Source organism: Pyxidicoccus trucidator, from assembly GCF_010894435.1.
Lineage (GTDB): Bacteria > Myxococcota > Myxococcia > Myxococcales > Myxococcaceae > Myxococcus > Myxococcus trucidator.
On the sequence record NZ_JAAIXZ010000020.1, the window covers coordinates 114,902 to 229,233 of the forward strand.

Consider the following 114,332-nt stretch of genomic DNA (forward strand, 5'->3'; position numbering starts at 1 on the left):
TCGTGCTGGATTCGCGTCAGCCAGGCCTGGGCGGGCCCGGGCTGGGGCGCGCTGTACCTGCCGCGCATCGGCCATGAAGTGGTGGTGGAGTTCCTCGAGGGCGACCCGGACCGGCCCATCGTCACCGGCAGCGTCTACAACGGGCAGAACCCCACCCCCGTCGACCTGCCCGGCAGCAAGACGCAGAGCACCCTGCGCTCCAGCTCCAGCCCCGGCGGAGACGGCTCCAACGAGCTGCGCTTCGAGGACGCCGCCGGCTCCGAGCTCGTCTATCTGCACGCGCAGAAGGACTTCAACATCATCGTCGAGAACGACAAGACGCAGGAGGTCCGCGGCAACGAGACGCTCCTCGTGAAGAAGGACCGCTCGCGCGTCATCGAGGGCAACCAGTCCCTCGAGGTGCTGAAGAACGACGACAGCACCATCCACGGCAACCAGACGCTCGCCGTCACCGGCAACCGCTCCACCACCGTCACCGGCAACCACACCGAGGCCGTCGTCGGGGACCAGTCCATCAGCGTCAGCGGCAACCAGAGCCTCAACGTGGCCATGGCCTCCGCGGAGACGGTGGGCCTGGGGAAGATGGTCAACGTGGGCGGCGCGCTCGCCCTCACCGTCGGCGCCGCCTTCAACGAGCTGGTGGGCGGCCTCAAGTCCGAGCAGGTCGGCGGCGCCAAGGTGGAAGTCGTGGGCGCCAAGAAGTCCGAGACGGTGAAGGGCTCGCGCTCCATGCAGGTGGGCGGAGACCTCTCCGAGGAGGTCGGCAAGTCCCGCACCCTCAAGGTGGAGAAGGACCTGCTCATCAGCGTGGGCGGGAAGATGAACCACGCCACCAAGGACGGCTACACCCTGTCCGCCAAGGAAATCTCCCTGGTCGCCCAGGAGCAGTTCACCCTCAAGGTAGGCTCCGCCACCCTTCAGGTGAAGAAGAACGGGGACGTCGTCCTCAAGGGCGCAAAGATTGAAGTCACCGCCAGCGGCGACATCATCATCAAGGGCTCGAAGATTTCGGAGAACTAGCGGCAGTCAGGCAGGCGTTGGGGGGGTGGCTTGAAACCAGTCCGTCCTGTCTGGCAGTTTACGCTTTGCACGTAACCGCCTGGTGTTACGGGCGCTCTTTCCAAGGATTCTGGATGTTGGCGCATAGACACACTGGCGCCGTGACGGGGGGGCAGGCCGTCCGGTGTCTTCGGTGGGGTGTGGTCGTCGCGCTCGCGCTCGTCCTGGGCGGGAGCACCGGCTGCGCGAAGCGCGTGCCCCAGGCGTGTGAGACGCCCCCTCCCTTCCAGGTCGTCGTGGATGCCGCGGAGCAGCTCAACCCGGACGCGCGCGGGCGCTCGCTGCCCACCGTGGTGCAGATCGTCCAGCTCAAGGACAGCGTCAAGCTGGAGCGCGCGGGCTTCAAGGACCTGTGGGGCAAGCCGGAGGAGCTCCTCAAGGAGGACCTCCTGCAGGTGGCGGAGGTGGTGGTGCCGCCAGGCCGGCAGGTGAAGCGCTGGGTCCAGCGGGATCCGAAGGCGCGCTTCGTGCTGGCCATGGGGCACTTCCGCCAGCCGCTGGGCTACTCGTGGCGCACCGTGGCGGTGCTGCCGGTGGTGGAAGAGTCGCAGTGCGTGGAGCGTCCCGCCGGAGACCAGGGTGAGCCGAAGCCGGAGGACGAGGTGTTCCGCTACCGGCTGCAGGGCTACCAGATCGACTTGATGCTCCGTCCCGTCTCACGGGCGCCGGAGCCCCAACCCCAAGCGGGCGACAGCGCGTCGCCGCGGAGAGACGTATGAAGTCCGTGCAGCGAGTCGTGTGGTCGGAGGGCATGTTCATGAGCCCCCACCACCTCCAGCAGCAGGACCTCTACCACGAGCAGCTCCTGGACGTGCGCCTGGCGGCGATGGAGCCGTACCCCTGGGGCGTGGTGGCCCTGGAGCTGGACATGGAGGCGCTGCGCGCCGGCCAGGTCCAGCTGGCGCGCTTCGTTGGCGTGCTCCCGGACGGGCTGCCGGTGTCCTTCGAGGCCGGTGACGCCGAGGCCCCTCCCGCGCGCCCCGCGGAAGGCTACTTCCCTCCCGCGCAGCGCACGCTGGACGTGTACCTGGGCGTGCCGCGCGAGCGCAGCGGCGTGGAGAGCTTCGGCAGCGGGGAGCGGCTGGGCGGCAGCCCGCGCTACACGCCCGCGGCGCGCCCCATCAGCGACCTGACGGCCTCCACCTCCATCTCCCAGGTGGCCTTCGGCCAGCGCAACGTGCGGCTCCTGTTCGGCACCGAGCCGCGCGACGACTTCGACGCCATCAAGCTGTGCGAGCTGTCCCGCGACAAGTCGGGGAACCTGACGCTCGTCGACACGTACATCCCCCCGAGCCTGCGCATCGACGCGGCGCCGTTCATCATGAACGAGCTGCGCACGCTGTTGCGGCTGATGGTGTCCAAGCAGCGCCAGCTGTCCTCGCGGCGCCGGCACCGGGACGCGTCCGCGCTGGAGTTCACCGCGGGCGACGTGACGCTCTTCCTGGAGCTCAACGCGCTCAACGGCACCATCCCCTACCTCCAGCACGCGCTGGACGCGGGCAACCTGCGGCCGCGTGACGTGTACCTCACGCTCCTCCAGACGGCAGGGCAGCTGTGCACCTTCTCCGTGAGCGCGGACCCGTCCACGCTGCCCTCGTTCCAGTACACCAACCTCCGGGCCACCTTCGAGGAGCTGTTCCGCCGCATCACCGACCTGATGCGCTCGGTGGCGCTGGAGCAGTGCCTGACGGTGGACCTGTCGGTGGGCACCGACGGCATGTTCCGCGGCCGGCTGGAGGACGAGCGGCTGGAGCGCTGCGGCCAGTTCCTCCTGGCCGTCCGCAGCGAGCTGCCGGAGCGCACGGTGGCGGAGCAGCTGCCCAAGCTCTCCAAGGTGGCCGCGTGGGACGACATCCGCGCGCTGCTCCAGGCCGCCGCGCCCGGCGTGCCGCTGGCGGTGACGTACCGCCCGCCGCCCGAGGTACCGGTGCAGCCGGGCACCGTCTACTTCAGCCTCAGCCTGAACGACGGCTACTGGAAGAACGTGATGCGAGACCGGAATCTCGCGCTCTACCTGCCGCAGCCCTTCGACGCGAGCCGCACCAGCGTGGAGCTGCTCGCGGTCCCCACCGCCAATCGCTGACGCCCTGCCCTGCCCATGGACCGAGTCACTGAAGCCACGAAGGATTGTTTCGACGCCGCCATTCAGTTGCGCGGCTCGGATGCAGCGGCCGTCCCCCCGCCGGAGACACTGCACCACCGCCTGCGCGGAGTGGTGGACGAGCTGCTGCGGCGCGCCGCGGTGCTGGGCTTCAGCCATCAGGACGCGCAGGACATGGCGTACGCGATGGTGGCGCTCATCGACGAGGTCGTCCTCGGCCGGCCGGAGGAGTACCGGCAGTTCTGGAGCTCCAACCCGCTGCAGCTCCACTACTTCAATGAAAACGTCGCCGGTGACGGCTTCTTCAGCCGGCTCAACACCGTGCGCAAGGATCCGCACCGCGCCGAGGTCTTGCAGGTCTACTACCTGTGCATGCTCTTCGGCTTCCAGGGCCGCTACCGCATCCGCGGCGGTGAGCTGGAGCTGATGACGCTCATCGACACGGTGCAGAAGGACCTGGAGCGCGCGCGCCCCTTCGACTTCGACGTGCTGTCGCCCCACGGCGAGCGCCCCACGGAGTCGCTGCTGTCCAAGCGCAAGAAGGCCTCCATGCTGGCCATCTCCGGCGGCGCGCTGGCGGTGGCGGTGCTCTTCTACGGAGTGCTCCAGTTCTTCATCAACGACACGGTGGGTGAGCTGAAGAGCCGCATCGAGGTCCACGCAGCCAAGAACACGGCCAGCACGGGCGGCAACGCCGCGACGGCCTCCACGGGGGATGCGCCATGATGGCGTACCTGCTGCCACTCCTGGGCATTGGCGCGCCCATCTTCGTCCTGCTGAGCTTCCTGAACTTCACGCCGAAAGAGGCGGCCCTCTTCGCCGCGCTCGCGGGCCTCCTCGCCATGGGCGTCGTCTGGCTCGTCAAGCGCATCCGCGCGCGCCGCGCCGCCAAGAAGCTGGAGGGCGCGCTGGCGACACAGGCGGAGGAGCAGACCGCCACCGTGCGCCCGGACCTGCAGCCTGAAATCAAGGCCATGCAGGCCGAGTTCACCAAGGCGGTGGAGGCGCTGAAGACCTCCAAGCTGGCGCGCGGCGGCAAGGACGCGCTGGCGGTGCTGCCCTGGTACCTCATCGTCGGGCCCCCGGGCGCGGGCAAGAGCACGGCGCTGCGCAACTCCGGGCTGAAGTTCCCCTACCTCTCCGCGCGCGGCGGCGTGCGCGGCGTGGGCGGCACGCGCAACTGCGACTGGTGGCTCACCAACGAGGCCGTCATCCTCGACACGGCGGGCCGCTACACCAGCGCCGAGGAGGACCGCCCGGAGTGGCTGGCCTTCATCGACACGGTGGCCAAGCACCGCCCCGGCCGTCCCATCAACGGCCTCATCGTGGCCATCAGCGTCAGCGAGCTGATGAACGCGGACCCGCAGGCCGTGGGCGAGATGGGGCAGACCATCCGCGAGCGCATGGACGAAATCACGACCCGGCTGAAGATGCTGGTGCCGGTGTACGTGATGATCACCAAGTGTGATTTGCTCCCCGGCTTCGTGGAGATGTTCTCCGACTTGTCGCGCGTGGAGCGCGGGCAGATCTGGGGCTTCACGGTGCCCGTGGAGCAGCAGCGCGAGGCGAGCACGGACCTGTTCCGCGAGCGCTTCGACGAGATGCTCTCCGTGCTGGAGCAGCGCTCCCTGCGCCGCCTGGGCCAGGAGCGCCGGCTGGAGACGCGCGAGAACATCTACGGCTTCCCGCAGAAGTTCGACGCGCTCCGGAAGAACCTCGCCGAGTTCCTGCAGCCGCTCTTCCTGGAGAACGTGTTCCAGGACACGCCCGTCTTCCGCGGCCTGTACTTCAACAGCGGCACGCAGGACGTGCGCTCGGTGGACAAGGTGTCCCCGTCCGCCGCGGAGCTGTTCGGCAGCACCAACGGCCGGGCGCAGACGGACGGCGCCACGGAAGGCCGCAGCTACTTCCTCTGGGACGTCTTCACCAAGGTGATGTTCCAGGACCAGCAGATGGCGGTGCGCAGCTCGCTGGAGGAAGCGAGGGTGCGCCGGCAGGGGCTGGTGCTGGCCAGCGCCGCCCTGGCGGCCACCGCACTGCTGCTGTCGCTGCCCACCCTGTCCTTCTTCCAGAACCGCGCCATGGCGCAGGCGGTGACGAAGGCCATCACCGACGTGAGCCTGGACCCGCGCGACGACATCCGCCGCGTGGAGGACCTGACTCCGTTGCGCAACCGGCTGCAGGAGCTGACCGAGTACGACGAGAGCAGCCCGCCCCTGTGGATGCGCTTCGGCCTCTACCAGGGTGACAAGATGCTGCCGCAGGCGCGGCAGTTCTATAACGCCGCCCTGCGCCGCGTGCTGCTGGGCAAGCAGTTCGAGCTCACCCAGCAGCGGCTGGACGCCTTCGGGAAGAACCCGGACCTGCTCACGGTGCGCAGCGACACCGAATACAGCAAGCACTTCGACGCGTACCGGCAGTACTTCGACGACCTGAAGCTGTACCTGCTGGCGACGACGCCGAGAGATCCGAGCGAACCGGAGCTGGACGAGACGCAGCAGAAGTGGCTCGTGCAGCAGATCGTCAACCACTGGAAGCGCGTGCGGGGTGACGCGGTGGACGAGCGGGCGGTGGAGAACCACGCATCCACGTACCTGCGCATGCTCGCCCACGAGCAGATGCTGCCGGAGGAGCAGAAGCCCGCGCGGGCCGAGCGCATCGCCTTCTCGCGTGAGAAGGGCGTCATCATCGCGGCGCGGCGCTCGCTCAACAACGTGCCCCTGGTGCGCCTGGAGCTGGCGCAGCTGGTGGCCAACGTCAGCAACGAGTTCCCGGACGTGACACTGGAACAGCTGGTGGGCTCCGTGCCGGAGATGAGCGCGCCCCAGCGGGTGCGTGGCGCCTTCACGCGCAACGCCTATGACCAGGTCATCCGCCAGCGGCTGGAGCTGGCCTTCCAGGACCAGCAGTCCTGGGTGCTGGACCGCGACGAGAAGGTGGACGCGGTGGAGTCCCGCCGCGAGCTGCGCACGCGCTACTTCGAAACCTACCAGCAGGAGTGGAAGGACTTCCTCAGCTCCATCCGGGTGCAGGCGCCGCAGAACCTCACGCAGATGGAGAGCCTGCTCACCAACCTGACGCGCGGCAAGCCCAAGCCCTACGGTCGGCTCTTCCGCGCGCTCGCCTACAACGTCCAGCTGGACAAGCGCGAGAAGGCGGTGGAGTCCGCGACCAGCCGGCTGCCCAGGCCGCTGCAGGGCCTGTTCGGCTCGGACCCGGCCAGGGCCGTGGATCCGCAGAGGGAGCTGCTGGACGCCAACTCTCCCTCGGGCGCCGAGGAGATGACGGCGCGCGACCTGGAGCGCGAGTTCGCCTCGCTCATCCGCTTCACCACGGAGACGGCGAAGACGGAGGACGGCGAGGAGTCGCTGACGGCGCTGGACTCGTACGAGGACCAGCTCGCCACGGTGCAGACCACGCTGCTGGCGGTGAAGGACAAGCCGGCCGAGTCGGGCGTGCTGCTGGACAAGATTGAGTCCACCCGCACCAACGTGGAGATGCTGGTGCGCAAGCAGTCGGACAACGTCGCCATCTTCGAGCGGCTGCTCCTGCCGCCCTTCCAGGAGATGCGCTCGGTGGTGTTCGAGGGCACGGCGGATGCGAAGAGCAAGCTGTTCTGCGAGCAGGTGGTGTCCACGTACGGGCAGGCCTTCAAGGGGCTCTACCCGTTCGACCGGACGTCGCAGAAGGACGCGCCGCTGCCGGAGGTGGCCGAGTTCCTACGGCCCGAAGGTGGCCTGGTGCGCAAGTTCGTCAAGGAGCAGCTGCTGGAGGACGTGGTGGCCACGGGCCGCAAGTGGGAGTTCACCTCGTCCGGTGGCTCCATGTTCCGGCCGGAGCTGCTCACCTTCCTGGAGAAGCAGGGCGCGCTGGCCACCACGCTCTTCCCGGGTGGGGACACGGTGGACCCGCTGGTGCGCTTCCAGGTGCGCCTGCGTCCGGGCATCTCTTCGGACGGCACCGCTTCGCAGATCTCCTCCATCACCTTCACGCTGGACGGCACGGACGAGACGTACCGCAACGGTCCGGACACGGTGTGGAAGCCGATGATCTGGCCGGGCCAGGCCGGCAAGCTCGGCGCGCGCATCCTCGTGCAGAGCGCGGACGGCGCCACGGAGACGGCGCTGGAGGCCGAGGGTGAGTGGGGCCTGTTCCGCCTGCTGGAGCGCGTGAAGCGCATCGAGCCCAGCGCGGACGGCCGCTACTTCACGGCCACGTGGGAAATCGAGGAGATGAACGGAGCGCTGGTCTCCATCGACTTCCGCCCCGAGCGCACCGCCAACCCGTTCTTCGGGCTGGGGGGCAACACCTCGAAGCTGCTGGCCATCTTCCGGGATCCGGGCCTGCAGCCGCCCGCGGGCATCGCGAGGAAGAAGGCCGGCTGCGGAATCCAGGCCATCGCCGGTGGCGGAGTCCCCTGACATGACGGTGCAGTCGCCTCGCATCGGCCTGTTGGGCAAGACGCCCCGCCAGGCCGAGTTCATCCGGCTCAACGCCGCCACGCCCCTCGCCCTCCAGCTCTACGGCTGGATGGAGGAAGGGGTGGAGCGCGCGCGGCGGGCCCGGGTGGACCTGCCCTCGGAGCCGGTGAGCTTCGTGTTCACCGCGCCGGGACAGAAGCAGGCGCTGGTGGGGTTGATGTCGCCCAGCGTCGACAGCGTCGGGCGGGCCTTTCCGCTGGCTGTCTTCACCGAGGTGGCCTCGGCGGCCACGGCCCCGCGCTTCGCGCTGACGCCGGAGGCCTTCCAGCCCTTCCTCCGCGCGGCGGCCGTCCTGGCCCGCTCCGCGGCGGAGCTGGAGGTGCCGCAGTTGCTGGAGCGCGCGGCGGCGCTTCCCCTTCCCGGGCCGGGTGACTTCAGCGTGGCGCAGCGGCTTCGCGACGCCGCGCTGGCGGAGCACCACACCCAGGACCTGCTCGGCCCGGTGGTGGAGGGCACTCCGGACGGCGGTCGCTACTACGCGCTGCACACCTTCCTCACCGCGTGCGTCGGCGAGCGCGGTCGCGAGCAGTCCCCGGCCGGCGTGGCACTGGACTGCCCGCTGTCCACTCGCGTGGGCCCGGTGGCGTGGCTGGAGCTGTCCTCGCGCCTGCTGCGCTGGCCGAGCCAGCCTCCCGCCTTCTTCTGGTCCGAGGGCGAGCGGCCCCGGCTGCTGCTCAGCCTGGGCGCGCCCATCCCCGCCCTCTTCCTGGCCCTGGCCCAACCCGGCCGCCCGGGCGCCCAGGTGTGGCCGCTGCGCACGGAGCGGCCCGCCGCCATCGACAACGCGCGCAAGGGCCTCAAGGCCGCCGCGCGCCAGGTCATCGACGCTCCCACCACCACCCTGGAGCAGCTGCTGCGCGCGCTGGCTCCGTGACACCGAACGCCCGCCATATGCCGCCCACCCTCGAAGAGCTTCGCGAGCGTGCCCGTCCCTGGGCCGAACCCGTGCCTGGCGGCGCCCCCGCCGGAGTGCAGGCGAAGCACGAGCCGGCCTATGAAGCCATCACCACGGAGGTGGCCAGGCTGGAGTCCCCGGCCAGCGCCGGTGTGCGCTGGGACGACGTGGTCCAGGGCGCGGGCGAGCTGCTGAAGGGCACCACCAAGGACCTCTGGCTGGCGGCGTACATGGCCTACGGCCTCTACGCCACGCGCGGCCTGGACGGCGCGGCCACCGGCACCGCCGTCCTCCTCGAGGTGACCGAGCGGTACTGGCCGGACCTCTACCCCGAGCTGAAGCGGCTGCGAGGCCGAGCCAACGCCGTCGGCTGGTTCGTCGAGCGGATGGGCCGCATCCTCCCCTCGGTGGACCAGGCCACGGTGAGCGCGGAGTCCCTGGAGGCGCTGGCCATCGCCATGAAGCGGCTGGCGCAGGTGTCCCGTGAGCGCTTCGCCGACTCGGCCCCCGCCTTCGGCCCAATCCAGGACGCCATCGCCCGGCTGCGCGCGGGGCTGCCCCCTCCCCCCGAGCCCGCGCCCACGCAGGACTCCTCGCAGTCGGCCACGAACGAGGAGGCCGCATCCGCCCACGCGAACGGCGCTTCCACGCACGGTGCCACCGGGAACGAGGCTTCCGCGAACAACACCGGTGGTAACGGCGCTTCCGCCCACAATGCCGGCGGAAACGGTGCGGGCGCGCACGGTGCCGGTGGTGACGGTGCTGCCGCGCACGGCGTCGGCGGGAACGGCGCCTCCGGGAACAGTGCGTCCGCGAAGGGGGCCTCCGGGAACGGCTCTGCCGCGAAGGGTGCCGCAGGGCACGCGGCCGGCGGGAACGGTGCCGCAACGAAGGGGGCCTCGGGCAACGCCACCTCTGGGAACACGGCCGGAGCGAACGCCGCGGCGAACGCGGGCACCGCCGCCGCGAACACCCTGAAGGCCTCCGCCGGGAAGCCCGCCACGCAGGCCGCCGCCGCGCCCGTGGTGGTGCCTGCCCTCCCGACGCTGCCGGCCTCACCGGACCTGTCCAGCGCGGAGGCGGTGACGGACTTCCTTCGCACCGTGGGCACCGCGCTGCTGGGCGCCGCCGGGGCCCTGCGCCGCGCGAGCGTCGAGGACCCGCTGTCCTACCGGCTGCTGCGCACGGGCCTGTGGCTGCACCTGTCCCGCCCGCCCGCCACCGGCGCCAACGGCCGCACGCCGCTCCCGCCGTTTCCGGCCGCGCTGCACACCAAGCTGGAGACGCTGGAGTCCAACCAGCGCTGGGCCGACCTGCTGGACGAGGCCGAGTCCGCCCTGGGCCAGCACCGCTTCGCCCTCGGCCTCCACCGCTTCAGCGCCGCCGCCCTGACGGGCCTGGGCGAGGCGCACACCGCCGCCCGCGCGGCGCTGGTGCAGGAGCTGGGCGCCCAGCTGCGCCGCATGCCCGGCACGGAGGAGCTTGTCGCCGCCAACGGCACGCCCCTCACCGACGAGGCCACCCGCGCCTGGCTGCGCGCGGAGGTGCTCCCCGCGAGCCCCACCACCACGTCCTCCGGCGCGGGCGTGGCGCTGGCCCTGCCGTCGCTCTCGCTCCCGACGGAAGCGTCCAGCATCGGAAGCGGACCTGCCCTGGAGGAGGAGGCCCGCTCGCTGCTCGCCGCGGGCCGCGTCCACGAAGCCGTCACCCTGTTGCAGGGCGCCGTCGTCTCCGCCACCACCGGCCGCGCCCGATTCCTCTCACGACTGACCTTGGCGCGGCTGTGCGCCAATGCGGGACAGCTCCCGCTCGCCCGTGCCGTCTACGACGCGCTCGACGAGGAGGTGTCTGCCCATTCTCTCGACACCTGGGAGCCGGCCCTCGCGGCCGCGTGCCTCGAAGGCTGGTTGTCGACCCGAACCCCTGGGGAAAAGGAGGGGGGACGGGTGGCAGCAAAAGTTCGAAACCGGTATCGTCGTCTAGCGCGGTTGGATTCTTCTGCCGCGTTGCGCGTCGGCGCCTGATGCAACCCTGTTGTACCGCGGCGAAGCTCCTCCCCATGCGACGCCCGCGCCACCAACGCAGCACCCAAGGAGAATGCCGCAGATGAGCAAAGAGAGTTCTGTCGCCCCTACCGAGCGCGTCAACATCGTCTACAAGCCCGCCACGGGCAACGCCCAGGAGCAGGTGGAGCTGCCGCTGAAGGTCCTCATGATGGGGGACTACACGGGCCAGGCCGATGACCGTCCGCTCGAGCAGCGCGCGCCCATCAACGTCGACAAGGCCAACTTCAACGAAGTGATGGCCCAGCAGAACCTGAAGGTCACCCTCACCGCCGCGGACAAGCTCGCCGGTGACCCGAACGCGACGATGAACGTCACGCTCCAGTTCAAGAACCTGGCCGACTTCTCCCCGGAGAGCGTCGTCAACCAGGTCCCCGAGCTCAAGAAGCTGCTCGAGCTGCGCAGCGCGCTCAACGCCCTCAAGGGGCCCCTGGGCAACCTGCCCGCGTTCCGCAAGAAGCTGCAGTCGATGCTCGCCGACGAAGAGGGCCGCAAGGCGCTCATCAAGGAGCTGGGCCTCAAGGACGAGACCAAGTAGCCCTTTCCGGGGGATTTGAACCACCATGGCTAACGAGACCCAGACCCAGAAGTCCACGGGCGTCGCCGCTGACGCCTCCCTGTCCCTCCTCGACGAGATTCTGTCCGAGGCCAAGCTCAAGCCGAAGGACGAGGGCTATGACGTCGCCAAGCGCGGCGTGCAGGCCTTCATCACCGAGATGCTGGCGCCGCACCGCTCCGAGGAGCGCGTGGACAAGGCCCTCGTCGACGCGATGATTGCCGAAATCGACAAGCGCCTGTCCGCGCAGGTCAACGAAATCCTCCACGCCAAGGAGTTCCAGAAGCTGGAGTCCTCGTGGCGCGGGCTGAAGTTCCTGGTCGACCGCGTCGACTTCCGCGAGAACACCCGCGTGGAGATGCTCAACGTCTCCAAGGAAGACCTCCAGAAGGACTTCGAGGACGCCCCGGAAGTCACCAAGAGCGGCCTGTACAAGCTCGCGTACTCCAACGAGTACGGTGTGTTCGGCGGCAAGCCCTACGGCGTCATCAACGCCAACTACGACTTCGACGTGGGCCCGCAGGACATCGACCTGCTGCGCAAGTGCGCGTCCGTGGCCGCCATGGCTCACGCGCCCTTCATCGCCAACGCCGCGCCGGACATCTTCGGCGAGCAGAGCTTCCTCAAGCTGCCGGACCTCAAGGACCTCAAGTCCCTCTTCGAGGGTCCGCAGTACGCCCGGTGGCACTCGTTCCGCGAGAGCGAGGACGCGCGCTATGTGGGCCTGGCGCTGCCGCGCTTCCTGCTGCGCCTGCCCTACGGTGAGAAGACCGTCCCCGTGAAGGCCTTCAACTTCACCGAGGACGTCGTCGGCAGCCACGAGCGCTACCTCTGGGGCTACGCCTCCATCGCCATGACGAGCCGCGTGGCGGACTCCTTCGCCAAGTTCCGCTGGAGCCCGAACATCATCGGTCCCCAGTCCGGTGGCGCGGTGGAGAACCTGCCGCTGCACCAGTACGAGGCCATGGGGGAAATCCAGACCAAGATTCCCACCGAGGTCATGCTCACCGAGCGCCGCGAGTACGAGCTGGCCGAGGAGGGCTTCATCGGCCTGGTGTTCCGCAAGGACTCCGACAACGCCGCGTTCTTCAGCGCCAACTCCGCGCAGAAGCCGAAGTTCTTCGGCAACACGCCCGAGGGCAAGGCCGCGGAGACCAACTACCGCCTGGGTACGCAGCTGCCCTACATGTTCATCATGACCCGCCTGGCGCACTACATCAAGGTGCTGCAGCGCGAGCAGATTGGCAGCTGGAAGGAGAAGTCGGACCTGGAGCGCGAGCTCAACCACTGGATGAGCCAGTACATCTCCGACATGGATGACCCGGCGCCCGCGGTCCGCTCGCGCCGCCCGCTGCGTGCCGCGCGCGTGACGGTGGAAGACGTGGACGGCCAGCCCGGCTGGTACCGTTGCAGCCTGCAGGTGCGCCCGCATTTCAAGTACATGGGTGCGTCGTTCACCTTGTCCCTCGTGGGCAAGTTGGACAAGGAGTGAGCCTCTTCACGCTCTGTCGGTAGAATCAGCTAGTTTAGAGGGGCTCCATCACCCGGGCTCGCAGGGAGTCCGGACCCACAGCGCGCACTGCGCGCAATGCGAAGAGGTTGAAGCATGGCTGAGTCAGTACACCTGTACCTGAAGGCGAATGGCACCGACATCACGGGCGAGAGCACCCAGACGTCCCTGGGCCGCGCGGACTCCATCGAGTGCGTCTACTACGACCAGAAGGTGTTCACCGCGCGTGAGGCCGGCTCCGGTCTCGCGACGGGCCGCCGCCAGTACGAGGGCATCACCTTCCGCAAGCGCATCGACAAGGCGTCGCCGCTGCTCATGAAGGCCCTCTGCGAGAACCAGGTCATCGAGGCGACCTTCAAGTTCTTCCGTCCGAACCCGACGGGCGACGGCACGACCGAGCAGTTCTACACGACGTCCATCAAGAAGGCCCGGGTCAACAGCATCAAGCAGTACGTCCCGGACTCCTTCGTGCCCGCGAGCACCAACCTTCCTCCCATGGAGGAGATCACCCTGGTGTTCCACACCATCAACTGGACCATCACCAACGGTGGCGTGACGCACGAGGACACCTGGGACACCCAGCGCTAATCATGCGCTCCTCCCGCCGGCCGCCCGTGCAGTCGTGTACGCGGGCGGTCGGGGGTGGGATTCCAGGCTGAAACCAGAAGACACCCATGGGCTCCCGAGGCTTGCTGTCCCGCATCGCCGAAGGCAACGGCACGCTCGCGCCACCCGGCGACGTGGTGGAGTCCATCGCCGAGCACCTGCGCAACCTGCTCAACACGCGCAGGGGTGAGTCCGTGGCGGCTCCGGCGTACGGCATCCTGGACCTGAACGACATCGTCCACTCGTACCCCTCAGCCATTCCGCGGATGACGCAGTCCATCCGCACGGCCATCCAGGACTTCGAGCCGCGGCTGAAGAACGTGGTGGTGCAGTACGCGGCGGACCCGTCGGACCCGACGGCGCTGCGCTTCGACATCAGTGCCCAGCTGGCCACGCGAGACAGGCGGGGCATGGTGCGCTTCCACACGCAGGTGCATCCGGGCGGACGCGTGGACCTGTGGTGAGCCACGGGGTGAGTGGCAAAGGGCGAGGATGTTCAGCAAGTACTACCTGAGCGAGCTGTCGTACCTGCGGGAGATGGGCCGTGCCTTCGGGCTGGCCAACCCCTCCGTCGCGGGCCTGCTGGTGGAGCGCGGCGCGGACCCGGACGTGGAGCGGCTGCTGGAGGGCTTCGCCTTCCTGACGGCGCGCATCCGCGAGCGGGTGGACGACGACGTGCCGGAGCTGGTGCACGGCCTCACGGAGCTGCTGCTGCCGCACTACCTGCGCCCGCTGCCGGCCTCCACCATCGTCGAGTTCTCCCCCAACCTGCGCGCGCTGCGCGGCCGCTCGCGCCTGCCCGCGGGCGCGGAGGTGGCCTCCCAGCCCATCGACGGCACCAGCTGCGTCTTCCGCACCACGTCGGACGTGGACCTGCTGCCGGTGCAGCTGACGGACGCGCTGCTGGACCGTGCGTCGATTACGTCCCCGGTGCTGCGGCTGTTCTTCCAGACGACGGAGCAGGGCCGCGCGGAGGTGTTCCGCCCGCAGGGCCTGCGCCTGTTCATCCATGGCGAGCTGTCCGCCGCGTCGGTGGTGCTGCTGTGGCTCCTGCGCTACTGCCGCCAGGTGCGCGTGCGCGGCGTCTCGTCGGAAGGCGAGGGCTTCAAGCTGCCGGCCAACGCCATCCACCCGGTGGGCTTCGACAGGGACTTCAAGCTGCTGCCCTGGCCGCGCGCCAGCGAGGGCTACCGGCACCTGCAGGAGTACCTGACGCTGCCGGAGAAGTTCCTGTTCTTCGACGTGCGCGGGCTGGACGCCGCGACGGGCGTGAAGGACGACAAGTTCGAGATTGCCTTCCACCTGGAGCGGCCGCCGCCCCTGGACGCGCGCATCCACCGGGAGATGTTCCGGCTGCACTGCGCGCCGGTGGTCAACCTCTTCAGCGTGCCGGCGGACCCCGTCCTCCACGGCGTGCTGGACGGGGACCACCTGCTGCGCGCGTCGGACCTGCCGGCCAACCACGCCGAGGTGTACTCGGTGGACGCGGTGACGGGCCTGCAGGCGGGCCGCAACGAGCGGCGCATGTACCGGCCCTTCTTCGAGTTCAGCCACACCGCGGGCGGCGACGCGCAGCAGTCCTTCTACCGGCTGCGCCGGACGCACTCGCCGCTGGACGACGGCATCGACACGTACATCACCCTGGAGACGCCGCGGGACGTGCCGCCGGTGCTGGGCTCGGAGGAGGCGCTGTCCATCGACCTCACCTGCACCAACCGCTCGCTGCCCTCGCGGCTCCAGGTGGGTGATTTGACGGCCTCCACGGCGGGCAGCCCCACACAGGCGAAGTTCAAGAACATCTCCCCGGTGAGCCGGCCGGCGCGCGCCCCGCTGGGCTCGGAGCTGCACTGGAGGCTCCTGTCGCACCTGGCCATCAACCAGCACTCGCTCGCGGACGCGGCGGCGCTGCGGCGGTTGATGGACCTCTACAACTTCCACTCCCTCACGGACAACCTGTCGGCGCGCGCCAGCCGCCTGCGCATCAACGCCATCCGCGCGGTGGAGACGAAGCCGGTGACGCGCTTCCTGGAGGGCGCGCCGCTGCGCGGTCACCGCACCCGGGTGGACCTGGACGAGGAGAACTTCATGGGCGTGGGTGACTCGTTCCTCTTCGGCTGCATCCTCGAGGAGCTGCTCGCGTCCCACGTCACCATCAACTCCTTCAATGAGCTGAGCATCCGCCTCCACCCCTCGCAGACGGAGTACACGTGGCTTCCGAGGAACGGAACGCAGACGCTCTTGTAGCGGCGGCGCGTCAACTGGCGGAGGCGGCACCCCGGGCGGGCTTCTTTCCCCTGGTGGCCTTCCTGGAGCGGCTGACGTCCCGGGCCCAGGCCGAGGCCAGGGCCCAGGGCGACACCCGCTCCCAGGCCGACGCCCGCGCCCAGGTGGTGCGCGTGGGCGGGCCCGGGCCCGTCAACGAGGAGATGATCCGCTTCCGGCATGACCCGTCGCTGGGGTTTCCCTCTGGCGATGTGAACTCCGTCACGCTCCACCACGTGCCGGCGCGGGCGGACGACCCGTACGCCAGGCGGCCCTTGTTCGAAGTCGTGACGAGCTTCCTGGGACTGACGGGCTCGGTGAGCCCCCTGCCCCACTACATCGCGGAGGAAGTCGCGCAGGAGGACCCGGACGAACCCGTGCGGCGCGAGTTCCTGGACCTCTTCCACCACCGGCTGCTGTCGCTGCTGTACCGGATTGAGTCCAAGTACCGCCTCTCCAGCGAGACGGACACGTCCTTCACGGACCAGTGGTCCAAGCGGCTCCTCGCGCTGGGCGGCTTCGACACCTACGAGCGCCCCCTGGAGAGCAAGCTGCCGACCTGGCGCCTGCTGCGCATCGCCCCGCTGCTGGCCGGGCGCTTCCGCACCGCGGAGCAGCTGGAGGTGGCGCTCCAGGACGTCATGGGCGACGACCTGGAGGGCGCGCGCGTCACGGTGCGCCAGTTCGTGGGCCGCTGGGTGGACATCGACGCCCGGGTGCAGCTGGGCCGCCTGAACAACATCCTCGGGCGCAACATGCTGCTGGGTGGCAAGGCCTTCGACAGGACGGGGAAGATTCAAATCCATGTCAGCCCGCTGCCGCCGCGCGCCTACAGGCGGCTGATGCCGGAGGGCGATTTGCTCCCCCTGGTGCGCGAGGTGGTGGCCCTCTTCGTGAAGGACCCGCTCGAGTACGATTTGGAGCTGGGACTCACCGAGGGCGTGCAGCAGCAGTTCCGCCTGTCCCGCAAGGAACCGAGCAAGCTGGGCCGGGACACCTGGCTTGGCAACAGCCAACAGACGCACCTCAGCGTCCCTGTCGCGAGATGAAATTCCGAGCGGGCGGGCATGAGCGCCGGGGATTTACGGCGCTCGGGCCGCCCGGTATACCGTCCACCATCGCTGTCATTTTCTGGGGGCTCCCATTCGCGTCGATCCGAAAGCGCTCGTCCGTCGTCTGACGCCGACCTCTACCCGTCTGCTCGAGGCCGCGGTGGCCCGTGCGAGCGCGGGACGGTTCTACGAAATCGTGCCCGAGCACATGCTCGTGCAGATGCTGGAGCCCGAGGACTCGGACATCGCGCGCATCCTCCAGCAGTTCGGGGTGGACCGCCGTCACCTGCTGACCAGCATGGAGCGCGCGGTGCAGGGCCTGCGCGCGGGCAATGCGGGCCGGCCCGTCTTCTCCGAGACGCTCTTCCAGTGGTTCGAGGAGGCGTGGCTCCTGGCCTCCGTGGAGCAGGGCTCCACGCGGCTGCGCTCGGGCGTGCTGTTCGCCCAGTTCGTCAGCCGGCGCGCTCGCTACACCGCGGAGCTGTTCCCGGAGCTGGACGCCATCAGCCGGGACGAGCTCATGTCCTCGCTGGAGGTGGTGCTGCGCCCCTCTCCCGAGAATGTGGAGGTGGCCTCCGCCGACGCCGCGGGCGCCGGTGCGGGTGGCGCGGCCGGGGCTCCTGGCGGGCGCGGGGACGAGGCGCTGAAGCGCTTCGCCACGTCCTTCACGGGCCGGGTGCGCGAGGGGAAGATTGACCCCATCTTCGGCCGGCACCGCGAAATCCGGCAGATGGTGGACATCCTCTCCCGCCGCCGGAAGAACAACCCCATCCTGGTGGGCGAGCCCGGCGTGGGCAAGACGGCGCTCGTCGAGGGCATGGCCTGGGCGATTGTGCGCGGCGAGGTGCCCGACGCGATGAAGAACGTGGAGCTGCTCGGGCTGGACCTGGGCCTGCTCCAGGCGGGCGCGGGCGTGCGCGGCGAGTTCGAGAACCGGCTGAAGGCCGTCATCGCCGAGGTGAAGGCGTCTCCCACGCCCATCATCCTGTTCATCGACGAGGCGCACACCATCATCGGCGCGGGCGGCTCGCAGGGCGGCACGGACGCGTCCAACCTGCTCAAGCCGGCGCTGGCGCGCGGCGAGCTGCGCACCATCGCCGCCACCACCTGGGCCGAGTACAAGAAGTACTTCGAGAAGGACGCCGCGCTGGAGCGGCGCTTCCAGCCGGTGAAGGTGGAGGAGCCGAGCGTGGAGGACGCGGAGCTGATGCTGCGCGGCCTGCGGCCCACCTACGAGGCGGCCCACGGCGTCATCATCCGCGACGAGGCCGTCACCGCCGCGGTGCGCCTGTCCAGCCGCTACATCTCCGGCCGGCAGCTGCCGGACAAGGCGGTGGACCTGCTCGACACGTCCGCGGCCCGCGTGAAGATTGAGCTGTCCACGCGCCCCGAGGAGCTGGTGGCGCTGGACCAGGAGATTGCCGCGCTGGAGCGCGAGCGTGAGGTACGCAAGCGCGACCTCGCCGAGGGCACGGGCGGTCCGGACGAGCAGGAAGCCCTGACGGAGGCGGAGGAGAAGCTGCGCGCCACCCAGGACTCGCGGGCCTCGCTGCACGCGCGCTGGGAGACCGAGCGCACGGCGGTGGCGGCGCTGATGGAGGCGCGCAAGGCGCTGCGCGAGGCGAAGCCGGAGGCGGACGCCGCGGCGCTGAAGGAAGCGGTGGACGCGGCGGCGAAGAAGCTGGCCGAGACGCGCGGCGAGGTGCCGCTGGTGCACGCGGACGTGGACGCGGACATCGTCGCGCGGGTGGTGGCGGGCTGGACGGGCGTGCCCGTCGGGAAGATGCGCAGTGACTTGCTGGCCTCCGTGCTGACGCTGGAGGACAAGCTGCGGGGCCGGGTGCGCGGCCAGGAGTCGGGGCTGAAGAAGGTGGCGGAAATCGTCCGCATCTCCCAGGCGGGCATCCGCAACCCGGACACACCGATTGGCGTCATGCTCTTCGTGGGCCCCAGCGGCGTGGGCAAGACGGAGACGGCGCTGGCGCTGGCGGACACGCTCTACGGCGGCGAGCGCTTCATGACGACGCTCAACATGAGCGAGTTCCAGGAGAAGCACACGGTGAGCCGGCTCATCGGCTCGCCGCCGGGCTACGTGGGCTACGGCGAGGGCGGCCTCTTGACGGAGGCGGTGCGGCAGCGGCCCTACTCCGTGGTGCTGCTGGACGAGTGCGAGAAGGCCGACCTGGAGGTGATGAACCTCTTCTACCAGGTCTTCGACAAGGGCTCACTCACGGACGGCGAGGGCCGCGCGGTGGACTTCAAGAACACCGTCATCATCCTCACCAGCAACCTGGGCTCGGACGTGGTGATGCGGATGTTCGAGGACTTCGCGGAGCCCACCACCGAGCAGGTGGTCGCGGCCATCCGCCCCGTGCTCAGCAAGCACTTCAAGCCGGCGCTGCTGGCGCGCATGACGATTGTGCCCTTCGGTCCGGTGCAGCGCGACGTGATGCGCCAGATTGCGGAGATGAAGCTGGAGAAGCTCGTGGGCCGGCTGCGGGCCGCCCACAACGTGGAGACGACGCTGGCGCCGGGCCTGCTCGACGAATTGGCGCGCCGGTGCACCGAGTCCGAGATGGGAGCGCGCAACATGGAGCAGATCCTCCAGGGCTCGCTGATGCCCGTGCTCTCGCGCGAGTTGTTGCAGCACCTGGTGGGCGGCGCGGTGCCCCCGAAGCTGCATGTGGCCCTGACCGCGGAAGGCGACTGGGACCTCCAGTTCGCCAATGCCTGAGAGAACCCATGAAACGAACGCTCCAGGTCTCCGCCGTGGCGCTGTCCCTGCTGGCCGGTTGCGCCAGCGTGCCCAAGCCGGCGATGTGCTTCGCCGAGGCGGGCTCCAACGCGCTCTCCTTCCCCACGCCGGACACGTGGTTCGCCCTGCTGCTGCACGGCTATGACAAGGACTCCGGCGCCGCCCCGCGGCCGTCGGTGGACTGCACGGGCGCCCCTGTCTGGTCCCAGGACCCGGCCGCCGACGAGTGCGTGGAGGCCGGCCCCGACGCCCTCGCCCTGCCCCCTCCGGAGAAGCTGACGGAGGAGGACCTGGTGCTGGAGACGCTCCAGGCCGGGCAGCGGCTGGTGTGGGTGATTACGCGGCGCTTCACCAACGGCGAGGCCCTGGGCCCGGTGGCGCTGGTGGAGACGACGGAGAAGGGCTTCCGCGTGGACGCGCTGGGCTCGCTGCGCGCCATGCCGAAGAACGCGAAGCTGCGGCTGGAGAAGGTGCAGGGCTCCAACGTCCTGGTCGCCGAGGGTGACGCGTGCACCACGGAAGGCGAGGAGGTGTGCCGCCGGCACGCGCGCATCATGCCGCTGCGGCAGAACCGCTTCTTCACCGAGTCCGTGTCCGACAAGGCCCGCGCGTGCCTGGGCGCCGCGTGGTTCCCGCTCTCGCGCGAGATGAACTTCGAGCTGCCCAACGGGCTGCGCCGCAAGTTCGAGCTGACGGCCACCCTCACCTTCGCCGAGGAGGGCATCAGCGTGCAGGAGCAGGTGCAGGTGAGTGACTCGGACCCGCAGCAGCCGGACGTGGCGCCGCGCCTGTACCGCCGCGCGCAGGACGTGCGCACGCTGGTGCTGGCGGACAACGCGCTGCTGGGCAGCAAGGCGTCGCTCTGGTCCCGCATGATGGAGCAGCAGGTGCGCGTGGGCGCCCGGCCGGTGCCGGAGAAGCCCATCTACGCCATGCCGGAGAAGAAGAAGCCGGCCGCCAGCGAGGCCGACGTGGCCACCGCCGAGGCGCCCGCCGAAGCCGCGAAGGCCACGGCCAAGACGGTGGCCACGCCGGGCAAGACGTCCCAGAAGCCGGCCACGACGGCGACGACCACCCCTCCGTAGTCGCTGCCCCGAAGTGGGGTGGACTCCTTCCTCGCCCTACCCCGCCCCTGTGAGGCTTCGGTTTTTCCGAAGCGTCACGGGGGCTTTTCCTATTTGCGACGAAAGGGCCTCGTGAACAGAGAAGTAACAGGCCCAATGGGGGGCCAGAAGGAGAGTCCTGGATGCGCATCGAAATCCGAGCCCGTCACATCCCCCTCACCGAGAGCCTTCGCACCCACTGCGAGCGCCGCGTGCGCTTCGCGCTGGACCGACTGGCGGACCGCGTCAAGGAGGTGGTGTTGCGCTTGGAGGACACCAACGGCCCACGCGGCGGCGTGGACAAGTCGTGCAAGGTGACGCTGCGGCTGGAGCACGGGAAGGAGCTGACGCTGGAGTCCAAGGACACGACGCTGGTCGCCGCGGTGGACAAGGCCCTGGACCGGGCTGGCACGGCCGTCACCAAGGCGGTGGGACGCGCGCAGCGGCAGGCCGGTGAGAGCCTCCGGAGCGCGGCGTGGCAGCCCGACGAGGCGGCTGCCCTGTCATGACGTGAGCCTGGGACGGCCGTCCTTTCGGGGCGGCCGTTCCCGGTGGTGTCGCTGGAGCCGAGGAGGCACGGAATGCAGGGCGGTACCGGAGCGCTGGGACGGATGCGGGCCGCCTGGAACGAGGCGCGGCGCCGGTGGTGGGTGCGCTGGGGCGTGGACCTGGCCCTGCTGGCGCTCCTCTTCGCGGCGGTGACGGCGTGGCAGACGCGGCGCCTGCCCGGAGGCGGGACCCCCGCTCCGGACTTCACCCTGCGCACCCTGGCCGGAGAGACAGTGAGTCTGGAGGCGCTGCGCGGCAAGCCCGTGGTGCTCGCCTTCTGGGCCCCCTGGTGCGGCGTCTGCAAGATGGAGTCGTCCAACCTCTCGCAGCTCCAGAGCCTCGCCGGAGATTCCGCCCACGTGGTGTCCGTGGCGGTGGCGTACGACGACGAGGAAGCCGTGCGGCGCTTCGCGAGCGAGCATGGCGTCGACTACCCGGTGCTGCTCGGGGACGACTCCACCCAGCGCGACTGGCGCGTGAACAGCTTCCCCACCGTGTTCTTCCTGTCGCCCGAGGGCCGCGTGGAGCGGGCGGTGGTTGGCTACACCACGCTGGCCGGGCTGGGCTGGCGGTTGCTCCTGTAGCCGGGGTGCGAGTCGCCCAGGGAGCGGCGCCGCCTACAGGCGGATGAGCTCCACGTCGTCCATGTGGACGAAGTTGGCGGAGTTCCCCACGCTGGCCTTCGTGTGGAAGCCCAGCTCCAGGGTGCCTCCGGTGACGGAGATGGCCGGCGTCTCCACGAGCGTCCACGCGCCGTAGTTGCCGAGCGTGGTGTACACGGGCGCGCACCCGCCGCACGTCTTCGCCTGGAGGCGGGCGAAGTCGAACGTTCCGCCCTTCCGCACCCACGCGCGGACCTTGTAGTTGCCCGACGGCAGCCCGGACGCCACCTGGTACGTCCACACCTCGAAGGGCGAACCGTTGTTCCAGTGCGTCAGGTGGTAGCTGCCCGAGTGGCCACCGTTGTACGTCTCGGAGAAGTCCGCGGCCTCGGTGCCGTTGGGGCTCCAGGTCGCCCAGCCCGTCATGCCGGACTCGAAGCTGGCGTTGGTGAGCGAGCTGGGCGGCGGCGTGCTGCCCGCGGCGTACCAGCGCACCCACTCGACCTCCATCGTCTTCCGCTCACCCGACGCGAGGGCAATCGCGCTGGCAGGCGGGTTGCCGTACCAGTTCCCACCCAGCGCCAGGTTCAGGATGATGTAGTGGTTCTGCTGGAACGCGGGCTCGTTGTGGTTGAAGTCCGCAGTCCCGCGAATCTGGTTGTCCAGCTTGAACACCATCTTGTTCGCGGTCCACTCCACCTCGTAGACGTGGAAGCCGTCCGCGAGGTTGTAGCCGCCGCTGGCGCCCGTGCCCCAGTGCTGGTCGGCCCCGTTGGCGAAGTAGTGCGCCGCCGACTTCATCCAGCTCGGCTCGTTGGAGTGCCACTCCAGGATGTCGATCTCCCCGCTCCGGGGCCAGCCCACCGTGGAGATGTTGCCGCCCAGCGTCCAGAACGCCGGCCACATGCCATAGCCGGAGGGAATCTTGATGCTCGCGGCGAGCTTCCCGTAGCGCCGCTCCACCTTGCCCTTGGTGTGGAGGCGGCCGGAGTAGAACGAGCGCGGCCCGTAGCCCGCGCACCGCGAGTCGTAGGGAGCGTCATTGGTCCGCTCCGCGGTGATGACCAGCTTCCCGCCTCCAACGGTGACGTTCTGCGCGCGGGGGAACTCCAGCTCACCCGTGCCGAAGTTGCAGTTGTTGGTGACGGGGTCGTGGTTGCTCGTCAGCACGGTCCAGTTCGCGCCGTTCAGCGACGTGCCCGTGAAGTCGTCCTGCCAGGCGAGGTTCCACCCCGCGCCCGGGTCATACCCGAGCTCGCCCTGCGCCTGGCTCGCGAGCGGCAGCGGCGCTGCCTCGGGAACTGTCTCCGCTCCGCAGCCGCTGACCAGGGCCAGGCAACCGGCGGCCAGCAGCATCGAGTACCACTCCTGTCGTGTGTGCATGTCTCTCTCCAGGGAAGGGAGCCGGGGGGCTCTTCCCTGGACTTAGCCGTCGAGCCCGCACACTCAAACAGTTTTTTCGGTTAATGGAGAAAGTCCCGACATTCGCGGGTGGGTGTGGCCATGACACCCCAGCTCAGATGGCGTAGTCGCCCACGAACACGGCCGCCGTGCGCACATCGGCGCGCACCGAGTCTCCCTCCGTCACACCGAGCGCCTCGAACTCCGAGCGGGGCACCTCCACGGTGACTTCGTCTCCCGAAGGAAGCCGGAGCAGCACCTTCACGAAGCCGCCCACGGGCTTGAGCCGCTCCACCCGGCCGGTGGCGGAGTGCCCGTTCAGCGGGGCCTCCGACGACTTCGCCAGCTTGATGTCATGCGGCCGGACGAAGGCCTGCACCGCCTGGCCCTCGCGCGCCGCCGCCGGGACATGCACGGAGAGCGAGCCCATGGCCACCCGGCCCGAGCGCACCTGACCGCGCAGCACGCTCGCCCCGCCGATGAAGGAGGCGACGAACGGCGACGCGGGCCGGTTGTAGATGTCCTCCGGCGAGCCCGCCTGCGCCACCCGCCCCTCGCTCATCACCACCACGTGCTGGGAAATCTCCAGTGCCTCCTGCTGGTCATGCGTCACCAGCAGCGTGGTGAGGCCCGTGCGCGTGTGGAGCTCATGGAGCCACTCGCGCAGCTCCTCACGCACCCGCGTGTCCAGCGCGCCGAAGGGCTCATCCAGCAGCAGCACGCGGGGACGGATGGCCAGCGCGCGCGCGAAGGCCACTCGCTGGCGCTGCCCGCCGGAGAGCTGCCCGGGGAAGCGGTTCCCCAGCTCTTCCAGCTGCACCAGGCGCAACATCTCGTCCACGCGCGCGGCCGTCTCCTCGCGCCGGGAGCCCCGCACCTCCAGCCCGAAGGCGATGTTCTCCCGCACCGTCATGTGCCGGAACAGGGCGTAGCTCTGGAAGACGACGCCCACGCCCCGCTGCTGCACGGGCATGTTCGTACAGTCCACCCCGTCGATGACGATGCGACCGGCGTCCGGCACCTCCAGTCCGGCCACCAGCCGCAGCAGCGTGGACTTGCCCGCGCCCGATGGCCCCAGCAGCGAGGTGATGGCACCCGTGGGGGCCTGGAATGAGACTTCCGAGACGGCCGGAGTCCCCTTCTCCGTGAAGCGCCGGGTGACCTGCTCGACGATGATGCTCATGGCGCCACGCTCCTCCACTCCACGTATTTCTTGACCACCAGCGTCACCAGCGCGAGCAGCGTCAGCAGCGAGGCCACCGCGAACGCGCCGACGAAGTCGTACTCGTTGTAGAGAATCTCCGCGTGCAGCGGCAGCGTCGTCGTGACGCCGCGCACGTGCCCGGACACCACGGACACCGCGCCGAACTCGCCCATCGCCCGCGCGTTGCAGAGGATGACGCCGTAGATGACGCCCCACTTCACCTTGGGCAGGGTGACGCGCCAGAACGTCCGCCACCCGCTCGCGCCCAGCGTCAGGGCCGCCTCCTCCTCGTCGCTGCCCTGGACCTGCATCACCGGCAGCACCTCGCGCGCCACGAAGGGGAACGTCACGAACACCGTCGCCAGGACGATGCCCGGCACGGCGAAGATGACGCGCAGGTCATGCTCCACCAGCCACGGCCCCAGCCAGCCCTGCCGCCCGAAGAGCAGCACGAAGATGAGCCCCGCGATGACTGGCGACACGCTGAAGGGCAGGTCGATGAGCGTCATCAGCAGCGACCGCCCCCGGAACCGGAACCGGGCGATGAGCCACGCCGCGGCCAACCCGAAGACCAGGTTGAGGGGCACGGAGATGGCCGCTGCCAGCAGCGTCAGGCGCATGGCCGACAGCGCCTCCGGGTCGCTGATGGCCGCGACATAGGCCGCCCAGCCCTTCTGGAACGCGAAGGTGAAGACGGCCACCAGCGGGACGACGAGGAACACGCCCAGGAAGGCCAGCGCCAGTCCGATGAGCGCCCAGCGGATGACCGCCGGCCCGCTGAGGGTCCGCGTGCGCCGCCGCAAGACGAGAGTCGTGGGATGCATGGCGCCTCAGCTCCCCGTCCGGGCTTCGAGCCGGCGGTGGCTCCAGCGATGGAGCAGGTTGACGGCCAGCAGCAGCGAGAAGGACGCCATCAGCATGACGATGGCGATGGCTGTCGCGCCCGCGTAGTCGTACTGCTCCAGCTTGGTGATGATGAGCAGCGGGACGATTTCGGTCCGCAGCGGCATGTTGCCGGAGATGAAGACGACGGAGCCGTACTCCCCCAGCGCCCGGGCGAACGCCAGGGTGAAGCCGCTGAGCAGCGCGGGCAGGATGCTCGGGAAGAGCACCCGGGAGAACGTCTGCCACGGCGTGGCGCCCAGCGTCGCCGCGGCCTCCTCCACGTCCACGTCGATGTCCTCCAGCACCGGTTGCACCGTGCGCACCACGAAGGGCAGCCCGATGAAGGTGAGCGCCACCGCCACGCCCACGGAGGTGTAGGCCACCTTCAGGCCCATCGCCTCCAGGTACTGGCCATACCAGCCATTGGCGGAGAACAGCGTCGTCAGCGTCAGCCCCGCCACCGCCGTGGGCAGCGCGAAGGGCAGGTCCACCAGCGCCTCCACCAAATCCCTGCCGGGGAAGCGGTAGCGCACCAGCACCCAGGCCACCAGCAGCCCGAAGACGACGTTGGCCAGGGCCGCGGCGAGCGAGGCCCCGAAGGTGAGCTGGTAGGCGGCGAGCGCGCGCGGCGCCGTCACCGTCTCCCAGAACTGCGCCCAGGTGAGAGTGAACGTCTTGAGGAAGAGGCTGGACAGCGGAATGAGGACGATGAGCCCCAGGTAGAACCAGCTGAAGCCCAGCGACAGCCTGAAGCCCGGGAGGACGCGGCGGCGGCGAGAGGACACGGACATGACGCGGCGGCCTTCAGCGGGCCTGCGGGGCGTAGATGCGGTCGAACACGCCCCCGTCATCGAAGTGCGCGGCCTGGGCCTTCTTCCAGCCGCCGAAGACGTCAGCGATGGTGAAGAGGCTCACGTTGGGGAACCGCGCCGCGTGCTTCGCGGCCACGGCCTGGGAGCGGGGGCGGTAGTAGTGCTTCGCCGCCAGTTCCTGGCCCTCGTCCGAGTAGAGATACTGGAGGTACGCCTCCGCGGCGGCGCGGGTGCCCCGCTTGTCCACGTTCTTGTCCACCACGGTGACAGGCGGCTCGGCGAGGATGCTCACCGACGGGACGACAATCTCGAACTTGTCCTTGCCCACCTCCTGCGTGAGCAGGAAGGCCTCGTTCTCCCAGGCGATGAGCACGTCCCCCAGGCCGCGCTCGGCGAAGGTGGTGGTGGAGCCGCGTGCCCCGGAGTCCAGCACGGGGACGTTGCGGAAGAGCTTCTCCACGAAGGCCTGGGCAGTGGCCTCACCGCCGCCCTGCTTGCGGAGCGCGTAGCCCCACGCGGCCAGGTAGTTCCAACGCGCGCCGCCGGACGTCTTGGGGTTGGGGGTGATGACGGAGACGCCCTCCTTGACGAGGTCCTCCCAGTCCTTGATGCCCTTGGGGTTGCCCTTGCGCACCACGAAGACGATGGTGGACGTGTACGGCGCGCTGTTGTCCGGCAGCCGCTTCTGCCAGTCCGCGGGGATGAGCTGCCCCTTGTCGTGGAGCATGTCCACGTCGTACGCGAGCGCCAGCGTGACGACGTCCGCCTCCAGCCCGTCGATGACGGCCCGCGCCTGCTTGCCGGAGCCACCGTGGGACTGCTTGATGGTGACCTTCTTGCCGCTCTTCGCCTCCCAGTGCTTCGCGAAGGCGGCGTTGAAGTCCGTGTACAGCTCACGCGTGGGGTCGTAGGAGACGTTGAGCAGGGTGACGCTGCCGCCCTCCGAGGACGCGGCGGCATCACCGCCCGACCTGGAGCAGCCGGCGAGGCTCACCAACAGGAGCAGGGCAACCCAGGGTCTGGGACGCGGCGAGAAGTGACCTTCCATACGTGACCTCGTTGGTGGAACGGGGGTCGCGATGGGATGGGTCGGGTTCAGGTCCAGAAACTCGAAAGCCCACTCCCTCGCGGGCAGTGGGCTTTTCAGACCGGGTCGACCAGGGCTCTCAGGCCACTGGTGGACAGGCGCCCACCGCAGGTGCGTGACAGCAGCAACAAGCGGTGGAGAGCGGGGTCGACATGAACGAAGCCACGATGCCCGCGGCCGGGGGCGTTGTCAACGCGGCGCTCCATCCGAAGTCGTGAAATCGAGTATAATCAGATTTTCACGAAGGAGCCCTCATGCCCCCGCGCCCCTGTCGTCCGCTGGCCCTGCTCGCAGCGTCGCTGCTCGCCCTCGCCTTCGCGCCCCACGAGTCCGTCGCCGCCGAGCGGCCCTCGCTTGTGAACACCCGCATCCGCACGCCCTTCAACGCCAACGGCCACTCGTCCACGATTGATGGGCGGGTCTTCATCGGGAACATCCGGGAGGACCACGCCACCACGACGACCACCTGGCACGCGCGGGTGTTCCGCCCCGAGGCAGTGACGTACGACGCCCAGGGCCGGCCCTCCTTCTCCGGGGTCTTCTCCTCCGGGCGCACCGTCGACGTGAGGAACGGCGAGAATGCGCTGGCCTTCTGCTTCACCAACCCGGCTCAGCCGTACACGCTCTCCGGCGGGACCGCGGTGTATCAGCCATATCTCTTCGACTCGCAGATGTACGGCGGCCCGCCGAACCGGTTCCGCCGCCGCCCGGTGGACCTCCGCGTCTCGCTGCCCTTCACGGCGCAGGCGGACATCTCGTCGTTCACCACCGGCAACCTGGAGTTCCTCACCACCGTCACGGGAGGAGAGCTTCGCGGCATCGAGCCGACGATGACCTCCGACGGACGGCTCCTCATCTACCAGGGCGGCCCGTCCAACAACGGGGTCATCGACCACCTGATGTACTCGTACAACCCCACGCCCTGCGCGGCGTCGGGCTGGAGCAACCCGCGTCCGCTGTCGATGATGGTCAATGACCCGAACCCGGGCGTGAAGCGCTACCCGCTCGCGTGGCAGCCGCTGAAGTCCGCCCTCGGGGAGCCCTTCGGCACCACCACCACGGGCGCGCTCATCCGCGGCGCCTATGTCTGGGTGGACCACGAGGGACGCAACGTCCTCTACACCGCTGTCGTCTACACCGACGGCGCGCGCCGCGAGGCCGTCAGCCTGGTGGGCGCGGACACGAACTGGACGGCGTATCACGTCGACGGAAGCATCAACACGGACCGCAGCGACATCGCCCACCTCTTCTACTCGGGCCCCATGTGGAACTTCGAGCAGGAGCGCAGCCCCGCGCAGAACTTCCCGCCGGGCGCCAGCAACGAGGCGAAGTACCTGCCCGTCACCAAGACGCATGACGTGCTCGCCCTCTTCGGCAGCAACACGTCGGACTACAACGAAATCGACGTCGGGGACCTGACCCATCCCTTCCACGTGCTCTTCCTGCCCATGAACGAGCTGGTCACCCGGGCAGGAGCGTATGACCTGACGCGCACGCCGGACCTGGCGGGCCGCTTCTACACGGGCACGCTCACCGGCACCGCGCAGATTTCCCCCGGCAACGCCGTGACACAGCCGGCGTCGGGCTCGCCGTGGGAGCCGCAGGGCAAGGGCAAGGCGCTGGTCCTCCCGGGCGGTGGCGCCCTCACGGTGAACCTCACCGACGCCAACAGCACCGTGCCTGGCGTGGGCGCCTTCGCCCGTGGCTTCACCGTGCAGCTCGCCATCAAGCCCGACGCGAACATCAACACCGGCTGCACCGGGAACCCGTATCGCTACCTGCTGGCGAAGTCGGGCGGCCTGGACCTCATCTACGAGGCGGACAACACGGTGCAGATGTCCTTCGTGCTCAACGGCCAGCGCGTCCGCATGGGGCGCAGCCCCGCCCTGCCCGTGGGCGCCTGGAGCCACGTTGCCTATACGTGGGACGGTGTCACCGGGCAGTTCAACGAGTACCTCAACGGCGTGTCCACGGGGCGGGCCCTGCCCGTCGTCACCGGCTCCTTCCGGCTGGGCACGGGCGCACTGTCCATCGGCGCGGGCAATGTGATGAACACGCAGGCCTGCCCGGCCACGGGTGAGGGCTCGTTCCGGGGCGCCATCGACGAGGTCCGCTTCTTCTCCCACGCGCGCTCCAACCGGAGCGTCTGCATGACGACGCACGGCGCGGACTGTAAGGACGCGGCCATCCAGGGGACTCCGTCCGCCGGTCAGTTCGGGATGAGCCAGCAGCAGCCCACGTGCAACGGCTACGCGGCGCTGGGCACGCAGGCGTGCGCGTCCTCCATGCACCGGGTCTGCGCGCAGCGCGGGGCGCATGACGCGCTGGCCACCAGCACCAACGTGTACGAGACGATTCAGCAGCTCATCGGCAACCGTCCGCCCATCTCGCTCATGGGCGTGCCGGCCGCTGCCACCGCCACCGACGTGAGCGTGGCGTGCGCGCCCATCCAGCACCAGAGCCTCGCCGTCACCTTCGAGGAGCTGGCGCGCAAGCACGCGGGATGCGCGGATGACCGGGTGGCGCAGAGCCTGGACTGCGGCGCCGCCGTGCACCGCTGGTGCAACAGCCTGGGGTGGACGACGGGCCTGCTCTTCGAGGTGACGACGCGGCCGTGGGTGGGCTGCTTCAACTCGGGCCTCATCCAGGACGTGCCCAAGGACCAGCTCGGGCCTGCCTCCAACGCGGGCAGCTTCACCTCCGCTGACGGACGGCTGGAGGTCAGCCGGTGGTGCCAGGCGCGCGGCTACGGCGCCGGTGTCATCCAGGAACTGGGCGCGGGGACGTTCGCGAATGTCCACTGCTTCCAGCCGGCGATGACGGTGCCCTGGAAGTTCACGCCGTAGGAGCACCGGGCGGCGGAGGTGGCGAACACCTCCGCCGCTCGGGCCATTCCGGCGGAAGTCAGCTCCCGTGGGCACGCGCCGTCGCTGTGCGGCGCCGTGCTAGCGTGAGTACCCCCCATGAACTTCCGTTTCCAATGCTGGGTGCAGCGACATGCCAGCGGGCGGGTCACGCTCACACCCCTGGCCCTTCCCCACCTCGCGGTGCACGCGGACACGCTGGAGAAGGCCACCGAGGAGCTGTCCCTCGCGCTGGACGACCAGCTCACCCGCGTCCACCCCCGCCGCGTGCCGGAGTTCATCGCCCCGCCGGACGGAGTGCTCCACACCCTCGAAGTGCCCGGCATTCCCGTCTGGGGCGCGGAAGAGAACACCGTCGCGCCGCTGCACTTCTCCGCCGTCGTCGCGCCCGCGCACCAGTCGTACACCGGGATGAATGCGCCGCGCCTCGGCACGCACCTGTGGTTCCAGGGCAAGACGCTCCCCAAGGACGCGCCGGACCGGCTGAAGGAGCAGTTGGAGGAGCTCTCCGACGCACGGCGGCTCGCGCTGCGCCCGGATGGCACCGAGTCGCTGGTGGAGCTGGAAGTCCAGGCCACGCCCACGCCGCTCTCAGCCTTCACCCCTCGCCAGCTCCACCTGGACATCCGCCCGCCGCCGCGTCCTCCGGATGCCCCCGCCGAGAAGGGCGAGACGGGCCCGGACGACGAGGACGAGGACGCCCTGGACCTGGACACGTGGGAGCCGCGCCGCCGCTCCCGCCGCCGTGACTCGGGAGTGAAGCCGGAGAAGCCGCCCCCCACTCCCACGCTGGACCGCATCGCCGTGCCCTGGCACAAGCTCGCGCAGCAGGGGCAGCTCGACGCCGCCTACGAGCAGGACGCCCTGGTGACCCTGCTCCGCGCACGCCTCGCCGCGAAGGACGCGGAGTCCGTGGTGCTGGTGGGCCCCTCGGGCGTGGGGAAGACGGCGGTGCTCCACGCGCTCGCCCAGGCTCTGCGTGCCCCCGCCGCCACGGCGGCAGAGCGCGCCCGTCCCTTCTTCTTCCTCGACGGCAGCCGCCTCATCGCGGGCGAGGGTGGCTTCGGCGACTGGCAACAGCAGGTGCTGCGTTGCTTCCGCGAAGCCGCCGAGTCCCACGCCCTGCTCTCGCTGGGCCACGCGGTGGACTTGCTGGACGCGGGTAAGAGCGCCCACAGCAACCAGAACGTGGCCCAGCTCCTGCTCCCGCTGCTCGCCACCCGCGAGGTGTCCGTGCTGGCCGAGGCCACGCCTGAGACGTGGGCCCAGGTGGAGCGCCGCAACACCAGCTTCGCCCGGCTCTTCTCCGTGGTGCGCGTGGAAGAACCGGAACCAGACGCGCTCGCCCGCATCCTCGCGCGAGTCGCCGAAGACGACGCGGGGCCGAAGCCGCTGGAGGTGCTCCCCGACGCGCTCGACGAGGCCCGCTTCCTCTGCCGCCGCTTCCTTCCCTACGGTGCGCAGGTGGGCAACGCGGTGGCCTTCCTCCGCCGCCTGCTGGCCACATGCACCCACGCCGCGCAGCCCCGCGTCACCCGCCTGGACGCCACCCGTCAGTTCGCCTCCGAGTCCGGCATCCCCGAGTCGCTCCTCCGCGACGACATGCCGCTGGAGGTGGGGCAGGTGCGCGCCTTCCTCTCCACGCGGGTGCTGGGCCAGGAGGTCGCGGTGGAGCGCGCGGCGTCGGTGGTGTCCGTCCTCAAGGCGGGAATGGCCGACACGCGCCGCCCGCTGGGGGTGCTCCTCTTCGTGGGCCCCACCGGCGTGGGCAAGACGGAGCTGTCCAAGGCGCTGGCGGAACTGCTCTTCGGCGCCAAGGAGCGCATGGTGCGCCTGGACATGGGCGAGTACGCCGGCCCGGACGCGCTGCTGCGCCTGCTGGGCGACGGCGAGACGCCGGGGCACCTGTCCGCGGCGGTGCGCCGCCAGCCCTTCTGCGTGGTGCTGCTGGACGAGGTGGAGAAGGCCCACCCCGCCGTGCATGACGCGCTGCTGGGCGTGCTCGGCGAGGGCCGCCTCACCGATGCGTCCGGCCGCTTCACCGACTTCCGCAACGCAGTGCTCGTCCTCACCAGCAACCTGGGCGCGGACACGTGGCGCGCCCGCGTGGGCTTCGACTCGTCCGGCGGTGCGCCCGACGTCGCCGCCCTGCGCGCCCACTACCTCACCGAGGTGCAGCGCTTCTTCCGTCCCGAGCTATTCAACCGCCTGGATGACGTCGTCGTCTTCTCTCCGCTCTCCGCGGACCTGCTGCGTCGGCTGGTGGTGCGCGAGGTGGAGGCCGTGTGCCGCCGCCCCGGGCTGTCCCTCCACGACGCGGGGGTGGAAGTCTCCCCTTCCGCGCTGGACTGGCTGGCCGCCCGGGGCTTCGACCCGCGCTATGGCGCCCGCCCCCTGAAGCGCGCGCTGGAGCGGGAGCTGGTGGTGCCGGTGGCCGCCTGGCTCGCCGCGCACCCGCGGAGTGGGCCGGTGAAGCTGTTCGTGGATGCGGGCGGCGAGGGGCTCTCGTTGCGCGCGGAGGCAGTGGGCGGCGATGCCGAGGGCGTGGGGCGGCAGGCCATCGAGAAGGTGCTGGAGGACGCGGCCAGCCTGCGCGCCGAGGTGCAGCGCTGGAGCGGCGCCGAGCCCATGCGGGCCCTGCGACGCGAGCTGGCCGTCTTCGACAAGGCGTCGCGGCAGCCGGCGTACTGGGAGGAGCGGGCCCTGGCCGAGGAGTCCTCACGCAAGTCGTCCGAGGCGCGCGAGCTGGAGAAGGCCTTTCGCGACTGTGCCCAGCAGGCCGAGGCGGTGGAGGACCTGCTCTTCGAGGCGCACCTGTCCCGCGCGGTGGGACAGGCGGAATCCCTCGCGCGCGACGTGTCCGGGCTGCGGCGGACCTTCCAGCCCCTGCGTGAGCGGCTCTACGCCAGCCTCTTCCCCACCTCGCGTGGCGCCACTCTCTTCCTGCTGCCCGGGCGCGGCGCGTGGCCCCACCTCCTGACGCTCGCGAAGGCGTACGAGGCCTGGGCGGCGGCGCAGTCGATAACCTTCCAGCGCGCCCTGCTTCGTCCCGAGGAGAAGGACCGGGAGAAGTCGTCGCGCAAGGACCTGCCGCTCTATTGGTTCTGGGAGAAGAAGACCGTGCTGGACGAGGTGAAGCCGCCGCCCGCCGCCTATGCCCTGCAGCTCACCGGCGGCACCCTGCCCCTGCTGCTCGCGGGCGAGCACGGCGTGCACCGCTTCGTCGAGGGCAGCCAGGCCGCGCTGGTGCGCGCCCGCTTCGAGCCGCAGCCGCTGTCCCTGCAGGCGCTACCCTCGCTGATGGAGCTGGAGAAGGCCATGACGAAGCAGGAGGTGCGCCGGATTCGTCCCACCACGAGCGACACGGTGGGCGGGACGCTGGAGGACCTGCGCACCGGGGCGAAGCAGCGCTATGGGCCGGAGGGGCTCTCGATGGAGCCCCTGCTAGAGGCCTGGCTGCAGTGGCGCGTCTTCGGCGCGCGGGAGGAGGACTGAAGCCATGGACCTCAAACTGCCCCTGGTGGTGGCGCCGCTCGGTGGACGACTGGTGCAGGCGTGGGTGCCCGCCTTCTGGCCCCGGCTGAGCGGCGTGGGCCCCAGCCTCTCCATGCTGCGCGACGAGCTGGCGCTCGCCGTCATGGAGCGCTTCGAGAAGGAGTCCCCCTCCAACGTGGCGGCCTACCAGTTCCCACCGCACCTGGCCCTGCGCCATGTGAAGGTGGACACGGAGGCGAGGGACCGGGAGAAGGGCAAGCGCATCGTCCTCCAGGGCCGCATGGCCGTGCTGCTGGAGAAGTGGCCTCGCGACGACTTCTGGGTGGTGACGCCCACCCGGATGCCCGAGGCCCGCTTCGCGGTGGCCCACCCGGATGCCCTGCCCCAGGCGCTCGCGCGGCGGCTGGCCGCGTGGTGCCTGGAGCACGACGTGGACAACCTGGACGAGCGCTGGGGCATGGGGCGTGAGCGACTGGACTTGCTCGAGGTGGACGCCTACGCGCCCACCATCCTCCCCCGGACTCCGCCCAAGCCCCCCACTCCACCGCGCCGCCGGAAGCCGAAGGAGAAGAAGAAGGAAGACGAGCCGGCCCCGGAGACGCCAGAGCAGCGCGAGGCCCGCCGCAACCGCCGCCGCCTGTCACTGGTGGAGCTGCGCGCGGTGGCGCGCAACCTGAGCCATGGCGCGCGCGACGGCGCGCTGGAGCGCTGCTTCGGCCGCGAGGCGCTGGTGCGCGAGGTGGTGGACGCGCTGGAGGGCCGCGAGGGCGCGGCGATTGTCCTGGTGGGGCCTTCCGGCTCCGGCAAGACGGCGCTGGTGCACGAGGTGGTCAGCCGCCTCACCGCCCGGCAGGACGCCGCCGGCACCCGCCGCGATGTGTGGCGCGTGGACGGCAACCAGTTCATCGCGGGGATGATGTACGTGGGCCAGTGGGAGGCCCGCGCGCGGGGCGTGGTGCAGGAGCTGATGGAGGTGGGCGACCTCCTCTATGTGGACGACCTGGCCTCGCTCGTCTACGCGGGACGCACGCACAACGAGCGCACCAACGTGGCGCAGTACATCGAGCCACATCTGGCGCGCGGCGAGCTGACCGTGCTGGCCGAGTCCACGCCGGAGCGCTTCGAGCGCGTGCGCGAGGAGGCCCCCACCTTCGCCTCGCTCTTCCGCGTGGTGCACGTGCCCGCCCTGGACGCGCGCTCCACGCTGCCCGCGCTGCTGGGCACGCTGCGAGAGTTGGAGGCCGCGAACGACAGGGGCGCGGTGCGACTGTCGCCGCTCGCCCTGGAGACGCTGCTGGACTTGCAGCAGCGCTTCGTGGCGCACGAGGCCTTCCCGGGCAAGGCCGTCCGGCTGCTGCGCCGGGTGGTGGCGCGGCCCGGCACCGAGGAAGGTGGCCTGCGCCGCTTCACCCAGGAGGACGTCACCTCCGCCATGCGCGAGCAGACGGGCCTGCCCGACTTCGTGCTGGGCAGCGCACCGCCGAAGCCGCGCGAGGTGCTGGAGCGCGAAATGGCCGCGCAGGTGGCGGGCCAGCCCGAGGCGGTATCCGCCGTGGTGGATGCCATCCTCACGTTGCAGCGCTCGCTCCAGCCGCCGGACAAGCCGCTGGCCACCTACCTCTTCGTGGGCCCCACCGGCGTGGGCAAGACGGAGACGGCCAAGGCGCTCGCGCGCACCCTCTTCGGCAGCGAGGGGCGGCTGGTGCGCTTCGACATGTCGGAGTTCGTCTCCGCCGCCAGCATCACCCGGTTGCTCGGCATGCCGGGCGCTCCGGACGGAGAGCTGACCACGGCGCTGCGCACCCAGCCCTTCTGCGTGGTCCTCTTCGACGAGGTGGAGAAGGCCCACCCGCGCATCTTCGACGCCCTGCTCCAGTTCCTGGGCGAGGGTCGACTGACGGACGGCGCCGGCCGCACGGTGGACGCGCGGCAGGCGGTGGTGGTGCTCACCTCCAACCTGGGCGTGCGCGAGGCGGCGTCCCGCACGGGCTTCAACCGCTCGCCCGAGGGCGCGGAGGCGCATTACCTCTCCTCGGTGCGAGCCTTCTTCCGCCCGGAGTTCTTCAACCGGCTGGACAGGGTGGTGCCCTTCCGCTCGCTGACACCCGCCGCGCTGCGGGTGGTGGTGGAGCACGCCCTGGAGTCGCTGCTGTCGCGCCGGGGCATCCGCCGCGGCAACGTGCTGGTGGAGGTGGAGTCCCCGCTGCTGGACCTGCTGGTGGAGCAGGCCTACGACCCGCGCTATGGCGCGCGCCCCCTCAAGCGCGCCCTGGAGCGGCGCCTCACGGTGCCGCTGGCCCACCACCTGGTGTGGCGCGGCGCGGAGGACCTTGCCCGGGTGGAGCTGTTCCGTCGGGGCGACGACATGGGCCTGTCCGTGGAGCTGATGGTGCGCGAGCCGGCGTGGGCGCCGGAACAGGACCCGGCGGCCTGGACGCTCATGGACGTGTCTCGCGTGCTGGAGCAGACGGTGGCGCGGCTGGACGGGCTCTCCGGGGTGGAAGCGTCCCCGGACGCCGCCGAGCTGGTGGAGCGCCTGGAGCGGCTGTCCGCGGAGGCGGTGGACATTCGTGAGAATGAGCTGGCGGAGCGCGACTTCCTGGAGATGGAAGCCCCGGTGCCCAAGGAGATTGTTCGCGGGGATCACTGGAACCGCCACCCCGGCCGGGGTGGCCTCAGGGCGCGGCCGACATATTCCTCCGTGCCCCAGCCGGTGTCCCAAGAGGAGCGCCTGCGCCGCTGCCGGCCGCTGGTGGTGAACCTGCGGGACGAGGTGGAGTGGCTGGCGCACCAGCTTGCCTGCCGCGAGCGTGGCCCCGACGTGCGGGTGGTGCTGGTGGAGGGGCTCGGCGACACGCCGGTCTCCGCGCTGGACGCCGTGGTGCGCGCGCTGCCCCAGGACCTGGGACGCTCCGTGGTGCACGAGGAGCGGGTGGAGCCGGATGGCCGCGTCGCATGGGCGGAGCCCGGCTCGCAGCGCCCGGCGGGGGTGCGGGTGCGGCGCATTGCAGTGGGCCTGGCGGGCTTCGGGCTCGCGGAGGTGCTCGCGCCGCTGGAGGGCTACGCGCTGGTGGAGAGCCTGCGAGGCGACATCGTGCGTCCGGCGCCGGTGCGCGTGGAGCTGCTGGCGGGTGACGTGGGCCTGCTGGACGATGTCTCGCGCGCGGTGGCGACGCGGGACGCGGTGCGCGCGACGGAGCGCGAGGCGCGACGGGCGGGGACGGCCCAGGCCGAGGGCGCCGGCCGCGTGGTGGTGGAGGGCAACGAGAGCGGGCTGGTGCACCTGGCCAGCCGGCGCACGCCGTCGGAGGCGCTGGCCTGGGCGGGGCGCGTGTTGCGGCGGGCCGCCCGCGAGGAGGGCTGAGACATGGACAAGAACTTCCACCTCTTCGTGCGTCGTTACCCGGGCGTGGGCGTGGCGGCCCATGTGCTGACGCACCCGCACCTGGCCTCGTTCGCGGCGGACCTGAACACCGCGCGGCTGGACCTGGCCGAGGTGCTGGGCCGACTCCTGCGCCGCGGCGAGCTGTGGGACGAGGTGACGCACTGGGAGGACCTGCGCCAGCGCCGCATGGCCCTCACCGTGCGCGCGCTCCAGCATGGGCGGCTGCTGCCGGTGCCCCTGCGCCTGACGGTGGTGACGCACGGCGGGCGTTCCGGCACGAAGGCCGCGCGCAAGGGAGACGCCGCGAAGGGGCCGCTGCGCGTCTGGGTGCCCCGCGTGAATGTGGAGGGCATGCTGCAAGACCTGGCGGACCTGGAGCCGTACGTCGAGGAGCTGGTGCGCTACGAGCTGCACCTCGCGCCGCTGGAGCGGCTGCACGGGCTGGCGTACGTGGGCGAGGAGTCGGTGGAGACGCTCTCGGTGCCGGCGCGCGTGAAGCAGACGCCGCGTGCCCGCGCCGCCGGAGAGGACGCGAAGCAGCCAAAGCGCCCGCCCCCGCCCGAGGGGCTCGCGGAGGCCAGCCGCTGTCTCAACGAGGAGGCCCGCGCCGGGCTGCTGGAGCGGGCCTGGGAGCGCGACGCGGAGGTGGGCCGACTCGCCGAGGCCGTCACCGCGAGCACCCGCGCCAGCGTGCTGCTGGTGGGCCCTCCCTCGGTGGGCAAGACGGCGCTGGTGCACGAATTGGTGCAGCGCGCGGAGGCGGCGTCCCAAGGCCATCCGCTACACGGCCTGGAGGTGTACAGCACCTCGGGCGGCCGCATCATGGCGGGCATGCGCTACCTGGGGCAGTGGCAGGAGCGCGTGCAGCGCATGGTGGAGGCGCTCCGCGTGCGCCGCGCGGTGCTGCACCTGGACAGCCTGTCGGAGCTGCTGTCGCTCGGCGGCGGTGACACGGGCCTGGACGTGGCGCGACACCTGCTGCCTGCACTGGAGGGCGGCGAGGTGGCGCTGGTGCTGGAGGCCACTCCAGAGGACGTGGCCCGCGCGGAGCGGACCCACGGCGCCTTCCTCCAGGCGCTGCGGCACATGTCGGTGGCGCCGCTGGCGCCGGTGGCCGCGCGCGCCGCGCTCCAGCAGGCTTCGCAGCGGGTGGCCCGCGCGCGCAAGGTGCGCTTCACGCCGGAAGCGCTGGACCGGGCCGCGGAGCTGACGGAGCGCTTCGGTGAGGGGCCTCCGCCCGGTGGCGCGGTGGCCCTGTTGCGCGCGGCCAGCACCCAGCCGTCCGCCGCGGGCGAGGTGGACGCGGCCGGGGTGACGCAGGCCTTCTGCACCCGCACCGGCTACCCGCGCGAGCTGGTGGACACGTCCATCCGGTTGGACCCGGAGGCGCTGCTGCGCCGCTTCCGCGAGCGCATCGTCGGCCAGGAGGAGGCCACGCTGCTCCTGCGCAACCTCATCGTCACCCTGAAGACGGGGCTGGCGGACCCGTCCCGCCCGCTGGGCGCCTTCCTGCTGCTGGGCCCCACCGGCGTGGGCAAGACGGAGTCGGCGCTCGCGCTGGCCGAGTACCTCTTCGGCGACACGGCCCGGCTGGCCCGCTTCGACATGGCGGAGTACGCGGCGCCGGGGAGCGCCGCGCGGCTGGTGGGTGAGGTGGGCGGTCAGCAGGGCGGCCTCGCCCGGCGCGTGCGTGAGCAGCCTTTCGGCGTGGTGCTGCTGGACGAGGTGGAGAAGGCGGACGCTGGCGTCCATGACCTGCTGTTGCAGGTATTGGGCGAGGGCCGCCTCACGGACGGCACCGGCCGCACCGTCAGCTTCCGCAACACCGTGGTGCTGCTCACCAGCAACCTGGGCGCGGACAGCGCGGGCCGCTCGCTCGGCTTCGGCGGAGGCACGGTGAGGGACATGGAGCAGCACTACCTGGGCGCCGCCACCGCCTTCTTCCGGCCCGAGCTGCTGAACCGGCTGGACCAGGTGGTTCCCTACCGCTCGCTCACGCCAGAGGTCATCCGCGCGCTGGCCCGGCGCACGCTGGAGGCGGCCCTGACGCGAGAGGGCCTCACCCGGCGTGGGGTGAAGGTGTCCTTCGGCGAGGACGTGGTGGAGCACCTGGCGCGCACGGGCTTCGACGCGCGCTACGGCGCCCGGCCCCTGAAGCGCGCCGTGGAGCAGCACGTGGTGACGCCGCTGGCGCAGTGGCTCGCCGCGCACGCGAGCGCCCCACCCGCGCGGGTGCTGCTGCGTGTGGGCGCGGATGGGCGGGTGGAGCTCGCATAAGGCGGCGGTGGACCGCCGCTTCCTCAGTTCGAGCCGCCGCCGCTCCAGGTGAGCAGGGCGCTCACGCCCAGGCTGCGCTCGCCGCCGCTCATCAGCCGCCACGGCACGGAGACGCCCACGTCCACGGACTCGGTGGGCCGCACGTAGAGGCCTGGCGCGAGGATGCCGGTGTCGCTGCCCTGCTCGTTGCGGAACGCGGCTTCCAGCGTCGGCCGCAGCACGCCGTCGCCCAGCTCCATTGCCAGTCCGAGGTCCGGCTGCACCGTGCCGTCACGGCCGCCACTGGAGGGTAGCAGCTCCGCCTGCGCGCTCGCGTTGAGCCCCACTGGCCCCAGGTCCTTGTACGCGAGCAGGTAGGGCGCCACACCCGGCCGCAGCGAGTCCTCCGGCGTGTCCCGCTGCGCGAGCATCTCCGCGCCGACGGACACCGCCAGTCCGCGCCGGCCGTCGTTCATCAGGCCCCAGCTTGCGCCCACGCTCCCCTCCTGGAACGCAGCGTCCTCCCCTTCCGGGGACAGCTCCACCTCGACCGCGAGTTGGAGCCGGTCGGTCAGCCCGTACTCGACATTCACCGGCAGCTCGAAGCTCGCCTCTCCGTCATCCTGCTCCCACTCGAGGCCACTGCTCGCCTCCATTTCCTGCCGCTGGTTGAGTGGGGCTTCATCTCCGAGGAAGAGTTCCTCGACGCGTCCTTCCACGCGGTCCTGTTCACCGCTTTCCGCTCCCAGCGCGGGCGTGGCGAGCGCGAGCAACAGAGGCAACGACTGCCGCCAGGTTCCGGTCCTCATGCCCACAGGGTGGCTACGGGCGAACAGCCCGTGCATGGCCCCCTGCCGCTTTCGGCCAGGGCTCGCTGACCCGCATGCCCTCCATCCGACCTGACAGTAGCGGGTAGTCAGCGACCCTTCGTGCTCCAGGGGCGGGCATGCCCGCGGCGCGACCCTGCGAGGAAGTCGGGAGTGCTATCCTCGGCGCGCGTCCCTCCCCCCGGATTCCGCACCGCCCTCGCGTGACTTCCCCCGGCCCGGAGGGCGTGGTTCCGCATGCGCTGCATCGACGAGTCCCTCTTCATGAAGCTGCTGCTGGGCGAGCTGTCGCCCGAGCAGACCACCCAGGTGGATGCCCACCTCGACACCTGCGCCGCGTGCCGGCAGCTGGTGGCCCAGGGGCTGCGCGCGCAGAACCCGGAGAAGGCGCCTGACTCCGGCCGGGAGGAGGCGGCATCCCCCACGCGTGAAGGCCTTTCGCGGGACGCGCCGCTGGAGAAGGGCACCGCCGTCGGCCGCTACCTCGTGCTGGAGGTGCTCGGCGCGGGCGCCATGGGCGTCGTCTACAGCGCGTATGACCCGGAGCTGGACCGGCGCGTGGCCCTCAAGCTGCTGCGCGCGGGAGCGCTGGCCCTGGACGCGGAGCGCGGTCGGGCCCAGCTGATGCGCGAGGCCCAGGCCATGGCCCGCGTCTCGCACCCGCACGTGGTGCCCATCTACGACGTGGGCACCTTCGGCGGGCAGGTCTTCCTCGCCATGGAGCAGGTGGAAGCGCAGACGCTGGGCACGTGGCTGAAGGTCACCGCCCGCCCCTGGCGCCAGGTGCTGTCCCTCTTCGTCGACGCGGGCCAGGGGCTGGCCGCGGCGCATGCGGCGGGCGTGGTGCACGGCGACTTCAAGCCGGAGAACCTCCTTGTCGGCCGCGACGGCCGGGTGCACGTCACCGACTTCGGCCTCTCACACCTGGGCGCGCCCCCTCAGGGACACCCTCCTCACCTGAATGCGGCCCCGGACGTCACCACGGAGTTCTCCACCCGGTCGGTCATGGGCGGCACGCCGGCCTACATGCCGCCGGAGCAGCTCTGTGACGGCGTCCGCGCGGGCGCCGGGGGTGACCAGTTCGCCTTCTGCGTGACGCTCCACGAGGCACTCTATGGAGAGCGCCCCTTCGAGGGCCGCTCCCTGTCCACGCTGAAGGCCGAGGTGAGCGCGGGGCGCGTGCGCCCCGCGCCCCCGGGCACCCGCGTTCCCCCCTGGCTGCGGCGCGTGCTGCTGCGCGGCCTGTCCGTCCGTCCCCAGGAGCGCTTCCCGTCGATGGAAGCCCTGCTGGCCGAACTCCAGCGAGACCCCGCCGTGCGCTGGCGTCGGAGGCTGGCCCTGGCTGGCGGTGTGATGCTGCTGGCCTCCGCCGTGGCCCTCACCCACCTGGTGACCACCCGCCGCGCGCGGGCCTGCAACGGGACGGCGGAGCTGTCGTCCATCTGGAGCGCCGAGCAGCAGGGCGCCATCGAGTCCGCCTTCCTCGCCACCGGCCGTCCCTACGCGGCCGGAGCATGGCAGCGCGTGCGGCGCGAGCTGGACGCCTACACCGCCGCCTGGGCGACGACGCGCACCACCGCCTGCGAGGCCACGCGCGTGCGTGGCGGACAGTCCGAGGAGGTGCTCGCGTGGCGCATGCGCTGCCTCGACGGCCGGCTGGCGGACGTGTCCGCGCTCTCGAGCCTGCTGTCCCAGGCGGATGCGAGCATGGTGGACGAGGCGCACCGCGTGGTGAAGGCGCTGCCGCCGCTATCGAGCTGCTCGGAGGCGCTGGCGCCTGGAGGCCCTCCCGCGCCCGAGGATGCGGCGACGCGCGAGCGGCGGAGCACGCTGCGCGACACGCTGGCGCGCGGGCGCGCGCTGAATACCACCGGACGCTACAAGGAGGGCGTGGCGCTGGTGGAGCCGGTGGCCCGGGCGGCGAAGGACGCGGGGGACCGCCGCGAGGGCGCCGAGGCCGCCCTCCTCCTGGGGGAGCTGCGCGAGGGCGCGGGAGACTGGAAGGGCGCGGAGGCGGCGTACTTCGAGGCCCTGGATGCGGCGGAGGCCACCCGCCAGGACGAGGTCGCCGCCCGGGCCTGGACGCGGCTGGTGCGGGTGTCCACCGTGGGACTGGACGCCTACGAGCTGGCCGCGCGCTGGAGGAACCGCGCCGCCGCCGCCATCGACCGGCTGGGCGGCGGGAATGAACTGCTGCGGGTGAACCTCCTGACGTACGCGGGCACGCTGCTGCGCAAGCAGCTCCGCTTCGACGAAGCGCTGCTACAGCAGGAACAGGCATTGGTGCTGGTGGAGCGCGCCTTCGGCCCGGACAGCCTGGAGGCCGCGGACGTGAACCAGGAGCTGGGGGCCACCCGGCTGGAGCAGGGCCGGCTGGCCGAGGCCCGCGCGCACACGGAGCGGGCGGTGGCGCTGACGCGGCAGGCGCTGGGCCCCGAGCACCCGGAGGTCGCGCGGGTGCAGCTCGCGCGGGTGATGGTGCTGCGGACGCAGGGGGAGCTGGCGGAAGCGGAGACCCAGGCGCGTGACGTGCTGGCGACCTTCGAGCGGACGCTCGGCCCAGACCACCCCCGCGTCTATGACGCGCTCAATGACGTGGCCTCCACACTCGTCGTCCAGCAACGGCAGGCAGAGGCCCTGCCCCTCTATGAGCGCGCGCTTGCCATCGCCCGCAAGACGGACGGGCCGGACAGCCTGGGCGTCGCCGTCATCCACAGCAACCTGGGGTACCTGTACTACCACCAGAAGAAGTGGGACGAGGCCCTGCTCCACTTCAAGACGACGGTAGCCCTTCGCGAGAAGCTGTTCGGCGCGTACGACGCGGGCATGGTGATGACGCTGCGGCTCATCAGCCGCGCGCTGAACCGGCAGGAGCGCTTCGACGAGTCGGTGCGGTACATCCAGCGCGCCGCCGACATCCAGCTCATGCAGCGGGACGACCCCAAGGCCCAGTGGATTGTCGTGCTCAACGACCTGGGGTCCACCTACCTCAAGGCGGGCCGGCCCGCCGAGGCACTCGCCCCGCTGGAGCGGGCCCTGGCCGGCACGGAGAACGCGCGGCGCATGCCGGGCCAGCGGACCGACTCCCTCTTCCTGCTGGCGCGGGCGCTCTGGGACGCGGAGAAGGACCGCGAGCGCGCCCTGAAGCTGGGCTCCGAGGCGAGGGCGGAAGCCATCAAGGACGGGGCGGACTCGGCCAGCCTGCTGGTGCGCCTCAACGACTGGCTCGCCAAGCGGGGCGTGCGCTGACTCGCGCCCGGACGGACTCGGCCAGCCTGCTGGTGCGCATCAACGACTGGCTCGCCAAGCGGGGCGTGCACTGAAGCTCGCACGCCCTGCCCGTGCGCAGGCCTCAGCGCGTGGTGGGTGCCGCCTGGCGCTCGGGAGCGCGGCCCCGGGTGCCGGCGGCCCACTCGTCCCAGACGTTGAAGGACTTCATCTGCTGGCCCAGGTCGGTGCTCTTGATGAGCGTCTCCACCTCGGCGCGGCTCTGGCGGGGCAGCCGCTCCTCCATGTTGGCGAAGCCCCAGGCGAGCGCGCCCACCACGGCGGCGTTGGCGCGCAGCGTCCTCGTGTCGCACTGCTCGAACTCGTCCGAGCGCGCGTGGTAGTTGGGCCCGTAGGTGGCCGCCTCCTGGTTGGCGATGAGGTTGGCCACGCCGTGCAGCATGAAGTCGAAGTTGTCGGTGCCCACCACCGGCACGTCCACCTGCGTGAAGGGCCCCAGGCCCTCCACCGGCTTCAGCGCCTTGTCCACCAGCGGCACCAGCGGCGGCCGGCCGTTGGTGAAGAAGCCGGTGATGCGGCCGCAGCCGATGTCCACCGAGAGCGCCATGGCGTGCCCGTCCAGCTCCGCCCCGTGCGTACGCACATAGCCCGCCGAGCCGTGCATCCCCTGCTCCTCGCCATTCCACAGGGCGAAGCGGAGGGTCCGCGCCGGCTTCAGTCCCAACCGCTGCAGCTGCCGCGCGACGTCGATGAGCATCGCCACGTTGGCGCCGTTGTCCAGCGCGCCGCCGCCCAGGTCCCAGCTGTCCAGGTGCGCGCCCAGGACCACGACTTCCTCCGGCCGCGTGGTGCCTCGAATCTCGCCGATGACGTTGCGGGACTCGTAGGGGCCTCCCGTCTGGAGGTCCAGCGCGGCATTGAGGGTGAGCGGCGTGCCGGCGCGCAGCAGTCGCAGCGCACGCTTCGCGCCGTCCCGCTCCATCACCATCATGGGACGGGTGTTCTTCGGGCCCGTGGAGACGTTGTGCCGGTAGAGCTGGTTGCCAGGCCGGCTGCCCATGTAGACGACGCCGGCCACGCCCGCGGCGAAGGCGCGGGACTCGATGTCCGTCGCCTCGCTGTACTCGCGGAACAGCCCGTCCACGTCGCGCAGCTCCTCCGTCTCCACCAGGAGGAACGCGCCGCGCGCCTTCGCGCCCACGCGCTTGAAGTCCGCCTCCGTGCCTCGCCCCACGTCCAGCAGCGGCGCGGAGAGGCCGCCCTTCGGCGTGGCGGTGGAGAAGGGCATCGCGGCCACGCGAGGGGCGAAGCGCACGCTCTTGCCCTGCACCGAGGCCGTCGCGCCGCGCTCCAGCCACAGCGCCGGCATGCGGAAGGCCTCCGCGCGCGCCGTCACGCCCGCGGCGCGGAAGCGCTCCAGCGCCCACTCCACCGAGCGGCGGTTGGCATCCGAGCCCGTCGCCCGGCCCCCCACCTCGTCCACCAGCGAGCGCAGGTCCTCCACCATGGGCGTCCCCCCGAGCAGGGTGCCTACGAGCAGCGCGGCCTCGCGCTCCCGCGTGGAAGCGGCGTCCTCCGCCGCCCCGGCGAGCACCGGCGTGGCCAGGGCAAGGGACAGCACGGCGAGGCTGCGCGACAGTCGGGAGCGGGACATGCGGAAGGCACCTCGGGGGTGGAGGAAGTGGGGCGAGTATGGCTCCAATTCCAGCTGCAGGACGACACCGCGGTCGACTACATCCAGATGACCCTCAGCTGCTGACCGGGACTTCCGGGTCCGCCAGGCGGGGCGCGTCACGGGCGGTCGGAGAAGCTATCGGTGGCTCGTCAGCCCCCACGACGCCCCCTGGAATCCGTGCGTGGGCGTCTTGAGCGGGGGCCCGGTGAGCCCCCTCCCGCTGCGTTCCACCCGGGCGGCAATGAAGCCCCAGCCCGCCTCTCCCGGAGGGCATCCAAGATGCGCAGCCTCTAGAGGAAGCGCTCCCGTCGAAGGCACGGGACGCGCACCGCCACCCGGCAAGCGCCCGCCGCGCTTCGCGGGTGGAGACCTCATGGAGGGGCGTGCGTGTTGGGACAGGGCGCGAGCTTGACGGACCGGGATGCCATCGAGGGGATCTCCGCGGAACAGTCCCGACTGTTCCTGGAGACCATGGTGGCGTGTGCCCCCGTCGGCCTCGCCCTCCTCGACCTGGACTTCCGGTTCATCCACATCAACGACGCCCTGGCCGACATGAATGGCCTGCCCCGCGAGGCCCACCTGGGCCGCAAGCTGCGGGATGTCCTCCCCGAGCTGTGGCCCTTCGTCGAGCCGCACTACCGTCAGGTGCTGGAGACCGGGCAGCCGGTGCTGAACCTGGAAGTCACCGGGGCCACCCCCAAGGAGGTGGGCGTCTCGCGTCATTTCCAGGTGAACTACTACCCCGTGCGGGAAGGCACCGACGCCGTGCAGGGCATCGGCATCGCCGTGGTGGAGATCACCGAGTCGAAGCGCTCCCACCAGGCGCTGCGCGCGAGCGAGCAGCGCTACCGCTCGCTGGTGGAGGCCATGGCGCAGACGGTGTGGACAACCAATAGCCGTGGCGAGCTGCTGGAGCCCGCCCCGCGCTGGCTGGCCTTCACGGGGCAGACGCATGGAGCGCACCTGGGGCTGGGCTGGCTCGACGCCATCCATCCAAGCGACCGGACGCGCTTCGTGACGGAGTGGGCCGCCGCCCTGGAGACGAGAGACCCGTACCAGGGAGAGCTGAGGCTCGGCTTCCATGACGGCTCCTATCGCGCCGTCGTCGTCCGGAGCGTCCCGGTGTTCGACGACGCGGGCCTGGTCCGCGAGTGGATCTCCACCGCCGAGGATATCACCGAGCGCAAGCACGCCGAGGACGAGCTGCGGCGGACCACGGAGGCGCTGCGGCAGAGCGATCAGCGCTACCGGACCTTCATGTCCCAGAGCACGGAGGGCATCTGGCGGATGGAGATAGCGCCTCCTATCGACACGCAACTGCCCGAGGACGCGCAGGTCCACGCGCTCCTGCGCCAGGGCGCCATCGCCGAGGTGAATGACGTGATGGCCCGCATGACGGGGTGCCAGGCGGCGCGGGAGCTGGTGGGTACCACGCTGCACCAGCTGGTCCTGCGGCTCACGCACTCCGAGGACGCCGTCGATGCGGCGGTCCGGCCCTTCGTCCGCCACGGCTACCGGCTGGAGGATGTGGAGACGCGCCAGGTAGACGCGGACGGGGTGGAGCGCGTGCGTCTGGCCAACCTCATCGGCGTGGTGGAGCAGGGCCGGCTGGTTCGCGTGTGGGGAACCCAGCACGACGTGACGGAGCAGGTGCGGGCGAAGGAGGCCCTGGAGCAGAGCCGCGAGGTGGTGAGGATGCGGGAACATCAGCTCCGCGCCATCACCGACGCGCTCCCGGCCCTGGTGGCCTACGTCGACACCCAGGAGCGCTACGTCTTCTGTAACAGGGCCTTCCAGTCGTGGTTCGGACTCGACCCGGAGGAACTGGCGGGCCAACCCGTGCGCGTCTCGGCCGGGGAGATGGGGTACGCGCACCTGAAGGACTGGATGCGCAAGGCGCTCGCGGGAGAGACGGTCCACTACGAGAGCGCGCTGACCCTTCGCGACGGACGAATGCTGCACGTCCAGTCCACGTACGTGCCCACGCGGACGCCCCAGGGCGCGGTCAAGGGCTTCGTCGCCCTCATCCATGACATCACCGAGCGCAAGCGGGCCGAGGCAGCGGTGGAGGCCGAGCGCGCGCGCCTCTACGACGTCCTCATGAACGTTCCGGCGTCCATCGCCCTGCTGAGCGGGCCCGAGCAGCGCTTCTCCATGCTCAACCCCATCTTCCGACAGCTCGCGAGCGGCATGGACCTGACCGGCCAGTCCCTGCGGGAACTCGTGAAGCGCAACAGGAATGGCGAGGAGTACTCCCGGGCGCTCCAGCAGGTCTACGAGTCTGGCAAGCCGTTCTCCATGAAGGAGCTGTCGATGTGGCTCGACTCCCACGAAGACGGCACGCGACAGGAGCGGTTCTTCAACATCGCCTACCTGCCGCTGCGCGACGCGGATGGGCGGGTGGACTCCGTCATGTCCTACTCCGTGGACGTGACGGCGCAGGTCCAGGCCCGGCGGAAGGTGGAGGAGCTGGCGGCGCACCTGTCCAACCAGCAGCAGTGGTTGGAGTCGGTGCTCGACCGCATCCCGGTTGCGTTCCTGCTGATGGAGCCCGGCACCGGGCGGGCCCTCTTCGCCAACCAGGCCGCGCACCAGATGGCGGGGGGGCGCTTCCCGCTAGGCGTCCCCAGCGAGGACTACGACGGCGCGTACCGGCTCACCGACGAGGCAGGGAACCCCATCCCCACGGACCAGATTCCCGGGGTGCGGGCCTCGCGGGGCGAGCGCTTCCGCCAGATTCCCGTGGTGTGGCATGCCCCCGTCGGCCGGTACTCACTCGTCACCGACTCGGAGCTGCTCCCCGCGATGCACGGCCACCCGGCCACCGTCTTGCTCGCCCTCCAGGACGTGACGCGGCTCAAGCAGACGGAGGCCCGGCTCCAGGAGGCCGTGCGGCTGCGCGACGAGTTCCTCACCGTGGCCTCCCACGAGCTGAAGACGCCGCTCACCCCGCTGCAGATAAAGCTCCAGGGGCTCGCCCGCGAGGCCCGGGCCAAGGTGCCCCTGGCCCGGCTGCGGGAGCGCGTGCTGAGCACCGCGGAGAGCGCCTCGATGCAGGTCCGCAAGCTCACCGCCCTCATCAATGACCTGCTGGACGTCACGCAGCTCACCGGCGAGACGCTGTCCCTCCAGCGGGAGCGGGTGGACCTGGCGGACGTCCTCCACGAAGCAGCGGAGCAGCTCCGCTCCCAGGCCGCCCATGTCGGAAGCGACATCGTCGTCCAGGCCCCGGAGCCCGTGGTGGGCTGGTGGGACCGGCACCGGCTGGAGCAGGTGGTGCGCGGCCTGCTGTCCAACGCCATCAAGTACGGGCCCGGCAGGCCGGTGGTGCTCACGGTGTCGCGGCTGAAGGAGCGGGCCCACCTCACCGTGCGGGACGAGGGCATCGGCATCTCGCCGGAGAACCTCTCCCGCATCTTCGAGAAGTTCGGCCGCGCCGTCTCCGCCCGCAACTACGGGGGGCTGGGGCTGGGCCTCTTCATCAGCCGGTGCATCGTGGAGGCGCACCAGGGCACCCTCCGCGCGGAGAGCCAGCCGGGCCAGGGGGCGACCTTCACCGTGGAGCTGCCGCTTGCCATGGACGGACGGCCCCCGGCGGCGACGATGCACTGACGGGGACCGCCCTCCCGGGCGTCAGACCGGGAGGGAGCGGGCGATGGGCAGCTCCCGCACGCGGGTGCCGGTGAGCGCGAAGACGGCGTTGGCGATGGCCGGCGCGACGGGCGGAACCCCCGGCTCGCCGATGCCGCCGGGCGCGGCGTCGCTCTGGACGATGTCGACGTGAATCTTCCGCGGCGCCTCGTTGATGCGCACCAGCTTGAAGTCGCGGAAGTTGGACTGCTCCACCGCGCCGCCCTTCACGGTGATTTCCCCGTGCAGCGCCAGGCTCATGCCGAAGATGATGGAGCCCTCCATCTGCGCGCGCACGCGGTCCGGGTTGATGACCGTCCCGGCATCCACCACGATCCACGCCTCGTCGACGCGGACCTTCCCGTTCGGGTCCTTCACCACCGACGCGACGACGGCCACGTAGCTGAGGAAGCTGCGGTGCGCGGCGAGCCCCAGCGCCCGGCCGTCCTTCTTCCGCTCGTCCCAGCGCGACAGCTGGGTGACGCGCTCGATGACGCCCCGCAGGCGCCCCGCGTCGACGGGGTGCTTGTCCAGCGGCTGGCCGTAGTTCTCCAGCTTGGAGATGCCCAGCTCCTGCAGCGACGCCTGGCGGGGCGGACCCAGCACCTCCAGCAGCATGTCGCGTGGATCCACGCCGCGGGCCTGCGCCAGCTCGTCCACGAACGAGTTGACCGAGAAGGCGTGGAAGATGTTGTAGACGGACCGGAGCCAGCCGATGCGCACATGGGCGTTGGCCTCGCAGGCCTCGGCGCGGACGTTGGGGATGCCGAGCGCCAGGTCCGTCACGCCCTGCTGGAGGTCCCTGTCGCCAGGCCGGTTCACCGGCGCGAAGGTGGAGCCGATGGGCGGGAAGGCCGTCCGGTGCCGCCACGCGACGACCTTGCCGGACGCGTCCAGCCCGGCGCTCAGCCGCTGGAGGCTGACCGAGTGGTAGTAGTCGTTGCGGACGTCGTCCTCGCGCGTCCACTGCACGCGCACGGGGACGCCCGCCTCGCGGGCCAGCCACACCACCTCGGCGATGTAGTCCGCCTTCGACTTCCGGCCGAAGCCGCCGCCCAGGAAGGTGACATGGACCTTCATCTTCTCCGGCGGACGCCCGAGCACGCCCCCCGCCACCATCTGCGCCGCCTGGGGGTTCTGGGTGGGGGCCCAGACCTCGCAGGTGTCCGCGTCCACCCGCGCCAGCACGGCGATGGGCTCCATGGGCACGTGCGGGAGGTGGGGGACGTAGTACTCGGCCTCGATGACGCGCGCGGCGCCGGCCAGGGCGGCGTCCACGTCGCCCACGTTGCGGACCGGCGTGCCCGGCGCGCGCACCGACGCGGTCAGCTCCTCGCGGAACTTCTTCGAGTCGTAGGAGGCGTTCTCCCCGTCGTCCCAGGTGATGTCCAGCGCGGCGCGGCCCTTCATCGCCGCCCAGGTGTTCTCCGCGAGCACCGCCACCCCACCCCACTGCTGGAAGGTGAAGGGCTTCTTCGGCGCCGGCAGCTCGATGACGCGCTTGACGCCCGGGACGGCGAGCGCCTTCGTCGCGTCGTACTTCACCACCCGGCCGCCCGCGACGGCGGGACGGGCAATCATGGCGATGAGCATGCCGGGAAGCTTGACGTCCGCCCCGAACACCGCGGAGCCATTGACGTAGGCCGGGCCGTCCAGCAGCGGAAGCTCCCTGCCCACGCGGCGCAGCTCCGACTTCGGCCGGAGCTTGACGGCCTTCGGCTCCGGCACGGCCACCTTCGACGCCTCGTTCGCCAGCTCCCCGAAGCCCAGCGTCCGCTGGCCGCCGCGGTGGAACACGGCGTGGTCCCTCGCCTCGCAGTCCTCGGGCTTCACCTTCCAGCGCCGGGCGGCGGCGGCCACCAGCATGGTGCGCGCGGTGGCGCCGGCGCGGCGCATGTCCTCGTAGATGCCCCGGACGCTGTTGGAGCCGTCGGTGTTCTGGTCGCCGTAGGCCGTGTGGCCGTCCGCCTGGAGGATGCGCACCCGCGCCATGTCCGCGCCCAGCTCGTCGGCGATGAGCACCGGCAGCGAGCTGCGGATGCCCTGCCCCATCTCCGAGCGGTGGCAGACGATGGTGACGAGCCCGTCCGGCGCCACGTGGACGAAGGCGTTGGGGTTGAGCCCCGGGGTGCCCGCCTCGATGGCCGGGGAGCTGGTGGGGGGCTTCTTCCCCATGCGCCCGGAGGGCTCGTCCGCGAGGGCCTCGGCGGAGAAGAGGCCCACGGTGAGACCGCCCACCGCCAGGTTCAGCCCCTCCAGGAAGGAGCGCCGCGTAATCAACTGGAGCCGCTGGGTCATGGCGTTCTCGCTATTCCTCTGACAGGCCCGCGACCTTCTTCACGGCCGCGCGGATGCGCGTGTACGTCCCGCACCGGCACAGGTTGCCGGCGAGCGACTGGTCGATGTCCGCATCCGTCGGCTTCGGCTTCTTGGCCAGCAGCGCCGCCGCGCACATGATCTGCCCCGCCTGGCAGAAGCCGCACTGCGGGACACCCATGTCCACCCAGGCCTTCTGCAGCGGGTGGTTGCCGTCCGGCGACAGCCCTTCAATCGTCGTCACCGACTTCCCGTCGGCGCGGCGCACCGGCGTCACGCACGCGCGGACCGTCTGCCCATCCAGGTGGATGGTGCAGGCGCCGCACAGGGCCTGGCCGCAGCCGTACTTCGTGCCGGTGAGGCCGAGCACGTCGCGCAGCGCCCAGAGCAGCGGCATCTCCGGGTCGACCTCCAGCTCCTTCTCCACACCGTTGACTCGGACGCGAATCGTCATGGCCGTGCTTCCTCGCTCGGGCACTCCGCGCCCGTCTCCACCCAGGCGGCGACGATGGCGCCGAACTGCTCCTGGGTCCCCGGGGCGGGCTCGCGCCCCCAGCCGGGCTTCCATCCCCAGCCCACCAGCTCGTCATGGGCGTTGTGTTCGATGATTTGCGCCAGCGTCTTGCCGCCGTTGCGCTTCGGGTCCTTCAGCTGCTCGCAGATGTGGCGCGGGCTCTTGCCCACCCACGCCATTTCGATGGGCGCCAGGTGCCAGTTGGGCGCGCCGGGCACGCGCGCGTGCTCCAGGTTGCGGTCCTGGTGGCAGCTCGTGCACTCCATGCCCACGACACCCTTGTCCTCGGGCCCGCGCACCACCGGCGGATTGTGGGGCTGCCCGTCCGTCCCGTGGAGGGGCACGTCCCCGGCCGGGTGGCAGTTGGCGCAGCGCGGGTGGAGGAGCACGCGGCTCGCTTCGAGGAAGAGTGCCCTGGAGCGCTCCTCGCTACTCTCAATCGCCGCGAAGGACTCCAGCGCGCGAAGGGCATTGGGAGCGACCTGGGGCAGCGCCTGTCGGGCCGCGGCCGCCTCGGGCTCTCGCCGGCACCCGCCCACCGCCAGGAGGACGAGCAGCGAGGCCATGACCTGGAGAGATGGCTGCATGGAAACAAGGCTCCAGCAAGTCCCGCCCCGCGACAAGCCGAATATGCGTCAAGCGGGGAAATCAGCGCGGGGCCGTCCACTGAAGGTCGATGGATGACAGGGCTGGCTGGCACGCGCCCGGCGCCACGCCCCGGGCCACTTCGCGCGGGAGGACTCCGCCCCCAGATTCAGGTGAGGGCCCCCCGGCCCGGGAGGAGGTTGTCTTGGCGCTGTCACGGCTGCCGTCACCGAGCGCCATCGCGGACGCGCTCCTCGTCGGAAACGAGGGGACGGTCCTCGACGCGGTGCACCGCTACATGGAGCGCGGCGGTGCCACGTTCCTCGTGGACTCGCTGGCCCGGCCCGTCATGGAGGCGGTCGGCGAGCGCTGGTGTGATGGCCGCGCGACGGTGGCGGAGGAGCACGCCGCCTCGGAGCTGCTGCGCGAGCTGCTGACGCACCTGCTGCCCGGCCTCGCGTGGCACCAGGGAGGGCCGCGAGCGGTCGTCACCTGCGCGCCCGGCGAGCGTCACCTCCTGGGGGCGCGGCTCGTCTCCCAGGTGCTGGCGCTCGACGGCTGGCACGTGCGCTTCCTGGGCGCGGACACGCCCGCCAGGGACCTGGCCATCTTCGTCGCCCGCGAGCAGCCGGTGTTCGTGGGCCTCTCCATCACCCTCCCCGACAACCTGGCGGGCGCGCGGCTCGCCCTGGAGCTGATGCACCGCACGACGCCCCACATCCCCCTCATGGTGGGAGGCCGCTGCGGCGGGGAGCTGGCCCCCGAGGAGCACGGCGCGTGGACGGTGCTCGACTCCACCGGGGAGCTGCTGGCCCTGACGCGGGGCAACGTCGGCGGGCATCTCCTCCCGCGCTGAGGGCAGCCACTCACGCGGTCGACGTGGCGGAGGCCTCCCGTCCTCCGGCGACCTGCCGGGGAGGAGGCGCATGCGTCGGCAGGACCACGGTGAAGGTCGAGCCCTGCCCCGGCTGGCTCCGGACGACGATGGTCCCTCCGTGGGCCTCGATGATCTGCTTCGCGACGTACAGCCCCAGCCCCATGCCACCGTAGTGCCTGGGGGACACCGCGCGCTCGAAGCGCTCGAAGATGCGGCCCGTGTCCTCGCGCGCGAGGCCGATGCCCCGGTCCTGCACGGACAGGCGCGCCAGCTCTCCATACCCCTCCACGGACACGTCGATGGGGTGGCCCGCCCCGTACTTGATGGCGTTCGACAGCAGGCTCGACAGCACCTGCTCCAGCCGGAGCTGGTCCCACACCCCGAGCACCGGGCCGGGGGTATGGACCTCCAGGTGGCACCCCGCCCCTTCCGCCTCTTCGCGGAAGCGGTCCGTCACGTCGGCCGCGAGCCGGGACAGGTCCAGCTCCTCCAACAACAGGCCCAGCCGCCCCGTGGCCACGCGCGACACGTCCAGCAGGCGCTCCACGAGCTGCACCAGTCGCTGCACCTGTGCGTCGGACCGCTCCAGCTGGCGCAGCAGGCGGGGGTCCTTGATTCCGGCGGCCATCACGCTGCGGCGGAGCGTGTCCAGCTGCAGCTTCAGGGGCGTCAGCGGCGTCCGCAGCTCATGCGCGGCGATGGAGAGGAACTCGTCGCGCGACTGCACGCCCTCCCGCGCGGCCAGCTCCAGCTGGTGTGTCGTCCGCAGCTCCACCTCGGTCATCACCGCGGCCGCGAGGTCCTCGAGGATGTGCACATCATCTTCCGTCCAGCGGCGGGGGATGGTGTCCACGACACAGAAGGCGCCCAGAGGCTGGCCTGAGCTGATGAGGGGAATGCCCATGTAGGCCACCGCGCCCAGCTCCGTCACGCCCAGGCAGTCCTGGAACCGGGAGTCCTTGCGCGCGTCCTCGACGATGAGGGGCTCCCCGTCCGTCAGGGTGTACTTGCAGAGCGAGTGCGTCAGCGGCAGCTCACGCTGGCTCTGCCACGGCTCCGGCAGGCCGACGCAGCTCTTGCAGAAGTGCCGCCCATCGTCGATGAGGCTCACCAGGCCCATGGGCGTATGGAGGATGTGGCAGGCCAGGCGGGTGAGCCGGTCGAAGCCCTCCTCTGCCTGCGTGTCCAGGAGCGCGGTTCGGCGCAGAGCAGCCAGACGCTCGGGTGAGCGCAGGATGCTCTGGACATCGTCCGGCACGGTCATCGCCTCCCCGAGGTAGCACGCCCCTTCCTTCCCCCTCGCCTGGAGGTGCGCGGCCAGCCTTCACGTACAGATGGGCAGGGGCCGGCGGGCGGGCCAGAAGCAGGCAGCCGCGGGTTCGTCCTCAAGCCGGGTGTCGCGTGGCGCAGTCCTCCACGAAACCCTGGCTGGGCTAGAGTCCGGGCATGCGCTTCCAGCCACCCTGGGGCGGGGCCTTCCGGCTCCAGACCTTCGTCCACCGGACGCCCGAGGCCCTGCCGCCCCCGGCGGTCGACGCCATCCGGAAGGCCATCCTCGACACGCCCCTGCTCGCCGACTCCAACCTGTCGGGCCAGTTCTCGGGGACCTATGGCTTCTCCATCACCTTCCGGCGCGAGGCCGTCTCCCAGGTGACGGCGCTCTTCCCCGACTTCGCCCCCTTCCTCGACGCCGCGCTGTTGCCGGACTGCGACACCTTCCTGCTCAACCCGCTGCTGGTGGGGGAAGGACGCGGCGTGGGCGCGCACATCGACCGCAGCCTGGAGTTCTACGCGCCCGGCATCGGCTGCCCGGTGGCGGTAAGCGTCCTCTATGTCCAGGTGCCCGAGCGCCTGGAAGGTGGCGAGCTGCGGCTGTATCACCGGGGCAACCAGGTGGCGGCGCTGAAGCCCCAGCCGCGCTCGCTGGTGATGTTCCGGGGCGACCTCACGCACGAGGTCGGCGCCATCGACGCGGGAGCCCCCGAGCGCGCGTCGGCGCGAATCAGCCTGGTCATCGAGCAGTACCGCGTGCCGGACGCACTGAAGGCCCGGGTCCCCCGCTTCGAGCTGCGGACCCGCACGGGGGTGGCGGCATGAGCGAGCTGAGCGTGGACGTGTGGCTGGCGCGGAGCCCGGACGAGGTCTTCACCGCCTTCGGCGACCCCTTCCGGCTGCGGCGCTGGTACGGCGCGCCTCCGGGCGGCCACCGCACCGGGGCCACGGGCGACGTGGCGTCCGGCCAGCCCTTCCAGGTGGACCTCATCGACGCGGGCGGCGTGCCCTTCGTGCAGCGCGGACAGATTCTCTCGGTGACGCCGGGAGAGGGGCTCGAGCTGGAGATGGTGTGGGAGGGTGGAAACCTCGGAGCGACGGCGACGCGCGCCTCCATCGCCCTGCGTCCGGCGGACGGCGGCACCCGGCTGGAGGTGCGCCAGGGGCCGTTCTCCAACCCCGAGTCGCTGGAGGCCCACCGGGCCTGGTGGGGCGCCTGTCTGGGGCGGCTGGTCCGCGTCGTCGCCGGAGACGCCGTGCCCTGCTTCGAGGAGTTCTGGGAGGAGTCACGCGGCTTCGTCGGGCCGCTCGGCATGGCGGCCTACAGCGTGCTCGCCGGCCTGCGTGAGGCCGGCACGGCGCCCGAGGTGCTCGCCCAGGTGGAGGAGACGCTCTACACGCACCTCGCCCGCCTCCCGCCGGAGACGGCCGAGGTGCTGGGCGCGGTGCTGCGCTCGCGCCTCACGGATACCGCGTCCTGACGAAGCCCCTCGCCGTGCCTCCCGGCCCGCCTCAGCGCAGCACGCTCACGTGGATGGGCGGCGTGCGGACCTCGGTGGCGCGCTCCACCACCCGGCCCAGGCGCAGCAAGAGATTTTCTTCGTAGGGGCGCCCGGTGAGCTGGACCCCCACGGGCAGGCCCGCGCGGTCGAAGCCGGCCGGCACGGACAGCGCGGGGAAGCCCGTCAGGTTGGCCAGCCGCACGAAGCGCATCAGCGCGTCCACCACCGGCAGGTTCGACTCCCCGTCCGGCAGCGTCGCCTCCGGAATCACCGGCGCGGTGCTGGCCGTCGTCGGCGTGACGATGACGTCCACGCCCGCCATCTGCGACAGCAGCTCTCGCGTCAGCCGGTGCCGGTGCCGCAGCGCGTGCACCAGGTCCGTGGCCCGGAAGTGCCGGCCGATGGCGAGGTTGGTCCGCGAGTCGAGGCCGAAGTCCGAGGAGCGCGACTTCACGTGCGACATCATCGCCTCCGCCATCTCGCTCAGGATGATGCAGCTGTGCGTCCACAGGATGGTGTTCAGGTCGGGCGGCGGAAGCTCCACCACCGTGGCGCCCGCGTCGGTGAGCGCCCTGACGGACTCCCTGCAGCGCGCCACGACGTCGGCGTCCGCGTCCTCGAAGTAGGGCCAGCAGATGCCGAGCCGCACGCCCGACAGGTTCCCATTCTCGTAGCCCGACAGGTGGTGCGTCGGCTGTGTCTGCGCGACGAGGTCCTGTCCATCCGTCCCGGACACGAGCGCGTACATCGCGGCGACGTCGTCGACGGTGAGCCCCATGGGGCCGACATGGCCCACGTTCCAGCACAGCGGCGGCACGCCCGTCTCGGGGATGCGGCCCCAGGTGGCCTTGAGGCCGACGATGCCGCACAGCGCGGCGGGGATGCGCACCGAGCCGCCGCCGTCCGCGCCGATGCTCAGCGGGCACAGGCCCGCGGCCACGACGGCGCCCGAGCCGCTGGAGCTGCCACCAGTGATGTGCCCCCGGTTCCACGGGTTGCGCGCGGCCCCGTGGTGCGGATTCAACCCGATGGGGTTGATGCCAATCTCGTTCATGTTGGCCTTGCCGAGGATGAGGGCGCCGGCGGCCTTCAGCCGCGCGGCCACCGTCGAGTCCGCGGCGGCCACCTGGTTGCGGAACTTCGTGCCCAGGGTGGTGGGAAAGCCGGCCAGGTCCACCTCGTCCTTGAGGACGACGGGAACGCCGTCGAGCACGCTCAGGGGACGCCCGGCGCGCAGCCGCTCCGCCGAGGCCCCCGCGGCCCGCAGCACTTCCTCGGGCTTGCGCGCGACGAAGAGGCCCAGGCGGTCCTTCCCACCGTCGAGCCTGGCAATGGCCTCGTGGATGCGGCGCACCACCGCCACGGGGTCCGCCCCTCCCTCACGGTAGGCGTGTGCGTAGGCCGAGACGGTCGCCCGCTCCTTCGGCACGGGGGACGCGGCGATGGCGCGCGCGGCCTGCTCCTGCGGCGACTGGGGCTCGCTCGCGGGCGCGTCGTGCGGCAGCGGGAACTGGAGCGGCGGCGCGTCTCCGGCGGACAGCTCACGCCAGCGGTCGATGCCACTGTCGCGCACCAGCTTCTCCAGCACGACGGACCCGACTCCACTCTCCAGCGTGTTGACGAAGGCCTTGAGCGCCACACCGGATACACGGGGCGCCTTCACCGGGCTGCGTTGGTAGGTCATGAAACGGGACACTACCGCTGTCGGCCACCTCGGCGCGCGCGGTGCCACCCGGCCCGGAGCGACCCGGACCGGGGTGCATGCTTCAGGACACGCCGCTGGACTCGGGGAGTGGCTCGGGCTCCGGGAGGTCGCGCGCCTTGCCCGCCTTCCAGGGCAGGTAGTAGCGCGTCATGAAGTCCTCCTTGTAGTCGCGATAGGAGCTGATGGCCCCCAGCGCTGCCCAGCTGCGTATGAAGAGCCACGCCAGGTCGAGCTGATACGGCAGGAAGCCGCTCCGGGCCCCGCTCGGATAGAGGTGGTGGTTGTTGTGCCACTCACCGGCGACGTACCCCGGCCAGAGCTGGTTGATGGACTGGTCGCGGGTGTTGAAGTCGATACCCTCGCGCCGACGGTCCTTGCCGCCCCCATGCCCGTCGAAGTTGAACGTCCGGACTCCGATGGCCCACACCCCGGACATGCCGAAGAGGGCCAGGGCCAGCGCGTGCCCGCCGATGAGGAAGAACGCGCCGTACCAGAACGCCCAGTTGAGGGCGAAGTGCGCCACCGTGTAGCCCGGGTGACAGAGCGAGCCCCACCGCTGGTACTGCTCATAGCTGTTGAGGTGCACGCCCGTGTGCTTCATCAGCTTGCAGAGCTGGGTGTAATCCTTGGGGCTCAGGTCCTTGCGGATGCCCTGGTGGGTCGCATCCGCCAGGAAGCAGTAGAGAAACCCCGCCTTCGCGTTGTACGGGTCACCCGGCTGCTCCACCAGGCTGTGGTGGACGTGGTGGGAGATGACATACGCCTCATCCACGACAATCTTGATGACCAGGTTGCGGCACAGCTCGCGGAAGAACGCGTTCTTGAACTGGTAGGCACCGTGGGTGGAGTAGCGGTGCAGCCAGATGGTGCCGTGGGTGCCCAGGGCCACCATGCTGTAGACGAAGCCCAGGGCCAGCAGCCACCAGCTGAAGTGGTGGGCGAAGAAGAGGGCGAGTGGGATTCCGAAGCTCAGGCTCGTCAACCAGCTGAAGAACGGCACCCAGTTCTTACGGGAGCGGACGATGTTCAGCCGGGAGAAGAACTCGCGGGTGAGTTCCCGATGGGTCGGAACGTAGAGCTGACCGTCTCTCTCGTAGCCGTAGCTGGGTGGGTCCAGGATGCGATCCAAGAAAGCCATTCATCTCCTTCTGCTTGTTGCCAGTCCCGCGACAGAGGTGTGCGATGAGGAGTCCGCCTGAAGCGGCTCCACATCCGACAGAGGGTCGGTCACGTTGGGGAACCGGGACTCTTTCACACTCCCGGGGAAACCGCTCAGACCGAACGTTCGACTCGCTCCAAGCAGGGCGTCCAGGCACTGAACACCCGGGAATGCGGCAGATGTCACCGGCCCGCGGCCCTGGGTGTTACGAGGGCGTAACCGAATGAAAGCAGGGCACATGCCGCGGGGAGACATGCTCGAAGAAGTGCTGAGGGAGCGCTTCGGACTGACGGAGTTCCGGCCCGGCCAGCGGGAGGTGCTCACGGCGCTGTTGGGGCCGGGGGCGGCGCTCGCCGTGTTCCCCACGGGGGGAGGCAAGTCGCTCTGCTACCAGCTTCCGGCGCTGCTGCTGGAGGGCATCACCGTGGTGGTGTCCCCGCTCATCGCGCTGATGAAGGACCAGATTGACGCACTCGGTCGCCGAGGCATCCGCGCCGCGCGGCTGGACTCGTCCCTGTCGCTGGAGGAGTCGCGCGAGGTCACGGAGGCCCTGCGCGCCGGCGCCCTGAAGCTGCTCTACGTGGCGCCCGAGCGCTTCAACAACGAGCGCTTCACCGCGCTGCTGCGCGAGCTGCGCATCTCCCTGTTCGCGGTGGACGAGGCACACTGTGTGTCCGAGTGGGGCCACAACTTCCGCCCGGACTACCTCAAGCTGGCGCGCGCGGCGAAAGATTTGGGCGCCGAGCGCATCCTCGCGCTCACCGCCACGGCGACGCCCGCCGTGGTGCGGGACATCCGCCAGGAGTTCGGCATCCCCGAGGAGAACGCCGTCGTCACCGGCTTCTACCGACAGAACCTCACGCTGGAGACCACGCCGGTGCCCGCCGCCGCGCGGGACGCGCTGCTCGTCGAGCGACTGAAGGCGCGCCCGCCCGGCCCCACCATCGTCTACGTCACCTTGCAGAAGACGGCGGAGCGGGTGGCGGCGCTGCTCACCCGCGAAGGGCTCCCCGCGAGCGCCTATCACGCCGGGCTCGAGTCCGAGGACCGCGAGCGCGTGCAGGAGGCGTGGATGGCCTCCGGGCAGGGCATCGTGGTGGCCACCATCGCCTTCGGCATGGGCATCGACAAGGCGGACGTGCGCGCGGTGTACCACTACAACCTACCCAAGGGCCTGGAGAGCTACAGCCAGGAAGTGGGCCGCGCGGGACGCGACGGCGCGCCCTCCGTGGTGGAGCTGTTCGCCTGCCCCGAGGACGTGCCCACCCTGGAGAACTTCTCCCACGGCGACAGCCCCACTCCGGAGGCGCTCCAGGGGCTGGTCACCGAGGTGCTCGCCGGAGGGCCCGAGCTCCAGGTGGACCTGTACGCGCTGTCCAACCGGCATGACCTGCGGCCGCTCGTGCTGCGCACCGCGCTGACGTACCTGGAGCTGGAGGGGGTGTTGCGGCAGGGCACGCCCTTCTACGCGGGCTACAAGGTGCAGCCGCTCGTGGCGCTGGAGGAGCTGGTGGGGCGCTTCCAGGGAGAGCGGGCGAAGTTCGTGAGTGACTTGTTCGCGAGGGCGAAGAAGGGACGCACCTGGTACTCGCTCGACCCGACGGAGGTGGCCGAGGCACTCGGCCAGCCCCGAGAGCGGGTGGTGAAGGCCCTCGACTACCTCCAGGAGCAGGGCCTGGCGCAGACGCAGGTCTCCGAGCCCCGCCAGCGCTTCACGCGCCTGCGCGCCCGCGAGGACGCCTCCGCGCTGGTGTCACTGCTGCGCCAGCGCTTCCAGCAGCGCGAGGCACAGGAGGTGGGGCGCGTGCAGGAGGTGCTCCGGCTCGTCACCCACGCCGGCTGCCAGAGCAACGCCCTGGTCGCGCACTTCGGCCAGGTGCGCGAGCGCCCCTGCGGACACTGCACCTTCTGCCGCACCAGCGTGGCCCGGGTGCTGCCCGCGCCGCGCCCACGGCCGGACCTGCCCGCGGGCCTGGACGTGGCCGCCTTCCGCGCACTGGCCGCGAAGCACCCGGAGGCCCTCGGGCATCCGCGACAGGCGACGCGCTTCCTGTGCGGGCTGAGCAGCCCCGCGCTCTCCCGGGCGAAGCTGGGCGGCCACAAGCTCTTCGGAGCCCTGGAGGACTGGCCCTTCGCCGAGGTGCTCGGCTTCTGTCAGCGGCTGTCTGCACCCACGGCCTGACGGCGCCCGTACGGGCGGTGTCAGGACAACCGGGGCTGACAGGTTTTACATCTTCTTCTGTTATCGTCACGGCTCCCCCAGGTGGTTGGAGGATGCCGTGAAACCGAGAAGCCAGAAGACGATGAAGAGACATGCGGGACAGGTGGTGACGCGTACGGCGCTGGCGGCGCTCGTGCTGGGCCCGCTGGCCGCGGGCGCGGTGAGCCAGCGGCTGCGGTACCGCTTCGAGGCGGTGTCCAACCCGGTGACCACGGTGGTGGACGACAGCGGCAAGGGCCACACGGGCACGGTCCAGACGGCCAACGGCGGCACGGTGGTGCCGGTGACGGGGTACGAGGGACAGGGCGTGCAGTTCCCAGCCGTCTGCACGGGCACCGGCTGCCCGCACGCCAACCTCAGCGCGGCGGACGCCACGGACCTGAACCCCGGCACGGCCCTGTTCACCTTCGGCGCACGGGTCCGCGTCACGCTCGCGGAGCTGACCGCGGACCATGGCTCCAACATCGTGCAGAAGGGTCTCTCCACGACGGGCCAGTGGAAGCTGCAGCTCGATGACGCCGTCACCGGCAAGCCGAGCTGCGTGGTGCGCACCACGGGCGGCGCCAGCCCCATCATCGTCAAGTCGTCGGTGGGTATCGCGGACGGCACCTGGCACAAGGTCTCCTGCCAGCGCACCAGCACCACGATTACCATCCTCATCGACAACGTCGCCCGGGGCAGCGCGCTCATCGCCTCCACCTACGACATCAGCCCCGTGGGCCAGCCGGTCGGCATCGGCGCCAAGAGCACCGGCAACAACAACGACCAGTTCCACGGCGCCCTCGACGAGGTCTACTTCAACCTCGACTGACGCGGCGGCAGGCGGGCGGCAGGGCGCTCCGCGTCGCCAGCACCGGCGCACGCGGGCGCCCGCAATCAGGCGCAAGAACCGGGCTGCCTCCAGCCAGGCGCTCCCCTATCCGTAGCAGGGTGATGGGCACCACGGCCCATCAACACGGATGGGGAGCACCACCATGTCGACGCGGCAGATTGAGTCCCTGGCGAAGTACCACCTGCTCGGCCAGACGGGCCTGCGGGTGAGCCCGCTGGCGCTGGGCACCATGAACTTCGGCACCGACTGGGGCTGGGGCATGAGCGGCGAGGACGCCCACCGCCTGATGGCGCGCTACCTGGAAGCAGGCGGCAACTTCCTCGACACCGCGGACGCGTACACCTCCGGCTCCAGCGAGCGCATCATCGGTGACTACTTCGCGAAGCACGGCGGGAGGGACCGGGCGGTCATCGCCACCAAGTTCTCCGCGAACCTGTCGCCGGGAGACCCGAACGCGGGTGGCAACAGCCGCAAGCACATCCTCTCCGCGCTCGAAGGCTCGCTGCGCCGCCTGAAGACGGACTACGTGGACGTGTACTGGCTGCACGTCTGGGACGGCCTGACGCCCGTGGAGGAGGTCATGGGGACGCTGACCGGGCTCGTGCGCGAGGGCAAGGTCCGGTACCTCGGCTTCTCCGACGTGCCGGCGTGGTACTTCGCGCGCGCCCAGACGCTGGCGGAGCGCAACGGCTGGGAGAAGGTCGCCGCATTGCAACTGGAGTACTCGCTCGCGGAGCGCAACGTCGAGCGCGAGCACCTCCCCGCCGCGCTCGCGCTGGGCGCCGCCCTCACCCCGTGGAGTCCGCTGGCCGGCGGACTCCTCACCGGCAGGTACACCCGCGAGGGCACGAAGCCCAAGGGCGACGGGCGCGCCCACGCGCTGCTGGCCAGCGGCAACCCCGTGGCGGACAAGTTCCTGCAGGACCGCCCCTGGGCCATCGTCGCGGAGCTCATCGCGGTGGCGAAGGAGGTGGAGCGCTCACCCGCGCAGGTGGCGCTCAACTGGGTGGCGACACGTCCGGGCGTCGTCTCCACCCTCATTGGCGCAAGCAGGCTGGAGCAGCTGGAGGACAACCTGCACGCGCTCGACTTCACGCTGCCGCCCGCGCTCTCCGCGAGACTGGAGGCCGCGAGCCGTCCCGAGCTCGTCACCCCGTACGTGTTCTTCGAGAACCCCTTCTTCACGAAGGGAATGCTCGCGGGCAACACCACGGTGAGCGCGGAGCCGGACGGCTTCAGGGGCCCCCTCCGGAGCCCCTGAGCCAGCGCCCTCAGTCCCGGCCCGTCAAGCGGTAGTACGCGTGGGAACGGCACCAGCGGATGAGCGCCCTCGCGACAGGATTCAGCTTCCACTTGATGGGCACGTGCTCCACGACGAACCCCATGTCGTCCTTGAACTGGTTCAGCCGGGGGGCCTCGCGTGCGTGGAGGCCATTGACGAGCACCTGGGCCCCCCCGGACCTCCGGCAGACCTGCGCGAACTCGAAGACCAGTCCCGTGGCGATGTTGGAAGGGAGGGCCCACGTGGCGTAGTAGGCGCTGCCGCCATACGCAATGCCGTCCACCACGTAGCCATCCAGGTACCCGCCCAGCCTGCCGTCAATCAGGCCCGCCAGCACGCACCAGTGGCTCCCCTGGAAGTACTTCTTCACGTCCGCGGCATATCTCTCCCGGGAGGGCGGCTTCTTGTGCCGGGTCCGGGAGAGCGAATCGATGACCGTGGCGTACCCCTGCTCCAGCAGGAGCGCGGGGCCGGTGAGCTGAACGATTCTCACGAGCCGCTGGCACTTGCGGAGCTTGTTCTTCCGGTTCGAGGAGAGGCTGTCGAGCGTGTAGTCACCCAGCTCCGGTGAGCGGACGACGGGCACCGTGCCATTCGCCGCGTCCGACTCCGGCGCCACGGCCGCCCGGAAGCCCCAGCACCACGGCGTGGGCCGCGTCACCTCCTCGGGCTCCAGCCGCGCCAGCAGATTCACCGGCTGGAAGAAGCCGGGGGCGCCCGTCTGCTCCCAGTAATGATTGCCATGCTGGACGACGCGCACGCCCTCCTCGCGCCGCCGCTCAGCCAGCTCCCGCTCCGTGAGCGCCGCGAAGCTCGCGGCCGCGGCGTCCCGGACCTGCTCCTTCCCCATCCCCATGCCGACCTCCCCCTGCCAGACAGTTACACCGGCTGTCCAAAGCCCGCCAACGTCTGGAGTGCCAGCGACTGTCGACTGATGCGCTGCGAATGCCATCCCAGTCGCAGCGGCCGGGCAGGACAGGTGTGGCGCCCCCCAACAACACCGCGCTCCAGGGCGGCTTGGAACCCACGCGCACGGTCTCCACCCTCAAGCCGCGAATCGTTGCGTGTGCGGCGGGACATTGCCGAACCAACGACACGGGCGGGAGCCGGCTCGGCGCCGGCGTCGGGGCAGAGGGGGAACACACGGATGGCGCAATACCTGGATGGGGGCACTCTCTCCGCGCTCGAAACTCCTGAGAAGCAGTGGGCCACCAGCCACGCCTGCTCTCCGCGGCTGCGCTCGCTGCTCGTGCTCTCCGTGGATGCGGTCCTGACCGCGGGCGCGCTCTACGCCGCGATGCTGCTGCGCTTCGAGGGGCTTCCACCCGCGCGGTGGCAGGCCGCCGTCACACATGGGCTGCCCCTGCTGCTCACGGTGCGCCTGGCCATGCTGGTCTGGTTCGGCCTGCACCGCTGGTCGTTCCAGAGGCCCGGCCTCAGCGAAGCCGGCCGCCTCATCGCCGCCAACACGGTCGCGGCCATCGCCATCGAGGCGCTCCGGTCCCTCTTCTTCTTCGACCGGCTGCCTCGCTCGGTGGTGGCCATCGAGTTCCTGTTCACCACCGCGCTGATGGGGGCCTACCGGTTCGCCCCGCGACTGGTGCGGCAGTGGCACCTCGACCACCGGCGCTCGCGGGCGTGGGGCACGCAGTGGGCGCTCGTCGTAGGGGCGGGCAGCGCGGGAGACCTGCTGCTGCGGGACCTGCTGCGCAATCCCCACAGCCCCTGGCACGTCGTCGGCTTCGTGGATGACGACCGGGCCAAACACGGCACCCACCTCAACGGCAAGCCGGTGCTCGGCCCCATCGACGCGCTGCCGGAGCTGGTGAGCAAGCACCACGTCACCCAGGTGCTCATCGCCATCCCCCACCTGCGGCCCGAGCGCATCCAGCACATCCTGACCCTGTGCAGACATCAGGGAGTCCGCTTCAAGTTCATCCCCGCCTCCTTCGTCTACCTCGACCAGCGCATCACCTCCGCGATGCTGCACGACCTCAGCCCGGAGCACCTGCTGCCCCGGGAGGCCATCACCTTCGACCGGGAGGAGGTGCGCGGGCTCGTCACCGGCCGCCGCGTCCTCGTCACCGGGGGCGCGGGCTCCATCGGCGGTGAAATCGCCAGACAGGTCGCCGAGCACGCGCCCGCGTCGCTCGTGCTGGTGGACATCAACGAGAACGAGCTCTACCTCCTCGTGCGACAGCTCCAGGAGCGCCACCCCCAGCTCCGGGTGAGCGCCCTGGTCGGCGACATCCGGGACCTGGACCGGATGATGCGCGTCGGCAAGGAGCACGCTCCGGAGTACGTGTTCCACGCGGCGGCGCACAAGCACGTGCCGTTGATGGAGGACGCGCCCGAGGAAGCCATCAAGAACAATGTCTTCGGCACCCTGAACGTCGCGCTCATGGCGGATGCCTGTGGCGTGGAGCGCTTCGTGCTCATCTCCACCGACAAGGCGGTGCACCCCACCTCCGTCATGGGGGCCTCCAAGCGCCTGGCGGAGATGGTCATCCGGGACCTGGCGACCCGCTCCCGCACCACCTTCACCGCGGTCCGGTTCGGCAACGTGCTCGGCTCGGCCGGTAGCGTGGTGCCGCTGTTCAAGCAGCAGATTCAACGCGGCGGTCCCGTCACCGTGACGCATCCCGACTGCACCCGTTACTTCATGACCATCCCCGAGGCCGTGGGCCTCGTGATGCTGGCGGGGCTGGGAGGCTACGGAGAGCTGTGCATCCTCGACATGGGCGCCCCGGTACGCATCGCCGAGCTCGCGGAGAACACCATCTCCCTGGCGGGCCTGGTGCCGGGCCGGGACATCTCCATCGTCTACACCGGGCTGCGTCCGGGCGAGAAGCTGGTGGAGACGCTGCTCAGCGAAGAGGAGGAGCGCACCCAGCAGGTGCGCAACCACATCAAGGTGGCCCGCAGCCCCGCCCCACCGCTGGACTTCCAGCTCCGACTCAAGCGGCTGGAGCGGGCGGCGCGCAGCGGTGACACGCCCGGGGTGATACGCACCCTGCGCGTCCTCATCCCGACGTACACCCCGGCGAGGCAGCCGGCGGACGCGAGGACGTGAGGACGTGAGCCTTCAGCACGGCGGCGCGCGGTAGGCCGGAAAGTAGCCCCCGTCGCCGTCCCCTTCGGTCAGCCGGGCGTAGACCTCCGGCTTGCAGATGATTTCGTGGGTGTAGAGCCTGGAGCGCATGTTCGAAAGGCCCCGCTTGAAGGCCTCGAGGCCATCGCCCGGCTGCATCCCGCCCCCCAGGTGCAGCGGCATCCCCTGGGTCGAGCAGAGCTCCGTCATCGCGACGAAGAGGTTCTTGGACGGAGAGCGGACGAGGTACGCGTCCGCCGTCCCGCCCAGGTAGTAGTGGAGCACGTCATCGCTGGAGACGACGAGCGCAGCCGAGGCCACGCACCCGTCCGGGGCGTGCGTCGTCGCGAGCCAGGCGGCCGGGGAGGAGAACAGCTCCTCGAAGTAGGCGGCCGAGAAGTAGTACCGGGAGGTCGCTCCGTCGCGGTCCATGGTCTGCCGGTAGACCTCCTTGAATCCTTCCTGCTCCTCGCGTGAAGCCTCACATGCCGGCTGGTATGAGCTCACGAAGCCCAGGCGGGTGTTCCTCCGCATGTGCCGGCGGTGCATCTCCCTGAACTCGAGGGGCAGGCGGGGGTCGATGAAGAACACCTCGTTGCGCGCCGTCCCCCCGGCGAAGCAGCGAGGGCCCGACACGCGGTCCCGCACGAAGATGCTGACCAGCTCGGTGGAGCGCCAGTCCACTGCCTCCTTGGCCACCTCGCCCAGCCCGTCCACCACGCCACCTGGATACCCATACGGAGAGACCGCGTCCTGGTACGGCGTCCCGTCGATGGGCCGCACGATGAGTGGGAGCCGCAGCGAGCCGCCCGCGCCTCCGTCGATGACGAGGCTGTGCGTGACGCCCTCGGCGCGCAGGTGGTGCGGCGAGCGAAAGTAGTCCGCGGACCGTGCCGACTCGCCCTCATCGGGGACCAGCACGGCCCGCAGCTGCGTCGTCGTCATCGGCTCGCACCACCTCCGAGCGGGCGGCCCATGCCTCGCGGTACGAGCCTTCGTCGGAATTTGGTTTGACTGCACACGTTCCAGTCGCCAACGAACGCACTCCGGCGTTCCCATCGCAGAGTAGCCATCCGCGCGAGCGACGGCCTACTCCCCCAAGGACACCTTTGATGTTGGACTTCCGTCGTCGAAGCACCCGTGGCCTTGCCATGTCTTCAATCCTGTCCTTCGCCCTCCTCCTTGGATTGGCTTGCGACCCCAACGCCGAAATGGTGGACCCCGACTCCGGTCAGGTGGTGACGCCTGACGGTGAACAGGTCGCCGCGGGGCCGGATGTGAACACCGAGGTGGGTTCCGAAGAGGGCCCCGAGCTGGTTGCCGCCCTGCCGACCCCGGCGCCCGCGGCCGAGACGCCTGCTGCCGCCGAGACGCCCGCTGCCGCCGAGACGCCTGCTGCCGCCGAGACTCCCGCTACCGCCGAGACTCCTGCTGCCTCCGAGGCTCCGCTCACCGCCACGGCCGCTGCCACTGCTCCGCTCCGCACCGTGGCCGCCTGGGAGCAGCTGTTCCTCGGCCGCTGGAACGCCGAGCACACCGCGGACTACCTGCCCCGTAGCAAGTCGCTGGACAGCTGGCAGTTCTACAACCTGGGCTATGCCATCGACGGGAACACCGCGATGTACCGGGCCACGGGAAAGACGCAGTACCTGGACCGCGCGCTCCTCTACGTCAACAACGTGGTCAACAACGCCAAGGTGTCGTCGTCGCTGCCCAAGAGCTCCTTCAAGGACTCGTACCTGGGCTGGGCCTCGCAGCGCTCCGACACCGTCGGGCAGGAAGTTCCCCTGTTCGAGAGCTACTGCTGGCGCTACGTGACGCGCATGCTGCGCGTCATCCGTGAGACGCCCACGCTGTATGGCAATCCCACCTACCGCGCGCAGTACGACCGCCTGCTGGCCTTCACGGAGAAGAACATCTTCGAGAAGTGGCAGAAGCGCGGGACGAATTCCTACATCTATCGCAGCCGCACGCACATGGCCGCGCACTGGGCCTACATCGCGATGGACCTGTCGCGCATGACCACGGACGCCACGAAGAAGGCCTCCTACCTGGCCGTCTTCAACAACGTGAACCGCGACCTGCCGAACTCCACGTCGTCCCTGCGGCAGCAGCTGCGCCAGGGCTTCGTCGCCACGCCGACCTACTACTGGAGCGACGTGTGGGGCTCCTCCACCCGCCCTGGCCAGGACGTGTCGCACGCGAATGGCGTGCTTGCCTATGTCGTCGAGGCGCATGACATCGGCATGGAGTGGACGGCCGACGACATCCGCAAGTTCACCGCGACGCTCAACTCCGTCATCTGGCCCTCGGCCACGAAGTTCGCCAACTACGTCGACGGCTCGGGGGCTGGCAACGGCTGGTTCAACGACGGCCTGATGAAGCTGGGCCGCTACGACGCCAACCTGCAGCGCCGGCTGGAGACGCACAAGGTCGGTAACAACAGCACGTACTACGGAAACGGCGCGCTCAACGCGAAGCTGCTGTCCAGCCGCGCCACGCCGTAGCCGCTCGTCGTTCACAGGCTTCAGCTCATGAGTCGCCGGGCGATGCTTCAACGCGTCGCCCGGCGATTCGCGTCTTCGAGCACTCTGCCTCCGTCACGAAGTGGCCTGCACAGGACCCGTGCCTGCCCCGTGGGGCGCTTGATGGGAGCGCGAAGGCGCTGTGGAGTCCGGACGCCATGCGGACACGCGCGGCGCGAGGGCTTCCCACATGCCACCGAATCGCCTGCTCATCTTCAGCCCGTCGGCCTTCCAGCCCTCGGGACATCAGCAGTCCTATCTCACCGGGCTGGGAGAGGCGCTCGTGCAGCTCGGCGTGGAGGTCCACGTCTTCGGACTGAATGGAAGCGTGAGCTACCCCACCCCCATCGTCTCGCACGCGGTCGGGAAGGACGCGGCCATCGAGTCCCGCTCGGCGTACCGGGAGCGCCTGGGGCCCCTCGGGGATGTCGCCTGGGGCACCGGCCGCCTCACGCGCCAGGTGAACATGCTCAATGAATTGCAGCGCGTGCACCACCACCTGGGCAGGCCGCCGCTGCTGTTCGAGACCTTCGAGTACCTCTCCCTGGCGGCGCACCTCGCGCGAGCCCCCCGCTCCCATCGGCAGGTGTGCATCTTCCACGACACCAACTTCAACCTGCGGCACGCGTCTCCCATCGCCGCCACCTACAAGCTCCTCGCGCGGCCGTTCGCCCGGCACATCCTGCGCAGCATGGACCGGGCCTTCGTCCACGCGCCCGGGATGAGGGAGAACCTGTTCGAGAACGTCGACCCCGGGCGGCGCTACGACCACAAGGTCGAGGTGATTCCCTACGGCGCCCCCCATCCCGGGAAGGTGCCACGCCTGGACCGGACGGCGGCCCGCGCCGGGTTGGGCATCGACACGCGGCGCAAGGTGCTGCTCGCGTTCGGCACCCTGCGGGCCGACAAGTGCTTCCGCCTGGTCTTCGAGAGCCTGGCGCGCAGCCCGGAGTGGGAGTTGCTCGTCGCCGGCCCGGAGGGGGACGTCTCGTTCCGGCAGCTCATGGCGCTCTGCGAGGAGACGGGCGTCCAGCAGCGGGTCCGGATGTTCCCGGGCTTCATCCCCCTGAGCGAGCACCGCCGGTACTTCGGGGCCGCGGACGCGGTGCTCAACGTCTACGACGAGCACATCCGCCACGAGAGCGGCACGGCCCAGCTCGCCCGCTCCTTCCTTCGTCCCGTCATCGCCGGTGGGCCTCCGGACCTCCACGAGTACGTGCGCGAGACGGGCGCTGGCTGGTCCGTGAAGCCCTTGAGCGTGGACCGGCTCACCGAGGTGCTGCACCAGGCCGCCCGCCTCGACGAGGCCGGACACGCGGCCATGGAGCAGCGCATCCACGCCGCGGCAGTCTCTCGCTCGTGGGACGCGGTGGCCTCACGGGTGCTCACGGCGCTGAGTGGGTGAGCGTCTTCCCGGCAGCGAACAGACTCCCCGCCTCTTTGCCCCTTCCAGGAGCGAACCCCATGCCCCAGCGCATCTACCTGTCCTCGCCGCACCTGGGAGGACTCGAGCGTGGCTACGTGGACGAGGCGTTCGCGAGCAACTGGATTGCGCCGCTGGGTCCTCACGTCGATGCCTTCCAGGAGGAGTTCGCCCGGTGCGTCGGAGCGCCGCATGCGCTCGCGCTGAGCTCCGGCACGGCCGCGCTCCACCTCGCCCTGCAGTTGGTGGGAGTGGGCCCGGGTGACGACGTGCTGGTGAGCACCCTCACCTTCTCCGCGTCGGTGAACCCCATCCGCTACCTCGGGGCGTCCCCCGTCTTCATCGACTGCGAGCGCGCCTCCTGGAACATGGACCCCGCCCTGTTGGAAGAGGAGCTGGAAGCCCGCGCCAGGGCCGGACGGCTGCCGCGCGCGGTGGTCCTGGTCCACCTCTACGGACAGAGCGCCGACCTGGACCCCATCCTGGCGGCGTGTGAGCGCCACGGGGTGCCGCTCATCGAGGACGCGGCCGAGGCCCTGGGCAGCACGTACAAGGGGCGCGTCCCGGGCACCCGGGGCCGTGCCGGCATCTACTCCTTCAACGGCAACAAGATCATCACCACCTCGGGCGGAGGGATGCTGGTGTCACCCGACGAGGGGCTCATCCGCCACGCGCTCAAGCTCGCAACCCAGGCGCGCGACGCCGCGCCGCACTACGAACACTCCGAGGTGGGCTACAACTACCGCCTCAGCAACGTGCTGGCGGCCATCGGCCGCGCGCAACTGCGGGTGCTGGAGGAGCGGGTCGCGGCGCGGCGCGAGAATCACGCGTTCTACGCGCGCGCCCTCGCCGACGTCCCTGGAATCACCTTCATGCCCGAAGCCCCGTGGGGACGGCACACGCGCTGGCTGACGACGCTGACCATCGACCCGGCGCGCTTCGGCGCGGACCGCGAGGCAGTGCGGCTCGCGCTGGAGCGGGAGGACATCGAGGCCCGGCCCGTGTGGAAGCCCATGCACCTTCAGCCGGTGTTCTCCGCCTTCGAGCGGCGGGGCGGCCACGTGGCGGAGGAGCTGTTCCAGCAAGGCCTCTGCCTACCCTCCGGCTCCAACCTCACTCCGGATGACCTGGCCAGGGTGGTGGAGGTGGTGCGGGCCGTGCACCAGGGCCGCTGAGCCCGAAGCGCCCCACCAGCACCCGCCTCCCGCCTGCGCTGCTGCCGCTGCCAAGGAACGGCGGCATCGTCGCGTGGCCCTTCGGGGAGATGCCCTGGCGCTGCGCGACGCGCAGGAAGGTCAGCCCGAGAATCTTCGCGTCCAGCAGCAGGCTCCAGTGGTCCACGTACCAGACGTCGAGTTGGAAGCGCTCTTCCCACTCCAGCGCGTTGCGTCCGTTCACCTGCGCCCAGCCGGTGATGCCCGGCAGCACGTCATGGCGCCGCGCCTGCTCGGCGGAGTAGCGCGGCAGGTACTCGACGAGGAGCGGGCGCGGGCCCACCAGGCTCATGTCACCACGCAGCACGTTCCAGAGCTGCGGGAGCTCGTCCAGGCTCGTCGAGCGCAGGAACCGTCCCGTCCGCGTGATGCGCCGCGCGTCCGGGAGTGGACGACCGTCCGCGTCCCTCGCCTCGAGCATGGTGCGGAACTTCACGAGCTGGAACGTCCTGCCCCCACGTCCCGGGCGCTGTTGACGAAAGAGCACCGGCCGGCCCATGGAGAGGCGGACGGCCAGGGCCGTCACGGCCATCACCGGGGCGAGGCACACCAGCCCGGCGGCCGCTGCCACACGGTCGATGCATTGCTTGAAGAAGAGCGCCGTCCCAACCTGTCGCGGCATCCGTCCGCCCTCCTGCTTCCGGGTCCTGTCGCATGACAACATGGGTGCCACCACACGCCCCCACCACCCGTCCGCGAGCCGGTGCCCGGTGTCGCGGCCCGGGCACCGAAGCTCCCCGCCGGGGTGCTCAGGCAACCGTGTCCACGCCATTCGCCACCTGCGTCCCCGGACCGCCGGGCACCGGGTACGCCTCCTTGCGCCCGAGGCGCCGCCAGGAGCGCAGGGCGAGCCACCCGCTACAGCCCAGCTCCGCGAGCCAGCCCAGCGCCAGGGCCCACGCCGCCCCCACGGGGCCCGCCGAAGGCACCCACCACAGGCCCGCCAGCGCCACCACCACGACGGACAGGACGAGCATCAGCACCTGCCCCTTCAGCTCCCGGGCCGCCGTGAGCGCGACCTGGAGGCTCACGCCGACGTACTCCAGCGCGGCGGCCACCATGAGCCAGACGAACAGGCCGAGGTCACGCGCGTACGGAGCACCATAGAAGAGCGTCAGCACCTGTCGCCCGAGCAGCACTGCCCCGACGATGGCGCAGACACCCACCAACGCCGCCCCTCCCGCGAAGCCCAGGAGCGTGCGGCCATAGCGGCGCGAGTCTCCCGCCACGTGGTAGCGCCCCAGCCTGGGGCTCAACACCTGCCCGAGCGACTGCACCACCCGGCCACCCAGCGCCGAGAAGTACGCGAGCGCGGCGTACACGCCCAACTCGGCCTGGCCGGCGTGCGCCTCCAGCAGGTAGCGAGGGACGTTGGGGCGCAGCGAGCCCAGCAGCGCGACGACTCCGAGCGCATAGGCGAGCCCCAGCAGCCCCCTCAGACGGACGCCCTGCTCACGCCAGGGCACCTGCCACAGCCGGCGCCAGGGACGCGCGCCTCCGAACTCACGGCGATAGGCGGGCACGTCGAACAGGAAGAGCACCAGCGCCCAGGAGAGCCCCAGCGCGGCCGCCGCCACCACCGGGCTGCCCGTGGCCCATAGCGCGAGCGCCACGAGCACCACGGAGAGCACGCTCTTGGCGATGAGGGAGCGGGCGATGAGGACCATCCGCTCGGCCCGCTGGAAGGCGCCGTAGAAGACGTCGCTGAGGGACTCGAAGCCCTTGGCCACCGCCAGCAGCGTGATGACGAAGCCGGCGCGCGCCGGGTACCCCGCCACCAGGGCGATGCCGCCGCACAGCACCACGCCCCCGAGCACGTTGAGCGCCATCAGTCCGAGGTAGTGCTCGAAACCGTACGCCTCCCGTGCATCGGTGGCCTGGAGCGCGCGCAGCTGCATCCGCGCCATGAGCATCAACGGGGCGGTGATGGCCAGGCCGAGCGCGAACTCGCCGAGCAGCGCCATGTCGCCGAGCCGCGCATAGAGGACCAGCACGCCCCACTGGGCAAGCGCGTACACGAGCCCAGCGGAGAGCGTCCATGCGAAGTTCCTGCCGGCGGACCGGCGCCGCGTCATGCCTTGCCCACCGTCCGCTGGAGCACCTCCGCGAGCTGGAGGGCCGCTGCGTCCGCGGAGAAGCGCTCCCTGCCGAGCCGCCCCGCCCGGCGCCCTGCCTCGGCGAGCCACCGCGTGTCACGCACCCGGCTCGCCAGCAGGGCCCCCGCCGCGGGGATGGACTTGGGCGGCAGGTACAGGCCGAACTGCTCCTGCTCGAGCAGCTTCGCCTGCCAGCCCCCGTAGTTGAGCGCGAGCGGGCGGCTTGCGGCGAGCGCGTCGAAGACCTTGTTGGCGGAGTTGTCCTCCATGCCCGGCACATCGGTGAAGAGGGATGTGGCGATGGTGGCCGCGGAGAGCACTGCGGGGACCTCCGCCTTCACCACGGGGGGCAGGATGAAGAGGTTGCGGTCCTTCACCCCGAGCTGCTCCGCGAGCGCGTGCAGCGTCCGCTCCTCGCTGCCCTGTCCCACGATGAGGAAGCGCACCTCCGGGTCCCTCGTCAGCACGTCCGCGGCGAGCCGGACGAGGAAGTCGACGCCATTCACCCGGCCCAGGGAGCCCGCGTACACCACCAGGGGCCTGTCTCCGAGCCACGCGTGCTTCCGCCGGAACGCCTCGCCCACCGAGGCGGGGACGTGGAAGCGCTCCGGGTCGCAGAGGTTGGGGATGACGGTGATCTTCTCCGAGGCCACGCCCGCCGCCTCCACCCCGGCCTTCATCCCCGGCGAGAGCGCGACGATGTGCGCGGCCCCAGCGTAGGCGGCCCGCTCGAGCGCCTGGGCGGCGAGGATGGCCGGGCGGCTCTTGAGGGCCCCGACGGCGATGGGGATGGCGGGCCAGAGGTCCCGCACCTCGAAGACCATGGGCCGGTTGTTCCAGCGCGAGGCGACGATGCCGGGCACCGCGATGGTCAGCGGCGTGCTCGTGGCGAAGACCACGTCGCCCTTGAGCTGCGCGGCCCGCTGCGCGGAGTTGACGGCGAAGTTGCCGAAGGCGCGAATCCGGTCCGGGTACGACATCTTCTGGGAGTAGGGCACCGGCAGCCAGTGCACCTGGATGCCGCTCTCGTTCGTCTCGCGCCAGCCCCGAGCATCCCCGTCAGGCTGACGGTTCGAGGTCACCATGTGCACCTCGTGCCCCATGCCGACCAGGCGGCGGGCGAGCTCGTAGGACCGCGTCCCGCCGTGCATCGCGGGCGTGGTGAAGTACTGATGGAGGTAGATGATCTTCATTTCAGGTCGCTCCTTCTGCGGTGACACAGGTATCCAGCTGGGAGCGCGCTGGCGCCGCCCCCGCGACCGTGGTGCACGCGGACAGCACCATCAGCAGGAAGAGGGACCGGGCGTCGTAGAAGTCGCCGCTGGACTGGCTGCCAATCAGCACCAGCACCGCCGCGCCGACCGTCGCCGCGTCCAGTCCGCGACGGCCTCGAAACGCCGAGCGGAGATAGGCGAGCATGACCCAGCCGAGGAGCGCGAGCCCCAGCACGCCACCCTCGCAGAACACCTCGAGGAAGAGGTTGTGCGGGTAGACGCCCAGGCCGAGCGCCGGGAAGGCCGCGAGCCCGGCCCCCATCACCGGGAAGTCGAGTCCAAGTGCGTAGGCCCTGGCATACAGGACCTCGCGTCCCGACAGGTACACCCCGCCCTCCGAGACATCGCCATCCTTGTACTTGAGCGTCAGCTTGAGGAACCGCTCCTCCATGGAGTGGCTCAGCGCCTTGCCCAGTGGCGTGAAGGCGATGACCGCCGCGGTGGCGACGGTGGCGAGCAGCGACAGGAGGAGGAGCCGCCGCAAGGGGATTCGCCCCACGGCGAGGAAGGCCAGGACGCCCCCGATGATGGCGAGGGCCCCGCCACGTGAGCCGGTGAGGATGGCGAGGAGGACGCCGGTGGCCGCCATCGGAATCCAGAGCCACGTCCGGCCTCCGCGCTTCCAGAAGTACAGGGCACCGAGCGCGAACATCCCCATGAGCCGGGCGAAGACATTCGGTCCGCCCCCCAGCACCGCCAGCCGCGCGCCGCCACCGCCGCCCAAGAACTGGCTCACGCCGACGAGTGCCAGCAGCCCCGTCGCGGCGACGACGATGGTCCAGAACGACTCCAGCACGCGGTCCGCCTGCTGGCGGAGCACGGCGAGTCCGACGCCCAGGCTCATCACTCCTGCCAGGACGACCTCGTAGAGCTTCGGCAGGGCGAACTCCGCGTCGGGCGCCCAGGCCGCGCTGGCACACAGGTACCCGAAGAAGACGCCCAGCGCCGTCATGAGCGGGACATCCAGCCGCGTCTCTTCCGGCGCGGACCCACGGTGGGCGGCATGGGCCAGGCCCAGCGTGGCGAGCAGGAACCCGCCCATGACAATCCACAGGCGCAGCTCCAGGAACGGGTTCGGCTCGGGGTTCCCCGAGGCCAGCCGGTCGAACGCCCAGCGGCCCGCGAGCACGTAGAGCGCGGCGATGAAGCCCAGGGCTGTGCATCGGAACCAGCTCACGGAGGCCTCCGCCGGGGCTCAGCTCGCCTTCGGGTACTCGTACTGGTAGATGCCGCTCACCGCGCGCCCCCTCGACGAGCGCGGCACACCGTTGAAGATGACGCCCCGGGCCTGGACGCCGTTCAGCTCGAGCCGCTTGACGGCCGCGGTGACCTCCCGCATCGGGTGAGCGCCCGCGCGCACCACCACCAGATTCACCCCCGCATGCCGGCCCACGAGCGCCGCGTCGGTGACCGCCAGGATGGGCGGCGTGTCGATGACGACGACGTCGTACTCGGCCGACATCCACGTCACGAGCGCCGCGAACCTGTCACTCAACAGCAGCTCGGCGGGATTGGGTGGCAGGGCACCGGCGGACAGGAAGGACAGGCGCTGTCCGGGAACCGGCAGTATCGCCTCGTCCAGCTCGGCCGTGCCGTTGATGAGCTCGGAGAGGCCCTGGGAGCGCCCGGCACCGAAGCAGTGGTGGAGCCAGCCCCCGCGCAGGTTGGCGTCCACCAGCAGGGTGCGCTTGCCGGACTCCGCCAGCACCCAGGCGAGGTTGACGGCGATGAAGGACTTGCCGACCCCCGGGCTCGGCCCGGTGATGGCCACCACGTTGTTGGGGGCGTCCTTCATCGCGAACTGGAGGCTTGTCCGCAGGCCGCGGAGGCTCTCGACGGCCACGTCCCGAGGCTGCCTCCTGGCCAGGATGGTGCGCACTCCGCGGGCCCGGAGCGACGCGCTCTTCCCAAGGGGAATGGAGGCGTAGACGGGAAGCCCGAGTCGCGCCTCGAGCATGGAGGGGTTCGACACGCCGCCGTGGAGCGCGTGCCGGATGAAGGCGAGCGCGACTCCCAGCGTCAGCCCCAGCACGACGCTGACCGCGAGCACCCCCGACTGGGAGGGACGCACGGGCTCGCGCGTCACCACCGCCGCGTCGAGGATGCGCGCGTTGCCGACGGTGCTCGACTTCAAGACCTGGTACTCCTGGGCCTTGTTGTTGAGCTGGAGGTACAACGCGTTGGCGACCTCCACGTCCCGCTGGAGCCGGGCCGCCTCGACGTCCGCGACAGGCAGGGCCTTGAGCCGGGTGGCGAGGGCCGTCCGCCGGGCCTTCAGCCGTGACAGCTTCTGGTTGGTGACCTTGATGGCCGGGTGCTTGCGCGTGAAGCGCTGCCGCAGCTCGGTGCGCTGGAGCTCCAGCTCCGAGATGGAGGCATCGAGCTCCACACCGCGGTCCAGGATGGCCTTGGTCTCCTGCTCGAAGTCGACCGTGCCCTTCCCCGCGCGGTGGGCGCTCAGCGCCGCCTCCGCGCGCTCCAGCGCTGCGCGCAGGCCGGGGAGCTGGCTGTCGAGGAACACCAGGGCCCGCTCGGCCTCCTCGTTCCTGCGCCCGATATTCTGGCGGATGTAGTGCGTCACGATGGCCTGGAGCGTCGCGGAGATTCCCTCCGGGTCCGGCCCCTCCAGGGCCACGGTGAGCACGCCGGTGCCGGCGCCCTTCTCCCCCAGCCGCAGCGCGCGCTGGAGCGACTCCACCACCAGGAGGCGTGAGCTCCGGCTCAGCTGGAACCGCGTCCCCGGGCGTGCGTAGAGCTCGGCGACGAGGAGCTCCACACCCCAGGGAGAGCCCGCCTGCGCCATGGCGGGTGTACCCACCTGCCCGCTGAGCAGCGGGATGGAGTCCGGGCCGAGCAGCGTGTACGCGCCGGCCTCCCGTGCCACGAGGGTGAGCGGGACGTCCTCCAGCTCCCGGGGCACGGCCAGCCTGTCCACGCGGATGCGCTCACCGCCCCAGGCGTACTCGCCCAGGCCCGCCCAGGGGGGCTCGGCGAGGCCCGGCCCCTCATGTGTGCGAGCGAGCCTCGCGCCCAGGAAGGGGAAGCGCCGAGGCTCGGCCACCACGTCCAGCCGGAGCTCGTCGACCACCCTCCCCAGCAGCTCCCGCGAGCTGAGGATCTCCATCTCCGTGGAGACCTCCCCGGAGAAGTTCCCGAACAGCTCCTCGAGCCCTTCCCCGCTGCTGCCCTTCTGCTCAATCTGGACGACGGCGTTGGCGCGGTAGCTGGGCGTGGCGACGGCCATGTAGACGCCCCCCACCAGCAGCGTGGCGACCAGGGTCGCGACAATCGACCCGCGGTACTCGAGCAGGATGCCCAGGTGGGCTCCGAGGTCGAGCGTGTCGTCTGTCGGAGTACCTGCGCTGGAGCGGGCAGGAGCCTTGCGGCTGCTGGAGTTGCTCGTCATCTCGGCGGCAAGATGATGGCTCTGTCGCCGATTTGTACCGCCTCCCAGAGTAGCCGAACTGTTGGCTCGATCTGACTGATGATGCGGTTCCAGCGTGTCAAGTCGTGCGCCGAGACGAACACGACGTCACGTGGTTGAAGTTGGAACTGTGTGGCAAGCAGCAGTGCATCCGGCGAGCCGGCATCGAGCTTGTAGATGGAGGGCCGGTCGAAGCTGCCGCGGATGACGTAGACCTTCGAGGGATTCGAAGTCACGGGGTCGAAGCCCTCGCTGTCGCCAATCGCCTCCGCGAGCGACATCCGGCCCTTCACCATGACGCGCGAAGAGGGCCTGCGGACCTCGCCGAGGACGAAGACCTTGTTCCGGCTCCGGTCGGAGACATGGAGGATGTCTCCGTCCTGCAGGAGCCAGTTCTGGCTGATGTCCCCCTCCTCTTGGAGCGCCTGCAAATCGAGGGTGAACGTCCTGCCGCCCCGGGTGAGCACGACGGCGCGCAGGTCTGCCTCCGGGGTGAGCCCGCGCGCCTGGCTGATGGCGTCCTGCACCCGCAGGGGCACGTCGGTGATGGGGACGGTGCTGGGGGAGGCCACCTCGCCGGTGACCTGGACCTTCTGCCCCCGGAAGCCCGCCACGCGCACGTCCAGCTGAGGTCGCTCGATGACGGGCGCCAGCCGCCGCGTCAGGAGCTCGCGTATCTCCGGCAACGTCTTGCCCGCGACGTGGAGGAGCCCGGCGTGGGGAAAGAACATCGTCCCGTCCGCCGCCACGGGGTGGCCACTGGCCTCGGCGGACCGGAACTCACCCGCGGGAATGGTGAGCTCGGGGTGGTCATACACGATGACGCTCAGCACATCGTGGGGTGCCACCCGGTAGGAGTAGTCCGCCGCGACCTTCGCCAGCGGGTCCTCCAGCCGCACGGGCTGGGTCTTCCGGCGCGCCTCGAGCTGCTTGCCCAGCAGCCCCGCGGTGATGGGGACAATCTCGTACGCGTCATCGACGCCCGCATCCGCCCGTCCGGCGTAGCGCTCGCGGAAGGCGGCCTCGTCCATGTGGAGGCCGGGCCCCCACGCGCATGCGCTCACGCACAGCATCCCGGCCAGAAGCAGGACGCGCCTCATCGAAGTTCTCCGGGCTGCCGCGAGCCGCCCCCGAGGCTTCCCCCGGGACGGGCATCTTGCGGACGGGGAGCGCGCGTGCAATCGCGGGAGCGGCCCGGTGTCTGGCAGGCAATAGGGCGCTCCGCCCGGACAACAGACGCACTGCCCTCCAGGGGGGTGCGGGCAACGGCCCGGCGGAGGACGCCCCCGGAGTCACTCGACGTTGCTTGGAAGCTTCGCGGCGTCGCGTGGGAGGGGCCGCGCCGGCACCCCCACGACGGTGATGCCCGCGGGGACATCCTTGAGGACCACCGCTCCGGCACCAATCATCGAGTCCGCGCCCAGCGAGCGGACCTTGGTCACCACCGTGCAGCCAATGCCGAGGAACGCGCGCTCCCCCACGTGGATGCCGGCGCCGACATTCACCCCCGTGGACAGGAAGACGCCCCGCTCCAGCGTCGTGTGGTGCGCAATCTTGACGCCCATGCTGATCATCACGAACTCGCCAATCTGGACCAGGGGCATGATGACCGTCCCCGCCAGGATGTAGACCCCCGAGTCCGGCCGTGGCGTCGAGGCGGTGATGACGGACGCGTGCACGAAGTTGGGAGTCCGCAGCCCCGCGGCGCGGGCGCGAGCGAGGAACTGCACGCGCACGGAGTTGTTTCCGATGGGCGCGAAGGCGCCCTCGATGCCGCGCTCGCGGAGGCTGGGGAGCTCCGCGGTGGTCCCCAGGACGGGCAGGCCGCCGACAGTCGTTCCCTGCATCGCGGGGTCATCGTCGAGGAAGGCCCGCACGTCCCAGCGGCCGTCCGCCTCAAGGTACTCCTTGTACACGACGCCGTAGGAGCCAGCGCCGATGATGACGACGGCCGTCACGGCGTGCCTCCGACCTGGACCATACCGGTGGACCTGGGCATCGTCTCGTGGCCCTCCTGAGCGACTGCCTTCCGATTCAGCACGGAGAGCCCGCTCACCGCGAGGGGGCTCCCCGTCCGGAGCCGCACTCTCGTTACCGACGCAACAAAGGCCCCCCTCGGAAGTTCTCCCCCCAGCCAATGGACCGTCCCGTCCGGGTGGGTGGACGTTCTCCAAGCCCGGGACGCGGGTTCCCGCTGTCCACACACCTCAATGCGGCCCGGCGGGCGTCGGGGACGGCGCGAGCGCGCGCACCACCACCAGACGGCACGCGGAGCAGACCACCCCGGTGCGCTCCCAGTGCACCTGCTCCTCCAGCTCGCGGGGGTCGTCGGGTCCCTCCTCCAGCTGCTTCACGAGCGCGGCGAGGTCATCCCCTTCCCCACCGCCGGAGGCATCGAGCACGTCCTGCTCTCCTTCGAGGACGAGCTTGAAGCGGTAGTACACCTCGCGGGCGGCGATGCCACGCCCACAGGCCGCACAGGTCTTCGGTCGCGGAGCGGTCATGGCCGCACAGTAGCCAATGCGGTGGGGGGGCTGGCGCGACGTTCAGGCGGGTGCGCCGTCCTGTTCGAGAGCGCCGGGACGGATATCGGTCCCAGCACGCGCCGTGAGCAGCGGCAGGCGGACGCGGACGGTGGTGCCCGTCCCCTCACGGCTCTCCAGCGTGAGCTGGCCGCCGTGCTGCTGGACGATTTCCCGCGCGATGTAGAGCCCCACGCCCAGGCCTCCCCGGTCATGAGGGGTCCCCGCGTGTGGCCGGTAGAAGCGGTGGAAGAGCCGGCCCTGCTTGTCCGTGGGGATGCCGATGCCCTGGTCATGGATGAACACCTCCGCCGACTCCCCGTCGGTGGAGAGCACCACCTCCACCGGTGCCGGCTGCGGTGAATAGCGCATGGCATTGTCGAGCAGCGCCACGAACACCTGCTCCAGGCGGGCCGGGTCTCCCCACACCGGAAGCGACTGGTCCCCCTGCACGTGGAGGGTGTACCCCTGTCGCGTCTCGGCCATCCGACGTGCCGTCTCCTCCACCAGCGCCCGCAGGTCCAGCGTCTCTTCCACCAGTTGCATGCGCTGCTGGTGCAACTGGGACACGTCGAGCAGCGTGCGCACCACCATGTCGATGCGGTTGGCCCCCCGGTCGATTCCCTCCAGCAGCCGGCCCAGGGCGGGGTCCCTGCCCAGCTGCGTCTTGAGTGCCAGCTGGGCGAAGGACTTCATCACCGTCACTGGTGTCTTCAGCTCATGAGCGGCCATCTGCACGAACTCGTCCTTGAGCCGGTCGAACTCCACGGCGTCGGTGACGTCGTGGATGACCACCACCGCAGCGGAGACACGGTCGTCTTCATCGGGAATGGGGGCTGCGTTCATGCGCAGCACCCGTTCACCACCGGGCTTGTGCGCCCGGACGTCGAAGCCGAGCACCACCTCACCCCGCAGGGCCCGGTAGAGTGGCAGCGCGTCGCGCTCCAGCAGCTCGCCATCCATGGTCATGAGGGGGCCCACGTGTGGCGGCTCCACGCCCGGCTCGCCCGACGCGGGCACGCCTCCTCCGCACATCCGCAGGCCCGCGTGGTTGACGAAGGAGAGCCGGCCGTTCTCGTCGGCCACGAAGACACCCTCCACCATGTTGTCCATGATGGCCCGCAGCTCGGCGGAGCGCCGCCGGAGCTGGGACAGCAGGTCCTGCTGCCGTTCGAGCAGCCGTTGTCGCTCCTCCTCTGCCCGGTGGCGCCCGGTGACATCCGAGAAGAAGGCGTAGACGCGGTGCGTGCCATCGACGTGCACCACGGCGAGGCTCGCCTCCACCGGAAACACCTCCCCATTCCGGCGCATCGCGCGCGCCTCCAGCCGGCAGGACAGCACCTTGGACCAGCCTGCATCGAGGATGCGCGCGAGCTGATGACTCCGCTGGGAGCGGTCCTCGGGCGGGCAGAGGGTCTCCACCGCCAGGCGCCCGAGGATGTCCTTCCGAGGCCAGCCGAAGATCTGCTCCGCGCTGGTGTTCCACTCCACCAGCCGTCCCTCGGCATCCACCGCGGCCACGCCATCGATGGAGGTCTCCAGCACCGCGCGCAGCATCCGCTCGTTGCGCTCCAGCGTCTCCCTGTCCCGCTCCTGCTCCGCGAGCTCATGCGACAGGGCGCGGACCCGCAGGGTGCGCATGCCTGCCACGAGTCCCGCGAGGAGGGCTCCCCACAAGATGAGGCCCACTCCCTGGAGGGTGGCATGCAGCCGACGTGAGTCGGCGAAGAGCTGGTCCTCGTCCGTGGAGACGTAGACCGTCCACCCGGCATCGCGCACCGCCGCGGCGCGGGTGTGCCGACCGCCCGCCAGCCCTTGCTCCGCCTCGTAGGCGCGCAGGTCCTCGAGCGACAGCTCCGACAGGACCCCGACGGCACCCGCCCGGCCCTGGGCTCGCGCCCAGGCAAGGAGCGACTCATCCCGCGGGTGGGCGAAGAGCCGCCCTTCGCGAGTCACGACCGAGAACGTCTCCTGCGAAGAGGTGTTCGCCTGGATGACCAGGGCACGCAGCTGGGGAAGGATGACGTCCACGCTGACGATGCCTCGCGGCGCTCCGTCCTCGCCCAGGAAGGGCATGAGGAAGGAGGAGTAGACGAAGTCCACGTCGAAGTAGGGCTCGCTGAGGAAGGGGGTTTCCTCCACTTGCAGGCCCAGCACGTACCAGGGCTGCTGGTGGTAGTCGTAGGCAGGAGTGGACCACTCGTAGGTGAGGACGATGCGCTGGGCCTCATCGAGCTCACGATGGGCATACGTCCCCACCCAGCGACGGCGAGGCTCGAGCGCGTAGGGCGCGAACCACACACCGATGCCGTAGACGTACTCCGGAGAGGTGGAAGCCAGAGTGCGCTGGGCGAGCGCCTCCACGGCGGAGCGCTCCCGGAGCGGACCGGCCAGCGCCGCCACGGTGCGCGTCACCTGCTTCGCCGTCTCCAGGCGGGTCTGCAATTGGTCGGCGAGCTGGTCGGCGCGAGCCGCCTGCTGGAGCAAGGCCTCGCGCTCCAGGCTGGCGCGGGCGAGCCGGTCGAAGGCCACCAGCCCGACCGTGAGGGCGAGCCCCAACCCGAGGGTGAGGGTAATCAGCAGGATGCGCGGCGAGCCCGACATGGCGCTCCTCCACGCGGCGGGCGTGGGGGAAGGCCTGACACCCGGCGGTGTCCGGGGGCCTCGCGCGGTGGGCGCGGGTCCGTCCGTGAGCCGTTGCTTCGGGCTCCCCAAGCCCGGCCGGCTTCGCTCGCCATGGCGTCTGCCCGCAGGCCGGAAGAGGAGTGTCGTGGCCCCATGAAATGAAGGTGGAAGACACGAGACGCCGAGGCAAGCAGCGCCCACGGTCCGCGGCAACGCTCCTCTCATCGGGAACCAGGCGGAGCTTCCTGTGGGCCGCAGGGCCCTCTGGAGGGTGGCTGGCCGGGGAGGGCCTCGCAGGCCCGGAGGTGTGCACGAGCCGGGGATCGAACCCGGACGACCCTTGCGGGTCAGCGGATTTTAAGTCCGCTGCGTCTGCCAGTTCCGCCACTCGTGCGCCAACAATTCCGGCACCTTACCGTGAGTATCCCGGCTTTGTACCCTGTTTGGGGGCTCCAGGTAAGGGCAGCGGCAGAGCGCGAGCCCCGGGCAGGTGAGCAGCCGCACCCACTCGGTCGAGTCCTGTGGTCGCTTGCAATACCCCTTGGGTTTACGAATAGTAGACCTTTGACCGCGAAAGCCACCGGCCCCGTCTCCCGCAACCGAGGCACGACCAGGGTGCCGGGGAGACCCGGGCCAGCGCCCGCTACGCGTCCCTTCCGCCTGGAGGCCGCACATGACCGATGACAGAAAGCCCACCGACGAAGCACTGAATGAGGCCCCGACGCCGGAGAACACCTCCGACCTGGAGAGCGCCCGCCCCCGGCTCCGGTTCACAGTCGAGACCACCACGTACGAGGCCATCCGCACGCTGGAGCGGCGAGGAAACGGCGAGGTGGTGCTCCTGGCCGAGCGTCACCTCCCCCATGGACTCGCCGGGCTCGTCACCATCAAGCGCCTGCGCAATCCCGTCACTTTCGAGCGCTGCCAGCGGCTGATCGAGGAGGTCCAGCTCGCCTTCCGCCTTCACCACCCGGCCATCGCCCAGGTCCATCACCTGAAAATCCACGCCGACCGGCCGCACGTCATCGTGGAGTACGTGGACGGCCCCACGCTGGACACCCTCATCAGCCTCGCCACCATGCGCGAGAAGCCGCTCTCCGCGCCCTTCGCCCTCTACATCGCCGCCGAGGTGGCCGACGCCCTCCACCACACGCACACGCTGAGAGATTCGGAGAACCGGCCGCTGGGCATCATCCACCGCGACGTGGCGCCCCGGAACATCCGCGTGGCCCGGAGCGGCGAAGTGAAGGTGACGGACTTCGGCGCTACCTACTCGCTCATGGTGGGCCGGGAGGAGACGCCGGGCCTCCTGCTCAAGGGCGACGTGGCGTACGCCTCGCCCGAGTACCTGCACCGCAAGCCCATGGATGGCCGGTCCGACATCTTCTCGCTGGGCCTCGTCCTCCTGGAGATGCTGACGTGCAAGCACCTCTTCGACGTGGAGGACGAAAAGGCCCCCAACGCCACCGTGGACGTGAAGACGGAGGAGACGCCCTCGGTGCCCCTCATTCAGATGATCGCGCTCGTCAACCGCTACCGCCCCGAAGACGTGGAGAACGCGATGGCGGGCCTGCCGGACGTGCTCAAGGCCATCGTCCACAAGGCCCTCCAGCGCAAGCTCTCCGAGCGCTACGCCACGGCCGCCGAGCTGCGCGATGCGCTGCGGGCGGCGCTCGCGGCGGAGTCACAGCCCTTCGGCCGGAATGAGGCGAGCGAGGAGCTGGCGCGGATGCTGTCGGAGGCGTCCGTCCTGCGCGACCGGGTGGAACTGGACGAAGAAGGCATCTTCCCCGAGGGCCTGGACGCCGACGAGCCGACGCCCGCACCAACCGAAGAGTGAGGACGGGCGGCCGGGCATTCCTGGAAGCAAGCGGGCCCCAGGTGTGGGCCCGCATCGTTTCAGCGCAACAACACCTGGGCCACCTTCACGAGGGCATCGAGCTGGTCCTCGTCCATCTTGCGCGCGAGGCCGGTGAGCTGGCGCAGCTTGGGCGCCCCGCCCTGCCCTCGCTCCCCCTTCTTGCCCGACTTCGCCCCTTCCTCCTCGTCCGCGAGCCCCAGCAGCTCGTCCGAGGAGATGCGCAGCACCGAGCACATCCGCAGCAGCGTCTGGACGCTGGGCAGCATCTTCCCGCGCTCCAGGCGGCTGTAGACCATGTGCGCGAGGCCCAGCTTCTCGGCCACTTCCGCCTGCGTGAGCCCGAGCTGCGTCCGGGCCTCTCGGGCGGCACTTCCAATTCGGGTCGCCAGTTCTTCGTTCATGCGTCGGGGTACCAGGAACACCGAGAACCAGGTCTGGCGCGGGCAGGGGGCCCGCGCCTCGGGGACGCCCCTTCCTGCCGCATCTTGGCGGACATGTCGATGCGCGAGCAGGACCCCGTCACGTGGCGGCGCCTTCCCCTATGTGCCGGAGCCATCGGAAGCGGGAGCCTCCAGGGCCTTACCGCCCAGGAGGAGGTCCACGGGGACACTGAGGACACCGCACAGGCCCACCAGCGTGGGGAGGCTGGGCAGCAACCTGCCGCGCTCCAGGCGACTGAACACCAGCGTCGGCACGTGGATGGCCTCGGCCACCTGGGCCTGCGACAGGCCCGCCCGATGCCGGGCGGCGCGGACATGGATTCCGATCTGCTGGGAGAGCTTCGCGTACATGAAGAGACCTGGGAGAAAGAGGAGATTGCCGCTTCGGCGGCACTCCGAGCATACAGCTCATCAGGTCTATCGGCAGTATCCGCTCAAGGTTTATCCTTCTCCCGCGCCATCGGGCGGGGGGCAACTTGTACGAGTTCAACTATCGGTCGAGAGCCGGACCACGCTCCTGCTCGCGACCTCGGCGCCGGAAGTTGAGAGCATGTCCAGGAACACCGCGCCCACACGCCCCGCCGAAGGAGAGGACACTTGAGCCCGCGTCTGCATCCCGTCGTACCTCCGGGCACGGACATCGGCGGGTACCTCGTGGAGGAGAAGCTGGGAGCCGGGGGCTTCGGTGCCGTGTACCGCGCCCGGCGTGGAGGGCGGCTCTACGCGCTCAAGCTCATCCCACTCTGGGGGCTGGCCGAGTGGGCCGAGCGCGAAGTGGCCATCCTCCTGCGGCTCAAACACTCCAACCTGGTACGCATCCGTGGGCACGGACAGTGGCCGGACGAGGCGCCTCAATACTTCTTCATCGTCATGGACTACGTGGAGGGGCGCCGGTTGGACGTGTGGGCCAGGGAGGAGAACCCCTCGGCCCGAGAAGTCGTGCTCAAGGTGCGCGGCGTGGCGCGCGGGCTGGGCGCCGCGCACCGGGCGAAGGTGGTGCACAGAGACTTGAAGGAGAGCAACGTCATCGAGCGCGCCTCGGACGGCGAGGCAGTGGTGGTGGACTTCGGCGCGGGCGGGTACGAGAGCGCCCCCAGCATCACCGGCGGAGTGCTGCCACCGGGCACGCCGGAGTACCGCGCGCCCGAGGCCTGGCGCTTCCAGCAGGAGCACGGGGACGAGCGTGGCCGCTCCTACCAGCCCGGCCCCTCGGATGACCTGTACTCGCTGGGCGTCGTTCTCTATTGGCTCCTGACAGGCAGGCAGCCCTTCCTCCCGGACGAGGCCGCAGGGGTGGAGGCCGTGCTCAACCGTGCGCCCAAGCCGCCTCATGTGCTCAACCCGCGCGTGCCCGAGACCCTGAGTGCCGTGTGCATGCGCCTGCTGGCCAAGGAGCCCGAGGAGCGCCACCCGGACGCCGACGCGCTGTGCGCGGAGCTGGAGGCCCTGCTGGCCCAGGCGGACGAGTCCTGGGACGTGAAACTCTGCGACGCCTATGGACCGGACACCGCCACCACGCTCGCGGCGGTGCCGCACGCGGGCGAAGACGAGCTGGTGCAGTGGCTGAAGAAGCGCAAAGCCCGGCCTCGTCGGGGGCCGCGTCCGCCACACGGCGAGGGCGCGCACGATCCGGACGCAAACGCGGTGGCCATCCAGTCCGAGCTGCCGCCCCCAGCTCATGCACGCCCCGGCCCCGCGCCTGCGCCGCCCCCGGTACAAGCCCGTCACTTCAATGCGCTGCGCGTGGCGATCGGGATGGGTCTGTTGGTGGGCTTGAGCGTGGGCGTACTGGTGATCGCGCTCAACCTGACGCCCTCCCCTGCTCCTGCCGCACGTCACGGACTGGAGCCCCATCCCAATGTGGCCGAGGACTCACCACCCGCATCTCCCGCGTTCGCGCTCACGTCCTGGGCTCCCGGCCAGGAAGTGGCGGCTCCCTGGAGGCCGCTGGAAGCTGGCGCAGCCGCAGCCGCGCTCAATGGCGCGCCCACCCTTGCGGCCGTCGCCCTTCCCGCGACGCTCTCCGAGGAGAAGGCTTCCGTGAAGAAGAAAAACACCGGCGTGTCCCCCGATCCGCAGCGCCCCCGGGTCGGAGCCGTTGGCAAGGCGCTCGGCCTGGGCGTCGCGGGCTGCATGGCGATGGCCTGCCCTGGTCCTGCTCCCCAGGTGCGCCCGACGCCCCCGCCCGAGGACTGCCCTCCAGGGGCCATTGAGGCCATGGAAGAACTTGGCCTCTTCGCCCCTGGCGTCAGACGGCCTACAACCACCTTCGAGCTGAGCCCCAAAGACGCCCAAAACATCATGGTCCGCGAGGGCACGACCACGGTTCGCATGCAGGAAGACTGGGGACGCATGCCGTACGGGACCCTGTTCTCCGGGCAGCTCCTCGTCGGCACGGAGCGGCGGGTCTACGGACGGCTCACCGAGGCGCGTACTCTTAAGAATGAGCGCATCCCCGTCTGCGTGCAATTCGTTGACCCCGAGGACGGCCGTATTGGACTCCAAAAGGCAGGCTTCACCAGTGAGTCCGGCGCTGCCTTCGTCTACTCCACCCTGCATTTGAAGGCCGTGCGCCGCTTCGAGTGAGGACCGACCGTGCCCGCGTCGCCCATCGCATTTCTCGTGGTGGTCATGCTCGCGTCTGGAGCCGCGACCGCCCAAACCCATCCCATGGCCTCGGGTCTCGGGGTGCGTCACATCGAGCTCCCAACCGACAGCACCGAGGCGACGCCGACGCCCGAGGTCCAGATAAGCCCGCGCAGGTCCACCACGTTCGAGTTCGACTCCGCCCTCGATCCGGCGAAGGTCGTGCTCGAAGGTGAAAAGCGCTTCTCGCTCGTGGACCTGGGGCGAAGCACGCTCCGGCTGGTGCCCTCGGAGCAGATCCTGCCCGGCGAGCGCCTGCGGCTGACGGTACGCTTCCAGGACGGTTCGGTACCCCTCGGGGCAGCCTTCGTTCTCGTCGCCCACCCCGCGCGCACCGAGCGCGTCATCGAGGTGTGGCGCCAACCACGCACGGCGGAGTCCTACCAACAGGAGGCGAAGGAGGCCCGAGCGGAGACCCAGCAGTGCCAGGAGGAGAACGCGAGGCTGCGGGCGGAGCAGAAGGGACTGGGCGGCATCGCGGGCCTCCTGGCCAATGGCGTCATCAAGGAGGAGAAGGGCGTCGCCGCGAAGCCCCTCCGCGTCAACGAGGAGGTCCGTCAGCATCCAGGCAACGCACTCTGGGCACAGCGGGCTTGGAGCTATCGCGCCCCTACTCGCGTGGCCATCGCGGTGGAGCTTGAGAACCCGGACGCCGCGAATCCCTGGACAGCGGAAGGCGCATCGCTGGTGAGCAGGGCGGGCGCGCCCCTGAAAATTCTGACGCTCTGGCAGAAGGCCCCGATTACTCGTGATGAGCCCGGGCGAGTCGTGGTGGAAGCGGACGCGACGCCGAACGCAGCGCAGGGGCCGTTCACGCTCAAGCTGTGGGGACCGGGCGGGCTGCGCACGCTCACGCTCTCCGGTGTGAGCTTCCCGTAGGCACCCCATCGGCCCCACGCGATCCACTACAGACAGGGACCAGCCCGGAGCACCTGCCGGCTTTATCTGGTATTACCCGACCTTGCGCCACTGATGGCTTCAGAGCGAAGGAGGCCAGCGCCAGGAGGGCTCCGCATGCTGCCACGATGGTCGATTCCCCTATTGCTCGTGATGCTGGCCGGATGCAGTAGCGCGACAAGAGCTGTGCGTCTCGACACGGGCTGGGGCAAGCCCATCATCTTCACCCCACGCTCCGGTGCCGCTGAACCGGTGGAATTGGACGAAGACGACTTCAAGGAGGCCGTGACGAAGTTGGGCCGCGACGTGCCCCAGTCCGCGCAGCCTCGGTCCGACGCTCGTCGACTGTTCTGGTCCCTGCGAATGATGCGTACGCTGGCGTACGAGGACACCTCGGCCTCGTGTCCGTTGGCTCAGGGCCGAATTCGTACAGCAACCACCTCCCACCGGTAGATGCATGGCGGCCGGAAGCGGATTCAGAACTCACGCGCGCCTACAGCCGCTGGTGCGAGCGGATGCAGAGCACCCGAGACTGCCTGCACCTGCTGGAGGACGGCCCCACGCTTGGTGAGGAAGCCAAGCGCACCCTGGCCCTCCAGTTCGCCATGGGCTCGGTCATGGACGAGACCCCCAAGAGGCGCTGGGAAAGATGGTGGATCCGGTAGCAGTGCGGAACACCCTCATCACGGCCGTGGCCGTGTACCTCGGCCTCTGGTTACTGCCCGAGCCGGTGAGTAAGGGCGTGGCCGCCACCCTGACGGTGTGCCTCATCGCCTACTTGGGCGTGGACACCGTTTGGAGCCTGATCGCAGGGTGGCGGCAGCTTGCCGAGGAGGTAGCGGTCGCCACGACTTTCGAGGAGGTCCGCACGGCTGGCGAGAAGTACGGCAAGGTCATGGGCGAGAACGCAGCGCGCGTCTTCGTCATGCTCGCGACCGCTGCCATTGGGAGCACCGCAGGGCTGGCGGTCAAGGCACCGGGTCTTCCGGGCTCAGCACAGGCGGCGAGGCTGGCCGAGGTCCAGGGCGGTTTCCGGTTCACTGCAATCTCGGAAGTGAGCTCGGTGGCGGTCCCCGTCGAAGGAGCCGTCACCATCGCGCTCGCTCCCGGTGCGCTGGCCATGGCGGCACGAGGAACGAGCGCCGGAACCACGGCGCCGGTGGACGCGGAGGGACCTTGGCACCACATCGCCTCCGACAAGTTCAGCACGTCCACCAACAACGGGGGGCCCTGGACACCCAGGTACCAGGAGATCTTCGACCGGGCGGGCATGTCGCTCGACGATGCGGCGAACCAGGTCCGAGTCCCGGGCCACAAGGGGCCACATCCAAGGAAGTACCATGAGGAGGTCTACGAGCGGCTGGACGAAGCAACCTCGACCTGCAAGAGCATCGAGCGTTGCCGAGAGGCGCTGACGAAGATCCTCGGTGTGTTGGCGCGCGAGATTTCGAAGCAAGGCACCCTGCTCAATCGACTGGTCACCCGAAGCGAATGACGGAAGGATGACCTCGTGCCACAGCGGTTCTTCAAGTTGACCGATGATGTGTACCTCGCCGGTCGGTGGGAGCTTGGACATCCTCTCGATCAGGAGGGCCGAAAGCTCGATGACCCGTGGCAGTTCAGAATCGGGCACCAGGCCGACTCGGACCAGCGCGTCAGGATTCCCATCAAGATCTCCGGCAAGCCGCTCGACTATTCCCATGCGGCATTCAGCATCCCCATCGTCCATGCCAGGGTGGCGTCCCTCTTCACCGGGGTGGCGCCCGACGACGTGCAGCTCATCCCGGTGGAGATCGACTCCCAGCCAGCTCAGCACTTCATCCTCAATGCCACCCGACTGGTGAAGTGCATCGACGACGTTGCGTGCGAGGAGGTGCGTTACTGGACCCCGGAGGATGGAATGCCCGAGAAAGTGGGTACGTACTCCTCGGTGTCCGGGATGCGCATCGACCCGGCGAAGGTGGGAGGCGCCAAGGTGTTCCGAACCTGGGGCTGGACTGTGGCCTTGATCGTATCCGAGAAGATCAAGGAGGCCATGGAGCGCGCAGGCATCACCGGCACGAAGTTCACGGACGTGACCGGCCCCGACTGAGCCAACGGAATCAAGCCGCTGGCCAGTTCAGACATTGCGAAGGGCGCTGCGCAAGCGACGCGAGGCGGCACTGCCCCCCCGCCCCGCCCCGCTCCCTCACTGAGCGTCCTTCGTTTCATACACCAGCGCCTCGACCCACGCCGTCTGCCAGTGCTGGTGGAAGTGCCGTACCAGGATGTCGTCGCACGTCAGGTTGGCAACCGCCGCCAACGCCATCGCATGCTCGCGCTGCTCCACTTGCCCGGTTCGCGCCACCCTCTGCAGTTCCTCCACCGCGCGCTCGGGCTGGAAGCGCAACGCCAGCACCGAGCGTGGTGGCTCGACTGCGGCCTCCTGCTGGACTCCCTTCCCCTTTCCCGCCTCCAGCGTCTCCTGCGCGGCCTGCCCCAGCAACGTCGCCGGCGGGAACCACACGAACAACGTCGGCAGCAGTTGCTCGGCCAGCGCCTCCCTTCCCAGCTCCCTGGCGCCACCCTTCCTCAACCGCTGGTCCGACGCCGTCAGCGCCGCCCAGTGGCTCAGCGGAACCTGCCGGCTCGCTATCGCCACGAATCCGGCCAGCATCGCCCCCGACGTGAGCAGCCCATGGTGCGTCCCCTCCAGGGCCTGCGCCTCCACGTCATAGCCGGTGTGCAACAGCCCGGCCTCGCTGTCGTACAGCCACCCGAAGTCCATCCCCTCTCTCAGCGCCCGTGCCCGCGCCTCCACCTCCTCCAGCCGCCCCTCTCCCGTGGCCGCCTCTCGCGCGGCGTGCAGCCCGCTCTCCACCGCCAGCAGCGCCGCGGCCAGCACTCCGCTCTCCGTCGTGCTGATTCGCCTGGGACTCACCGGCCTCCGCTCCCTCGGGTCATAGCTCGCCAGCAGATGCCCGCGATGGCGCTCCAGTCCCCCGATGGCCTCCAGGCTCGCTCCCACCCTGGACACCAGCTCCTCCAGCCCGACGTAGCCCAGGTGGTACGCGCTCAGCGGCGCCACCAGCCCCAGCGCCAGGTCCGTCGGCGACAGCGCCTTCGCCCCTTCGCCCTCCCCGGGTTGGCCGCCCGGCAGCGCGCCTTCCTTCGGCGCCCGCTGCTCGTACAGCTCCCAGCAGCTCCGCGCGATGGCTCGAAGCTGGTCCACGTGTGCCGGCGCCGCCGGAGCCGCGGCGGGCTGCCGGTCCCGGCGAGCGAACAGCACCATCATGGGGACCCACGCGAGCAGCAACGGAGCGGCCCAGGGCAGCGCCCACGGGTTGAACACGGCGAGCGCCCCCCCGATGCCGAGCGACAGCACCAACGCCCCCGATACCTCGGGCAGCGCGAGCAGCGTGCGGAGGGTTCGCGCCTCGCGGCTGGACTGGGCGTACGTCGTCCAATCCAACATCCGGCTCCGGTCGAGCGCGAGCTGATACAGCGTCCGGAGGACGGCGTCGAGCGCGACACCGGTGAACAGGAAGACGTTCCCCATATTGGCGATGGCGCCCACGAGGAGCCGCGGAATCGTGCCGAACACGATGCCCAGGCCGGAGACAACCGACCCGGAGTTCCACGCGGTACGGAACATGTGTCGCAGCGCCGCGCTCAGCGGGTTGCGGCTGCCCCACAGCGTCGCCCCGAGCGTCCACGCCCACGCGCTGCTGCTCGGGAGCCACAGCCACCCGTACGCGAGCACCAGGAGCGTGGAGAGGTGGTGCAGGCTCTCGAGGAGGGCGGACAGCAGCTTCCAGCGGTCGTAGAGGGACAGGGTATTCGGAACGCTGCGGCCATCCTGGGACGGCATTCGCGGCATGAGCCACGGCAACCACTGCCAGTCTCCGCGGACCCAGCGGTGCCAGAGGCGTGCGTAGACCGTGAAGTCCCTCGGATGACTCTCGAACACCTTGATGTCGTGCACGAACGCGACGCGCGCGAAGATGCCTTCGAGCTTGTCGTGGCCCAGGATGGCGTTCTCGGGGATCCGGCCCTCGAGGCTGCGCGCGAAGGCGGCGAGGTCGTAGATGCCCTTGCCCAGGAAGTCTCCCGTCGCGAAGAGACGCTGCTGCAGGAGCAACGGCACCTCGCCCTGGTGGGGGTTCTTCTTCTCCCGGGTGATGGACAGGGGCCATCCGCCCGTCGCCAGCCAGTGTGCCCGGGTCGGCTCCATGTCGATGTAGGGCTGGAGGAGCGAATAGCCAGCCACGACCCGCTTGCCGGTCGCGTCGAAGCGCGCCCGGTTCAACGGATGGTGGAGCGTCGCGACCAGCCGGGCCGCATCGCCGGGCAGCAAGTGGGTGTCCGCGTCGAGCGTGATGATGTAGCGCACCGTGCGCACGGGCTCGGGCACGATGACGCCCACGTAGCTCGTGTCCTGGGCGCCCAGCACCAGTCGGTTGAACTCGTCAAGCTTGCCCCGCTTGCGCTCCCAGCCCATCCAAAGGCGCGCGACGGGGTTCCACCGCCGCTCCCGGTGGAACAGGAAGAAGCGCGGCTGCTCGCGATAACCGTGGCGCTCGTTGAGCTCGCCGATGCCCCGCTCCAGCCGGGAGAGCAGCTCCTTCTCGCCGGGGAGCTCCTGCTCGGGCGCATCCCGGAAGTCGGTCAGCAGCGCGTAGAACAGCTCGGGCTCCACATTGCCCAGGTAGTTGATCTCCAGCATCCGCAGCTGGGTGTCGATTTCCTCTGCGCGAGCGACCAGCAGCGGCGTGACGACCAGGGTCCGCGTGTCTGGAGAGAACACCTGCCGCGGATCCAACCTCGGCAGTGGCGTCGCCTCGGCCACCAGTCTCGCGAGCACCCCGTTGAACCACTCCTGGAGGGTCATGAGGAGCAACGGCACGCTGACGACGGCCAGCAGCACGCGATGCAGCGCGGGAACCCCTTGAGTCGCAAGCAGCCACTCCAAGCCGAGGAGCGTGAGCGCCAGGAGCACGAAGAGCGAGCCCACATACGCATTTGTCGCATGCCGTCGCACGAGCCTGGCGGCGCGCGCGGGCCAGGGAGCGCGATAGCCCAGGCGGGCCTCGAGTGAGGGCCGCCCCTCGGCAATCAGCCAGGTCCCCACGTGCCGCTCGCGCGTGTCGCTGGCGTTGTGTTCCACGCCGAGCTGGAGCGCCTCGCGTGCGACCTCGACAGGCTCCTTCTTCGACCTGGCCGCCAGCTCCCGACAGGCCTGCCGGTACCGCTCGCGCGTGGGCTCATCCATCGCGGCGAACATCCCGGCGGGATCTCGTTCAAGGACCGAGTCGAGCTGATCTTCCAACGGGGCGCGCATTGACTCTCCAGATACAAGTTGGCATGAGGCTACCTCATCGGACGGTGCTTCCTCACGTCGCGTGAGCGCAGGGGGGGACATCACCCCTGTCTCGGGCTCGGGTGCGGGCTCCAGAACCGTTGCCATCCAGTAACATACGAGGAAGATGGCTCACGTCCGATGGGCGGCGTCATGCCCCCCCGCTCGCTACGGGCCCACGGATTCTGGCAAGCTCGCTCGCGCGGTCTCGTCGGGCAGCCCCGGTGAAGCACAGCCAAGTACTCCCATCATGATCTCCCTCTTCCTGCTGTTGCTCCGCCGTTCAAGTGCCTCGGTCATCACGATCGTCATCATCGGGAGCGTCGCCGGACTGTGTAACAGCGCCCTGCTCGCGCTGATCAGCGAGGTGTTGAGGGACCGGGCGTCCGTCACGACGATGATGATCGCGGCGTACGTGGCCCTGAGCCTGGGAGTGATGGTGAGCAACCTCCTCCCGGAGCTGCTGCTCGCGCGGATGTCTCGCACGTTCGCAGCCGAGCTGCGGCTGCGGCTCGGCAGACGCATCCTCGCGGCGCCCCTGCGCCGCCTCGAGACCCTGGGCCATGGCCCCGTGCTCGCCGCGCTCACGCAGGACCTGCAGACAGTGGTCGCCACGGCGTCGGCGCTCCCCTCCTTCGTGATCAACTCGACCATCGTGCTCGGCTGCCTGGCCTACATGGCGTGGCTCTCCCCGCAGGGGCTGCTGCTCGTGCTGCCCACGATGGCCGTGCTCATCGGCATCTACATCGTGGGGGCCACGAAGATGGCCCCGCACTGGCGCGGTGAGCGTGACGCGCAGGACGACCTGTACCGCCAGCAGCAGCATGTGCTCGAGGGAGTCAAGGAGCTCAAGCTGAACGGGCACCGTCGCGGCGAGTTCTTCGAGCACGACTTCGCGCCCGCCGTGGAAGGGGTGCGGCGCACGGGCGTGCGGGCCTCGGACAGCGGCGCGCTGTTCGGCAACTTCATGCACTTCTTCACGTGGCTCGTGCTCGGCCTGGCGCTGTTCGGCCTGGACCGCCTGAACCCGAGCGGCTCGTCCGCGACGCAGGGCTACGTGATGACGCTGATGTACATGTGGGGGTCCTTCCGCGGGGTAATCGAGAACGTCGGGCGCTGGACCCAGGCGGGCATCGCGCTCGACAAGCTCTCACAGCTCGACGTCTCGCTCACCGAGGCGATAGCGGACGAAGGCGCCAGCGACACGGCGCTCAAGCCCGTGCTCAGCGAGCGCCACGAGGTGCGCTTCTCCGGCGTGACGTACTCGTTCGGAGGGCATGACGGGCACGCGTTTCGGGTGGGCCCGCTCGACCTGGAGCTGCGGCCCGGGGAGCTGATCTTCGTCGTCGGCGGCAATGGCAGCGGCAAGACGACGATGGCCAAGCTGCTCACGGGGCTCTATGCGCCAGAAGGCGGGCAGCTGCTGTGGAACGGCGCGGCCGTGACGGACCAGAACCGCGAGGCGTATCGCAACACCTTCTCGGCCATCTTCGCCGACTTCCACCTGTTCGAGAACCTGCGCGGGGTGCCCTCCGAGGAGCTCACGGGGGCGGTGGAGGAGTACCTGCGGCTGTTCTCACTCGAGAAGAAGCTGCAGATCGTCGACGGTCGCTTCTCCACGACGAGCCTCTCGACGGGACAGCGCAAGCGGCTCGCGATGCTCGTGGCGCTGCTGGAGGACCGGCCCTTCTACCTCTTCGACGAGTGGGCCGCCGATCAGGACCCGGAGTTCCGCGAGGTCTTCTACCGCAAGCTCCTCCCGGAGCTGGCGGCGCGCGGCAAGGGCGTGGTGGTCATCACCCACGATGATCGGTTCTTCCACCTCGCCCACCGGGTCATCAAGCTCGAGTACGGACGGCTCGTCGCGGCGGCGTAGACACCTGCCCCAGGGACCAGGAGCCGCGCTGCGCCGGCCCCCATTCCCTGTTTTATCAATATACAAGATGAAACACGAAAACAGCACCGCCCCGAGGCTGGCTGCCAGGGCAGCACATAGCCGGTAGCCCGAGGCTGGCCCAACCTGCTTTTAACGAAAGCTCGGGGACTGTTACCATTCCCGGACTCATCGAGCAGGCTGGATTGCCTCTCTGGATTCTTTGACTTCGCGCCGACGCCTCCCATGAGAATCGCCATGCCCGTGTCCCCCGCCTCCACGCTGGTGGAGTTGCTTGAGGAGCGCGCTGCGCTTCGCTCCGATGCCCCCCTCTTCCACTTCGTCGAGGACACCGACGGCGAAGAGAGCACGCTGCCCTACTCCGGACTGCTGCAACGCGCCCGCTCCATTGGCGCCTGCCTCCAGCAATTCACGGCTCCGGGCGAGCGCGCCGTCCTCCTCTACCCTCCGGGCCTCGAGTACGTCTCCGGCTTCTTCGGCTGCCTGGCCTCGGGGGTTGTCGCCGTTCCCGCCTACCCTCCGGACCCGTCTCGCCTGGAGCGCACGCTTCCTCGCCTTCGCGCCATCATCCAGGACTGCCAGGCCTCGGTGGTGCTCACCACCTCCTTCATCCTCTCCATGGCCGAGGTCCTCTTCGAGTCCGCTCCGGACTTGAGAGCCCTGCGCTGGGTGGCCACGGATGAGCTGCCCGCCGACGCCGCTCACGCCTGGCGCCGGCCCGCGCTCCGCCCCGACTCCCTGGCCTTCCTCCAGTACACCTCGGGCTCCACCGGCACGCCCAAGGGCGTGATGCTCTCTCACGCCAACCTGCTGCATAACCTCGAGCTGATCCACGGTGCGTTCGGCATGCACCCGGGCAGCACCGGCGTCATCTGGCTGCCGCCCTACCATGACATGGGGCTCATCGGCGGCATCCTGGGCACCCTCTACGGAGGCTTCTCCACCAGCCTCCTCTCGCCCCTCACCTTCCTGCGCCGCCCCATGCGCTGGCTGGAGGTGCTCTCCCGCACCCACGGCACCATCAGCGGCGGGCCCAACTTCGCCTTCGACCTGTGCGTGCGAAAGACGACCGAGGCCGAGCGTGCCGCCCTCGATTTGAGCCACTGGGAAGTGGCCTTCTGCGGCGCCGAGCCCATCCGTCCCGAGACGCTGGAGCGCTTTGCCCAGGCCTTCGCGCCCAGTGGCTTCCGCCGCCAGGCCTTCTACCCCTGCTATGGCCTGGCCGAGGGCACCCTCATCGTCTCCGGCGGCGAGCTGAACGCGCTCCCGGTGCAGCAGACCCTGGACACGCGTCGGCTGCGCGAGGGCCGTGCCGAGTCGGCCCAGCCCGGGCAGCCGCATGGCCAGACCCTGGTGGGCTGCGGGCACTCGCTGCAGGAGCAGGAAGTGCGCGTGGTGCACCCGGAGACGCTCGTGCCCTGCGCTCCCGGCGAGGTGGGCGAGGTGTGGGTGAAGGGCCCGAGCGTGGCCCTGGGTTATTGGAGCCGCCCCGAAGACACCGTGCGCGACTTCCAGGCGCGCACCTCCGACGGCGCCGGGCCCTTCCTGCGCACCGGAGACCAGGGCTTCCTCCAGGGCGAGGAGCTCTTCATCACCGGCCGCATCAAGGACCTCATCATCGTCCGCGGCCGCAACCACCACCCCCAGGACATCGAGCTGACGGCAGAGCATGCCCACGCCGCGCTGAGGCCCGGGTGTGGAGCGGCCTTCTCGGTGGAGGTGGAGGGAGAAGAGCGGCTGGTCGTGGTGTACGAGGCGGACACGCGCCGGCAGCCCGTGGCGGTGGAGGAGGTCGCGCGCGCCATCAGCCAGCAGGTGGCCACGGCGCATGAGCTGCGGCTGCATGCGCTCACCCTCATTGCCCCCGGAAGCCTGGCCAAGACGTCCAGCGGCAAGATCCAACGCCGTGCGTGCCGCGCGTCCTTCCTCTCGGGCGAGCTGCAGGAGGTGGCCTCCTGGCGCGAGCAGCAGGCCGACGTGTCCGAGGTGCCGCCTGCCTCCAGCACGTCACACGCAACCGAACCCGAGGCGCTACCGGCGACGCCGGAGGCGCTGGAGGACTGGCTGCGGCTGCGGCTTGCCCGCCAGCTGAAGGTGGCCCCACGGGAGATTGAGCGGGATGCACCGCTCACCCGCTACGGCATCGACTCGCTGGCCGCGGTGGAGTTGACGTACGAGGTGGAGAAGGGCCTCGGCGTGGCGCTGCCCCTGCATGTGCTGCTGGAAGGGCCCACGCTGGCCGAGCTGGCCTTGCGGCTCGCCGGCGCTGCCCGAGGCTCCACCGGCCCCATGACTCGCGCCTCGCGCGAGCAGCCGCTGCCCCTGTCCTTCGCCCAGCAGCGGCTGTGGTTCCTCGATGAGCTCGAGCCGGGCAGCTCGCTCTACAACATCCCCGCGGCCGTGCGGATGCGCGGCGTGCTGGACACCTCCGCCCTGGAGCGCACCTTCACCGAGCTGGTGCGCCGACACGAGTCGCTGCGCACCACCGTCCACTCCGAGCAGGGACGCGCCTCTCAAGTCATCCACCCCGAAGGCCATGTGGCTCTGGCCCGGGTGGACCTGGGCGCGACTCCTTCCCAGCAGCATGAGGCCGAGGTGCTGCGCCTGGCCTACGAGGAGGCCCTTCGCCCCTTCGAGCTGACGCGCGGTCCCCTGCTGCGCACCACCCTGCTGCGGCTCTCCGACACAGAGCACGTGCTGCTGCTGTGCATGCACCACATCGTCTCCGACGGTTGGTCCATGGGCGTGCTGGTGCGCGAGGTGGCTGCCCTCTACGCCGCCTTCGCCCAGGGCCTGCCCTCACCCCTGCCAGAGCTGCCCGTCCAGTACGCCGACTACGCCCTCTGGCAGCGCCAGTGGCTCCAGGGCGAGGAACTCGAGCGTCAGCTGTCCTGGTGGAAGCAACAGCTCACCGGCGCTCCCGCGCATCTGGAGCTGCCCACGGACAACTCGCGACCGCCCGTGCGAGACCACCGCGGCGCCAGCGTCCCGGTGCACGTGCCCGTCTCCACGTGGGAGGCACTCAAGGCCCTGGCCCAGCGCGAAGGCGTCACCCCCTTCATGCTCCTGCTGGCCGCCTTCCAGGTGGTGCTGCACCGCCACTCGGGTGAGGAGGACATCAGCGTCGGCTCACCCATCGCCGGACGCTCCCGCCCCGAGACGCAGGGCCTCATCGGCTTCTTCGTCAACACCCTCGTGCTGCGCACGAGACTGGAGGGCAACCCCTCCTTCCGCGAGCTGCTGCACCGCGTGCGCGAAACCACGCTGGGGGCCTTTGCCCACCAGGATGTCCCCTTCGAGAAGCTGGTGGAGCAGCTTCGGCCCGTGCGCGACCTCGGCCGAAGCCCGCTCTTCCAGGTCATGCTCGTGCTCCAGCCCAACCCGCTGCCGGGCCTCTCCCTGCCCGGGCTGACGCTGGACTCCGTGGAGTTGGAGAGCCGCACCTCCAGGTTCGACCTCCAGCTCGCCCTCTCCGAGTCCGCACAGGGACTGGCGGGCTCACTGGAGTACGCCACCGACCTCTTCGAGCCCGCCACCATGGTGCGTCTCGTGGGCCACCTGCGGCAGTTGCTGGAGGGCGTCCTCTCCGAGCCCGAGCAGCGCATCGCCGAGCTGCCACTGCTCACCAACGCCGAGCGCCAGCAGGTGCTCGTGGAGTGGAACGACACCCGCGCGCCCCTGGGCGCGGACACCTGCATCCACCACCTCTTCGAGGCCCAGGTGCGGCGCGCGCCGGACGCGCCTGCCCTTGGCTTCGAGGGCTCCTGGCTCTCCTACCGTGAGCTGGACGCGCGCTCCAACCAACTCGCCCACCACCTGCGCTCCCTCGGCGTCGGTCCCGAGGTCCGCGTCGGCCTCTGCGCGGAGCGCTCCCTCGAACTCGTCGTCGGCCTCTTCGCCATCCTCAAGGCTGGCGGCGCCTACGTCCCCCTCGACCCCTCCTATCCTCGCCAGCGCTTGGAGTGGATGCTCGAGGACGCACGTCCCGCGGTGATTCTGGCCCAGCCCGCCCTGCTGGCTCGCCTCCCGGAGGCACCAGCTGCCTTCGTGGTGCCCCTGGCCCTGGAGGACGAAGCGCTGCGCGGACTGCCCACGCATGCGCCCGCCTCACTGTCCACCCCCGACTCCCTCGCCTACGTCATCTTCACCTCGGGCTCTACCGGCCGCCCCAAGGGCGCCATGAACGCCCACCGCGCCGTCTGCAACCGCTTGCTCTGGATCCAGCACGCCGATGGGCTGGGCCCCCAGGACATCGTGCTGCAGAAGACGCCCTACAGCTTCGACGTCTCCGTCTGGGAGTTCTTCTGGCCTCTCACCTCGGGCGCACGTCTCGTGCTGGCCCGCCCGGGTGGCCACCAGGAGCCCGACTACCTCGTTCGGCTCATCTCCGAGCAGCGCGTCACCATCACCCACTTCGTCCCCTCCATGCTCCAGCACTTCCTGGAGCAGCCGGGCCTGGAGAAGTGCTCCAGCCTGCGTCGCGTGATGTGCAGTGGTGAGGCCCTCTCCCCCGAGCTCGCGCAGCGCTGCCTGCAGCGGCTGCCCTCCGCCCAGCTGCACAACCTCTACGGCCCCACCGAGGCCGCCGTCGAGGTCACCGCCTTCCACTGCCTGCCCCAGCACGGCCGCCGCGCCATCCCCATCGGCCGGCCCATCGCCAACACCGTCATCCGCCTCCTCGACGCCCACCTGCGTCCCGTCCCCGCGGGCGTGCCCGGCGAGCTCTTCATCGGCGGCATCCAGGTGGGCCGCGGCTACCTTGCCCGCCCCGAGCTGACCGCGGAGCGCTTCATCCCGGACCCCTTCGCCTCCGAGCCCGGCGCCCGCCTCTACCGCACCGGCGACAAGGCGCGCTGGCTCCCAGACGGCAACATCGAGTACCTGGGCCGCCTCGACTTCCAGGTGAAGGTGCGCGGTCTGCGCATTGAGCTGGGAGAAATCGAAGCCGCCCTCGAGCTGCACCCCCAGGTGCGCCAGGCCGTCGTCGTGGTGCGTGAGGACTCCGCATCCGGAGACAAGCGCCTGGTGGCCTACATCGTGGCGCCCTCGGGTGAGCAGGCTCCCTCCATCACCGACGCGCGCGACTTCCTCAAGCAGCGTCTGCCCGAGTACATGGTGCCCTCGGCCTTCGTCTCCATGGAGGCCCTGCCCCTCAACTCCAGCGGCAAGCTCGATAGGAAGGCCCTGCCCGCTCCGGACCTCTCCCGCTCCGAGCCGCGCAACGCCTACGTCGCGCCTCGCAACGACGTGGAGCAGCGCCTGTGCGACAGCTGGGCGCAGGTGCTCGGCCTGAAGCAGGTGGGCATCCACGACAACTTCTTCGAGCTGGGTGGCGACTCCATCATCAGCCTCCAGGTCGTCGCGCGTGCGCGTCAGACCGGCCTCGCCCTCTCCGCCCGCCAGCTCTTCCAGCACCAGACGGTGGAGCAGCTTGCCCTGGTGGTGGAGTCCGCCTCCGAGGCACTCAGCGAGCAGGGTCCCATCACCGGCCCGGTGCCGCTCACGCCCGTCCAGCACCAGCAACTGGCGCACGACCCGGCCCACGCCCACCACTTCAACCAGGCCGTGCTCCTGGCCTCTCGCGAGCCGCTGGAGCCTGCTCGCCTGGAGAAGGCCCTCGCGCGCGTGGTGACCCACCACGATGCCCTCCGCCTGCGCTTCCGACAGGACGCAGGCGCCTGGCTGCAGGACAACGCCAGTCCCGACGAGGCGTCCGTCCACCTGCTCCAGGTGGACCTCTCCGCCACTCCTGCTTCCGAGCAGCCCACCGCGCTCGAAGCCGAGGCCTCGCGCGTGCAGGCCAGCTTCGTCCTGGCGCAGCCGCCGCTGCTGCGCGCCGCGCTCTTCCAGCTCGGCAACGGCCAGCAGCGCCTGCTGCTCGTCGCGCATCACCTGGTGGTGGATGCCGTCTCCTGGCGCGTGATTCTCGAGGACCTCGAGTCCGCCTATCTCCAGGCGACGCTCCCCGCCAAGAGCACCTCGCTCCAGTCCTGGGCTCGCCGCCTGCAGGCCCATGCCCACTCCGAGGCCCTGCTGGCCGAGGCGCCGCTCTGGTTGAACGAGGCCCGCGCGCAGGTGGCGCCGCTGCCCACCGACGCCTCCGGCCCCAATACCTACTCCTCCGAGCGCTCCGTCTCCGTCTCCCTCGATGCCGAGGAGACGAAGCTGCTGCTCCAGGAAGTGCCTTCCGCCTGGCGCGCTCGCATCAACGACGTGCTGCTCACCGCCCTGGCCCGCGCCCTCTCCGAGTGGACCGGCCAGTCCGAGGTGCTCGTCCACCTGGAGGGCCACGGCCGCGAGGAGCTCTTCACCGACGTGGACCTCTCGCGCACCGTGGGCTGGTTCACCTCCTTCACGCCCGTGCTGTTGCCCGTGCCCTCGGGCGCCTCTACCGGTGAGAGCCTGCGCTCCGTGCGCGACTCGCTGCGCCTCCTGCCACACCATGGCATCGGCTTCGGCCTGCTGAAGTGGCTCGGCCCGACGGACATCGCCCAGCGGCTCCAGGCGCTTCCCTCGCCGCAGGTCGCCTTCAACTACCTCGGGCAGCTCGACGCTTCGGATTCCTCCAGCCGCCTGTTCTCCCTGAGCAGCGAGCCCTCGGGGCCTTCCGCTGCTCCCGCGAGCTCGCGTCCGCACGTGCTGGAGATCAACGGCTCCGTGCTCGGTGGGCAGCTCCAGCTCGCCTTCGGCTACAGCACCCACCTCCACCACGCGGCCACCATCGGGTCGCTGGCCGGGCGCTTCCTCCACCACCTGCGCGCCCTCATCTCCCTGCGCGCTTCCGAGGATGCGCGCCGCTTCTCTCCGGGCGACTTCCCCCTCGCGGCCCTCTCCCAGCAGTCGCTCGACTCGCTGGTGCGCGAGACCGGGCCCGACATCGAGGACGTCTACCCGCTGTCCCCCACTCAGCAGGGCATGCTCTTCCACGCCCTGCTCTCGCCGGAGTCCACCGTCTATTTCATGCAGCACTCCTGGGCCATCCACTCCGCCCTGGACTCCGCTGCCCTCCATCAGGCCTGGCAGTCCACCTCCGAGCGCCTTCACGTCCTGCGGACCTCCTTCCACTGGCAGGGCCTCGACGCGCCCCTCCAGGTGGTCCACTCGCGACTGCCCTGCGCCTTCGAGGTGCTCGACTGGCGCGCCCTCCCGGCCTCCGAGCAGCACGAGCGCTACCAGCAATTCCTCCTCGAGGAGAGACGGCGCGGCTTCGAACTGCGCCGAGCGCCCCTCATGCGCATGGTGGCCTTCCACCTCCAGCAGGACGTCTGGCGCCTCCATTGGAGCCACTCCCACCTGCTGCTCGACGGCTGGAGCCTCGGCCTGGTGCTCCAGGAGTTCTTCTCCCTCTACGACTCCAGCCTCTCCGCACGGTCCGCGCCTCCCGCCACGCGCCCGCCCTTCCGCGACTACCTCGCCTGGCTGCGCCAGCGTGACGGCTCCGCCGACGCTTCCTTCTGGCGCGCATACCTCTCCGACTTCTCCTCGCCCACGCCTCTCCCGGCCGACACCCAGGCCTCGCCCCCGCCCGGACAGGCCCCCACCCACCCCTTCCACGAACTGCTCCTGTCCGCCGAGGCCGCCGCCTCGCTGCAGGCCTTCTCACGCCAGCACCAGCTCACCCTGAACACCCTGGCCCTCGCGGCCTGGGCCCTCGTCCTCTCGCGCTACTCCGGCGAGCACGACGTCCTCTTCGGCACCACCTTCGCCGGCCGCCCTCCAGAGCTTCCGGGCTCCGGCTCCATGGTGGGCATCTTCATCAACTCGCTGCCCACCCGCGTCCGCGTCCCCTCGGGCAGCTCGCCTCTGTTGCCGTGGCTCCAGTCGCTCCAGGCCCAGCAGCTCGAGCTTCGCCAGTACGAGCACTCGCCGCTCGTCCAGGTCCAGGCCCTCAGCCAGGTGCCTCGCGGCGCGTCCCTCTTCGAGTCCCTGCTCGTCGTCGAGAACTACCCCATCGACGCCTCGCTGCGTCAGCGCACCGCCTTCCTCGACGTGCGCGAGGCCATCGCCGCCGAGCGCTCCAACTATCCCCTCGCCCTCGCCGTCATCCCTGGCACCTCGACGGTGCGGCTGCTGCTCTCCCACGACGAGCCCCGCTTCTCCGCTCCCGCCATGCAGCGGCTGCTCTCGCACTGGCGCACCGTCCTGGAGTGCCTCGTGGCCCGGCCCGAGGCGTGCCTGGACGATGTCTCGCTGCTCTCCGACTCCGAGCGCCGCCTCGTGCTGGAGGAGTGGAGCCGCACGCCGGGCAGCCGCCCCGAGCAGCCCGTCCACCGGCTCATCGAGGCCCACGCCCGCCTCACTCCGGACGCGCCCGCGCTGTGCTTCGGCGAGGAAACGCTCACCTACGGCGAGCTCAACGACCGCGCCAACCAGCTCGCCCGCCACCTGCGCCGCCTCGGCGTTGGCCCCGAGATCCTCGTCGCCCTCTGCCTGGAGCGCTCCCTGGACATGGTGGTGGCCATGCTCGCCACCCTCAAGGCCGGTGGCGCCTGGCTGCCCCTGGACCCCACGCTCCCCTCCGAGCGCCTGGACTTCATCGCCTCCAACGCGCTCTCTCCCGTCCTCCTCACGCATTCTTCGCTGGAGCACCTGCTCGACCGCCGGGGCTACGTCTTCCTCATCGACGAGCACTCGGAGCGCGTCGAGCGCGAGTCCACCGACAACCTCGACTCCGAGGCGGACGCGAGCAACCTCGCCTACGTCATCTACACCTCAGGCTCCACCGGCCGTCCCAAGGGCACCCTGCTCACCCACGGCGGCCTGGCCAACACCGCGCGTGAGGCTGCCCTCGCTCACGGCTACCGGCCCGACAGCCGGGTGCTCCAGTTCGCCAGCGCCAACTTCGATGCCTCCGTCTGCGAGGTGTTCTCCACCCTCGTCGCGGGCGCGTGCCTGGTCCTGGCCTCCCAGCAGCAACTGCTTCCCAGCGAGCCCCTGCGCTCCCTGCTGCTGGAGCAGTCCATCACCGCCGTGACGCTCACCCCCTCCGTGCTCGCCCAGCTCGAGCCCGAGGGGCTTCCTCACCTGCAAACCCTCATCTCCGCCGGAGAGTCCTGCTCGCCCGAGCTCGCGCGGCGTTGGAGCCAGGGACGCACGCTGCTCAATGCCTACGGCCCCACGGAAGTCACCATCTGCGCCACCATCAGTGGCCCCGTGGACGCCCAGCGGCTGAGCATCGGCCGCGCCCTGCCCAACGTGCAGGTGTACGTGCTCGACGAGCGCATGCGGCCCGTGGCCGTTGGCGTGGCCGGTGAGTTGTACGTCGGCGGCGCGGGCCTCGCCCGCGGCTACCACAGCCTGCCCGCCCTCACCGCCGAGCGCTTCGTTCCGCACCCCTTCGCCACCCATCCCGGTGAGCGCCTCTACCGCACCGGGGACAAGGTGCGCTGGCTGCCCCACGGCGAGCTGGAGTTCCTCGGCCGTCTGGACGAGCAGGTGAAGCTGCGCGGCTTCCGCATCGAGCCTGGCGAAGTGGAGATGGTGCTGCGCGAGCAGCCCTCCGTGCGCGAAGCCCTCGTGGTGCTGCGCGAGGACGTGCCCGGCGACAAGCGCCTCGTGGCCTACGTCCTGCCCGAGCCCGGCACCCAGGTGGAGCCCCAGTCGCTGCGCACCGCCCTGCTCTCGCGCCTGCCCGAGTACATGGTGCCCGCCTCCTTCGTCGCCCTGGAGTCCCTGCCCCTCAACTCCAGCGGCAAGGTGGACAAGAAGGCCCTGCCCGCCCCGTCCGGCTCCGCCGCGGCCTCGGCCTCCGAGTACGCCGCCCCACGCACCGACACCGAGGTGCGCCTGGCTTCCATCTGGCGCGAGGTGCTCAACGTCGAGCAGGTGGGCCTCTTCGACGAGTTCATGTCCCTCGGCGGGCACTCGCTGCTGGCCACCCAGGTCGTCTCCCGCATCCGCGCCTCCTTCGGCGTGGAACTGCCCCTGCGCACCCTCTTCGAGGCCACCACGCTCGAAGCGCTCGCCAGCGCCATCGAGTCCTCCACCCGCTCCACGCCAGCCTCCTCCCTGCCGCCCCTGCGGCCCGCCTCGCGCGAAGAGGCTCTGCCACTGTCCTTCGCCCAGCAGCGACTGTGGTTCCTCGACGAGCTCGAGCCGGGCAGCCCGCTCTACAACATCCGCGCGGCAGTGCGGCTGCGCGGCGTGCTGGACACCTCCGCCCTGGAGCGCACCTTCGCCGCACTGGTGCGCCGGCACGAGTCGCTGCGCACCACCGTCCACTCCGAGCAGGGACGCGCCTCTCAAATCATCCACCCCGAAGGCCATGTGGCACTGGCCCGGGTGGACCTGAGCACGCTTCCTCCCCAGCAGCGTGAGGCCGAAGTGCTGCGCCTGGCCTACGAAGAGGCCCTTCGCCCCTTCGAACTGACGCGCGGTCCCCTGCTGCGCACCACCCTGCTGCGGCTCTCCGACACAGAGCACGTGCTGCTGCTGTGCATGCACCACATCGTCTCCGACGGTTGGTCCATGGGCGTGCTGGTGCGCGAGGTGGCCGCCCTCTACGCCGCCTTCGCCCAGGGCCTGCCCTCACCCCTGCCAGAGCTGCCCGTCCAGTACGCCGACTACGCCCTCTGGCAGCGCCAGTGGCTCCAGGGCGAGGAGCTCGAGCGCCAGCTGTCCTGGTGGAAGCAACAGCTCACCGGCGCTCCCGCGCATCTGGAGCTGCCCACGGACAACTCGCGACCGCCCGTGCGAGAGCACCGTGGCGCCAGCGTCCCGGTGCACGTGCCCGCATCCAGGTGGGAGGCGCTCAAGGCCCTGGCCCAGCGCGAGGAAGTCACCCCCTTCATGGTGCTGCTTGCCGCCTTCCAGGTGGTGCTGCACCGCCACTCGGGTGAGGAGGACATCAGCGTCGGCTCCCCCATCGCCGGACGCCGTCTCTCCGAGCTGGAGGGCCTCATCGGCTTCTTCGTCAACACCCTCGTGTTGCGCACGCGGCTGGACGGAAACCCCTCCTTCCGCGAGCTGCTGCACCGCGTGCGCGAGACCACGCTGGGCTCGTTTGCCCACCAGGATGTCCCCTTCGAGAAGCTGGTGGAGCAGCTTCGGCCCGTGCGCGACCTCGGCCGAAGCCCGCTCTTCCAGGTCATGCTTGCGTTCCAGCCCGACCCGCTGCCGGGCCACACCCTGCCCGGGCTGACGCTGGACCCCATGGAGCTGGAGAGCCGTACCTCCAGGTTCGATCTCCACCTCTCCCTCTCCGAGTCCGCACAGGGACTGGCGGGCTCGCTGGAGTACGCCACCGACCTCTTCGAGCCCGCCACCATGGTGCGCCTCGTGGGTCACCTGCAGCAGTTGCTGGAGGGCGTCCTCGCCCGACCCGAGCAGCGCATCGCCGAGCTGCCACTGCTCACCAACGCCGAGCGCCAGCAGGTGCTCGTGGAGTGGAATGACACGGCCGCAGAGTTCCCGGCCAACACCAGCATCCACCACCTCTTCGAGGCCCAGGTGCGGCGCACGCCAGACGCGCCCGCCCTTGGCTTCGAGGACTCCTGGCTCTCCTACCGACAGCTCGACGAGCGCGCCAACCAGCTCGCCTGGCACCTGCGCTCCCTCGGCGTCGGTCCCGAGGTCCGCGTCGGCCTCTGCGCGGAGCGCTCTCTTGAGTTGGTTGTCGGCCTCTTCGCCATTCTCAAGGCCGGCGGCGCCTACGTCCCCCTCGACCCCTCCTACCCCCGTGAGCGCCTGGAGTGGATGCTCGAGGACTCTCGTCCCGCCGTCCTCCTCGCCCAGCCTGCCCTGCTGGCCCGCCTCCCCGAGGCCCCGGGTGCCGCCGTGGTGCCCCTGGCCCTGGGAGACGAAGCCCTGCGCGGCCTGCCCACGCACGCCCCTGACGTGCGCGTGCTGCCCGACACCCTCGCCTACGTCATCTTCACCTCGGGCTCCACCGGCCGCCCCAAGGGCGCCATGAACGCCCACCGCGCCGTCTGCAACCGCCTGCTCTGGATGCAGCACGCCCATGGCCTCGGCGCTGACGACGTCGTCCTGCAGAAGACGCCCTACAGCTTCGACGTCTCCGTCTGGGAGTTCTTCTGGCCCCTCATGGTCGGCGCCCGCCTCGTCGTCGCCCGCCCCGGTGGCCACCAGGAGCCCGACTACCTCGTGCGGCTCATCTCCGAGCAGCGCGTCACCACCACCCACTTCGTCCCCTCCATGCTCCAGCACTTCCTGGAGCAGCCGGGCCTGGAGAAGTGCTCCAGTCTGCGTCGCGTGGTGTGCAGTGGTGAGGCCCTCTCCCCTGAGCTCACTCAGCGCTGCCTGCAGCGGCTTCCCTCCGCCCAGTTGCACAACCTCTACGGCCCCACCGAGGCCGCCGTCGACGTCACTGCCTTCCACTGCCTGCCCCAGCTCGGCCTGCGCTCCATCCCCATCGGCAGGCCCATCTCCAACACCGTCATCCGTCTCCTGGATGCGCACCTGCGTCCAGTCCCCACGGGTGTGCCCGGCGAACTCTTCATCGGCGGCGTCCAGGTGGGCCGTGGCTACCTTGCCCGCCCCGAGCTGACCGCCGAGCGCTTCATCCCAGACCCCTTCGCCTCCGAGCCTGGCGCCCGCCTCTACCGCACCGGCGACAAGGCGCGCTGGCTCCCAGACGGCAACATCGAGTACCTGGGCCGCCTCGACTTCCAGGTGAAGGTGCGCGGCCTGCGCATCGAGCTGGGAGAAATCGAAGCCGCCCTCGAGCTGCACCCCCAGGTGCGCCAGGCCGTCGTCGTGGTTCGTGAGGACTCCTCCTCCGGAGACAAGCGCCTGGTCGCTTACGTCGTGCCTCCGTCCGGCACGCAGGCTCCCGACTCCAGCGCCCTGCGCGACGTCCTCAAGCAGCGTCTGCCCGAGTACATGGTCCCCTCGGCCTTCGTCGCCCTGGAGGCCCTGCCTCTCAACTCCAGCGGCAAGCTCGACAGGAAGGCCCTGCCCGCTCCGGACCTTTCCCAGTCCGAGCCGCGCAACGCCTACGTCGCGCCTCGCGACGCCACCGAGCAGCACCTGTGTGACATCTGGGCGCAGGTGCTCGGCCTGAAGCAGGTCGGCATCCACGACAACTTCTTCGAGCTGGGTGGCGACTCCATCATCAGCCTCCAGGTCGTCGCGCGTGCGCGTCAGGCCGGCCTCGTGCTCGCCACCCGCCAGCTCTTCCAGCACCAGACGGTGGCGCAGCTCGCCCTCGTGGTGAAGTCCGCTTCCGAGGCGCTCAGCGAGCAGGGTCCCATCATGGGCTCCGTCCTCCTCGCGCCCGCCCAGCACCAGCTGCTGGCGCACGACCCGACCCACGCCCACCACTTCAACCAGACCGTGCTCCTGGCCTCGCGTGAACCGCTGGAGCCCGCTCGCCTGGAGAAGGCTCTCGCTCACGTGGTGGCCCACCACGATGCCCTCCGCCTGCACTTCCGACAGGACGAAGGCGCCTGGTCTCAGGAGAACGCGAGCCCTGACGAAGCGCCCTTCCACCTGCTCCAGGTGGACCTCTCCGCCACGCCCGCCTCCGAGCAGCTGAAGGCGCTCGAAGCCGAGGCCTCGCGTGTGCAGGCCAGCTTCCTCCTCTCGCAGCCGCCCCTGCTGCGCGCCGCCCTCTTCCAGCTCGGTGACGGCCAGCAGCGCCTGCTCCTCGTCGCCCACCACCTCGTCATCGACGGCGTCTCCTGGCGCGTGCTCCTGGAGGACCTCGAGTCCGCCTACCTCGCGGTGACGCTGCCGGCGAAGACAACGTCGTTCCAGTCCTGGGCTCGCCGCCTGCAGGCCCATGCCCACTCCGAGGCCCTGCTGGCCGAGACGCCGCTCTGGTTGGACGCGGCCCGCGCGCAGGTGGCTCCGCTGCCAACCGACGCCTCCGGCCCCAATACCTACGCCTCCGAGCGCTCCGTCTCCGTCTCCCTCGCCGCCGAGGAGACGAAGCTCCTACTCCAGGAAGTGCCTTCCGCCTGGCGCGCTCACATCAACGACGTGCTGCTCACCGCCCTGGCCCAGGCCGTCTCCGAATGGACGGGCCAGTCCGAGGTGCTCGTCCACCTGGAGGGCCACGGCCGCGAGGAGCTCTTCGACGACGTGGACCTCTCGCGCACCGTGGGCTGGTTCACCTCCTTCACGCCCGTGCTGCTGCCCGTTCCCTCGGGTGGCTCCACCGGTGAGCGCCTGCGCTCCGTGCGCGACTCGCTGCGCCTCCTGCCACACCATGGCATCGGCTTCGGCCTGCTGAAGTGGCTCGGTCCGACGGACATCGCCCAGCGGCTCCAGGCCCTGCCCGTGTCGCAGGTGGCCTTCAACTACCTCGGGCAGCTCGACACCTCGGCCTCCTCCAGCCGCCTCTTCTCCTTGAGCAACGAGCGCGCCGGCGTCCAGACCGCGCCTTCTGGCTCACGGCTGCATGTGTTGGAGGTCAACGGCTCCGTACTCGGAGGGCAGCTCCAGCTCTCCTTCAGCTACAGCGCCCACCTGCATCACGCGGCCACCATCGAGTCGCTGGCCGGGCGCTTCCTCCACCACCTGCGCGCCCTCATCTCCCTGCGCGCCTCCGAGGACGCCCGCCGCTTCTCCCCGGGCGACTTCCCTCTCGCGGCACTCTCCCAGCAGTCGCTCGACACCCTGCTGCGGCAGGCCGGCTCCGACGTCGAGGACGTCTACCCGCTCTCTGCCACCCAGCAGGGCATGCTCTTCCACGCTCTGCTCTCGCCTTCCTCTTCCACCTACTTCGAGCAGCTCTCCTGGACTGTCACTTCCTCGCTCGACCTGCACGCCTTCATCCGGGCCTGGCAGGCCTGCCTCCAGCTCCACACCATCCTGCGCTCCTCCTTCCACTGGGAGGGCCTCGACACGCCACTCCAGGTGGTCCACTCCCACGTCGAGCTTCCCTTCGAGCTGCTCGACTGGAGCTCCCTGCCCGAGGCTGAGCAGCACGCCCGCTTCGAGGAACTCCTCCTCCAAGACAGGCAGCGCGGCTTCGAGCTGCGCCGTGCTCCGCTCATGCGCTTGACGGCCGTGCGCCTGGCCGACAACTCCGTGCGCTTTCTCTGGAGCCACCACCACCTGCTCGTGGATGGCTGGAGCCTCGGCGTGCTCATGAAGGAGGTCTTCTCCCTCTACGACGCCTTCCGCTCCGGTTCCTCGCCCCTGCCCACCGGCAGGCCGCCCTTCCGCGACTACATCGCCTGGCTGCAGCGCCGCGATGCCTCCGCCGACGAGTCCTTCTGGCGCACCTTCCTGGATGGGTTCTCCGCGCCCACTCCCCTTCCCGCGGACACCCATGCCGCACCGCCTCGCGGCCAGCAGCCCGAGCACTCCACCCTCGAGTTGGGGCTCTCCACCGAGGCCACGGCCTCTCTGCAGGCCTTCGCTCGCCAGCACCAACTGACGCTGCACACGCTCGCCCTCGCTTCCTGGGGCCTCGTCCTCTCCCACTACTCGGGCGAGCAGGATGTCGTCTTCGGCAACACCGTCGCGGGCAGACCCGCGGAGCTACCCGGCTCCGACACCCTGGTGGGCATCTTCATCAACACCCTGCCCACCCGCATCCGCCTGCCCTCGGCCAGCGCGCCCACGCGGCCCTGGCTCCAGTCGCTCCAGGCTCAGCAGCTCGAGCTGCGCCAGTACGAGCACTCGCCGCTCGTCCAGGTCCAGTCGTTCAGCGCCCTTCCGACCGGCACCCCGCTCTTCGAGTCCCTGCTCGTCTTCGAGAACTACCCTCTCGATGCCTCGCTGCTGGACTCGTCCTCCTCGCTCCAGGTGCGCGACATCCAGGGCTTCGAGCGCACCAACTACCCACTCACCCTCTCCGTCCTCCCCGGACAGGCCCTGCGCCTGCGGGCCGTCTACGACTCGCCCCGCTTCGAGTCCGCTTCCATGCAGCGGTTGCTCGGGCACTGGCGCGATGCCCTGCTCTCGCTGAGCTCCGCCTCCCGCCTGGGCGACGTCTCGCTACTCTCCGACGCCGAGCGCCACCAGGTGCTCGTGGAGTGGAACGACACCCGCGCGCCCCTGGCCGTGGACACCTGCATCCACCACCTCTTCGAGGCCCAGGTGCGGCGCACGCCAGACGCGCCCGCCCTTGGCTTCGAGGACTCCTGGCTCTCCTATCGTGAGCTGGACGCACGCTCCAACCAACTCGCCTGGCACCTGCGCTCCCTCGGCGTCGGTCCCGAGGTCCGTGTCGGCCTCTGCGCGGAGCGCTCCCTCGAACTCGTCGTCGGCCTCTTCGCCATCCTCAAGGCTGGCGGCGCCTACGTCCCTCTCGACCCCTCCTACCCCCGCGAGCGCCTGGAGTGGATGCTCGACGACTCTCGTCCCGCCGTCCTCCTCACCCAGCCCTCCCTGCTGGCCCGCCTCCCCGAGGCGCCGGGGGCCGCCGTGGTGCCCCTCGCCCTGGGAGACGAAGCGCTGCGCGGCCTGCCCACGCACGCCCCCGACGTGCGCGTGCACCCCGACTCCCTCGCATACGTCATCTTCACCTCGGGCTCCACCGGCCGCCCCAAGGGCGCCATGAACGCCCACCGCGCCGTCTGCAACCGCCTGCTCTGGATGCAGCACGCCTACGGCCTCGGCGCTGACGACGTCGTCCTGCAGAAGACGCCCTACAGCTTCGACGTCTCCGTCTGGGAGTTCTTCTGGCCCCTTATGGTCGGCGCCCGCCTCGTCGTCGCCCGCCCCGGCGGCCACCAGGAGCCCGACTATCTCGTGCGGCTCATTTCCGAGCAGCGCGTCACCACCACCCACTTCGTCCCCTCCATGCTCCAGCACTTCCTGGAGCAGCCGGACCTGGAGAGCTGCTCCAGCCTGCGTCGCGTGGTGTGCAGTGGTGAGGCCCTCTCCCCCGAGCTCACTCAGCGCTGCCTGCAGCGGCTTCCCTCCGCCCAGCTGCACAACCTCTACGGCCCCACCGAGGCCGCCGTCGACGTCACCGCCTTCCACTGCCTGCCCCAGCTCGGCCTGCGCTCCATCCCCATCGGCAGGCCCATCTCCAACACCCTCATCCGTCTCCTCGATGCGAACCTGCGACCGGTGCCCGTCGGCGTGCCCGGCGAACTCTTCATCGGCGGCATCCAGGTGGGCCGTGGCTACCTCGCACGTCCCAAGCTGACCGCCGAGCGCTTCATCCCAGACCCCTTCGCCTCCGAGCCTGGCGCCCGCCTCTACCGCACCGGCGACAAGGCGCGCTGGCTGGCAGACGGCAACATCGAGTACCTGGGCCGCCTCGACTTCCAGGTGAAGGTGCGTGGTCTGCGCATCGAGCTGGGTGAAATCGAAGGCGCCCTCGAGCTGCATCCCCAGGTGCGCCAGGCCGTCGTCGTCGTGCGTGAGGACTCCCCGGGCGACAAGCGCCTGGTGGCCTACGTCGTGGCGCCCTCGGGTGAACAGGCTCCCGACTCCAGCGCTCTGCGAGACGTCCTCAAGCAGCGTCTGCCCGAGTACATGGTGCCCTCGGCCTTCGTCTCCATGGAGGCCCTGCCCCTCAACTCCAGCGGCAAGCTCGACAGGAAGGCCCTGCCCGCTCCGGACGGAGCGCTCACCGCCAGCGTCGAGTTCGTCGCCCCGCGCACTCCCACCGAGCAGCTCCTGGCCTCCCAGTGGAGTCTGCTGCTGAAGGCCACTCGCGTCGGAGCCCGCGACAACTTCTTCGAGCTGGGCGGCCACTCCCTGCTGGCCACCCAGGTCATCTCCCGCATCCGCACCACCTTCGGTGTGGACCTGCCCATCAGCGCCCTCTTCGCGGCGCCCACCCTCGAAGCCCTCGCCGCCTCCATCGACACCCTCGCGCGTCAAGAGCTCGGGCCGAAGCTGCCTTCCCTCCTGCCCGTCGAAAGGACAGGCGCACTGCCGCTGTCCTTCGCCCAGCAGCGTCTGTGGTTCCTCGATCAGCTCATCCCCGACAGCGCGCTGTACAACATGCCCGCGCCGCTGCGCCTGGAAGGCACGTTGGATACGGCCGCGCTGGAGCGCAGCCTCACCGAGTTGGTGCGCCGTCACGAGGTGCTACGCACCTCCTTCCCCGCCGAGGGCGACCAGCCCCTCCAGGTCATCGCGCCTCCCGCGCCCCTGCCCCTGGAGCGCGTGGACCTGAGCGCCCTGCCCGCCGCCGAGCGTGAGGACGAAGCCCGCCGGCTCATCGAGGCCGAGTGCCGCAAGCCCTTCTCGCTTGCCCGCGGCCCCTTGCTCCGTGCCCTCCTGCTGAAGTTGGCCGACGCCGAGCACGTGCTGCTGCTCAACGTGCACCACATCATCTCCGATGGTTGGTCCTTGGGCGTGCTGGTGCGTGAGGTGGCCGCCCTCTACGAGGCCTTCTCTCAAGGCCAACCCTCGCCCCTGCCCGAGCTGCCCGTCCAGTACGCCGACTTCGCGGCCTGGCAGCGCCAGTGGCTCCAGGGCGAGGCCCTCGAAGCGCAGTTCTCCTACTGGCGCCAGCAGCTCGCCGGTTCGCCCCAGGTGCTGGAGCTGCCCACCGACCGGCCCCGTCCCGCCACCCAGT

Annotated in this window: 66 protein-coding genes, 1 tRNA gene and 1 pseudogene (1 of these 68 cut by a window edge); 40 read left to right on the top strand and 28 right to left on the bottom strand. The window is 70.3% G+C overall.

The window, feature by feature from the left end:
* The 17 genes from G4D85_RS39520 to G4D85_RS39600 form a co-directional block, all read left to right on the top strand.
* A protein-coding gene (locus G4D85_RS39520; RefSeq protein ID WP_164019416.1) for a type VI secretion system Vgr family protein crosses the window boundary here: on the top strand, positions 1–1,020 show its final stretch. Its footprint begins 1,245 nt before the window's first position; the window shows 1,020 of its 2,265 coding nt (coding positions 1,246–2,265); the start codon falls outside the window, past its left edge; the stop codon is at positions 1,018–1,020.
* Between the two features lie 179 nt (positions 1,021–1,199).
* Complete coding sequence (tssJ, locus tag G4D85_RS39525) at positions 1,200–1,778, top strand: type VI secretion system lipoprotein TssJ (RefSeq protein ID WP_164019417.1); 579 nt, start codon at positions 1,200–1,202, stop codon at positions 1,776–1,778.
* Positions 1,775–3,142 carry a type VI secretion system baseplate subunit TssK gene (tssK, locus tag G4D85_RS39530; protein ID WP_164019418.1) on the top strand — a complete coding sequence of 456 codons (1,368 nt, stop codon included), beginning with the start codon at positions 1,775–1,777 and terminating at the stop codon, positions 3,140–3,142. The genes tssJ and tssK overlap by 4 nt, the downstream gene beginning before the upstream one ends.
* Before the next feature lie 15 nt (positions 3,143–3,157).
* Positions 3,158–3,886, top strand: coding sequence for a DotU family type IV/VI secretion system protein (locus G4D85_RS39535; protein ID WP_164019419.1), 729 nt, complete (start codon positions 3,158–3,160; stop codon positions 3,884–3,886).
* Complete coding sequence (tssM, locus tag G4D85_RS39540; protein ID WP_164019420.1) at positions 3,883–7,581, top strand: type VI secretion system membrane subunit TssM; 3,699 nt, start codon at positions 3,883–3,885, stop codon at positions 7,579–7,581. The genes G4D85_RS39535 and tssM overlap by 4 nt, the downstream gene beginning before the upstream one ends.
* Position 7,582: 1 nt before the next feature.
* On the top strand, positions 7,583–8,515 hold the full coding sequence (gene tagF, locus G4D85_RS50460; RefSeq protein WP_164019421.1) for a type VI secretion system-associated protein TagF: 933 nt from the start codon (positions 7,583–7,585) through the stop codon (positions 8,513–8,515).
* 17 nt (positions 8,516–8,532) lie between these two features.
* Positions 8,533–10,560 carry a type VI secretion system protein TssA gene (gene tssA / locus G4D85_RS50465; RefSeq protein WP_164019422.1) on the top strand — a complete coding sequence of 676 codons (2,028 nt, stop codon included), beginning with the start codon at positions 8,533–8,535 and terminating at the stop codon, positions 10,558–10,560.
* 82 nt (positions 10,561–10,642) lie between these two features.
* Positions 10,643–11,137: a type VI secretion system contractile sheath small subunit gene (tssB, locus tag G4D85_RS39555; protein ID WP_164019423.1), complete on the top strand. Its 495-nt coding sequence runs from the start codon at positions 10,643–10,645 to the stop codon at positions 11,135–11,137.
* 25 nt (positions 11,138–11,162) lie between these two features.
* Complete coding sequence (gene tssC, locus G4D85_RS39560) at positions 11,163–12,647, top strand: type VI secretion system contractile sheath large subunit (protein ID WP_164019424.1); 1,485 nt, start codon at positions 11,163–11,165, stop codon at positions 12,645–12,647.
* 114 nt (positions 12,648–12,761) lie between these two features.
* The gene (gene tssD, locus G4D85_RS39565; protein ID WP_164019425.1) at positions 12,762–13,253 is read left to right on the top strand and encodes a type VI secretion system tube protein TssD; all 492 of its coding nucleotides are present in this window, start codon (positions 12,762–12,764) and stop codon (positions 13,251–13,253) included.
* A gap of 86 nt (positions 13,254–13,339) precedes the next feature.
* The gene (gene tssE / locus G4D85_RS39570; RefSeq protein WP_164019426.1) at positions 13,340–13,735 is read left to right on the top strand and encodes a type VI secretion system baseplate subunit TssE; all 396 of its coding nucleotides are present in this window, start codon (positions 13,340–13,342) and stop codon (positions 13,733–13,735) included.
* A gap of 28 nt (positions 13,736–13,763) precedes the next feature.
* The gene (gene tssF / locus G4D85_RS39575) at positions 13,764–15,515 is read left to right on the top strand and encodes a type VI secretion system baseplate subunit TssF (RefSeq protein WP_164019427.1); all 1,752 of its coding nucleotides are present in this window, start codon (positions 13,764–13,766) and stop codon (positions 15,513–15,515) included.
* Positions 15,479–16,582 (top strand): type VI secretion system baseplate subunit TssG, encoded by a 1,104-nt coding sequence (gene tssG, locus G4D85_RS39580; protein ID WP_164019428.1) that lies wholly within the window; start codon positions 15,479–15,481, stop codon positions 16,580–16,582. The genes tssF and tssG overlap by 37 nt, the downstream gene beginning before the upstream one ends.
* A gap of 82 nt (positions 16,583–16,664) precedes the next feature.
* Positions 16,665–19,319, top strand: a complete 2,655-nt coding sequence (gene tssH, locus G4D85_RS39585) for a type VI secretion system ATPase TssH (RefSeq protein ID WP_164019491.1) — start codon at positions 16,665–16,667, stop codon at positions 19,317–19,319.
* A gap of 8 nt (positions 19,320–19,327) precedes the next feature.
* Positions 19,328–20,425 (top strand): hypothetical protein, encoded by a 1,098-nt coding sequence (locus G4D85_RS39590; protein WP_164019429.1) that lies wholly within the window; start codon positions 19,328–19,330, stop codon positions 20,423–20,425.
* Between the two features lie 161 nt (positions 20,426–20,586).
* Positions 20,587–20,952: an HPF/RaiA family ribosome-associated protein gene (locus tag G4D85_RS39595; protein WP_164019430.1), complete on the top strand. Its 366-nt coding sequence runs from the start codon at positions 20,587–20,589 to the stop codon at positions 20,950–20,952.
* A 72-nt stretch (positions 20,953–21,024) separates the two neighbouring features.
* Entirely contained in the window at positions 21,025–21,576 is a 552-nt protein-coding gene (locus tag G4D85_RS39600) for a peroxiredoxin family protein (protein WP_164019431.1), read from the top strand.
* A 33-nt stretch (positions 21,577–21,609) separates the two neighbouring features.
* Here G4D85_RS39600 and G4D85_RS39605 read toward each other — a convergent pair whose 3' ends face one another.
* From G4D85_RS39605 to G4D85_RS39625, 5 genes are all read right to left on the bottom strand, one after another.
* Positions 21,610–22,977 (bottom strand): glycoside hydrolase family 16 protein, encoded by a 1,368-nt coding sequence (locus tag G4D85_RS39605; RefSeq protein ID WP_164019432.1) that lies wholly within the window; start codon positions 22,975–22,977, stop codon positions 21,610–21,612.
* A gap of 133 nt (positions 22,978–23,110) precedes the next feature.
* Positions 23,111–24,178 (bottom strand): sulfate/molybdate ABC transporter ATP-binding protein, encoded by a 1,068-nt coding sequence (locus tag G4D85_RS39610; RefSeq protein ID WP_164019433.1) that lies wholly within the window; start codon positions 24,176–24,178, stop codon positions 23,111–23,113.
* Positions 24,175–25,023, bottom strand: a complete 849-nt coding sequence (gene cysW, locus G4D85_RS39615; protein ID WP_164019434.1) for a sulfate ABC transporter permease subunit CysW — start codon at positions 25,021–25,023, stop codon at positions 24,175–24,177. The genes G4D85_RS39610 and cysW overlap by 4 nt, the downstream gene beginning before the upstream one ends.
* Positions 25,024–25,029: 6 nt before the next feature.
* Positions 25,030–25,875: a sulfate ABC transporter permease subunit CysT gene (gene cysT / locus G4D85_RS39620; protein WP_164019435.1), complete on the bottom strand. Its 846-nt coding sequence runs from the start codon at positions 25,873–25,875 to the stop codon at positions 25,030–25,032.
* Between the two features lie 13 nt (positions 25,876–25,888).
* Positions 25,889–26,944 carry a sulfate ABC transporter substrate-binding protein gene (locus G4D85_RS39625; RefSeq protein WP_164019436.1) on the bottom strand — a complete coding sequence of 352 codons (1,056 nt, stop codon included), beginning with the start codon at positions 26,942–26,944 and terminating at the stop codon, positions 25,889–25,891.
* A 293-nt stretch (positions 26,945–27,237) separates the two neighbouring features.
* Between G4D85_RS39625 and G4D85_RS39630 the strand changes: the two genes are divergently transcribed.
* From G4D85_RS39630 to G4D85_RS39645, 4 genes are all read left to right on the top strand, one after another.
* Positions 27,238–29,829, top strand: coding sequence for a LamG domain-containing protein (locus G4D85_RS39630; RefSeq protein WP_164019437.1), 2,592 nt, complete (start codon positions 27,238–27,240; stop codon positions 29,827–29,829).
* A 117-nt stretch (positions 29,830–29,946) separates the two neighbouring features.
* A complete protein-coding gene (locus G4D85_RS39635) occupies positions 29,947–33,342 on the top strand; it encodes an AAA family ATPase (protein ID WP_164019438.1) in 3,396 nt (1,131 codons plus the stop codon).
* A 4-nt stretch (positions 33,343–33,346) separates the two neighbouring features.
* Positions 33,347–36,706: an AAA family ATPase gene (locus G4D85_RS39640; RefSeq protein ID WP_164019439.1), complete on the top strand. Its 3,360-nt coding sequence runs from the start codon at positions 33,347–33,349 to the stop codon at positions 36,704–36,706.
* A gap of 3 nt (positions 36,707–36,709) precedes the next feature.
* Positions 36,710–39,004, top strand: coding sequence for an AAA family ATPase (locus G4D85_RS39645; protein ID WP_164019440.1), 2,295 nt, complete (start codon positions 36,710–36,712; stop codon positions 39,002–39,004).
* 23 nt (positions 39,005–39,027) lie between these two features.
* Here G4D85_RS39645 and G4D85_RS39650 read toward each other — a convergent pair whose 3' ends face one another.
* Positions 39,028–39,765, bottom strand: a complete 738-nt coding sequence (locus G4D85_RS39650) for a hypothetical protein (RefSeq protein ID WP_205525906.1) — start codon at positions 39,763–39,765, stop codon at positions 39,028–39,030.
* A 282-nt stretch (positions 39,766–40,047) separates the two neighbouring features.
* On the opposite strand from G4D85_RS39650, the gene G4D85_RS39655 reads away from it, so the two are divergent.
* Positions 40,048–43,059, top strand: coding sequence for a tetratricopeptide repeat protein (locus G4D85_RS39655; protein ID WP_164019442.1), 3,012 nt, complete (start codon positions 40,048–40,050; stop codon positions 43,057–43,059).
* A 103-nt stretch (positions 43,060–43,162) separates the two neighbouring features.
* Here G4D85_RS39655 and G4D85_RS39660 read toward each other — a convergent pair whose 3' ends face one another.
* Positions 43,163–44,692, bottom strand: a complete 1,530-nt coding sequence (locus G4D85_RS39660; protein WP_164019443.1) for a M28 family metallopeptidase — start codon at positions 44,690–44,692, stop codon at positions 43,163–43,165.
* A gap of 408 nt (positions 44,693–45,100) precedes the next feature.
* Here G4D85_RS39660 and G4D85_RS39665 point away from each other — a divergent pair, with 408 nt between their 5' ends.
* The gene (locus G4D85_RS39665) at positions 45,101–48,325 is read left to right on the top strand and encodes a PAS domain-containing protein (RefSeq protein WP_164019444.1); all 3,225 of its coding nucleotides are present in this window, start codon (positions 45,101–45,103) and stop codon (positions 48,323–48,325) included.
* A gap of 21 nt (positions 48,326–48,346) precedes the next feature.
* On the opposite strand, the gene G4D85_RS39670 is transcribed toward G4D85_RS39665, so the two are convergent.
* The 3 genes from G4D85_RS39670 to G4D85_RS39680 are packed head-to-tail and all read right to left on the bottom strand — an operon-like array spanning position 48,347 to position 51,760.
* Positions 48,347–50,641: a xanthine dehydrogenase family protein molybdopterin-binding subunit gene (locus G4D85_RS39670; RefSeq protein WP_164019445.1), complete on the bottom strand. Its 2,295-nt coding sequence runs from the start codon at positions 50,639–50,641 to the stop codon at positions 48,347–48,349.
* A gap of 10 nt (positions 50,642–50,651) precedes the next feature.
* Positions 50,652–51,113: a (2Fe-2S)-binding protein gene (locus G4D85_RS39675; protein ID WP_164019446.1), complete on the bottom strand. Its 462-nt coding sequence runs from the start codon at positions 51,111–51,113 to the stop codon at positions 50,652–50,654.
* Complete coding sequence (locus G4D85_RS39680) at positions 51,110–51,760, bottom strand: Isoquinoline 1-oxidoreductase subunit (RefSeq protein ID WP_164019447.1); 651 nt, start codon at positions 51,758–51,760, stop codon at positions 51,110–51,112. The genes G4D85_RS39675 and G4D85_RS39680 overlap by 4 nt, the downstream gene beginning before the upstream one ends.
* 203 nt (positions 51,761–51,963) lie before the next feature.
* Here G4D85_RS39680 and G4D85_RS39685 point away from each other — a divergent pair, with 203 nt between their 5' ends.
* Positions 51,964–52,614 (top strand): cobalamin B12-binding domain-containing protein, encoded by a 651-nt coding sequence (locus G4D85_RS39685; RefSeq protein WP_164019448.1) that lies wholly within the window; start codon positions 51,964–51,966, stop codon positions 52,612–52,614.
* Positions 52,615–52,624: 10 nt separating this feature from the next.
* On the opposite strand, the gene G4D85_RS39690 is transcribed toward G4D85_RS39685, so the two are convergent.
* Positions 52,625–53,893, bottom strand: a complete 1,269-nt coding sequence (locus G4D85_RS39690) for a GAF domain-containing sensor histidine kinase (RefSeq protein ID WP_420821746.1) — start codon at positions 53,891–53,893, stop codon at positions 52,625–52,627.
* Positions 53,894–54,081: 188 nt separating this feature from the next.
* On the opposite strand from G4D85_RS39690, the gene G4D85_RS39695 reads away from it, so the two are divergent.
* Together G4D85_RS39695 and G4D85_RS39700 are read left to right on the top strand one after the other, a co-directional pair.
* Positions 54,082–54,732: a 2OG-Fe(II) oxygenase gene (locus G4D85_RS39695; protein ID WP_164019450.1), complete on the top strand. Its 651-nt coding sequence runs from the start codon at positions 54,082–54,084 to the stop codon at positions 54,730–54,732.
* Positions 54,729–55,388, top strand: coding sequence for an SRPBCC family protein (locus G4D85_RS39700; RefSeq protein ID WP_164019451.1), 660 nt, complete (start codon positions 54,729–54,731; stop codon positions 55,386–55,388). The genes G4D85_RS39695 and G4D85_RS39700 overlap by 4 nt, the downstream gene beginning before the upstream one ends.
* 31 nt (positions 55,389–55,419) lie before the next feature.
* Here the strand turns inward: G4D85_RS39700 and G4D85_RS39705 are convergent, their stop codons facing one another.
* Positions 55,420–57,093, bottom strand: coding sequence for an amidase (locus G4D85_RS39705; RefSeq protein ID WP_164019452.1), 1,674 nt, complete (start codon positions 57,091–57,093; stop codon positions 55,420–55,422).
* Positions 57,094–57,175: 82 nt separating this feature from the next.
* The gene (locus G4D85_RS39710) at positions 57,176–58,252 is read right to left on the bottom strand and encodes a fatty acid desaturase (RefSeq protein ID WP_164019453.1); all 1,077 of its coding nucleotides are present in this window, start codon (positions 58,250–58,252) and stop codon (positions 57,176–57,178) included.
* 274 nt (positions 58,253–58,526) lie between these two features.
* On the opposite strand from G4D85_RS39710, the gene G4D85_RS39715 reads away from it, so the two are divergent.
* From G4D85_RS39715 to G4D85_RS39725, 3 genes are all read left to right on the top strand, one after another.
* Positions 58,527–60,455 (top strand): RecQ family ATP-dependent DNA helicase, encoded by a 1,929-nt coding sequence (locus G4D85_RS39715; RefSeq protein WP_240359774.1) that lies wholly within the window; start codon positions 58,527–58,529, stop codon positions 60,453–60,455.
* 97 nt (positions 60,456–60,552) lie between these two features.
* Positions 60,553–61,305: a laminin G domain-containing protein gene (locus G4D85_RS39720; protein ID WP_164019455.1), complete on the top strand. Its 753-nt coding sequence runs from the start codon at positions 60,553–60,555 to the stop codon at positions 61,303–61,305.
* 163 nt (positions 61,306–61,468) lie between these two features.
* Positions 61,469–62,587 carry an aldo/keto reductase gene (locus tag G4D85_RS39725; protein ID WP_164019456.1) on the top strand — a complete coding sequence of 373 codons (1,119 nt, stop codon included), beginning with the start codon at positions 61,469–61,471 and terminating at the stop codon, positions 62,585–62,587.
* Between the two features lie 10 nt (positions 62,588–62,597).
* Here G4D85_RS39725 and G4D85_RS39730 read toward each other — a convergent pair whose 3' ends face one another.
* The gene (locus tag G4D85_RS39730; protein ID WP_164019457.1) at positions 62,598–63,464 is read right to left on the bottom strand and encodes a hypothetical protein; all 867 of its coding nucleotides are present in this window, start codon (positions 63,462–63,464) and stop codon (positions 62,598–62,600) included.
* A gap of 291 nt (positions 63,465–63,755) precedes the next feature.
* Here G4D85_RS39730 and G4D85_RS39735 point away from each other — a divergent pair, with 291 nt between their 5' ends.
* On the top strand, positions 63,756–65,681 hold the full coding sequence (locus G4D85_RS39735) for a polysaccharide biosynthesis protein (RefSeq protein WP_164019458.1): 1,926 nt from the start codon (positions 63,756–63,758) through the stop codon (positions 65,679–65,681).
* Positions 65,682–65,693: 12 nt separating this feature from the next.
* On the opposite strand, the gene G4D85_RS39740 is transcribed toward G4D85_RS39735, so the two are convergent.
* Positions 65,694–66,644 carry a GNAT family N-acetyltransferase gene (locus tag G4D85_RS39740; RefSeq protein WP_164019459.1) on the bottom strand — a complete coding sequence of 317 codons (951 nt, stop codon included), beginning with the start codon at positions 66,642–66,644 and terminating at the stop codon, positions 65,694–65,696.
* 206 nt (positions 66,645–66,850) lie between these two features.
* Between G4D85_RS39740 and G4D85_RS39745 the strand changes: the two genes are divergently transcribed.
* From G4D85_RS39745 to G4D85_RS39755, 3 genes are all read left to right on the top strand, one after another.
* Complete coding sequence (locus G4D85_RS39745) at positions 66,851–68,206, top strand: hypothetical protein (protein WP_240359775.1); 1,356 nt, start codon at positions 66,851–66,853, stop codon at positions 68,204–68,206.
* 208 nt (positions 68,207–68,414) lie between these two features.
* Positions 68,415–69,629, top strand: a complete 1,215-nt coding sequence (locus tag G4D85_RS39750; protein WP_164019461.1) for a glycosyltransferase family 4 protein — start codon at positions 68,415–68,417, stop codon at positions 69,627–69,629.
* 59 nt (positions 69,630–69,688) lie between these two features.
* Positions 69,689–70,822, top strand: a complete 1,134-nt coding sequence (locus G4D85_RS39755) for a DegT/DnrJ/EryC1/StrS family aminotransferase (RefSeq protein WP_164019462.1) — start codon at positions 69,689–69,691, stop codon at positions 70,820–70,822.
* Here the strand turns inward: G4D85_RS39755 and G4D85_RS39760 are convergent.
* From G4D85_RS39760 to G4D85_RS39805, 10 genes are all read right to left on the bottom strand, one after another.
* The gene (locus tag G4D85_RS39760; RefSeq protein ID WP_164019463.1) at positions 70,761–71,483 is read right to left on the bottom strand and encodes a sugar transferase; all 723 of its coding nucleotides are present in this window, start codon (positions 71,481–71,483) and stop codon (positions 70,761–70,763) included. The genes G4D85_RS39755 and G4D85_RS39760 overlap by 62 nt on opposite strands.
* Positions 71,484–71,610: 127 nt before the next feature.
* Positions 71,611–72,936 (bottom strand): lipopolysaccharide biosynthesis protein, encoded by a 1,326-nt coding sequence (locus G4D85_RS39765; protein WP_164019464.1) that lies wholly within the window; start codon positions 72,934–72,936, stop codon positions 71,611–71,613.
* Positions 72,933–74,150, bottom strand: a complete 1,218-nt coding sequence (locus G4D85_RS39770) for a glycosyltransferase family 4 protein (protein ID WP_164019465.1) — start codon at positions 74,148–74,150, stop codon at positions 72,933–72,935. Before G4D85_RS39770 ends, G4D85_RS39765 begins: the two co-directional genes overlap by 4 nt.
* Before the next feature lies 1 nt (position 74,151).
* Positions 74,152–75,408 carry an O-antigen ligase family protein gene (locus G4D85_RS39775; RefSeq protein WP_164019466.1) on the bottom strand — a complete coding sequence of 419 codons (1,257 nt, stop codon included), beginning with the start codon at positions 75,406–75,408 and terminating at the stop codon, positions 74,152–74,154.
* A gap of 18 nt (positions 75,409–75,426) precedes the next feature.
* Positions 75,427–77,637, bottom strand: coding sequence for a polysaccharide biosynthesis tyrosine autokinase (locus G4D85_RS39780; RefSeq protein ID WP_164019467.1), 2,211 nt, complete (start codon positions 77,635–77,637; stop codon positions 75,427–75,429).
* On the bottom strand, positions 77,634–78,755 hold the full coding sequence (locus G4D85_RS39785; protein ID WP_164019468.1) for a polysaccharide export protein: 1,122 nt from the start codon (positions 78,753–78,755) through the stop codon (positions 77,634–77,636). The genes G4D85_RS39780 and G4D85_RS39785 overlap by 4 nt, the downstream gene beginning before the upstream one ends.
* Before the next feature lie 192 nt (positions 78,756–78,947).
* Complete coding sequence (locus G4D85_RS39790; RefSeq protein WP_164019469.1) at positions 78,948–79,613, bottom strand: acetyltransferase; 666 nt, start codon at positions 79,611–79,613, stop codon at positions 78,948–78,950.
* Positions 79,614–79,862: 249 nt separating this feature from the next.
* Positions 79,863–80,159 (bottom strand): hypothetical protein, encoded by a 297-nt coding sequence (locus G4D85_RS39795; RefSeq protein WP_164019470.1) that lies wholly within the window; start codon positions 80,157–80,159, stop codon positions 79,863–79,865.
* Positions 80,160–80,201: 42 nt separating this feature from the next.
* Positions 80,202–82,781, bottom strand: a complete 2,580-nt coding sequence (locus G4D85_RS39800; protein ID WP_164019471.1) for a PAS domain S-box protein — start codon at positions 82,779–82,781, stop codon at positions 80,202–80,204.
* Between the two features lie 329 nt (positions 82,782–83,110).
* Positions 83,111–83,196 (bottom strand) — tRNA-Leu (locus G4D85_RS39805).
* A gap of 279 nt (positions 83,197–83,475) precedes the next feature.
* Here G4D85_RS39805 and G4D85_RS39810 point away from each other — a divergent pair.
* Positions 83,476–84,642 (top strand): serine/threonine-protein kinase, encoded by a 1,167-nt coding sequence (locus G4D85_RS39810; protein WP_164019472.1) that lies wholly within the window; start codon positions 83,476–83,478, stop codon positions 84,640–84,642.
* 59 nt (positions 84,643–84,701) lie between these two features.
* Here G4D85_RS39810 and G4D85_RS39815 read toward each other — a convergent pair whose 3' ends face one another.
* Together G4D85_RS39815 and G4D85_RS39820 are read right to left on the bottom strand one after the other, a co-directional pair.
* On the bottom strand, positions 84,702–85,064 hold the full coding sequence (locus G4D85_RS39815) for a helix-turn-helix domain-containing protein (RefSeq protein ID WP_164019473.1): 363 nt from the start codon (positions 85,062–85,064) through the stop codon (positions 84,702–84,704).
* 138 nt (positions 85,065–85,202) lie between these two features.
* Complete coding sequence (locus tag G4D85_RS39820) at positions 85,203–85,454, bottom strand: helix-turn-helix domain-containing protein (protein ID WP_240359776.1); 252 nt, start codon at positions 85,452–85,454, stop codon at positions 85,203–85,205.
* Between the two features lie 246 nt (positions 85,455–85,700).
* Between G4D85_RS39820 and G4D85_RS39825 the strand changes: the two genes are divergently transcribed.
* The 4 genes and pseudogenes from G4D85_RS39825 (at position 85,701) to G4D85_RS39840 (ending at position 90,738) form a co-directional block, all read left to right on the top strand.
* The gene (locus G4D85_RS39825; RefSeq protein ID WP_164019474.1) at positions 85,701–87,689 is read left to right on the top strand and encodes a serine/threonine protein kinase; all 1,989 of its coding nucleotides are present in this window, start codon (positions 85,701–85,703) and stop codon (positions 87,687–87,689) included.
* Positions 87,690–87,728: 39 nt separating this feature from the next.
* Positions 87,729–88,628 carry a DUF2381 family protein gene (locus G4D85_RS39830; protein WP_275900352.1) on the top strand — a complete coding sequence of 300 codons (900 nt, stop codon included), beginning with the start codon at positions 87,729–87,731 and terminating at the stop codon, positions 88,626–88,628.
* A gap of 135 nt (positions 88,629–88,763) precedes the next feature.
* Positions 88,764–90,141: pseudogene (locus G4D85_RS51030) on the top strand (AHH domain-containing protein).
* Between the two features lie 15 nt (positions 90,142–90,156).
* A complete protein-coding gene (locus G4D85_RS39840) occupies positions 90,157–90,738 on the top strand; it encodes an imm11 family protein (protein ID WP_164019476.1) in 582 nt (193 codons plus the stop codon).
* A gap of 96 nt (positions 90,739–90,834) precedes the next feature.
* On the opposite strand, the gene G4D85_RS39845 is transcribed toward G4D85_RS39840, so the two are convergent.
* A complete protein-coding gene (locus G4D85_RS39845) occupies positions 90,835–93,909 on the bottom strand; it encodes a hypothetical protein (RefSeq protein WP_164019477.1) in 3,075 nt (1,024 codons plus the stop codon).
* Positions 93,910–94,234: 325 nt separating this feature from the next.
* Here G4D85_RS39845 and G4D85_RS39850 point away from each other — a divergent pair, with 325 nt between their 5' ends.
* Together G4D85_RS39850 and G4D85_RS39855 are read left to right on the top strand one after the other, a co-directional pair.
* Positions 94,235–95,860: a cyclic peptide export ABC transporter gene (locus tag G4D85_RS39850; RefSeq protein ID WP_164019478.1), complete on the top strand. Its 1,626-nt coding sequence runs from the start codon at positions 94,235–94,237 to the stop codon at positions 95,858–95,860.
* Between the two features lie 255 nt (positions 95,861–96,115).
* The coding region (locus G4D85_RS39855) for a non-ribosomal peptide synthase/polyketide synthase (RefSeq protein WP_164019479.1) at positions 96,116–114,332 on the top strand (18,217 nt) is incomplete at its 3' end.

What these genes read in the sequence shown, in the direction of transcription:
- tssK (WP_164019418.1), top strand. Translation starts at nt 1,775, where the DNA reads ATGAAGTCCGTGCAGCGAGTCGTGTGGTCGGAGGGCATGTTCATGAGC.
- G4D85_RS39535 (WP_164019419.1), top strand. Translation starts at nt 3,158, where the DNA reads ATGGACCGAGTCACTGAAGCCACGAAGGATTGTTTCGACGCCGCCATT.
- tssM (WP_164019420.1), top strand. Translation starts at nt 3,883, where the DNA reads ATGATGGCGTACCTGCTGCCACTCCTGGGCATTGGCGCGCCCATCTTC.
- tagF (WP_164019421.1), top strand. Translation starts at nt 7,583, where the DNA reads ATGACGGTGCAGTCGCCTCGCATCGGCCTGTTGGGCAAGACGCCCCGC.
- tssA (WP_164019422.1), top strand. Translation starts at nt 8,533, where the DNA reads ATGCCGCCCACCCTCGAAGAGCTTCGCGAGCGTGCCCGTCCCTGGGCC.
- tssB (WP_164019423.1), top strand. Translation starts at nt 10,643, where the DNA reads ATGAGCAAAGAGAGTTCTGTCGCCCCTACCGAGCGCGTCAACATCGTC.
- tssC (WP_164019424.1), top strand. Translation starts at nt 11,163, where the DNA reads ATGGCTAACGAGACCCAGACCCAGAAGTCCACGGGCGTCGCCGCTGAC.
- tssD (WP_164019425.1), top strand. Translation starts at nt 12,762, where the DNA reads ATGGCTGAGTCAGTACACCTGTACCTGAAGGCGAATGGCACCGACATC.
- tssE (WP_164019426.1), top strand. Translation starts at nt 13,340, where the DNA reads ATGGGCTCCCGAGGCTTGCTGTCCCGCATCGCCGAAGGCAACGGCACG.
- tssF (WP_164019427.1), top strand. Translation starts at nt 13,764, where the DNA reads ATGTTCAGCAAGTACTACCTGAGCGAGCTGTCGTACCTGCGGGAGATG.
- G4D85_RS39590 (WP_164019429.1), top strand. Translation starts at nt 19,328, where the DNA reads ATGAAACGAACGCTCCAGGTCTCCGCCGTGGCGCTGTCCCTGCTGGCC.
- G4D85_RS39595 (WP_164019430.1), top strand. Translation starts at nt 20,587, where the DNA reads ATGCGCATCGAAATCCGAGCCCGTCACATCCCCCTCACCGAGAGCCTT.
- G4D85_RS39600 (WP_164019431.1), top strand. Translation starts at nt 21,025, where the DNA reads ATGCAGGGCGGTACCGGAGCGCTGGGACGGATGCGGGCCGCCTGGAAC.
- G4D85_RS39605 (WP_164019432.1), bottom strand. Translation starts at nt 22,977, where the DNA reads ATGCACACACGACAGGAGTGGTACTCGATGCTGCTGGCCGCCGGTTGC.
- G4D85_RS39610 (WP_164019433.1), bottom strand. Translation starts at nt 24,178, where the DNA reads ATGAGCATCATCGTCGAGCAGGTCACCCGGCGCTTCACGGAGAAGGGG.
- cysW (WP_164019434.1), bottom strand. Translation starts at nt 25,023, where the DNA reads ATGCATCCCACGACTCTCGTCTTGCGGCGGCGCACGCGGACCCTCAGC.
- cysT (WP_164019435.1), bottom strand. Translation starts at nt 25,875, where the DNA reads ATGTCCGTGTCCTCTCGCCGCCGCCGCGTCCTCCCGGGCTTCAGGCTG.
- G4D85_RS39625 (WP_164019436.1), bottom strand. Translation starts at nt 26,944, where the DNA reads ATGGAAGGTCACTTCTCGCCGCGTCCCAGACCCTGGGTTGCCCTGCTC.
- G4D85_RS39630 (WP_164019437.1), top strand. Translation starts at nt 27,238, where the DNA reads ATGCCCCCGCGCCCCTGTCGTCCGCTGGCCCTGCTCGCAGCGTCGCTG.
- G4D85_RS39635 (WP_164019438.1), top strand. Translation starts at nt 29,947, where the DNA reads ATGAACTTCCGTTTCCAATGCTGGGTGCAGCGACATGCCAGCGGGCGG.
- G4D85_RS39640 (WP_164019439.1), top strand. Translation starts at nt 33,347, where the DNA reads ATGGACCTCAAACTGCCCCTGGTGGTGGCGCCGCTCGGTGGACGACTG.
- G4D85_RS39645 (WP_164019440.1), top strand. Translation starts at nt 36,710, where the DNA reads ATGGACAAGAACTTCCACCTCTTCGTGCGTCGTTACCCGGGCGTGGGC.
- G4D85_RS39655 (WP_164019442.1), top strand. Translation starts at nt 40,048, where the DNA reads ATGCGCTGCATCGACGAGTCCCTCTTCATGAAGCTGCTGCTGGGCGAG.
- G4D85_RS39660 (WP_164019443.1), bottom strand. Translation starts at nt 44,692, where the DNA reads ATGTCCCGCTCCCGACTGTCGCGCAGCCTCGCCGTGCTGTCCCTTGCC.
- G4D85_RS39670 (WP_164019445.1), bottom strand. Translation starts at nt 50,641, where the DNA reads ATGACCCAGCGGCTCCAGTTGATTACGCGGCGCTCCTTCCTGGAGGGG.
- G4D85_RS39675 (WP_164019446.1), bottom strand. Translation starts at nt 51,113, where the DNA reads ATGACGATTCGCGTCCGAGTCAACGGTGTGGAGAAGGAGCTGGAGGTC.
- G4D85_RS39680 (WP_164019447.1), bottom strand. Translation starts at nt 51,760, where the DNA reads ATGCAGCCATCTCTCCAGGTCATGGCCTCGCTGCTCGTCCTCCTGGCG.
- G4D85_RS39695 (WP_164019450.1), top strand. Translation starts at nt 54,082, where the DNA reads ATGCGCTTCCAGCCACCCTGGGGCGGGGCCTTCCGGCTCCAGACCTTC.
- G4D85_RS39700 (WP_164019451.1), top strand. Translation starts at nt 54,729, where the DNA reads ATGAGCGAGCTGAGCGTGGACGTGTGGCTGGCGCGGAGCCCGGACGAG.
- G4D85_RS39705 (WP_164019452.1), bottom strand. Translation starts at nt 57,093, where the DNA reads ATGACCTACCAACGCAGCCCGGTGAAGGCGCCCCGTGTATCCGGTGTG.
- G4D85_RS39710 (WP_164019453.1), bottom strand. Translation starts at nt 58,252, where the DNA reads ATGGCTTTCTTGGATCGCATCCTGGACCCACCCAGCTACGGCTACGAG.
- G4D85_RS39715 (WP_240359774.1), top strand. Translation starts at nt 58,527, where the DNA reads ATGCTCGAAGAAGTGCTGAGGGAGCGCTTCGGACTGACGGAGTTCCGG.
- G4D85_RS39725 (WP_164019456.1), top strand. Translation starts at nt 61,469, where the DNA reads ATGTCGACGCGGCAGATTGAGTCCCTGGCGAAGTACCACCTGCTCGGC.
- G4D85_RS39730 (WP_164019457.1), bottom strand. Translation starts at nt 63,464, where the DNA reads ATGGGGATGGGGAAGGAGCAGGTCCGGGACGCCGCGGCCGCGAGCTTC.
- G4D85_RS39735 (WP_164019458.1), top strand. Translation starts at nt 63,756, where the DNA reads ATGGCGCAATACCTGGATGGGGGCACTCTCTCCGCGCTCGAAACTCCT.
- G4D85_RS39740 (WP_164019459.1), bottom strand. Translation starts at nt 66,644, where the DNA reads ATGACGACGACGCAGCTGCGGGCCGTGCTGGTCCCCGATGAGGGCGAG.
- G4D85_RS39745 (WP_240359775.1), top strand. Translation starts at nt 66,851, where the DNA reads ATGTCTTCAATCCTGTCCTTCGCCCTCCTCCTTGGATTGGCTTGCGAC.
- G4D85_RS39750 (WP_164019461.1), top strand. Translation starts at nt 68,415, where the DNA reads ATGCCACCGAATCGCCTGCTCATCTTCAGCCCGTCGGCCTTCCAGCCC.
- G4D85_RS39755 (WP_164019462.1), top strand. Translation starts at nt 69,689, where the DNA reads ATGCCCCAGCGCATCTACCTGTCCTCGCCGCACCTGGGAGGACTCGAG.
- G4D85_RS39760 (WP_164019463.1), bottom strand. Translation starts at nt 71,483, where the DNA reads ATGCCGCGACAGGTTGGGACGGCGCTCTTCTTCAAGCAATGCATCGAC.
- G4D85_RS39765 (WP_164019464.1), bottom strand. Translation starts at nt 72,936, where the DNA reads ATGACGCGGCGCCGGTCCGCCGGCAGGAACTTCGCATGGACGCTCTCC.
- G4D85_RS39770 (WP_164019465.1), bottom strand. Translation starts at nt 74,150, where the DNA reads ATGAAGATCATCTACCTCCATCAGTACTTCACCACGCCCGCGATGCAC.
- G4D85_RS39780 (WP_164019467.1), bottom strand. Translation starts at nt 77,637, where the DNA reads ATGACGAGCAACTCCAGCAGCCGCAAGGCTCCTGCCCGCTCCAGCGCA.
- G4D85_RS39785 (WP_164019468.1), bottom strand. Translation starts at nt 78,755, where the DNA reads ATGAGGCGCGTCCTGCTTCTGGCCGGGATGCTGTGCGTGAGCGCATGC.
- G4D85_RS39795 (WP_164019470.1), bottom strand. Translation starts at nt 80,159, where the DNA reads ATGACCGCTCCGCGACCGAAGACCTGTGCGGCCTGTGGGCGTGGCATC.
- G4D85_RS39800 (WP_164019471.1), bottom strand. Translation starts at nt 82,781, where the DNA reads ATGTCGGGCTCGCCGCGCATCCTGCTGATTACCCTCACCCTCGGGTTG.
- G4D85_RS39810 (WP_164019472.1), top strand. Translation starts at nt 83,476, where the DNA reads ATGACCGATGACAGAAAGCCCACCGACGAAGCACTGAATGAGGCCCCG.
- G4D85_RS39815 (WP_164019473.1), bottom strand. Translation starts at nt 85,064, where the DNA reads ATGAACGAAGAACTGGCGACCCGAATTGGAAGTGCCGCCCGAGAGGCC.
- G4D85_RS39820 (WP_240359776.1), bottom strand. Translation starts at nt 85,454, where the DNA reads ATGTACGCGAAGCTCTCCCAGCAGATCGGAATCCATGTCCGCGCCGCC.
- G4D85_RS39845 (WP_164019477.1), bottom strand. Translation starts at nt 93,909, where the DNA reads ATGTTCGCCGCGATGGATGAGCCCACGCGCGAGCGGTACCGGCAGGCC.
- G4D85_RS39850 (WP_164019478.1), top strand. Translation starts at nt 94,235, where the DNA reads ATGATCTCCCTCTTCCTGCTGTTGCTCCGCCGTTCAAGTGCCTCGGTC.